This window comes from Stenotrophomonas maltophilia group sp. vghtpe118, from assembly GCF_052605195.1.
Genome location: NZ_CP199672.1, coordinates 2717501 through 2832843, shown reverse-complemented (window position 1 = coordinate 2832843; position 115343 = coordinate 2717501). Strand labels below are relative to the sequence as shown.

General features: G+C 67.1%; 99 protein-coding genes (2 of these 99 running past the window's edge). 42 read left to right on the top strand and 57 right to left on the bottom strand.

Translation table 11 applies throughout. The annotated features are described in order from the left end of the window. The 5 genes from plsB to ACUDTM_RS12880 form a co-directional block, all read right to left on the bottom strand. Window positions 1-2215, bottom strand: partial view of a glycerol-3-phosphate 1-O-acyltransferase PlsB gene (gene plsB, locus ACUDTM_RS12900; RefSeq protein ID WP_088496788.1) — the 5' portion only. The gene continues 422 nt to the left of window position 1, outside the view; only the first 2215 of its 2637 coding nucleotides appear in the window; it begins with the start codon at window positions 2213-2215; the stop codon falls past the left edge of the window. Beyond that, window positions 2215-3168, bottom strand: coding sequence for a hypothetical protein (locus tag ACUDTM_RS12895; RefSeq protein ID WP_353080548.1), 954 nt, complete (start codon window positions 3166-3168; stop codon window positions 2215-2217). Before ACUDTM_RS12895 ends, plsB begins: the two co-directional genes overlap by 1 nt. Window positions 3169-3476: 308 nt before the next feature. Then, window positions 3477-4298, bottom strand: coding sequence for a S1 family peptidase (locus ACUDTM_RS12890; protein ID WP_072167412.1), 822 nt, complete (start codon window positions 4296-4298; stop codon window positions 3477-3479). A 218-nt stretch (window positions 4299-4516) separates the two neighbouring features. Beyond that, complete coding sequence (pyrF, locus tag ACUDTM_RS12885; RefSeq protein WP_005421084.1) at window positions 4517-5242, bottom strand: orotidine-5'-phosphate decarboxylase; 726 nt, start codon at window positions 5240-5242, stop codon at window positions 4517-4519. Then, window positions 5239-6162: a 5'-nucleotidase, lipoprotein e(P4) family gene (locus tag ACUDTM_RS12880; RefSeq protein ID WP_088496792.1), complete on the bottom strand. Its 924-nt coding sequence runs from the start codon at window positions 6160-6162 to the stop codon at window positions 5239-5241. Before ACUDTM_RS12880 ends, pyrF begins: the two co-directional genes overlap by 4 nt. Before the next feature lie 101 nt (window positions 6163-6263). On the opposite strand from ACUDTM_RS12880, the gene ACUDTM_RS12875 reads away from it, so the two are divergent. Beyond that, window positions 6264-6917 (top strand): YceH family protein, encoded by a 654-nt coding sequence (locus ACUDTM_RS12875; protein WP_072167414.1) that lies wholly within the window; start codon window positions 6264-6266, stop codon window positions 6915-6917. 78 nt (window positions 6918-6995) lie between these two features. On the opposite strand, the gene ACUDTM_RS12870 is transcribed toward ACUDTM_RS12875, so the two are convergent. Both ACUDTM_RS12870 and ACUDTM_RS12865 read right to left on the bottom strand, forming a co-directional pair. Continuing rightward, the gene (locus tag ACUDTM_RS12870) at window positions 6996-7520 is read right to left on the bottom strand and encodes a GNAT family N-acetyltransferase (RefSeq protein WP_151355281.1); all 525 of its coding nucleotides are present in this window, start codon (window positions 7518-7520) and stop codon (window positions 6996-6998) included. 200 nt (window positions 7521-7720) lie between these two features. Next, entirely contained in the window at window positions 7721-9697 is a 1977-nt protein-coding gene (locus ACUDTM_RS12865) for a UvrD-helicase domain-containing protein (protein WP_072167416.1), read from the bottom strand. A 99-nt stretch (window positions 9698-9796) separates the two neighbouring features. On the opposite strand from ACUDTM_RS12865, the gene ACUDTM_RS12860 reads away from it, so the two are divergent. Beyond that, window positions 9797-10468, top strand: coding sequence for an SEL1-like repeat protein (locus ACUDTM_RS12860; protein WP_088496794.1), 672 nt, complete (start codon window positions 9797-9799; stop codon window positions 10466-10468). Between the two features lie 124 nt (window positions 10469-10592). Next, the gene (locus ACUDTM_RS12855) at window positions 10593-11213 is read left to right on the top strand and encodes a thymidine kinase (RefSeq protein WP_008264720.1); all 621 of its coding nucleotides are present in this window, start codon (window positions 10593-10595) and stop codon (window positions 11211-11213) included. A gap of 513 nt (window positions 11214-11726) precedes the next feature. Here ACUDTM_RS12855 and ACUDTM_RS12850 read toward each other — a convergent pair. The 4 genes from ACUDTM_RS12850 to ACUDTM_RS12835 form a co-directional block, all read right to left on the bottom strand. Beyond that, window positions 11727-13331, bottom strand: coding sequence for a glucan biosynthesis protein (locus ACUDTM_RS12850; protein ID WP_072167419.1), 1605 nt, complete (start codon window positions 13329-13331; stop codon window positions 11727-11729). Window positions 13332-13435: 104 nt separating this feature from the next. Then, complete coding sequence (gene mutM / locus ACUDTM_RS12845) at window positions 13436-14248, bottom strand: bifunctional DNA-formamidopyrimidine glycosylase/DNA-(apurinic or apyrimidinic site) lyase (RefSeq protein WP_072167420.1); 813 nt, start codon at window positions 14246-14248, stop codon at window positions 13436-13438. A gap of 19 nt (window positions 14249-14267) precedes the next feature. Further along, window positions 14268-14600 (bottom strand): hypothetical protein, encoded by a 333-nt coding sequence (locus tag ACUDTM_RS12840; RefSeq protein WP_088496598.1) that lies wholly within the window; start codon window positions 14598-14600, stop codon window positions 14268-14270. Beyond that, window positions 14597-15799 carry a DesA family fatty acid desaturase gene (locus tag ACUDTM_RS12835; protein ID WP_072167421.1) on the bottom strand — a complete coding sequence of 401 codons (1203 nt, stop codon included), beginning with the start codon at window positions 15797-15799 and terminating at the stop codon, window positions 14597-14599. The genes ACUDTM_RS12840 and ACUDTM_RS12835 overlap by 4 nt, the downstream gene beginning before the upstream one ends. A gap of 151 nt (window positions 15800-15950) precedes the next feature. Here ACUDTM_RS12835 and ACUDTM_RS12830 point away from each other — a divergent pair, with 151 nt between their 5' ends. Continuing rightward, window positions 15951-16772: an ABC transporter ATP-binding protein gene (locus ACUDTM_RS12830; protein WP_053496707.1), complete on the top strand. Its 822-nt coding sequence runs from the start codon at window positions 15951-15953 to the stop codon at window positions 16770-16772. Between the two features lie 124 nt (window positions 16773-16896). Here the strand turns inward: ACUDTM_RS12830 and ACUDTM_RS12825 are convergent, their stop codons facing one another. Next, window positions 16897-18099 carry a DUF4785 domain-containing protein gene (locus ACUDTM_RS12825; RefSeq protein WP_072167422.1) on the bottom strand — a complete coding sequence of 401 codons (1203 nt, stop codon included), beginning with the start codon at window positions 18097-18099 and terminating at the stop codon, window positions 16897-16899. An 11-nt stretch (window positions 18100-18110) separates the two neighbouring features. Beyond that, window positions 18111-18989, bottom strand: a complete 879-nt coding sequence (locus ACUDTM_RS12820; protein ID WP_072167423.1) for a hypothetical protein — start codon at window positions 18987-18989, stop codon at window positions 18111-18113. A 261-nt stretch (window positions 18990-19250) separates the two neighbouring features. On the opposite strand from ACUDTM_RS12820, the gene ACUDTM_RS12815 reads away from it, so the two are divergent. After that, a complete protein-coding gene (locus ACUDTM_RS12815) occupies window positions 19251-20090 on the top strand; it encodes an acid phosphatase (RefSeq protein WP_072167424.1) in 840 nt (279 codons plus the stop codon). 131 nt (window positions 20091-20221) lie between these two features. Here ACUDTM_RS12815 and ACUDTM_RS12810 read toward each other — a convergent pair whose 3' ends face one another. Continuing rightward, the gene (locus ACUDTM_RS12810; protein WP_445391349.1) at window positions 20222-22492 is read right to left on the bottom strand and encodes a TonB-dependent receptor; all 2271 of its coding nucleotides are present in this window, start codon (window positions 22490-22492) and stop codon (window positions 20222-20224) included. A 160-nt stretch (window positions 22493-22652) separates the two neighbouring features. Here ACUDTM_RS12810 and ACUDTM_RS12805 point away from each other — a divergent pair, with 160 nt between their 5' ends. Then, on the top strand, window positions 22653-23669 hold the full coding sequence (locus tag ACUDTM_RS12805) for a TIGR00266 family protein (protein WP_072167426.1): 1017 nt from the start codon (window positions 22653-22655) through the stop codon (window positions 23667-23669). 244 nt (window positions 23670-23913) lie between these two features. Beyond that, window positions 23914-24906 carry a patatin-like phospholipase family protein gene (locus tag ACUDTM_RS12800; protein ID WP_111201599.1) on the top strand — a complete coding sequence of 331 codons (993 nt, stop codon included), beginning with the start codon at window positions 23914-23916 and terminating at the stop codon, window positions 24904-24906. Window positions 24907-24945: 39 nt separating this feature from the next. Here ACUDTM_RS12800 and ACUDTM_RS12795 read toward each other — a convergent pair whose 3' ends face one another. Then, a complete protein-coding gene (locus ACUDTM_RS12795; RefSeq protein ID WP_005411782.1) occupies window positions 24946-25431 on the bottom strand; it encodes an Lrp/AsnC family transcriptional regulator in 486 nt (161 codons plus the stop codon). 125 nt (window positions 25432-25556) lie between these two features. On the opposite strand from ACUDTM_RS12795, the gene phhA reads away from it, so the two are divergent. Beyond that, the gene (gene phhA, locus ACUDTM_RS12790) at window positions 25557-26450 is read left to right on the top strand and encodes a phenylalanine 4-monooxygenase (protein ID WP_053496712.1); all 894 of its coding nucleotides are present in this window, start codon (window positions 25557-25559) and stop codon (window positions 26448-26450) included. Between the two features lie 105 nt (window positions 26451-26555). Here the strand turns inward: phhA and ACUDTM_RS12785 are convergent, their stop codons facing one another. Further along, window positions 26556-27611: a LacI family DNA-binding transcriptional regulator gene (locus ACUDTM_RS12785; protein WP_111178762.1), complete on the bottom strand. Its 1056-nt coding sequence runs from the start codon at window positions 27609-27611 to the stop codon at window positions 26556-26558. 239 nt (window positions 27612-27850) lie between these two features. Between ACUDTM_RS12785 and ACUDTM_RS12780 the strand changes: the two genes are divergently transcribed. From ACUDTM_RS12780 to ACUDTM_RS12765, 4 genes are all read left to right on the top strand, one after another. Next, on the top strand, window positions 27851-28441 hold the full coding sequence (locus ACUDTM_RS12780) for a cysteine dioxygenase (RefSeq protein WP_445391348.1): 591 nt from the start codon (window positions 27851-27853) through the stop codon (window positions 28439-28441). A 111-nt stretch (window positions 28442-28552) separates the two neighbouring features. After that, window positions 28553-29191 carry a bifunctional 4-hydroxy-2-oxoglutarate aldolase/2-dehydro-3-deoxy-phosphogluconate aldolase gene (gene eda, locus ACUDTM_RS12775; protein ID WP_065186797.1) on the top strand — a complete coding sequence of 213 codons (639 nt, stop codon included), beginning with the start codon at window positions 28553-28555 and terminating at the stop codon, window positions 29189-29191. 96 nt (window positions 29192-29287) lie between these two features. Further along, entirely contained in the window at window positions 29288-30316 is a 1029-nt protein-coding gene (gene adhP, locus ACUDTM_RS12770; RefSeq protein WP_088497217.1) for an alcohol dehydrogenase AdhP, read from the top strand. 127 nt (window positions 30317-30443) lie between these two features. After that, window positions 30444-30836 (top strand): hypothetical protein, encoded by a 393-nt coding sequence (locus ACUDTM_RS12765; RefSeq protein ID WP_252744734.1) that lies wholly within the window; start codon window positions 30444-30446, stop codon window positions 30834-30836. Between the two features lie 75 nt (window positions 30837-30911). Here the strand turns inward: ACUDTM_RS12765 and ligD are convergent, their stop codons facing one another. The 3 genes from ligD to ACUDTM_RS12750 all read right to left on the bottom strand — a co-directional run bounded on the left by ligD (window position 30912) and on the right by ACUDTM_RS12750 (window position 34884). Beyond that, entirely contained in the window at window positions 30912-33398 is a 2487-nt protein-coding gene (gene ligD, locus ACUDTM_RS12760; RefSeq protein WP_445391347.1) for a DNA ligase D, read from the bottom strand. A 3-nt stretch (window positions 33399-33401) separates the two neighbouring features. After that, a complete protein-coding gene (gene ku / locus ACUDTM_RS12755) occupies window positions 33402-34322 on the bottom strand; it encodes a non-homologous end joining protein Ku (protein WP_111178698.1) in 921 nt (306 codons plus the stop codon). A gap of 163 nt (window positions 34323-34485) precedes the next feature. Beyond that, window positions 34486-34884, bottom strand: a complete 399-nt coding sequence (locus ACUDTM_RS12750) for a hypothetical protein (RefSeq protein ID WP_049413394.1) — start codon at window positions 34882-34884, stop codon at window positions 34486-34488. A 146-nt stretch (window positions 34885-35030) separates the two neighbouring features. On the opposite strand from ACUDTM_RS12750, the gene ACUDTM_RS12745 reads away from it, so the two are divergent. After that, a complete protein-coding gene (locus tag ACUDTM_RS12745) occupies window positions 35031-35375 on the top strand; it encodes a hypothetical protein (protein ID WP_053496719.1) in 345 nt (114 codons plus the stop codon). 155 nt (window positions 35376-35530) lie between these two features. Here ACUDTM_RS12745 and ACUDTM_RS12740 read toward each other — a convergent pair whose 3' ends face one another. Continuing rightward, window positions 35531-37624 (bottom strand): TonB-dependent receptor family protein, encoded by a 2094-nt coding sequence (locus ACUDTM_RS12740; protein WP_252745267.1) that lies wholly within the window; start codon window positions 37622-37624, stop codon window positions 35531-35533. 171 nt (window positions 37625-37795) lie between these two features. Here ACUDTM_RS12740 and ACUDTM_RS12735 point away from each other — a divergent pair, with 171 nt between their 5' ends. The 3 genes from ACUDTM_RS12735 (at window position 37796) to ACUDTM_RS12725 (ending at window position 41176) form a co-directional block, all read left to right on the top strand. Continuing rightward, window positions 37796-38998: an amino acid aminotransferase gene (locus ACUDTM_RS12735; protein ID WP_252745266.1), complete on the top strand. Its 1203-nt coding sequence runs from the start codon at window positions 37796-37798 to the stop codon at window positions 38996-38998. Window positions 38999-39343: 345 nt separating this feature from the next. Further along, window positions 39344-40360 carry a class 1 fructose-bisphosphatase gene (locus tag ACUDTM_RS12730; protein ID WP_061480468.1) on the top strand — a complete coding sequence of 339 codons (1017 nt, stop codon included), beginning with the start codon at window positions 39344-39346 and terminating at the stop codon, window positions 40358-40360. A 108-nt stretch (window positions 40361-40468) separates the two neighbouring features. Beyond that, window positions 40469-41176, top strand: a complete 708-nt coding sequence (locus tag ACUDTM_RS12725) for a 2OG-Fe(II) oxygenase (protein ID WP_032957940.1) — start codon at window positions 40469-40471, stop codon at window positions 41174-41176. Window positions 41177-41231: 55 nt separating this feature from the next. Here the strand turns inward: ACUDTM_RS12725 and ACUDTM_RS12720 are convergent, their stop codons facing one another. The 15 genes from ACUDTM_RS12720 to dnaA all read right to left on the bottom strand — a co-directional run bounded on the left by ACUDTM_RS12720 (window position 41232) and on the right by dnaA (window position 58185). Next, window positions 41232-42323 (bottom strand): PA0069 family radical SAM protein, encoded by a 1092-nt coding sequence (locus ACUDTM_RS12720; RefSeq protein WP_072168776.1) that lies wholly within the window; start codon window positions 42321-42323, stop codon window positions 41232-41234. A gap of 122 nt (window positions 42324-42445) precedes the next feature. Further along, window positions 42446-43189, bottom strand: a complete 744-nt coding sequence (locus ACUDTM_RS12715; protein WP_072168775.1) for a pyridoxine 5'-phosphate synthase — start codon at window positions 43187-43189, stop codon at window positions 42446-42448. Between the two features lie 9 nt (window positions 43190-43198). Next, on the bottom strand, window positions 43199-43468 hold the full coding sequence (locus tag ACUDTM_RS12710) for a hypothetical protein (RefSeq protein WP_049438866.1): 270 nt from the start codon (window positions 43466-43468) through the stop codon (window positions 43199-43201). Between the two features lie 40 nt (window positions 43469-43508). After that, window positions 43509-44969, bottom strand: coding sequence for a cardiolipin synthase (gene cls / locus ACUDTM_RS12705; RefSeq protein WP_072168774.1), 1461 nt, complete (start codon window positions 44967-44969; stop codon window positions 43509-43511). Between the two features lie 158 nt (window positions 44970-45127). After that, a complete protein-coding gene (locus ACUDTM_RS12700) occupies window positions 45128-45541 on the bottom strand; it encodes an ExbD/TolR family protein (protein WP_005411740.1) in 414 nt (137 codons plus the stop codon). A gap of 3 nt (window positions 45542-45544) precedes the next feature. Further along, entirely contained in the window at window positions 45545-45970 is a 426-nt protein-coding gene (locus ACUDTM_RS12695; protein ID WP_005421196.1) for an ExbD/TolR family protein, read from the bottom strand. A 61-nt stretch (window positions 45971-46031) separates the two neighbouring features. After that, window positions 46032-46793 carry a TonB-system energizer ExbB gene (exbB, locus tag ACUDTM_RS12690; RefSeq protein ID WP_005411738.1) on the bottom strand — a complete coding sequence of 254 codons (762 nt, stop codon included), beginning with the start codon at window positions 46791-46793 and terminating at the stop codon, window positions 46032-46034. Window positions 46794-46887: 94 nt separating this feature from the next. After that, window positions 46888-47556, bottom strand: a complete 669-nt coding sequence (locus tag ACUDTM_RS12685; RefSeq protein WP_005421199.1) for an energy transducer TonB — start codon at window positions 47554-47556, stop codon at window positions 46888-46890. A gap of 143 nt (window positions 47557-47699) precedes the next feature. Next, window positions 47700-48893, bottom strand: a complete 1194-nt coding sequence (locus ACUDTM_RS12680; protein WP_061480436.1) for a tetratricopeptide repeat protein — start codon at window positions 48891-48893, stop codon at window positions 47700-47702. Window positions 48894-49025: 132 nt separating this feature from the next. Beyond that, window positions 49026-49832 carry a M48 family metallopeptidase gene (locus ACUDTM_RS12675; protein ID WP_061480435.1) on the bottom strand — a complete coding sequence of 269 codons (807 nt, stop codon included), beginning with the start codon at window positions 49830-49832 and terminating at the stop codon, window positions 49026-49028. Between the two features lie 71 nt (window positions 49833-49903). Further along, complete coding sequence (locus ACUDTM_RS12670) at window positions 49904-50752, bottom strand: CPBP family intramembrane glutamic endopeptidase (RefSeq protein WP_049417132.1); 849 nt, start codon at window positions 50750-50752, stop codon at window positions 49904-49906. Between the two features lie 67 nt (window positions 50753-50819). Continuing rightward, window positions 50820-53279, bottom strand: coding sequence for a DNA topoisomerase (ATP-hydrolyzing) subunit B (gene gyrB, locus ACUDTM_RS12665; protein WP_061480434.1), 2460 nt, complete (start codon window positions 53277-53279; stop codon window positions 50820-50822). A gap of 112 nt (window positions 53280-53391) precedes the next feature. Continuing rightward, the gene (gene recF, locus ACUDTM_RS12660) at window positions 53392-54486 is read right to left on the bottom strand and encodes a DNA replication/repair protein RecF (RefSeq protein WP_069138188.1); all 1095 of its coding nucleotides are present in this window, start codon (window positions 54484-54486) and stop codon (window positions 53392-53394) included. A gap of 991 nt (window positions 54487-55477) precedes the next feature. Next, window positions 55478-56578: a DNA polymerase III subunit beta gene (gene dnaN / locus ACUDTM_RS12655; RefSeq protein ID WP_005411731.1), complete on the bottom strand. Its 1101-nt coding sequence runs from the start codon at window positions 56576-56578 to the stop codon at window positions 55478-55480. 275 nt (window positions 56579-56853) lie between these two features. Next, window positions 56854-58185, bottom strand: a complete 1332-nt coding sequence (gene dnaA, locus ACUDTM_RS12650; protein WP_049417185.1) for a chromosomal replication initiator protein DnaA — start codon at window positions 58183-58185, stop codon at window positions 56854-56856. Between the two features lie 255 nt (window positions 58186-58440). On the opposite strand from dnaA, the gene rpmH reads away from it, so the two are divergent. From rpmH to ACUDTM_RS12620, 6 genes are all read left to right on the top strand, one after another. After that, the gene (gene rpmH / locus ACUDTM_RS12645; protein WP_005411729.1) at window positions 58441-58581 is read left to right on the top strand and encodes a 50S ribosomal protein L34; all 141 of its coding nucleotides are present in this window, start codon (window positions 58441-58443) and stop codon (window positions 58579-58581) included. Window positions 58582-58586: 5 nt separating this feature from the next. After that, entirely contained in the window at window positions 58587-59081 is a 495-nt protein-coding gene (gene rnpA, locus ACUDTM_RS12640) for a ribonuclease P protein component (RefSeq protein WP_072168770.1), read from the top strand. Then, on the top strand, window positions 59081-60796 hold the full coding sequence (gene yidC, locus ACUDTM_RS12635) for a membrane protein insertase YidC (RefSeq protein ID WP_072168769.1): 1716 nt from the start codon (window positions 59081-59083) through the stop codon (window positions 60794-60796). Before rnpA ends, yidC begins: the two co-directional genes overlap by 1 nt. 115 nt (window positions 60797-60911) lie before the next feature. Next, the gene (locus tag ACUDTM_RS12630) at window positions 60912-63581 is read left to right on the top strand and encodes a polysaccharide deacetylase family protein (RefSeq protein ID WP_072168768.1); all 2670 of its coding nucleotides are present in this window, start codon (window positions 60912-60914) and stop codon (window positions 63579-63581) included. Window positions 63582-63584: 3 nt separating this feature from the next. Then, entirely contained in the window at window positions 63585-64934 is a 1350-nt protein-coding gene (gene mnmE, locus ACUDTM_RS12625; protein ID WP_072168767.1) for a tRNA uridine-5-carboxymethylaminomethyl(34) synthesis GTPase MnmE, read from the top strand. A 104-nt stretch (window positions 64935-65038) separates the two neighbouring features. After that, window positions 65039-65626, top strand: coding sequence for a sce7726 family protein (locus ACUDTM_RS12620; protein WP_072168766.1), 588 nt, complete (start codon window positions 65039-65041; stop codon window positions 65624-65626). On the opposite strand, the gene ACUDTM_RS12615 is transcribed toward ACUDTM_RS12620, so the two are convergent. Further along, window positions 65574-66656 carry a beta family protein gene (locus ACUDTM_RS12615; RefSeq protein ID WP_072168765.1) on the bottom strand — a complete coding sequence of 361 codons (1083 nt, stop codon included), beginning with the start codon at window positions 66654-66656 and terminating at the stop codon, window positions 65574-65576. The genes ACUDTM_RS12620 and ACUDTM_RS12615 overlap by 53 nt on opposite strands. 207 nt (window positions 66657-66863) lie before the next feature. Here ACUDTM_RS12615 and ACUDTM_RS12610 point away from each other — a divergent pair, with 207 nt between their 5' ends. After that, window positions 66864-67970: a glycerophosphodiester phosphodiesterase gene (locus tag ACUDTM_RS12610; protein WP_445391346.1), complete on the top strand. Its 1107-nt coding sequence runs from the start codon at window positions 66864-66866 to the stop codon at window positions 67968-67970. Between the two features lie 93 nt (window positions 67971-68063). On the opposite strand, the gene ACUDTM_RS12605 is transcribed toward ACUDTM_RS12610, so the two are convergent. After that, window positions 68064-68834 (bottom strand): rhomboid family intramembrane serine protease, encoded by a 771-nt coding sequence (locus tag ACUDTM_RS12605; protein WP_065179045.1) that lies wholly within the window; start codon window positions 68832-68834, stop codon window positions 68064-68066. A gap of 106 nt (window positions 68835-68940) precedes the next feature. Continuing rightward, window positions 68941-69903 carry a TerC family protein gene (locus ACUDTM_RS12600; protein WP_010487446.1) on the bottom strand — a complete coding sequence of 321 codons (963 nt, stop codon included), beginning with the start codon at window positions 69901-69903 and terminating at the stop codon, window positions 68941-68943. 302 nt (window positions 69904-70205) lie between these two features. On the opposite strand from ACUDTM_RS12600, the gene ACUDTM_RS12595 reads away from it, so the two are divergent. Both ACUDTM_RS12595 and ACUDTM_RS12590 read left to right on the top strand, forming a co-directional pair. Beyond that, entirely contained in the window at window positions 70206-71375 is a 1170-nt protein-coding gene (locus tag ACUDTM_RS12595; protein ID WP_072168763.1) for a class I SAM-dependent rRNA methyltransferase, read from the top strand. 178 nt (window positions 71376-71553) lie between these two features. Further along, entirely contained in the window at window positions 71554-72795 is a 1242-nt protein-coding gene (locus ACUDTM_RS12590; protein ID WP_088496509.1) for a dipeptidase, read from the top strand. Window positions 72796-72888: 93 nt separating this feature from the next. Here the strand turns inward: ACUDTM_RS12590 and ACUDTM_RS12585 are convergent, their stop codons facing one another. The 4 genes from ACUDTM_RS12585 to ACUDTM_RS12570 form a co-directional block, all read right to left on the bottom strand. Further along, a complete protein-coding gene (locus tag ACUDTM_RS12585; RefSeq protein WP_088496510.1) occupies window positions 72889-74316 on the bottom strand; it encodes an amino acid permease in 1428 nt (475 codons plus the stop codon). 205 nt (window positions 74317-74521) lie between these two features. Then, on the bottom strand, window positions 74522-74941 hold the full coding sequence (locus ACUDTM_RS12580; RefSeq protein WP_088496511.1) for a hypothetical protein: 420 nt from the start codon (window positions 74939-74941) through the stop codon (window positions 74522-74524). Then, window positions 74938-75567 (bottom strand): leucine efflux protein LeuE, encoded by a 630-nt coding sequence (leuE, locus tag ACUDTM_RS12575; RefSeq protein WP_005411716.1) that lies wholly within the window; start codon window positions 75565-75567, stop codon window positions 74938-74940. Before leuE ends, ACUDTM_RS12580 begins: the two co-directional genes overlap by 4 nt. A gap of 14 nt (window positions 75568-75581) precedes the next feature. Next, window positions 75582-76553, bottom strand: a complete 972-nt coding sequence (locus tag ACUDTM_RS12570) for a LysR family transcriptional regulator (protein WP_080376955.1) — start codon at window positions 76551-76553, stop codon at window positions 75582-75584. 91 nt (window positions 76554-76644) lie between these two features. Here ACUDTM_RS12570 and ACUDTM_RS12565 point away from each other — a divergent pair, with 91 nt between their 5' ends. Then, the gene (locus ACUDTM_RS12565) at window positions 76645-77652 is read left to right on the top strand and encodes a zinc-binding alcohol dehydrogenase family protein (protein ID WP_065186609.1); all 1008 of its coding nucleotides are present in this window, start codon (window positions 76645-76647) and stop codon (window positions 77650-77652) included. A gap of 161 nt (window positions 77653-77813) precedes the next feature. Here ACUDTM_RS12565 and ACUDTM_RS12560 read toward each other — a convergent pair whose 3' ends face one another. Then, entirely contained in the window at window positions 77814-78419 is a 606-nt protein-coding gene (locus ACUDTM_RS12560) for a glutathione S-transferase family protein (protein ID WP_072168761.1), read from the bottom strand. Between the two features lie 45 nt (window positions 78420-78464). Between ACUDTM_RS12560 and rmuC the strand changes: the two genes are divergently transcribed. From rmuC to ACUDTM_RS12545, 3 genes are all read left to right on the top strand, one after another. After that, a complete protein-coding gene (gene rmuC, locus ACUDTM_RS12555; RefSeq protein WP_088496512.1) occupies window positions 78465-80021 on the top strand; it encodes a DNA recombination protein RmuC in 1557 nt (518 codons plus the stop codon). Between the two features lie 71 nt (window positions 80022-80092). After that, a complete protein-coding gene (locus ACUDTM_RS12550) occupies window positions 80093-80488 on the top strand; it encodes a hypothetical protein (RefSeq protein WP_188241417.1) in 396 nt (131 codons plus the stop codon). Window positions 80489-80612: 124 nt separating this feature from the next. Beyond that, a complete protein-coding gene (locus ACUDTM_RS12545) occupies window positions 80613-81158 on the top strand; it encodes a glutathione peroxidase (protein WP_072168758.1) in 546 nt (181 codons plus the stop codon). An 84-nt stretch (window positions 81159-81242) separates the two neighbouring features. On the opposite strand, the gene ACUDTM_RS12540 is transcribed toward ACUDTM_RS12545, so the two are convergent. The 6 genes from ACUDTM_RS12540 to ACUDTM_RS12515 are packed head-to-tail and all read right to left on the bottom strand — an operon-like array spanning window position 81243 to window position 85327. Next, the gene (locus ACUDTM_RS12540; RefSeq protein ID WP_353080540.1) at window positions 81243-82244 is read right to left on the bottom strand and encodes an MlaA family lipoprotein; all 1002 of its coding nucleotides are present in this window, start codon (window positions 82242-82244) and stop codon (window positions 81243-81245) included. Window position 82245: 1 nt separating this feature from the next. Next, window positions 82246-82557, bottom strand: a complete 312-nt coding sequence (locus tag ACUDTM_RS12535; protein ID WP_353080539.1) for an STAS domain-containing protein — start codon at window positions 82555-82557, stop codon at window positions 82246-82248. Continuing rightward, window positions 82547-83209, bottom strand: a complete 663-nt coding sequence (locus ACUDTM_RS12530; RefSeq protein ID WP_061480753.1) for an MlaC/ttg2D family ABC transporter substrate-binding protein — start codon at window positions 83207-83209, stop codon at window positions 82547-82549. The genes ACUDTM_RS12535 and ACUDTM_RS12530 overlap by 11 nt, the downstream gene beginning before the upstream one ends. Further along, window positions 83206-83730, bottom strand: coding sequence for an outer membrane lipid asymmetry maintenance protein MlaD (gene mlaD, locus ACUDTM_RS12525; protein ID WP_005411706.1), 525 nt, complete (start codon window positions 83728-83730; stop codon window positions 83206-83208). Before mlaD ends, ACUDTM_RS12530 begins: the two co-directional genes overlap by 4 nt. 59 nt (window positions 83731-83789) lie before the next feature. Beyond that, window positions 83790-84539, bottom strand: coding sequence for an MlaE family lipid ABC transporter permease subunit (locus tag ACUDTM_RS12520; RefSeq protein ID WP_005414955.1), 750 nt, complete (start codon window positions 84537-84539; stop codon window positions 83790-83792). Beyond that, window positions 84539-85327 carry an ABC transporter ATP-binding protein gene (locus tag ACUDTM_RS12515; RefSeq protein WP_061480752.1) on the bottom strand — a complete coding sequence of 263 codons (789 nt, stop codon included), beginning with the start codon at window positions 85325-85327 and terminating at the stop codon, window positions 84539-84541. Before ACUDTM_RS12515 ends, ACUDTM_RS12520 begins: the two co-directional genes overlap by 1 nt. Before the next feature lie 189 nt (window positions 85328-85516). On the opposite strand from ACUDTM_RS12515, the gene recC reads away from it, so the two are divergent. The 3 genes from recC to recD are packed head-to-tail and all read left to right on the top strand — an operon-like array spanning window position 85517 to window position 94418. Beyond that, window positions 85517-88864, top strand: coding sequence for an exodeoxyribonuclease V subunit gamma (gene recC, locus ACUDTM_RS12510; RefSeq protein WP_353080538.1), 3348 nt, complete (start codon window positions 85517-85519; stop codon window positions 88862-88864). Next, window positions 88861-92541, top strand: a complete 3681-nt coding sequence (recB, locus tag ACUDTM_RS12505) for an exodeoxyribonuclease V subunit beta (RefSeq protein ID WP_353080537.1) — start codon at window positions 88861-88863, stop codon at window positions 92539-92541. Before recC ends, recB begins: the two co-directional genes overlap by 4 nt. Continuing rightward, window positions 92538-94418, top strand: a complete 1881-nt coding sequence (gene recD / locus ACUDTM_RS12500; protein ID WP_353080536.1) for an exodeoxyribonuclease V subunit alpha — start codon at window positions 92538-92540, stop codon at window positions 94416-94418. Before recB ends, recD begins: the two co-directional genes overlap by 4 nt. A gap of 127 nt (window positions 94419-94545) precedes the next feature. On the opposite strand, the gene ACUDTM_RS12495 is transcribed toward recD, so the two are convergent. The 6 genes from ACUDTM_RS12495 to ACUDTM_RS12470 form a co-directional block, all read right to left on the bottom strand. Beyond that, entirely contained in the window at window positions 94546-94941 is a 396-nt protein-coding gene (locus tag ACUDTM_RS12495) for a hypothetical protein (RefSeq protein ID WP_072168754.1), read from the bottom strand. Window positions 94942-95035: 94 nt separating this feature from the next. Next, window positions 95036-97075 (bottom strand): FUSC family protein, encoded by a 2040-nt coding sequence (locus tag ACUDTM_RS12490; RefSeq protein ID WP_353080535.1) that lies wholly within the window; start codon window positions 97073-97075, stop codon window positions 95036-95038. Between the two features lie 3 nt (window positions 97076-97078). After that, window positions 97079-98548 (bottom strand): efflux transporter outer membrane subunit, encoded by a 1470-nt coding sequence (locus ACUDTM_RS12485; RefSeq protein WP_445391345.1) that lies wholly within the window; start codon window positions 98546-98548, stop codon window positions 97079-97081. Further along, a complete protein-coding gene (locus ACUDTM_RS12480; protein WP_072168751.1) occupies window positions 98545-99462 on the bottom strand; it encodes an efflux RND transporter periplasmic adaptor subunit in 918 nt (305 codons plus the stop codon). The genes ACUDTM_RS12485 and ACUDTM_RS12480 overlap by 4 nt, the downstream gene beginning before the upstream one ends. Beyond that, complete coding sequence (locus tag ACUDTM_RS12475) at window positions 99459-99668, bottom strand: DUF1656 domain-containing protein (protein ID WP_072168750.1); 210 nt, start codon at window positions 99666-99668, stop codon at window positions 99459-99461. Before ACUDTM_RS12475 ends, ACUDTM_RS12480 begins: the two co-directional genes overlap by 4 nt. Window positions 99669-99776: 108 nt before the next feature. Then, window positions 99777-100232: a MarR family winged helix-turn-helix transcriptional regulator gene (locus tag ACUDTM_RS12470; protein ID WP_005421298.1), complete on the bottom strand. Its 456-nt coding sequence runs from the start codon at window positions 100230-100232 to the stop codon at window positions 99777-99779. A gap of 691 nt (window positions 100233-100923) precedes the next feature. Here ACUDTM_RS12470 and folE point away from each other — a divergent pair. From folE to ACUDTM_RS12450, 4 genes are all read left to right on the top strand, one after another. Further along, complete coding sequence (gene folE, locus ACUDTM_RS12465; protein WP_004141296.1) at window positions 100924-101535, top strand: GTP cyclohydrolase I FolE; 612 nt, start codon at window positions 100924-100926, stop codon at window positions 101533-101535. 112 nt (window positions 101536-101647) lie between these two features. Further along, complete coding sequence (locus tag ACUDTM_RS12460; protein ID WP_072168749.1) at window positions 101648-103117, top strand: DUF3375 domain-containing protein; 1470 nt, start codon at window positions 101648-101650, stop codon at window positions 103115-103117. Continuing rightward, entirely contained in the window at window positions 103104-103805 is a 702-nt protein-coding gene (locus ACUDTM_RS12455) for a DUF4194 domain-containing protein (protein WP_134709590.1), read from the top strand. Before ACUDTM_RS12460 ends, ACUDTM_RS12455 begins: the two co-directional genes overlap by 14 nt. A 16-nt stretch (window positions 103806-103821) precedes the next feature. Further along, a complete protein-coding gene (locus ACUDTM_RS12450) occupies window positions 103822-107202 on the top strand; it encodes an ATP-binding protein (protein WP_053496750.1) in 3381 nt (1126 codons plus the stop codon). Between the two features lie 197 nt (window positions 107203-107399). On the opposite strand, the gene ACUDTM_RS12445 is transcribed toward ACUDTM_RS12450, so the two are convergent. After that, window positions 107400-108179 carry a sulfite exporter TauE/SafE family protein gene (locus ACUDTM_RS12445; protein ID WP_005411690.1) on the bottom strand — a complete coding sequence of 260 codons (780 nt, stop codon included), beginning with the start codon at window positions 108177-108179 and terminating at the stop codon, window positions 107400-107402. Window positions 108180-108281: 102 nt separating this feature from the next. Between ACUDTM_RS12445 and ACUDTM_RS12440 the strand changes: the two genes are divergently transcribed. Further along, the gene (locus ACUDTM_RS12440; RefSeq protein ID WP_072168748.1) at window positions 108282-108674 is read left to right on the top strand and encodes a YchJ family metal-binding protein; all 393 of its coding nucleotides are present in this window, start codon (window positions 108282-108284) and stop codon (window positions 108672-108674) included. 3 nt (window positions 108675-108677) lie between these two features. On the opposite strand, the gene ACUDTM_RS12435 is transcribed toward ACUDTM_RS12440, so the two are convergent. After that, window positions 108678-109958, bottom strand: a complete 1281-nt coding sequence (locus ACUDTM_RS12435) for a GGDEF domain-containing protein (protein WP_353080533.1) — start codon at window positions 109956-109958, stop codon at window positions 108678-108680. A 166-nt stretch (window positions 109959-110124) separates the two neighbouring features. Here ACUDTM_RS12435 and egtB point away from each other — a divergent pair, with 166 nt between their 5' ends. The 5 genes from egtB to ACUDTM_RS12410 all read left to right on the top strand — a co-directional run. Beyond that, on the top strand, window positions 110125-111396 hold the full coding sequence (gene egtB, locus ACUDTM_RS12430) for an ergothioneine biosynthesis protein EgtB (RefSeq protein ID WP_353080532.1): 1272 nt from the start codon (window positions 110125-110127) through the stop codon (window positions 111394-111396). Further along, the gene (gene egtD, locus ACUDTM_RS12425) at window positions 111393-112367 is read left to right on the top strand and encodes an L-histidine N(alpha)-methyltransferase (RefSeq protein ID WP_072168745.1); all 975 of its coding nucleotides are present in this window, start codon (window positions 111393-111395) and stop codon (window positions 112365-112367) included. The genes egtB and egtD overlap by 4 nt, the downstream gene beginning before the upstream one ends. A gap of 83 nt (window positions 112368-112450) precedes the next feature. Further along, window positions 112451-113719: a lytic murein transglycosylase gene (locus ACUDTM_RS12420; protein WP_353080531.1), complete on the top strand. Its 1269-nt coding sequence runs from the start codon at window positions 112451-112453 to the stop codon at window positions 113717-113719. Between the two features lie 40 nt (window positions 113720-113759). Then, window positions 113760-114626 (top strand): D-hexose-6-phosphate mutarotase, encoded by an 867-nt coding sequence (locus ACUDTM_RS12415; RefSeq protein WP_334272070.1) that lies wholly within the window; start codon window positions 113760-113762, stop codon window positions 114624-114626. A 50-nt stretch (window positions 114627-114676) separates the two neighbouring features. Beyond that, window positions 114677-115343, top strand: partial view of a DUF2628 domain-containing protein gene (locus ACUDTM_RS12410; protein ID WP_227837724.1) — the 5' portion only. The gene runs 107 nt beyond the window's last position; only the first 667 of its 774 coding nucleotides appear in the window; its start codon is at window positions 114677-114679; its stop codon lies beyond the right edge, outside the window.

Sequence of the window (115343 nt, the reverse complement as noted above, 5' to 3'; positions counted from 1 at the left end):
TGCCGCCGTCGTCATCGTTGACGTTCTGCAGCAGGCCTTCGCGCACGAACACATCAATGGTGCGGTCAATGCGCTGCGCGAACTCGTCCTCGCTCCACGGCAGGAACAGCTCGGCCTGCAGGAACGGGTACACCGTGCGGCCCAGCTGGACCAGGCCGGTACGGCTCATGCGGCGGTTGTTCTGGAAGCAGCAGGCCACCCACGACGAGGCGGTGAACAGGTGCACCACGTTGTTGCGGAAGTAGCTGAGCAGCACCGCGGTGTCGCCGCTGACGCTGAGCACATCGCCGAGCGGGTGCTTGATGCGGGTGAGGACGTTGATTTCCTCGGCATGGGCGATGATCCGCTCCGGCGAGTGCGGGGTCACCGTCACCCGGTCCGAGTACGGCATCTCGACCAGCAGCGTCTTGCACAGCTCGATCTGCGCGATCAGGTCGGCTTCGCCCATCGCGTGCTTCGGCGTGGACAGCAGGGCCAGCGCCAGCAGATTGATGGGGTTGACGTCGGCAGCGCCGTTGATGCGCACCTGGATGCGTTCGGCCAGCGTATCCACCGTGGTCGACAGCCAGGCTGGCTTCTCGTCCTCGGACACCGCCTCGCCCTTCCACTCCGGGGCCTTCTCGGCCAGCACGTCGTTCAGCGCGATCGGCTCGCCGAAGTTCACCACCACCTGGCCGTAGTTCTGCTTGAGCACCTTGGGGATGCCCCACAGCAGCGACCAGATCGACTCCTTTTCCTTCGGCCGGCCGGACAGTTCGTCCAGGTAGCTGCCGCCCTCCATCAGCTTCTCGTAGCCAATGTAGATGGGCTGGAACAGGACCGGCTTGCGCGGCTGGCGCAGGAATGCACGCAGCGTCATCGAGATCATGCCGCCCTTGGGCTGCAGCAGGCGCCCGGTACGCGAGCGGCCGCCTTCGACGAAGTACTCCAGCGAATAGCCACCGGCCACCAGCTGCGCGACGTACTCACTGAGCACTGCAGAGTACAGCGCATTGCCACGGATCGAACGGCGGATGAAGAACGCACCGCCCTTGCGCAGCAGGGTGCCGACCACCGGCAGGTTCAGGTTGATGCCGGCCACGATGTGCGGCGGCACGATGCCACGGTCGTACAGCAGGTAGGACAGCAGCAGGTAGTCCATGTGGCTGCGGTGGCTGGGCACGTAGACCACTTCGTGGCCCGGCGCGGCGGCCTTGAACTTGTCCAGGTGGTGCACCAGCACGCCCGCGTAGATGCGGTTCCACACGTGGCTGAGCATGAAGCTGGCCGAGCGCACCACCGGGCTGGAATAGTCCGCAGCGATTTCCCAGGCGTAGGCGTGTGCCTTCTTCCAGGCATCGGCCGGCTTCGAGTTGTCGCGCTTGGCCTGTGCGGCGATCGCTTCGCGGACCGGCTCGGCGGCCAGCACCTGGTCCACCAGCAGGCGCCGGGTCGACAGGTCCGGGCCGATCACCGATTCACGGATGCGGCGGAAATGGGTGCGCAGCACGCGCTGCAGCTTGCGGACCGTGCGCTCCGGCTCCAGGCCTTCGTCGACGGTGCTGCGCAGCGAGATCGGCGGGGCGAAGCGCACGATGGTATTGCGCCCGTTCAGCAGCAACCCCAGCAGGCGGCGGAAGCGGCCCACCAGCGCCCAGTTTTCCGAGAACAGCACCGCGAACCAGCCGCTCTGCTTGTCCGGCGCGCGGCCGACGAAGATCGACACCGGCACCAGGTGCACATCCAGGTCATCGCGCACGCGGTGCGCCTGCAGGACCTTGGCCAGCGAATCAGAGTGGGTCTTGGCGCCGCGCTGCTCGGGAATCAGCGAGTTGCTGGAGCTGCGCCGCGACAGCGCCAGATAGGCGCGCTTGCGGCCGGTCGGATCACCGGCCAGCGGCACCAGCGGCGACGGCAGGCCGGCCTGGCGGCAGGCCTTGTCCAGGATCAGCGCGTTGGACAGGCCGTAGTCTTCCAGCACGTACATGACCGGGCGGCCATCGTTGTACTGGCCCGGGTCTTCCGGTTCGATCTTCAGCGACAGCCACGGCTCGACCAGGCGACCGAGCAGTCGGGCCCACAGTGGACGGCGGCCGGGCGGACGCGCGTGCGCGGGCGGCGGTACCGGGTTCGGGCCGGTACCGGTCGAGGGGGACGCCGGCACCGTATCGGCGGGCGTCGACTGGGATTCTTCGCCGGGGAACGGCAGCGGGTTCTGTTTCGACATCGGCGCCATTATGGCTTAGCCGGCGGTGTTGCCGCTTCCCCACCCGCGGCGGAGGCTTCAGCCGGTGCTGGCAACGCAGCCGCCCGGGCCGCATCGGCCTTGCGCAGCAGCGCGTCGGTGTCGGCCAGGGTGCGGGTCAGGTACCAGTGGCCCTCGCGCCGGCTCAGTGGCAGCTGCAGGGTCATCTCGCGACCGGCCAGGTCGTAGTGCAGGCGCACCAGCGCATTGTCACCTTCCACCGACAGCAGTTCGCCGCGCACGCTGCGCAGCGCGTCGTCCACGCCGAGTCCGTAACTGCCCAGCACCGCCTTGAGGGTGTGGATGAACGGCGCCAGCTGCTGCAGGCTGCCTTCCATGCCGGCCGCCTGCAGGCCGGCTTCATCCTCGAAGCCGACCTTGCTGGCGGCGCCGACCAGCGCGGCGATGGTGCTGCGGGCACGTGCGCGGTCGCTGATCGGGGCAGCCTGCGCCCACCCCGCCAGGGTCTCGACCAGGGCGATGTAGTGGGCCTGCTGGCTGGGCGTGTAGCCCTTCTGGTGGCGCAGGTACTGCACGCCGAAGTTGCCCATCGACTGTGCGGCCTGGCGCACGGCGCCGGCCTGGCCAGCCAGCTGGCGATCGAAGCTGCGCTGCAGTTCGGCGCTGGCACCGGGCTTGCGCAGTGCGGCCAGCATCGGCAGCAGCTGGTCGCCCAGTGGCAGCTCGGTCAGCGGCCACTGGCTGTGGCCTTCCACCCACGCCTGCTGCAGGCGCTGGTACTGGCCCGGCGGCACCGACAGCTTTGCGTAGCCGACCAGATCATCTTCGGCCAGGCGCAACGCCATCGCCTGTACTGCAGCCACCGGCTCGGCCGCCGGCCTGGCCGGATCGTTGGCAGACTCGCGGCACCCCGCCACGGCCAGCAGCAGCATGGCCGCCAGCCCCCATCCACGCGCAGACTTTCCTCGCACCGCCACGCTCATGCACTCGGACTCCCCGGACCGGCCCGCATCTTGCGGCCTGCGACGTGACAGCGGCAAGCCGGGACGTCACGGTTTCCAGCCAAGGGGGGCAGATCTCCTCTGCTGCGGGCAGAAGGGATCGCGCCGCCACCGGGATAAAAAAAGAGCCCGGATCACGGGGATCACAGGCTCTTCAAGCCGGCGCGGGGCCGGAGGACAGTGTTGTGGCACATGTCCGGCCCGAGGACCGGATGGCGGCGATCCTACGCTGCCGTTCAAGTTAAGGCAACACTTCACGTAGTGCCATGTATGTATTTGATTTTATTGTATCAATCGCGTTGCCAAACCGCTTCGATGAAATCTACGGCGTGTTTTTCGGCGATTCGGGCATAAATCCCCGGATAGCCGGCCAGCGCACAGCCCTCGCCCCAGCTGACGACACCGAACTGGGTCCAGCCTTCACGCAGGCGCAGCAGCAGGGGGCCTCCGGAATCCCCCTGGCAGCTGTCGATGCCCTCGCGGCCGGCGCAGATGACCTTTCCACGTGACAGTTCACCGCCGTAGGCCTGCTGGCATTCGGTGAAGGAAACGAACGGCACCTGCGCGGTCTGCAGCTGAGTCGGATAGACCCGGCCATCGCCGATGTCGGTGTCTCCCCAGCCGATCACCGTGAATTCACGGCCCGGCTTGAGATAGCTGGCGTCGGGCCGCAGCCGCAGTGCCACCGGCTGTGCGCCGTCCAGCGGTGCGCTGAGCTGGATCAGGGCGACGTCGTGCTCCAGCGAATTGCCGCTGTTGAATGCCGGATGGACGTGGATCGCCTTGACGTTGGACGGTCGTGGCGCGGCGTCGGTGGACAGGGTCGTGACCTTGCCGACAACGGCGATGCCACCAGGCGCTTCGCCCTGCATGCAGTGCGCGGCCGTCAGCACCCACGAGGGCGAGATGAGGGTGCCCCCGCAGAAGTGGCGGTCGTGGTCCGAATCGCCGTCGAAGATGCCCTGGATGCTGACCATGAACGGGTACTCGTCGGCCGGCGCCGCTTCGCCGCCGATGATGCGCGGCGCATCGCGCAGCTGCGGCGCAGCGATGGCGGGTACGGCAGACGCGGCCAACAGCAGGCCGATGAACAAAGAGGTGCTGCGATACATTTCCCTGTACTCCTCTGTCGATGGTTGGAACCGGTGCGGCCGCGGTCCGTACCGGTGCATCGATTGGGGAGCAGTGGAGAGGCCCGCAGCGCGGACGTGCGCACAGTTCTCGTGGCTGGCGCTGCGTGCGACAGATGCAGCCCCACAAATGCGAACGCCATCCCGCATGGATCGGGATGGCGTTCGTGGTGCCAGCGTGACCGGCGTCGGTGGTGGGCTCAGCGTGCAGCCAGAGCCGACGCGATTTCCTGCTGGATCGCCCGCGCTGCGGCCTGCGGATCGGCGGCCAGGCGGATCGGGCGACCGACCACGATGGCATCGGCGCCATCGGCAAAGGCCTGCGCTACGCCAACGGTACGCTTCTGGTCATCGCCGACCGGGCCACCGGGGCGGATGCCAGGGCAGACGATCGAGAATCCGCTGCCGGTGGCTGCGCGGATCGGGCCGGCTTCCTGGCCCGAAGCGATCACGCCATCGATGCCGGCGGCCTGGGCGGCCAGCGCGCGCTCGACCACCACGTCCACCGGTTCGCGGTCGATGCCCATCTGTGCGAGATCGGGGCGCCCCATCGAGGTCAGCACGGTCACTGCCAGCAGGCGCATGTCGCCGCTGTTGGCGGCCGCGCACGCCTCCATCATGGCCGGGTGCCAACCATGGATGGTGGCGTAGCTGACCGGCCACTGCGACAGGCGCTTGATCACCGCCGCAGCGGTGGCCGGAATGTCGAAGAACTTCAGGTCGACGAACACGCGCTTGTCGCGGCGGGCCAGCTCATCGAGCACCTGGAAGTACTCGCCGGAGGCGAGCAGTTCCATGCCGATCTTGTAGAAGGCCACGCTGTCGCCAAGGCGGTCGACCCACGCCAGCGCCTGCGCGCGGTCAGGCACGTCCAGCGCGAAGATCAGGCGCTCGTCGTCGCGCAGCGGCAGTGGCGCGCGGCTCATGGTGCGTAGTCCAGGGCGGCGCGCTTGGCGTCGTGGCGGGCCTGGCGCGACTGGCTGTAATCGTTGTTGAACTGCGCCGGCTCGAAGCCACCGTAGGTCGGGTTCGGCAGCATCCACCAGCGCTCGCCGAACCAGTCGTGGTACTGCTGCAGCAGGGCGTCACGGCCTTCGTTGGTGTTGGTGCTCACTTCCACGAAGTCACCCAGCTGGTCGCCGAACTGCATCAGCACGCGGTACTTCTGCCCGGCCAGGCGGCGGCGGCAGTTCTTCTCGCTGCCGGCCTGCTCGCAGCCCTCGACCACGGTGCCCAGGCCCAGGAACACGCTGTCATCGGCCACCGGCAGGCCCTGCTCGCGCAGGTTGGCCAGGGTCGCGTCCTTCAGGTGCACGGCACGGTTGGAGATGTACAGCAGGGTCACGCCCTTGGCGTTGGCGGCCTTGGCGAAATCAACCACGCCCGGAATCGCCTTGGCCTTCTTTTCGGCCACCCACTGGTCCCAGCTCAGCTCGTCGTATTCCTTGCCGTCGCGCACCAGGCGCGCCTGGTAGGGCGAGTTGTCCAGCACGGTCTCGTCCACGTCCAGCACCACGGCCGGCTTCAGGCCCTTGGCCTCGTTGCCGCGTTCTTCCGGCACCAGTGCGTCCCAGTGGGCCTCCTTCAGCGCCGCATCCAGGCGATCGGCGGCGGCCCGGTAGGTCTGCTCGGTGATCGCCCTGTACTCCTGCGCACGCTGCATCCACAGCACGGCGTTGAGGTTGTCGTTGGCGGTGGCATCACGCGCGCCATCGGCCTCGGCAGCGGCCGCCGGGGCCTCCGGCGCGGCGGCTTCGGCAGCAGGCGCATCCACGCGCTTGCAGGCGGACAGGCCCAGCGCCGCGGTGGCGAGCAGGGTCAGGGACAGGGAAACGGGACGACGCATGGATTCACCGGCAATCAGATATACCGGCGCATTTTACCGGCAAAGGCGGCCTCGGGACGGCTATGCTTGGCGGTTGACCCGTTGCCCTTCCGGAGGCCGCCATGACCGATTCCGTCCAGACCCCCGACGTCCCCCTGCTCGACGCCGTGCAGGCCCGCCTGCTGGGCTGCCTGGTGGAGAAGGAGGCAACCACACCGGACACCTACCCGCTGACGGTCAATGCGGCCCAGTCGGCCGCCAACCAGAAGACAGCCCGCGAGCCGGTGATGAACGTCGACGCCGGCAGCGTGCAGCACGCGCTGCGCCAGCTGGAAGCACTGGGCCTGGCTCGCCAGCACTTCTCCTCGCGCGCCGACCGCTACGAGCACCGCCTGCAGGCCGCGCTGGACCTGACCCGGCAGCAGACCGTGCTGCTGGCGCTGCTGTTGCTGCGCGGTCCACAGACCCTGGGCGAGCTGGTGTCGCGCAGCGAGCGTCTGTACCGGTTCGCGGATATCGACGAAGCCCGCCACGCCATCGAGCGCCTGCAGCAGCGCGCGCTGCTGGTGGTGCTGCCGCGCGCCAGCGGCCAGCGCGAAGACCGCTACATGCACCTGCTGTGCGGTGAAGTGGATGGTGCCGCGCTGGCGGCCAAGTACGCCAGCAGTGGCGGTGGCAGCAGCGATGCGGCCGATCCGGGCCTGGCCGAGCGCGTGGCCCAGCTGGAAACGGCCGTGGCCGAGCTGCAGGCGCAGCTGGCAGAACTGCGCGGTTGAGGGGGTGGGTGCCGACCGTTGGTCGGCACTGCATCTGAATCGTGCCGACCAACGGTCGGCACCTACCAACATCAGGGATCAGACCTCCGCCGCTCCCGGCGTGGCATACAGCCGGCTCGGGCTGTCCACGCCCGGCAGCTGGATCACTCCGCGCTCCTGCATGCCCAGGCCCAGCAGGATCTTCCCGGACACCACGTTGTCCAGATCGGTAATGCCATACAGATCCTGCAGGCCCAGCGCTCCGCGTGCATGCGCGAACACCGCACGCGCCGCCTCACCGGCATAGCCCTGCCCGGCAAATTCCGAGAGCACCGCATAGCCGATGTCCGGCCCCGGCAGGCCATCACGCCGCACCAGCCCGGCATTGCCCAGCCACGCGCCATCGGACAGCCGCTCGATGGCGTACATGCCGAACCCGTTCAAGGCATAGCTGTGCAGCACCCGCAGCGCGATGTACTCCCGCGCCTGTTCCTCGCTGCGTACGTTGCGGTCACCAATGAAGCGCACGAAGCCCGGATCGTTCAACAGTGCCAACATCGGCACCGCATCGCGGTCGGGCTCGATCGCACGCAGACGCAGGCGTTCACTTTCAATCGGATGCACGCGCAGACCTCCAGCCGAAACCCCGATTCTGCCTCAACCCCCGGCTGTTGAATTTTATTTTCTTTGCATTGCCGTGGAAGGACACGCCCGGGGGTCACTTCAGGGACGGGTTCACGGCGTCCCCCGCGAACCCACCCCGACCGGCCAGCCACCGAACCAACGCGTGCTCCACCACGGAGGGGCGGCGCCGTTGGAGCGCCTTAGTCGAACAACGCCTCGATCGCCGCCAACCCCGCGCTCGCCCGTTCCTTCTTGCGCGCCGCATCGGCCACCGGGTCAGCACCGTCGCGCTGGATCTCCTCGGCCGGGATCTCATCGAAGAACCGGCTCGGCTTCAGCCGCACATGCTCGCCGAACTTGCGCGTGAGCTTGCTGTAACTCATCCACAGCTGGATCTTGGCGCGGGTGATGCCCACGTACAGCAGGCGCCGCTCTTCCTGCAGGTTGCCCTCGTCCAGGCTGACCTGGTGCGGCAACACGCCGTCCTCGCAGCCAACGATGAACACGTACGGGAATTCCAGGCCCTTGGAGGCGTGCATGGTCATCATGCGCACCTGGTTGCCGCCCTCGTCCTTGTCGCTGCGCGACAGCAGCGCCAGCTGTCCGGCCAGGTCGGCCGCAGTGGCGCCGCGCGGGCCGCCCTCGAACCACTGCGCCAGTTCCTCGATGTTGTTGGCGCGGCGCTGGTAACTGGCCTCTTCCTTGGCCTGCTGGCGCAGTTCGCTGAGCAGGCCCGATTCCTTGGCGACCTTGCGGATCATGTCGCCGGAGCTGACCTGGCGCATCTGCGCGCGCAGGTCGCGCAGGATGTCGGTGAAGCGCGCCAGGCTGTTGGCCGCGCGCGGTGGCAGCTGCTGCAGCGCACCGATCGACTCGGCGGCATGCGCCATCGGGATGTCCTTTTCCTGCGCCAGCTCGGCCAGCCTGGCCAGCGTACCGGCACCCACGTCGCGCTTGGGCGACTGCACCGCGCGCATGAACGCGGTGTCATCGTCCGGGTTCACCAGCAGCCGCAGCCAGGCCAGCGTGTCCTTCACTTCCTGGCGTTCCAGGAACATCGTGCCGCCGGTCAGGTGGTAGGGGATGCGCAGCAGCTGCATCGCCTTTTCCAGCGGCCGCGACTGGAAGTTGCCGCGGAACAGGATGCAGAAGTCACTCCACGGCACGTTGCGCGACTGCGCCACGAAGGCGATCTCGGCGGCCACCTTTTCCGCCTCGTGTTCGCTGTTGCGGCATTCCCACACCCGGATGCGCTCACCGTCGGCCTGGTCGCTCCACAGCTTCTTCAGGTGCTCGTGCGGGTTGTTGGCGATCAGCGCATTGGCTGCGCGCAGCACGCGGTTGGAGCAGCGGTAGTTCTGCTCCAGCTTGATGATTTCCAGCGTGGGGTAGTCACGCCCCATCTGCTGCAGGTTCTCCGGGTTGGCGCCACGCCAGGCGTAGATCGACTGGTCATCGTCACCCACGCAGGTGAAATTGCCTTTCTCACCAGCCAGCTGCTTGAGCAGGCGGTACTGCGCGTCGTTGGTGTCCTGGCATTCGTCCACCAGCAGGTAGCCGATGCGCTCGCGCCAGGCCAGGGCGATCTCGGGGTTCTCTTCCAGGATCTGCACCGGCAGGCGGATCAGGTCATCGAAATCGACTGCATTGAACGCGGTCAGCCGCAGCTGGTAGCGCTCGTAGACGCTGGCCGCTTCCTTCTCGCGGTTGCTGCGTGCGGCGGCCATCGCCTGCTCGGGCGACAGCCCGGCGTTCTTCGCGCGCGACACCAGGTTCTTCATGTCCTCGATGTCATCGGGCTTGGCGCCGTGCATCAGGTCCTTGATCTGCGCGGCGGCATCATCGGCATCGAAGATGGAGAAGCCGCGCTTCAGGCCCACGGCGGCATGTTCGATCTGCAGGAACTTCAGGCCCAGCGCATGGAAGGTGCAGATGGTCACCTCGTCAGCGTCCTGCTCGCGTAGGCGCTTGGCCACGCGCTCGCGCATTTCCTTGGCCGATTTGTTGGTGAAGGTGATCGCCGCGATGCGGCGCGCCGGATAGCGGCCACTGCCGATCAGGTGGGCGATCTTCTCCACGATCACCCGCGTCTTGCCGCTGCCGGCGCCGGCGAGCACCAGCAAGGGGCCTTCGATGTGCAGGACGGCGGCGGCTTGGGGGGGATTGAGACCGTGCATGGGGACAGGATTGTAGCGGGGTGCCGGCGGGCCGACCTGACTTGCATGACGCCTGGCCCTAAGGTATTGAGTCGACTCCGGAACACAGGAGCGTGGTCCATGTCGTTGAACATCATCGCCCGCCCGCTGGCGGCTACCCTGCTGGGCCTGCTGGCCGTGCCTGCGGCCGGGTCCAGCCCGGCACCGCCTGCCGACGCCTATGAAACCATCGTGCTGCAGTCGCACGAGTTCCTCGTCTACCATCCGGACCTGCGCTTCCGTGGGCTCGGCATGCAGGCCCGCGAGCGGGGCCGCCACGAAGAGGCCCGCAACGACTTCCGCAATGCCGCGCGCTACGGCGACAAGCTCTCACAGGCAGCGCTGGCCGACATGCTCTGGAACGGGCAGGGCGGTCCGGTCGACCGCGCCCTGGGCTATGCATGGATGGACCTGGCGGCCGAGCGCGGCACCGAATGGCTGGTGGTACAGCGCGAACGCTTCTGGGAGGCGCTGTCCGCCGACGAGCGCGAGCGCGCGGTGCGCGAGGGCCGCGCGCTGTATGCCGAGTTCGGCGATCCGGCCGCGACGCCGCGGCTGGAACGTGAACTGCGGGCCGGCAGCATGCGGCAGACCGGCAGCCGCGCCGGCTGGAACGGCGCCATGCGCAGCCAGGGCCGTGGCGATGCGGGAGCCCGTGTGCTGCAACCGGAAAAGCACCAGTTGGCGCGCTACTGGGACCCGGTGGCCTACCGGCAATGGCAGGACGAGGAGCTGGCCAGATCGGGGCGATGAGCCACGCCGGCCAGGCCATCGTTGCCTCGGCGCTGCTGGCACCGGGGTACGCGACAGCCGGCACGTGATCGCCCGGCCACGGCCGATCCGCGACGGCGGGCCGGGTGGCGACTAGAATTGGCCGATGGCCAAGCTCTACTTCTACTACTCGGCGATGAACGCCGGCAAGACCACCACCCTGCTGCAGAGCGCGCACAACTACCGCGAGCGTGGCATGCGCGTGGCGATCCTGACCCCACGCCTGGACGACCGTGCCGGCGCCGGCGTGGTCGCCTCGCGGATCGGCCTGCGCGCTGACGGCATGGCCTTCGACCGCGATACCGACCTGCAGCGCTGGGTGGAGCAGGATCTGGCAGCCAACGGCCCGATGGGCTGCGTGCTGGTGGACGAGGCGCAGTTCCTGACCCGCGCCCAGGTCTGGCAGCTCAGCGAGGTCGTCGACCAGCTGCGCATTCCGGTGCTGTGCTACGGCCTGCGTACCGACTTCCGCGGCGAGCTGTTCGAAGGCAGCCAGTACCTGCTGGCCTGGGCCGACGAGATGCAGGAAATCAAGACCATCTGCCACAGCGGCAAGAAGGCGACGATGACCGTGCGCGTGGACGAGCATGGCCACGCCGTGCAGGACGGCCCGCAGGTGGAGATCGGTGGCAACGACCGCTACGTATCGGTCAGCCGCGCGGAGTTCAAGAAGATCACCCGCGGCGAAGGGCGGATCGACCCGGCGCAGGCCCCGCTGCCGTTGTAAAGGGTGTTCGGCAGGGCTGCGCCCTGCACCTGCAGAGGCAACAGCAACGTCAACAGCGAAAGCTGGCATTCCGTGGGAAGGCGGGGCACTGTGGGTGTGCGGGGACGGCGCAAGTACGTCCATGTAGCCTTGGTCGCCGCATCCATGCGGCTCACACCCCGCAAACCCACAGTGCCCCGCCTTCGACAATTGGCCGGCGGCCAGTAGATCCACGCCATGAGTGGATGAAATCTGTCAGATATCGAATGAAATTCCGGGGTCAGATCCGTTTTCCTTCGGAAAACGGATCTGACCCCATGAGCTGTTCCGACAGATCGCGGAGGTCTGTCGAAGGCGGGGTGGGTCCGGTTGCGGGGGCGTGAGCCGCATGGATGCGGCGACCGAGCTTACAGGGACGTACTTGCAGCGTCCCCCGCAACCGGACCCACCCCGCCATCCCACGGAATGCACGCATTTGACGTTGCCTTGGCTTGAAGCGGGTGCAGGGCTGCAAGCCCTGCAATCCCAAACCACTCAGTACAGCGTGCGCTCCGGCGCACCGGCCGGCGGCGGGGTGTACTGGTACAGCCAGGTCTCGGTGAGGGTCTTGCCACCACTGCGCAGGAACAGGCGGATGTCGATCTGCTCGGTACTGCCTTCCGGCGGCACCAGGTCGAACATCGCGCGATAGCCGTTGATCTCGCGCAGCGGGCGCGCCGAAACGATCTCGACCCGGCCACGGCTGGCTTCCACCACCGCTTCGACCTCGGCCTTGTCGATCAGCCTGGCCAGTTCGCCACCTTCGAAGTCCACCGCGAAGCGCCAGCTGAAGTACTCGCGCTTCTTGCCGACCACACCGCCCAGGCCGGTGCGGCTGGCCACGCAGTGCGCCAGCGGCGGGCGCGCCGGCGGTTCGGCGCCCCAGTACAAGCGGTAACCGACCAGCAGCTCCTGGCCCGGCTGTGGCTTTTCCTTCGGGTTCCAGAACGCCACGATGTTGTCGAAGGTCTCGTCCACGGTGGGAATCTCCACCAGCTGCACCGAGCCTTCGCCCCATTCGCCCTTCGGCTCCACCCACAGGCACGGGCGCTTCTCGTAGAACACGCCGTCGTCCTGGTAATGGTCGAAATTGCGGTCGCGCTGCAGCAGGCCGAAGCCGCGCGGGTTGCGGTCCACGAACATGTTGAAACGCAGGTTGCGCGGGTTCAGCAGCGGCCGCCAGATCCACTCGCCGGCACCGGTCCACAGCGACAGGCCATCGGTATCGTGGATCTCCGGGCGCCAGTCCCAGCCCATCCGGCGGTCGTTCTCGCCCACCTGGTACATGCTGGTGCACGGGGCGATGCCCAACCGCTCGATCGTCTTGCGCGGGTACAGCGCGCTGTCGATGTCCATCAGCAGCACGTCACCGTTGGTGATCGCGAAGCGATAGGCTCCGGCCACGCTGGGCGAATCCAGCAGGCCGTAGACCACGATCGTGTCCGAATCAGCCGACGGCTGTTCCAGGTAGTAGGCGATGAAATCCGGGAATTCCTCCGGCTTGCCCATGCCGGTGTCGATCGCCAGGCCACGCGCGGACTGCCCGTACTGGCCCTCCTTGCCGACCGCGCGGAAGTAGCTGGCGCCAAGGAAGGCGGCGAAGTCGCGGTCGGTGTCCTTGCGGGTGTTCAGGCGGAACCCGGCGAAGCCCAGATCGGCCGGCAGCTCGCCATCCTTGATGCCGCTCTTGCCGTAGTTGAACGCCGCGCCGTCATACGCCAGTTCCTGCGCCTTGCCGTCGACCACGTCGAACATGCGCACCGGCGAATGGAAGTACAGGCCCAGGTGGAAGAACTTGGCCTGGAACTTGCCGGGCTGGTCGGCCCACAGCGCATGGTCCTGGCGGTAGCCAATCGACTGGTACTGGTCCCAGTCGAGGCCTTCCAGGCGGCCCGGCAACACCCGCTTGTGGCTCTTGTAGGGTGCCTGTGCCAGCGCGCGCGCCTGGCCCTTCAGGGTGGCGAAGTCGAACGGCTGCGGTTGGCCGAGGCGGCGCAGGCCCATCTGGCCGCTCCTGCTGGCCGCGCACGCGGGCAGGGACGGCAGGCCGAATGCAGCCAGGGCGAGGGAGGCATTGCGGATGAAGTCGCGTCGTTGCATGCAGGCGCGTCAGGCACAGAGGGAAGGTCGGCCATGATAGGCAGACAAACGTTAACGGGCAGCGGAGACGCGCCCTGCCCGTTCAGCTGCCGCTGGTCGCCGGCTCAGCGCTGGCAGTGGCTGCACCAGACGCTGGCGCGCTGGCCGATGGTGGCGTGCTTCAGCGCGCGCCCGCAGTTCGGGCACGGCAGCCCGTCGCGGCCGTACACCAGCAGCTCCTGCTCGAAGTAGCCCGGCGCACCATCGGGGCTGATGAAATCGCGCAGGGTGGTGCCGCCGCGGGTGATGGCGTAGCCCAGGATTTCCTTCACCGCGTCGGCCAGCCGCTGGTAGCGTTCTCGCGAGATCTTTCCTGCCTCGCGCAACGGGCTGATGCCGGCCTTGAACAGGCTCTCGGCGGCGTAGATGTTGCCCACGCCCACCACCACCGCCTGGTCCATCAGGAAGGTCTTCACCGGCGCGCTGCGGCCCCGGCTGCGGTTGAACAGGTAGTCGCCGTCGAACGCGTCGTCCAGTGGCTCCGGGCCCAGCCCCTGCAGCAGCGGGTGGATCTCCCCAGCCGGCTGCCAGAGCAGGCTGCCGAAGCGGCGCGGGTCGTTGAAGCGCAGCAGGCGGCCGTTGTCCAGGCTGATGTCAACGTGGTCATGCGCCCGCAGCGGGGTATCACCGGGCAGCACGCGCAGGCTGCCGGACATGCCCAGGTGCAGCACGGCGCTGCCGATGGCGGTATCCAGCAGGAGGTACTTGGCGCGCCGGCGGATGTCCTCGATGCGCTGCCCCGGCAGCAGCTCGGCCACTTCCGGTGGAATCGGCCAGCGCAGGTCGGCGCGGCGCAGGATCACGCCATGCACGCGCCGGCCCTGCAGGTGCGGCGCCAGGCCGCGGCGGGTGGTTTCGACTTCGGGCAGTTCAGGCATGGTGCGATTCTACGCCCGCTCAACGCGGCGGCGCGGACAGCTCGCGGGCATCCAGGAAGCCATCACCGTTGGCATCCTGCTTGTGGAAGCGCTGCACGATCACCTGCCGCTGCTGCTCGCGGCGGATTGCCCTGCCCTTGCCGCCGGGCAGCTCGTCGGCGCTCAGTACGCCATCACCGTTGCGGTCCATGCGATCGAAGGCATACAGCATCCACTGCACGTACTCGGCCTCGTTGACCTTGCCGTCGCCATCGCTGTCCATCCGCTGCAGATAGCTGGCGGTGTCGGTGACCTGGGCCAGCGCCGCACCCGGCAGCAGCGCCGCCAGCAGAAGCCCATACCCTGCCCTCACGCGCCCACCAGACTGTAGCCCTTCAAGCGTGCGGCGTAGGCCTGCAACGCCGCGATACCGCTTTCCTCGGCCTCGCGGCACCACGCCTGCAGCTGATGCAGGCGCTCGGCGGCGTCGTGGCCACGGGCTTCCAGCAGCGCAGCCAATCGCCCGCGGTACTCGACCAGGGTGCGGATGCGCGGCCGCTGCGCCACCCATGCGCTGAGCTGGGCGCGGCTGTCCGGCTTCAGCCAGCGGCCATCGTTGACCAGGCCACGGCGCAACCGGCGTGGCAGCAGGCGGCGCAGCTTGGCCCCGGCCTGCGCGGCCTCCTCGCGCAGGGCTGGCATGAACACGTTGCGCTGGTAATCGGTCATCGCCTGGAAGCGGTGCGACAGCAGCGCCTTCAGCGTTTCGGCATCGGGCACGGCGATGTTCGGGCGCACGTCCATGGCCGGCGCCACCCGCAGCACCCTGGCCAGGCGCAGCGCCTGCAGCAGGCGGATCGCACTCCAGCCGATATCGAACTCCCAGCGCCGCATCGCGAAGCGCGCCGAACTGGGGAAGGCATGGTGGTTGTTGTGCAGCTCCTCGCCACCGATCCAGAACCCCCACGGCGTGAGATTGGTGGAGGTATCGGCCGACTCGTAGTTGCGGTACCCCCACCAGTGGCCCAAGCCATTGACTACGCCCGCCGCCCAGAACGGGATCCACGCCATCTGGATCGCCCACAGCGCCACGCCGGGCAGGCCGAACAGCACACTGTTGATCGCCAGCAGCACTACCGGCCCCAGCGTGGCGTGCGGGGTATACAGGTGGCGCTCGATCGCGTCGTCCGGCGTGCCGCGCCCGTACTGCTCGATGTCCGCGCGCATGCCGCGCGCTTCGCGGTACAGCTCCACGCCATGCCAGAACACCTTGCCGATGCCGCGGGTGACCGGGCTGTGCGGATCGTCCTCGGTCTCCACCTTGGCGTGGTGCTTGCGATGGATGGCCACCCACTCGCGGGTGATCATCGACGTGGTCAGCCACAGCCAGAAGCGGAACACGTGCGCCAGCGCCGGATGGAAATCGACCCCGCGATGGGCCTGGCTGCGGTGCAGGTACAGGGTTACCGAGAAGATGGTGATCTGGGTGAAGACCAGCAACACCGCCAGCATGGCCCACCCTCCCAGGCCGAGCACACCACCGGTCAACAGGGACATCAGGGCATCAGACATGGCAGCTCTCCGGATCGACGCGGGGATGGCAGACATGATGGGCGCTTGCGTTGCAAACTGCATCCCTGCGGCGATGTATCGCATCGCCATTCGTGGCACCGTTCACAGTTGGGGACCTGAGTTGTCGAGCCTTGATCCACGCGCCAGCACCATGACTGCCGCCCCGCCCGTTGCGGAGCTGCCCCCCTTGATCGAACTGGACCGCGCCACCGTGGTGCGCGGCCAGGTGAAGGTGCTGCACGGGCTCAGCCTGCGCATCGCACAGGGCCAGCACACCGCCCTGCTCGGCCCCAACGGCTGCGGCAAGTCGACCTTCATCAAGCTGATCACCCGCGAGCTGTACCCGCTGGCGCAGGTCGACGGTTCCGTGGCGGTAAGGGTGCTGGGGCAGAACCGCTGGCAGGTGGACCGGCTGCGATCGCAGCTCGGCATCGTCACCGGCGATCTCAGCAGCAATCTGGCCGACATGCCGGGCCTGACCGTGGAACAGGCAGTGCTGTCCGGCTTCTTCGCCAGCTACGTGGTGCCGGCCTTCCGCGAAGTGACCGCCGATATGCGCGCACGCGTGGGCGAGACACTGGCGATGACCGGCGCCCTGTCCCTGCGCGACCGCGCCTACGCCGAGTTGTCCGCTGGCGAGACCCGCCGCGTGCTGATCGCCCGCGCGCTGGTCAACCGGCCGCAGGCACTGCTGCTGGACGAACCCTCCACCGGGCTGGACCTGGTCGCCCGCGAGCAGCTGGTGGCGACCATGCGGGTGCTGGCGCAGCAGGGCATCACCCTGGTGCTGGTGACCCACCACATCGAAGAGATCATTCCCGAGATCGAGCGCGTGGTACTGCTGCGCGATGGCCGCGTGCTGGCCGACGGCACCCGCGCCGAGCTGCTGCGCAACGAACCGCTGTCGGCGGTGTTCGGCGGCGCGATCACCGTCTGCGAGCAGGAAGGCCGGCTGACCGCATACGCGGGGTGATCGGCATGCCGTTGTAGAGCCGAGCCCACGCTCGGCTGCTCCTGATCACGGCAAACGGCCGCCGAGCATGGGCTCGCCTCTACACAGGAGCAGCGGGCCGGACCCCGGCCCGCTGCACGCAACCTCAGAACCGCAACGCCAGCGCGCGCGACTCGATCGGTGCCATCCGGCTCTGGTCCTGCAGCTGCAGGTCGCGCAGCTCGTACGGTGCGCCAAAACCGGCCGGCAACGCGGCCTCGCCGAACGGCAGCACCAGCTGGCCGGCGCCTGGGCCATCGAACCACCCGGCTGCATGTGCCTGCGCGACCGGCTTCATCCGGCCATCGCGGGCCGTGGCATACAGCGTGCCGCGTGCCTCGTAGCGGCCTGCCGCAGCCACCTGCAGCGGCAGCGCCACCTGGCGGCTGGACGGGTCCGGTGCTGCATGGCCACTGAAACGCGCGGTCGGCCGTGCCACCGCGAAGGCCACCTTGCCATCGCGCAGCACGCCATCGGCCTGGGCGAACACCTGCAGCTCCCACAGCCCCTGCACGGTGCCGACGTCGGTCGGGATCCGCACCTGCGCGCGCAGGCTGCCATCGGTGGTGCGCAGCAGACGCTGCGGCCAACTGCGGCCATCCGGTGCGACCAGCAGGGCTTCACCACCCAGGCCGCCACGACGCGATGCCAGCTGCGCGGTGGTGGCGCCGTCTTCCAGCAGGCGTGCCTGCAGCTGCACGTTGCCACCGGCCAGCACCTGCGCCTGCTTGGCCTGCACTTCCAACCGCAGCGGGCTGTTCGGCTCCAGCACCTGCACCACATAGCGGCCCTGCGCCTGCGTGCTCTGCAGGGTGTACGCACCGGCGGCACTGGTCGCGCCGGTGCGCAGCATGCTGCTGCCATCACTCACCGGCATGCCGGCATCCTGCAGCGCGCGCGCATCGACACTGCGGGCCACGCTGCTGCGGCCAGCCGGGTCGCGCACCTGCAGGGTGTTGGCCGGCAGCGCGCGGGCTCCTGCGGCCGGACTCAGCTGGATCACCGCATCCGGCGCCGTCAGCGGCAGGTCCAGGCCGCGCTGCAGCTGCGTGCCATCGACCTGCTGCCAGTAACTGCGGCTGACCGAGGCATATGGCGTGGCCGCCTGCAGCGGCTGTGCCGGGTCCAGCGCCCAGGCAAACGACAACGGCGCGTGTTCGCTTTCATCGGCAGGCAGCGGCGCGGCCACCAATGCGGCAGGCACCTGATCGCCCGCGCGGGCCGCCTGCAGAGGCTGCGCGGCCTGCGCGGCGGAAAGGGACAGTACTGCCAGCACCGCACTGGCCAGCAGGGTGGAATGGGTCGTCATGGTCATCTCTCTCACTGGGTCAGGTCGTTGCGCAGCAGGGTGCCGAGGCCGAAGCACTCGCGCCGGCTCTGGTTGTGGCTGAGCGGTTCTGCGCCCTGGGTGCGCGCTTTGTCGGTGAACCAGGTGGTGCCGGCCGCCTTCTGGCTGCTGCACTCCAGAAAGCCATCGGAGCAGGACGACAACCAGTTCTGGGTGAATTCCAGGCCAACGTTGGCGGCATAGCCACCGCAGTAGCTGTTGCTGTCCCACACCGCCGATTCCACGTCACTGCCGACCACCGCGCGGAACGGCTTGGGCAGCGCCGGGCGACCGGCCGTGCCGTACAGGTTCTGCGCGTTGTAGGTGGCCATGCTGGCCACCTGCTGCTGGCGTACCGCGTCGTTCTTGTAGCCCAGCAGCCAGCCCAGTGACGTTTCGAAGGTATTGCCGTTGAGCACCGCATCGGCCAGCGGCGTGCCCGCCGAGGACGGCGCCAGTGCGGTGACCTTGCGCACCGTGCGGATGATCTTCGGATAGCGGCTGTCGTAGGTCGGGTTGGACAGGATCCAGCGCATCACGTTGCCGCCGTTGGAATGGGTGATCACCACCAGCTGGGTGATGCCACGGCTGTCGATGAAGCCGGTCAGCTGGTTGGCCAGGCAGCCGGCGGCCTCCGGTTTCCACATGTACTGGGTGAAGTCACAGTTGATGACCACATAGTTGCTGCTGTTCGGCAGGCCCTGGCGCACGGTGTCGATGATCGCCGGCTGCCAGTAGTCCTGGGTGGCGTTGGTCTGCGCGCCGGTGCCATGCACGAAGGCCACGCCGACCACGTCGGCGGCCTGCGTCGGTGCTGCTGCCAGCCCCAGAAGCAGGGCCAGGACGGTACTTCCTGTTGCGGTGCTGCGCATCGCTTCTCTCCCTCTGTCTTCGGATCCCCCCGACCCGGCTGGAACTGGACGGCCCCTGGTGCCTGCCGATGTGCCGATGCTCACGGTGCGGCCGCGTGAAAGTCCGTGCGCTGCGCCCGGATTCAGCAGACTGGCACCCTTCGATGACGTTCTTCATCTCCTGTGATGACCATGCCGGGTCTGGCCGTATGACCGATGGCCACTGCGGTGCCGCGCACGGGCTGCGATCATGACGCGATGTTTTTCCTCCGGAGCCCGTCCATGTCGATGATTTCCCACCCTGCCCGCCCGCTGCTCGGCCTCGCCGTTGCCGTGGCCCTGGCCGGCTGTGCTGCCACGGCCACCAAGCCGACCGCCGTCGAAGCCAACATCACCACCAAGGCCGTGGGCTATCTGGACAAGAGCGCTGTTCCGGCCAGCCTCGATCTGGTGCCGGCACCGCCGGTGGCCGGTTCGGCCGCCCTCGCCCTGGACGAACAGGTCAGCCGTGAAGCCCGCGCGCTGCGAGGCAGCCCGCGCTTCGCCCAGGCCGGCGTCGATGCGGAACTCGGCTTCCCCGAGGGTGCAAACCACTTCTCCTGCGCCGCCGACATCGACGTCGATGCGGTGAAGACTCCGGCGCTGTATCGACTGCTGGAGCGCAGCCGGATCGACGCCAGCGCCGCCACCAAGGCGGCCAAGAACCACTACCAGCGCCCGCGCCCGTTCATGGTCAACGGTGAGCCGACCTGCTCGCCGAAGGACGAGGATGGCCTGCGCAAGAATGGTTCCTATCCATCAGGCCACACCTCAATCGGCTGGGCCTGGGCACTGATCCTGTCGGAGATCGCGCCGGACCGCGCCGATGCCATCCAGGCCCGCGGCCGCAACTACGGCGAGAGCCGCCTGGTGTGCAACGTGCACTGGCAGAGCGACATCCTCGAAGGCCGCTTCATGGGCGCCGCCGCCGTGGCCCGCCTGCACGACAACGCGGCGTTCAACAAGGACCTGCTGGCCGCACGCAAGGAGATCGAGGCGGCGCGCAAGGCCGGTCGGCACTCCAGCCGCGACTGCGCCACTGAGAATGCGGTGCTGAAGGTGCGCCCGCAGAGCGCGCTGTAAGCCATGCCTCTGTAGAGCCGAGCCATGCTCGGCTCATGGCAGTCGAGCATGGCTCGACTCTACAGAAAGCAGGAAACAGAAGGGCCGGCATTGCGCCGGCCCTTCTTCATTGCACTACCGCAGCCACCGCATCAGAACTTCGCGGTGAACTCCACGCCCCAGGTGCGCGGCTCGTTGAGGAAGCCGGTCAGGTTGTTGAAGTCGATCGCACCGACCACGCGGGTCTGGTTGGTCAGGTTGCGGCCGAACACCGCCACGTCGTACTGGCCATAACCCCAGTTGTAGCCCAGGCGCAGGCCGCCTTCCAGCGAACTACGGCCGCGGAATTCCGGCGACTCGTAGATGAAGAAATTCACCGCGCTGCGGTAGGCCCAGTCGGTGTAGGCGTACAGCTCGCTGCCATCGCTGAGCGGGAAGCCCACGCGCAGGGTCGCGTTGTGGATCCACTTCGGCGCCTGCGGCAGCGGGTTGCCGTTCACCAGCGCGTAGGTCTGGCCGTTGATCACCGTGGTCGGGTCGGTGATGGTGCAGCCGCCGCCACAGATCGCCACCGCCAGGTTCTTGTCCTTGATCTCGGTGTCGTTGTAGCTGCTGCCAAAGGTCAGCAGGACGTTGTCGGCCAGGTAGGCCTCCAGGTCCAGCTCGACGCCCTGACCGATGGTCTTGTCGGCGTTGAGCAGGGTGGCGGTGTTGTTGGCACCGCCCACGGCGATCAGCTGCTGGCCATCGACGTCGTAGCGGAACACGCTCAGGACCAGGCGCGCGCGGCGCTCGAACAGATCGGCCTTGACGCCGGCCTCGTACGAGATGACCTTCTCCGAATCGGCCTGCGACAGACCCGGCGCAAAGGCCAGGCGGCCCTGGATCGACGGCGCGCGGAAGCCCTTGGCCACGCGGGCGTAGGCGTTGATGTCGTCGGTCAGCTTGTAGACGCCGCTCAGGTCCCAGCTGACGTCGTTGACGTCGGTGTTGGCCAGGTACGGGCCACTGACCGGGGTGCCGAACGGAACCGCCTGCAGCACGCTGGCGCTGAAGTCCTTCTTGTCCTGGGTGTAGCGCACGCCGGCACGCAGCTTGAAGCGGTCGGTGACGTCGAAGTCACCCGAGGCGAACACTGCCCAGGCCTTGTTGCGCTGGTTCTGCACCACGTGGCCGGTCTGCGGATTGCCCGGGGCCAGCGAGTCGTAGTTGAAGTTGTTGATGGTCACGTCTTCATCGAAGTAGAAGACGCCGGCCTGCCAGTCGAAGCGGCCCCACTCGTTGGACTCGACGCGGAATTCCTGCGTCCACTGGCGGTGATGCGGCAGGCCATCAGCCGACTCCGAGGAGAACGGAATCAGGCCCGGGCCGTAGTTGCCGGCACCGAGGAAGGCCGCACCGTAGCCACCGTCGATGTCACCGCGGTTGAGCGATTCGGCGGTCTCGTAGCCGGTGATCGAGTGCAGGGTCACCGAGCCGAGGTTCCACTGCAGGCGCGCGCTGCCCCCCCAGGTCTCCAGGTCGGAGAAGTTGACGCCGTCGTTGGCCACCTTGTCGCGGTCGAAGTTCTCGACCAGCGAATTGCCACCCTTCTGGATGATGTTGGCGCGGAACAGGCGGGCGGTGCCGTTGAGCTTGCGCTTGTGCAGGTTGAACAGCGCTTCGAAGTCATCGCCTTCGTACAGGAACTGCACGCGGCCGGCCGCTTCGTCGTAGCCTTCGAAGCCGCTGTTGGGCGCGCCCACACGGGTGTTGTCGACCCAGTCGTCGCGGCGCTGGTAGATCGCCGAGACGCGTGCCGACCAGCGGTCAGTCAGCGGGCCGCCGTAGGCGCCCTGCACGTTCCAGCTGTTGTAGCTGCCATAGCCGACGCGAAGGTAGCCATCGGCATCCTGCGACGGGCGCGCCGAGTCGAACTTGACCACGCCGGCCGGCGTGTTGCGGCCGAACAGGGTGCCCTGCGGGCCACGCAGCACTTCCACGTTGGCCAGGTCGAACAGCGGGAAGCCCTTCAGCAGCGGGCTTTCCTGCACGACGTCGTCGTATACCAGCGACACCGGCTGCGAGGCATTGAGATCGAAATCGGTGTTGCCCAGGCCGCGGATGTAGAAGCGCGGGAAGGCACGGCCGTAGGACGACTCGATGTTGAGGCTGGGCACGCGTGCGGCCAGGAAACGGATGTCATCGCCGGCCGAACCGAGCACATCCAGCTTCTCGCCCTGGATCGCGCTGACTGCAACCGGTACGTCCTTGGCGTTCTCGACACGGCGCTGCGCGGTGACCTGCAGGGTGTCGAGGGCAACCGGATCCTTGGCGGCAGGGGTTTCCTGGGCGGCTGCTACCAACGGCAGCAGGGCGGAAAGAGCGGCAACGAGAGGGCGCGCGACCGGAAGGCGGCCACGGGAAGTGCGGGTCGGGGACATGGCGGTAGGCTGTGTTTGGAGGGGTGGTAAAACGGCGCTACCAGATAATTGTTGCAATACAGCACCTGCCCCGCAAATGCCGGCCGTTCATGGCCCCGTCGCCCTGCCCCCCGGGGCGCTCGCTAGACTCGGGGTTTTCCAGCGCCGCGGAGCCGCCGCAATGACCCAGTGGTACTTCCATGCCTCGGCCCAGGCCGACCGAATCGGACCGCTCGATGACCCGGCCGCGCGCCGCTACGCGCAGGCCAACCCGCGCGCGCTGGCCTGGTGCCAGGGCATGAGCGGATGGACCTCGATTGCCGAAGTGCCCGAACTGCAATCCGCAGCCCCGGGCATGCCCCACACCCCACCCCCGGTCCCCGCCACCGCCAGCGGCCGCGCCGACGACATCGAATTCCGCATCGTCGGCCATGAGATGCAGTTCGTGGAAATCGAGCTTGATCCCGGTGAGAGCGCCATTGCCGAGGCCGGCGCGTTGATGTTCAAGGACGCCACGGTGCAGATGGATACCGTGTTCGGCGCCGCCAATGGCGACCAGGGCGGCGGCTTCATGGGCAAGGTGATGGCTGCCGGCAAGCGCGTACTGACCGGCGAAAGCCTGTTCGCCACCGTCTACACCCAGAGCGGCCATGGCAAGGGCAAGGTCGCCTTCGCTGCGCCCTACCCCGGCACGGTGCTGGCGATGAAACTGGACCAGCACGGCGGCCGCCTGATCTGCCAGAAGGACAGTTTCCTGGCCGGTGCACGCGGCGTGCAGATCGGCGTGCAGTTCCAGCGCAAGATCATGACCGGCCTGTTCGGGGGCGAGGGTTTCATCATGCAGAAACTGGAGGGCGACGGCTGGGTGTTCATCCACGCTGGCGGCTGCGTGGTGGAGCGCGAGCTGGCCGCCGGCGAGCGCCTGGACGTGGATACCGGCTGCGTGGTGGCCTACCACCCGACGGTGGACATGGACGTGCGTCGGGTGGCCGGCATCAAGAGCATGCTGTTCGGCGGCGAAGGGGTGTTCCTGGCCACGTTGACCGGCCCCGGCAAGGTCTGGCTGCAGTCGCTGCCGTTCTCACGCCTGGCCGGCCGCATGTGGATGGCCGCACCGCAGGGCGGCGGCCAGAACCGCGGCGAAGGCTCGGTGCTGGGCGGCCTGGGCCGGATGCTGGATGGCGATAACCGCTTCTGACCGCCTCCGGTCGTGCCGGCCGCTGGCCGCTGGCCGGCAGCCTCATGGACCTTGGCGCGCATCCCGGTAGTGCCGGCCGCGGGCCGGCAGCCCCATGGACCGTTGCCAGGTTTCCCCTATGGTTGCCGGCCAACGGCCGGCACTACCTTTATGAATGGGCGATATTTCCCCACCCTGCCCGCCCCGCCGCAGCTTCGGTATGCTGGCGCCCTTTCCTGAATCCGGCGCCGTGCGCGCACTGCCGATGAGCCTGTTCCGCCCCCGCATGCTGCTGTCTGTCGCCCTGATCGGCCTGCTGGCCGGCTGCGGTGGCGACCCGGTCCGCCCCACGCCGCCGCCGGCGCCGACCGTGGTCCCACAGGCCAAGCCGGTGAAGATCGGCATCGCCCTGGGCGGCGGCGCGGCCAAAGGCTTTGCCCATATCGGCGTGATCAAGATGCTGGAGGCCAACGGCTTCGAGCCGGCCGTGGTCGCCGGCACCAGCGCCGGCAGCGTGGTCGGCGCCCTGTATGCCAGCGGCATGGATGCCTTCCAGATGCAGAGCAGGGCCGTGGCGCTTGATGAAGCCAGCATCCGCGATGTGCGCCTGTTCTCCGGTGGCCTGGTGCAGGGCCAGAAGCTGCAGGACTACGTCAACGAACAGGTTGCCAACCGTCCTGCCGAGCGCCTGAAAAAGCCGTTCGCCGCCGTCGCCACCCAGCTGGAAACCGGCGAGCGCGCAATCTTCGTGCGCGGCAATGTCGGCCAGGCCGTGCGCGCGTCGAGCAGCATCCCCGGTGTGTTCGAGCCGGTGAAGATCGGCGGCCGCAACTACATCGACGGTGGCGTGGTCAGCCCGGTACCGGTGGACGCTGCCCGCCAGCTCGGTGCCGACTTCGTGATCGCCGTCGACATCTCCAGCAAGGCCAGCGGCAAGGCGCCGACCGACATGCTGGGCATCGTCAACCAGTCCATCTCGATCATGGGCCAGCGCCTGGGCGAGCAGGAACTGGCGCGCGCCGACATCGTCATCCGCCCGAAGGTGCTGGACATCGGTGCCGCCGATTTCAGCCAGCGTGGCACCGCGATCCTGGAAGGCGAAAAGGCCGCGATGGCAGCGATGCCGCAGATCCGCGCGAAGATCCAGCAGCTGCAGCGCGCGCGCGCCGCAGCAGCCGCACCGGCACCGGTGGCCGCGCCGAAGTGCGAGGAAGCCTCGCGCCTGGGCAAGCTGATGGGCCGCAAGGACAAGTGCTGATCCATTGAAGCCAGGCCACCGGGCCCGCCCGGTGGTCGCTCAGGACTCCAGCTGCGACAGCGGCAACGCCTGGAAGCCCTTCACCGTGCGCAGCACGAAGCTGGAATTGGCATCGGCCACGCCACCGGCATTGAGCAGCCGGTCCAGCAGGAAGCGCGAGAAGTGCTCCAGGTCGCGCACGTACACGTGCAGCAGGTAGTCCATGTCGCCGGTCAGCGCGTGGCAGGCCACCACCTCGTCCCACGCCTGCACGCTGTCCACGAAGTGGCCGATGGCGGCCTGGTCGTGCTTTTCCAGCTGCACGCGCACGAAGGCCTGCAGGCCCAGCCGCAGCTGCCGTGGCTCCAGCCGCGCGCCATAGCCGACGATTACGCCCTCGCTTTCCAGCCGCTGCAACCGCCGCAGGCAGGCCGAAGGCGAGAGATTCACCCGCGCCGCCAGTTCGGCGTTGGTGGCGCGCCCATCCCGCTGGATTTCGGCCAGCAGGCGTATATCCGTGCGATCGAACTGGACTTCTCCGGCCATTGTTGCCCCGCAACATGGTGAGTACGCAAGGATATTGCGCCAACAAGGCCAATCGGCGCAACTTTTGCAACCCTGTTGCGCGTCCCCTGCCCTAGCATCGTGGGTATCCCATCCAGGAGTGCCGCATGGACCTCGCCCAGCCCCGCCGCGTCGAACACCAGCAGACCGACAAGGGCTACGTGCCGGTGTATACCACCGCGCTCGTCGAGCAGCCATGGGACACCTACAGCGCCGACGACCACGCAACCTGGAGCACGCTGTACCAGCGCCAGCGCGAGCTGCTGGTCGGCCGTGCCTGCCAGGAGTTCCTGGATGCGCAGGACGAAATGGGCATGAGCGCACACATGATTCCGCGCTTCGACCAACTCAACGAAGTGCTCGGCGCGGCCACCGGCTGGACCCTGGTCGGGGTTGAAGGCCTGTTGCCGGAACTGGATTTCTTCGACCATCTGGCCAACCGCCGTTTTCCGGTGACCTGGTGGATCCGCCGCCCGGACCAGATCGACTACATCGCCGAACCGGACCTGTTCCACGATCTGTTCGGCCACGTGCCGCTGCTGATGAACCCGGTGTTCGCCGACTACATGGAGGCGTACGGCCGCGGCGGCGTCAAAGCGCATGCGATCGGTCCGGATGCGCTGCAGAACCTGACCCGCCTGTACTGGTACACCGTGGAGTTCGGCCTGATCGACACGCCCGAGGGCCTGCGCATCTACGGTGCCGGCATTGTGTCGTCGAAGGGCGAGTCGCTGTACTCGCTGGAATCGGCCGCGCCCAACCGCATCGGCTTCGACCTGCAGCGGATCATGCGCACGAAGTACCGCATCGACACCTTCCAGAAGACCTACTTCGTCATCGACAGCTTCGAACAGCTCATGCAGGCGACCTCGCCGGACTTCACCCCGATCTACGCGGCACTGGCCAACCAGGCGCATCTGCCGGCCGGTGAAGTGCAGGGCGACGACCGCGTGTTCCAGAAGGGCACCGGCGAAGGCTGGGCCGACGGCGGCGACGTGTAAGCACACAACGCGCACGGCTTTGCACTGAAAACGGCGCACCTGGGTGCGCCGCTTTCGTTGTTGCCTGCCTGCGCCACTGCAGCGGCGCAGGCGAGGGCAGGACACTCAGCCATCCACGGCCCGGCAGGAACCGCGCACCATCAACTGCGGATGCACGCTGGCCGCGGTCGGTGCGTCGGGCACGTCGGCCTGGACCAGCATGGCGGCGGCGGTGCGGCCGATGTCGGAAACGTGGCGCCGCACCGACGTCAGCGGCGGCCACAGCCGCGATGCCAGCGGGCTGTCGTCGTAGCTGACGATCGACAACTGCTGCGGCACCGCGATGCCTGCACGCAATGCCACCTGGTACACGCCTGCGGCGATTTCGTCGTTGCCGGCGAAAATCGCACTGGGGCGTTGCTCGCCCATCAGCAGCCGTTCGGCGGCATGCACGCCGGACTCGAAGGTGTCGCCCGCTTCCAGCACGCGCTCGCCGGGCAGGGTCAGGCCGACCTGCGCCAGCCGATCAAGGAAACCATGCGTCCGTTCGCGCGCGGCACGCCGGTCACCCGGTCCGGCGATCACCGCAATGTCGCGGTGGCCAAGCGAAAGCAGGTAGCCCGCCGCAGCGGCAGCACCATCGCGGTCATGGGTGACCACGGCATGGTTCTCATCCTCCGAGGCATGCGCGTTGATGCGCACGTAGCGACAGTCGATGTCATCGAGCATCTGCGCCAGCGCAGCCGATTCGGACGCACGCGGCCCCAGGATCACGCCGTGCAGCTTCTGCTGCTGCACGAAACGGCGCACGCCCTGCGGGCATTCCGGATCCTGGCTGTCGCAGGGGTGCACCACCAGCTCATAGCCAGTGCCGCGCAGCGCGTCCAGCGCGCCGTGCTGCAGGTCGACAATGCATTGGGCACCCGGGTCGTCATACACCAGGCCGATCAGGAAGGAGCGGCGGAATGCCAGCCCGCGCGCGAGAGGATCGGGCACGTAACCGACCTCGCGCATCAACGCCTCGACCTTGTCGCGGGTGTCCTTGCGCACCAGCGGCGAGTTGTTGATGATTCTTGAAACCGTTTTCTTGGAAACTCCCGACAGTCGTGCGATGTCGTTGATCGTGGCAGCCTTGCCCTTCGATGCCGGCAACGCGGCATCGCTAATAGTTCGCACTGACATGTATAGAACCAGGTAAGTCGGAGAATTCTAGCCTTGCGCCCGTCGGGCGCGAAGTTGCGGAATGTCGCAGCGGATCTTAATCGTGTCGTGTTCGACAGATTCTGCTGCGCAAGGTTCCATTGTGATCGCTATACTGCGTCTGCATCTGAATCGTTCTTCCGCGCGTATTCACCTTGAATGTGGACGCGACGCGCGCGAACGCCAACATTCCCTTAACCATGCTCCGCTACATTCGAGGCATGGACCTGCAGACTTCTCCGTTTCCGCCATTCCGCGGCCGCGACCGGTTGATCGCCGCAGTCGACGCGGCGATGAGCTCCGGTGATCCCGAGCGCATCACGACCGACCTGCAGCTGGCGCTGCAGGAAGCCATAACCGACAGCCGCATCGAGTTGCCCGAATGCGTGCATCGGCCGGTCTGCGATCATTACGCGCGACGTCCGCTGTACCACAGCCGCGAACACGGCTACAGCGTAATTGCCATGAGCTGGGGCCCAGGGCAGGGCACGCCGCTGCACGACCACGATGCCATGTGGTGTGTGGAGGGCGTGTGGTTGGGCGAGCTGGAGATCACCCGCTACGAGCTGCTGGAGTGCGCCGGCGAGCGCTGGCGCTTCCGCCGCCACGCCGCGCTGCGCGGGGGCTGCGGCAGTGCCGGCAGCCTGATCCCCCCGCATGAGTACCACACCCTGCGCAATGCCAGCGATGAGGCACTGGCGATCTCGGTACACGTGTACGAGGCGCAGATGGAGCGCTCGGCGGTGTTCGATCCGCTCGGTGGCGACTGGTACCAGCGCCGCATCCAGGCGCTGCAGGCCGACCCGGCCTGAATCCGGCGCGGTGCGGAGCAGGGCACCGTCGCGATCCGCATGGCATCATGCGCCGCTGCGCTGCCGGCACCGGCAGCATCCGCGATGCCCTGGCGGGCAAGGAGCAAGACGATGTCCAGCGCTGATCCGCGCCTGCGCGCGCTGTTGAAGCTGGCACCGGTGATCCCGGTGTACACCCCCGAAGATGTGAATGAAGCGGTCGAAGTGGCCCAGGCGCTGTTCCGTGGCGGGCTGCCGGTGATCGAGGTGACCCTGCGCACGCCGCAGGCGCTGGATGCGATCAAGGCCATGGTCGAGGCCGTGCCGGACGCGGTGATCGGTGCCGGCACCGTACTCAACGCCGCGCAGATGCAGGCGGCGAAGCAGGCCGGTGCGCGTTTTGCCGTTTCCCCCGGTGCCACGCCGGCACTGTATGCGGCCGCGCGTGATGCCGACCTGCCGTACCTGCCCGGTGCTGCCACCGCTTCGGACCTGATCCAGGGCCTGGAGCACGGCGCGGACACCTTCAAGTTCTTCCCGGCCGTGCAGGCCGGCGGCGCCGCGCTGCTGGCCGCCTGGCACGGCCCGTTCGCCGATGTGCGCTTCTGCCCGACCGGCGGCATCAGCGCGCAGACCGCGCCGCAGTTCCTGCACCTGCCCAACGTGCTGTGCGTGGGCGGTTCGTGGCTGACCACCCCGGCGCTGCTGCAGACCCGCGACTGGGACGCCATCGAGCGCCTGGCCCGCGAGGCCTCGGTGCTGGCCAGCTGAACCTGCTTCGCGGATCTTCAAAGGTTTGATCGTGATCAAAGCGCCGGTCTCGCGCCGGCGTCATTCTGTGGGCAAGCGCACTACGGAGATCCGAACATGAATTCCACCATGAAGGCCGCTGTCGTGCGTGAGTTCGGCAAGCCACTGGTGATCGAGGAAGTCTCGGTACCGCGCCCGGGGGCGGGCGAGGTACTGGTCAAGATCGAGGCTTGTGGCGTCTGCCACACCGACCTGCACGCCGCCGAGGGCGACTGGCCGGTGAAACCGAACCCGCCGTTCATCCCCGGCCACGAGGGCGTGGGGCACGTCGTGGCCGTGGGAGGCGGGGTAGGGCACGTCAAGGAAGGCGACAGGGTCGGCATCCCCTGGTTGTACTCGGCGTGTGGTCATTGCGAACACTGCCTGGGTGGCTGGGAAACGCTGTGCGAGACGCAGCGCAACACCGGCTACTCGGTCAACGGCGGCTTCGCCGACTACGCACTGGCCGATGCCAACTATGTCGGCCTGCTTCCGAAGGACGTGGGCTTCGTCGAGATCGCGCCAGTGCTGTGCGCCGGCGTGACCGTCTACAAGGGACTGAAGGTCACCGACACCAAGCCCGGTGACTGGGTGGCGATTTCCGGCATCGGTGGCCTGGGCCACATGGCCGTGCAGTACGCCCGCGCGATGGGCCTGAACGTGGCCGCGGTGGACGTGGACGACACCAAGCTGGCACTGGCCCGCCAGCTGGGCGCGCAGGTCACCGTCAACGCGCGCACCACCGACCCGGCCGCGTTCCTCAGGAAGGAAATCGGCGGCGCCCACGGTGCACTGGTCACCGCAGTGTCACCGAAGGCGTTCGAGCAGGCGCTGGGCATGGTGCGCCGTGGCGGCACTGTCTCGCTCAATGGCCTGCCGCCCGGCAACTTCCCGCTGGACATCTTCGGCATGGTGCTCAACGGCATCACCGTGCGCGGCTCGATCGTCGGTACCCGCCTGGACCTGCAGGAATCGCTGCAGTTCGCCGCCGAGGGCAAGGTCGCGGCCACGGTCAGCACCGACCGCCTGGAAAACATCAACGACGTGTTCGCGCGCATGCATGCGGGCACCATCGAAGGCCGCGTGGTGCTCGACTTCGCTGCCTGACCGCCTGTGCATGGCCGCCGTCGCTCCGTCCCCCTCTCCCACGGACGCGGCGGCCATGCCGATTCATCGGTAGTGCCGGCCGCTGGCCGGCAACGCGGGCACTCTGTGGCCGCCGTACAATGCGCGCATGCCCGCCCTGCTCAAGACCCTGTTCCTGTCCATCGTCGCCCTGATCGGCGGCGTGCTGTCGCTTGCGCTGGTCAGCAGCGTCGCCAGCTGGCTGCCACCGTTGCTGGGCCTGTCGCCGGACAACAACAGCGTGCAGCTGGGCTGGGATCTCACCTTCAGCGTGCTCGGTGGCATCGCCGGGGTTTCTTTTGCCACCTATTACGCGCCCTGCTGGCCGCGATCGCACGGCTTCTCGATCTGGTCGCTGGTCGCGCTGGGCTGTGGCTACGCCATGTGGACGGCGGGTGCGGATTTCCCGTTGTGGTTCGTCATTTCACTGCTGGCGTCGCTGCCGTTGCAACTGCTGGCCGGCTGGTGGTTCGGCCGTCGTCCCTCGCGCGATCCAAGGTGATGCCGCCCCTGTAGAGCCGAGCCCGTGCTCGGCTTTCATGCACATCGGCACAGGCAGCCGAGCATAGGCTCGGCTCTACAGGTCCATGCGCGGCAACGTCTGCTTCAGCCGCGCGATGCCGTGCCAAGGGTCCGCCTTCAGGCGCTTCGCGCGCGCCAGCGCCTTGCCCATCGAAAATGCGTCGGCGGCACTGATACGAGCCAGTTCATCCCAGCGCAGCGGTACTGCCACACCGGCGGAATCGCGCGCACGCAACGACCACGAGCACACACTGGTGGCACCCCGCGTATTGCGCAGCCAGTCGATGAAAATGACGCCACCACGCTTGGCCTTGCTCATTGTGGCCACGTAGCGGTCGGGCGCCCGTTGCGCCATCGCCCGGGCGAACGCCTCACAGAACGCCTTGGCCTGTTCCCAGTCGGCCTTGGGCCGCAGCGGCACCACCACATGCACGCCCTTGCCACCGGACAGCCGCACGAAACTCTTCAGGCCGACTTCCTGCAGGTGGTCACGGACATCACGCGCAGCGGCTTTCACCTCCGCCCAGCCCACCCCTTCACCGGGATCGAGATCGAACACCAGGCGATCCGGGTGCTCGGGATCGGCCACGGTCGCGCCCCACGGATGCAGCTCCAGTGTGTTCATCTGCACCAGTTGCAGCAGGCCCCGCACATCGTCGATGTAGACGTAGTCCTCGCGGCCGCTCTTCTGCTGCAGGGGCACCGCGTGCACGGCATCCCCCAGGCCGGGGCCATGGTGCTTCTGGAAGAAGCAGTCCTTGCCCACGCCATCCGGGCAGCGCAGCAGTGACAAGGGCCGCCCGGCAATTTCGGGCAGAATCCAGCGCGCCATGCGCTGGTAGTAGTCCGCCACGTCGCCCTTGCTGAGCTTCTGCCTTGGGAACACCACCCGCTCCGGATGGGTTATCTGGACCTCGCCCCCGGCTTCAGCACTCGATATGGCCACTCCCAGGTCCTCCTTCTGCTTGTCGATGCGCAGCCGCTTGAAACTGGCCTGGCGCAGCAGGCCTTCCTTGCCCCAGCCACGGAAGGCCACTTCCGCCACCGTCACCGGCTTCACCCAGCGAACGCTGGCGGCGCGGAACGGCACATGCGCCGGCAGCTGCAGCACAGGCGTCTTCACCGCCAACGGCTGCAGCGCCTTGTGCAGCGCGCGCAGGCTCTCGTCGTCGAAGCCGGTGCCGACCCGCCCCACATAGCGCAATCCGCCGTTGTCCGGCGTGGCGAGAAGCAGCGAGCCGAACCCTACCCGGGGGCCCTTCGGTGCCGTGTAGCCGACAATCGCGAACTCGTCGGTGTCTTCATGCTTCACCTTCACCCAGCTGCGTGCACGGGTGTTCACGTAGGGCGCATCCACCTGCTTGCTGACGATGCCTTCGAATCCCGCCTTCCCGCTGGCATCGAATACCTGCGGGCCATGGTCGATCACGTGCTCGCTGAAGGCCAGGGTTCCGGGCGTGGGTCCGATGAGATCCTTCAGCAGCGCCTTGCGCTCCAGCAGCGGTGAACGACTGATGTCCACGCCGGCCACACCCGGCAGATCGAACACGATGTAGCGCAACGGTTGCTTCGAACTCCCGTCGATCACACGCTGCAGCGCGGCGAAGTCGCTGCGCCCCTGCTTGTCCAGCACCACCAGCTCGCCGTCCAGGCGCGCATCCCGCACCGGCAGTGCCTGCACGGCCTGTACCACCTCGGGGAAATCACCGGTCCAATCCAGGCCGTTGCGGGAGCGCAGCGTCACCTTGCCTTCGTGCAGATCGGCCAGCAGGCGATAGCCATCCCACTTGATCTCATGCAACCAGCGCTCGCCGTCCGGTGCACTGTCGCGATGATCGGTCAACTGTGGCTTGAAGGCGCGCGGGTAGGGCGTGTCACGAGCGCCATCCAGGTTCAGCGCTCGCGCATGCCAACGCGCATCGGCCTTGCGGGTCGCCGATCGTGCAGCCGGTGCGGCGCGCGTTGACTTGCCCACCGTGCGCTTGCTCACTGCGGATGTGCGTTTCGGCATGGGGGATTGGAGCAGATCATCTGCTTCGGCATCTCGCGCTTCCTCGTCGTCGCGTTTGATCAACAACCACTGTACCTGGCGTCCCTTCATCGCTGTGCGCACCAGCTTCCAGCCGCCAGCCAGGCGTTGCCCATGCAGCACGAAGTCGATCTTTCCCGCTGCCAGTGCCTGCAGTGGATCGCCTTCGCAGGCCCATGTGCCGTGATCGAAGACCTCGACGTGGCCAGCGCCATAGTGGCCTTCGGGAATATCTCCTTCGAAGCCGGCGTAGAACAGCGGATGGTCTTCCACTTCCACGGCCAGCCGCTTGTCACCAGCGCGAAGCGAAGGACCCTTCGGCACCGCCCAGCTTTTCAGCACACCGTCCATCTCAAGGCGGAAGTCATAGTGCCGCGAAGTGGCATGGTGCAGCTGTATGACAAAGATCGGCCGCCGCTTCGGGTTGCCGTGTCCGGGTGTGTCGTCAGGTTCCGGTGTCTGCCCGAGGCCACCGCCAAGCCGGCGCTTTCGCCGGTACTGGTGCAACGACATGGCTCAACCTGCCTTACGCCGTGCAGCGGTTTTCTTTGCGGCCTTCTTCGTTGCCTTCTTTGCGGCTTTCTTTACCGTCGGCTTGGTGGCTGCTTTCCGCGTTGCCGTCTTCTTCGCCGGCGTACGCTTGTTCGCATCCAGGCTCTTCTGCAGCAGTGCCATGAAATCGACCACGTTGGTGCTGGCGTCCTCACGCGGTGCAGGTTCATCCTCCACCCGTGTGGTACCGCCCTTGGACTTGATGCGCTTGTTCAGCACCTGCTGCAGGCGCTCGCGGAATTCGTCGTGGTACTGCGACGGATCCCAATCACCGGACATCGACTCGATCAACTGCTCGGCCATCGCCGTTTCCCTGCTGCTGATGCGGTAATCGGCGAGCTTTCCGGTGGGCAGTTTGTAATCTTCGGGATCCACCAGTTCCTGCGGATAGCGCAGGATCATCAGCACCAGCGCGTCCGCATGCGGCATCACCGCGCACAGGTATTCGCGGGTACGCACCACCACCCGGGCGATGCCCACCTTGCCGGTACTGCGCAATGTCTCGCGCAGCAGTACGTAGCCCTTTTCGGCCTTCTTGCCGGGCACCAGCAGGTAGGGTTTCTCGTAGTAGCGCGGGTCGATCTGCGCGGCATCCACGAACGATTCCACCTCCACCGCTTCGTGGCTTTCCGGCGCCGCAGACCGGATATCGCCTTCCTCCAGCACGACATAGCTGCCCTTGTCGTACTCATAGGCTTTGACGATGTCCTTCCATGGCACTTCCTCGCCGGTATCGGCGTTGACCCGCTCGAAGCGGATCGGCTTGCGGTCGCGGGAGTCGAGCATGCGGAACTGCAGATCGACCTTGCGTTCGCCTGACATCAGCGACACCGGCACGTTGAGCAGGCCAAACGACAGCGTGCCGGTCCAGATCGGGCGGGCCATGGGCGTACCTTTGGCGGGGCAGGGCATCCAGCTTCGGATGGGCGGTGTAAACCACCCGTGTCGATACCGTGCACGTGGGTTCTACGGAGAACGGCAGTGCCGGCTGCGGGCCGGCAGAGCTCGCGGCCTGAAGTTTCCTGGGGTTGCCGGCCAGCGGCCGGCACTACTGCAGCAACGGCCTCACCGCCACCGCAGGAATATGATCCAGCGCGCGCCAAGCGTCTTCCACCACCGGCCGTGCCTGCGACCAGCTCAACCGCGACTGCCCGCGCATCTGTTCCCAGTGTTCGGCCAGTTCCTCACAGGTATCCGCGGCGTCACCGCGCGGCCAGTCCGCAGCGTGGGTGGTCAATGCGAAGGCATAGACCGGGCATAGATCGCGCCAGTTGCGGTGGTTCTGCCCGCGACGCTCTTCGTAGTCGCTGAGCATGTACTGCAGGTAGTCCTGCGCCACCGCCTGCGGATCTTCATGGCGGCGCGTGCGGCGTTGTGCGGTGCGCTGGCCGAGCGGATCGAGCAGGGCGTTGAACACGGACGGTGCGGGTCGTTCAAGACGGGGCATGACCGGCTCCTGCAGCGGGGGCGGGTGGGCAGGAATACGCGCGGTGCCGTTACCGGGGGGTGAGCGAGATGTTCATGACGCCGGGTTCGCGGCGGCTTTACCTGTGGCGCGGTGTAGTGGGAGCCCCGAGCGCAGGTAGCCAGACCATGAGCCGAGAGAATTCCCGAGACCCGTTGCGGGAAAACCACCCGCCCATTCCCGGTGAACAGCGCGGCAAGCGCGATGCCGACAATGCCGACTACCGCGGCACCGGCGCACCTTTCTACGACGCCGAGCACGGTGGCGACCATCTGCCGGTGAAGCACGAGGCTGAACAGGCCGCCCAGGACCGCAAGGATGGCGGCGACCGCCATCGCGGCGGCCAGGAAAGCCCGCTCAAGCGTCGCGAACGCAAGCAGCGCGCCAGCGACAACCAGGACGAGGCGCTGGAGGAGACCTTCCCGGCCAGCGACCCGACCTCGCCGTTCGTACCAGCCAAGGCGCCCGACTGACGGGTAGTGCCGGCCCCTGGCCGGCAACCCCCTGACGCCCTGCGCGGCGCGATGCCGGCCAGGGCCCCCGATTTACGGGTAGTGCCGGCCGCTGGCCGGCAACCTCCTGACGTCGTGCACGGCGCGATGCCGGCCAGCGGCCGGCACTACCCCTTTCAGCGCCACGACCATTGCAGGCCGACGTTGGCTCGCCGTCCCGGTCCCGGTTCGTAGAAGCGCCCGTTGCCGTCGTTGACGATCACCGAGCCGATGTAGGCCTGGTCCAGCACGTTCTCCAGCCGGGCGAAGGCGCGCAGCTCGCCACCTGGCAGTGTCCAGAAACGACCGGCCTCCAGGTTCAGCAACGCGTAGCCCGGCGCCCGCTCCGTGGCCACGTCGTTGACCAGGGTATCGGTGCTGGCGGCGGCCTCCAGCGCCCACTGCCAGTCGGCCGGGGTCCACTGCAGCCGGGCAAACGCCTGCTGGCGCGGTACCCCGGGCAGGCGGCTGCCGGCGGAAACCCAGGTGTTCGAGGTCAGGTACGGCGCACGCACCTGCGCCTGCAGCCAGGTCCAGGCCACCTGCAGTTCCAACTGCTCTGCCAACGGCTGCCGGTAGCGCAGTTCCACGCCCTGGCGGCGGGTGCGGCCGATGTTGCGATAGGTGCTGCGTCCGCCGATGTTGCTGGCAACTGCCAACTCATCGTCGGTATCTGCGCGGAACAGGCTGATATCGAGCTGGGTTCCGTCCTGTGCATGCCATTTGCTGCCCACCTCCAGGCTGCGGCTGCGCGCCGCCGCCAGATCCAGCGCCAGTCCCGCCTGGCCGTCGGCGCGATACCCCAGCTCGTTGAAGGTGGGCGTCTCGAAGCCACGGCCCACCGCCGCGTGCAGTCGCCACTGCGGGCTGGCCTCGAAGCTGATCCCGGCCACCGGCGTGGTGGCCTGGTAGCGGCGGTGGCCGCTGTCGTCCGGGTTGCGGGCGGTGATGTAACGATCGTCGGATTCGAAGCGCACGGCGCTGCGACGCACGCCAGCCAGCAATGACCAGCGTGGACTCCACTGCCACCACGCCTGGGCGAACTGATCGACGTTCTGCACGGTGTCGATCTGGTCTCTGCGCAGCCGCCCACGCACGCCGAGAGCGCTGCCGATGAAGTTCTCGTAGCCGGTGCGATGCTGGCGCTGGCGGTCGGCGCTGAGCCCGGCCACCAGATCCAGCGGTCGGCCGGCGAGGTCGCCGTGCCAGCCCCAGCGCGCGTCCAGCCCGCCATAGCCGCCCTCCAGGTCGATCACCCCGCCGGCATGCAACGGGCTGTTGGTCTGAGCTGCCGGCGGGATCGGCAGGTACTGGCGTACCGCGCGCTGGCCGGCATAGCCCATCAGCTGCCAGCGCTGCGCCCCGGTTTCACGGGTCCAGCGCAGGCCGGCCTGCTGCTGGCGCACCGATTTGCGGGTGTTGTACTGGTGCGCCACGGCGGTGGCCTGGCGCGGATCGGCCGCCACCTGGGTACGGCTCAGGCCCAGCGGGTCCTGCGCATCGGGGGCATCGAAGGCATTGAGCAGCAGCTCCAGCCGCCCCCCGCCGAGATCGCCACCGATACGCGCAGCGAGCGATTCGCGGCGGGCACGGCTGTGGTCGCGCCAGCCCTCAGTGCGGAAGTGATTGGCGGCGATGTTGTAATCCAGAACACGGCCGGCACCCTTCAGTTGCGCGCCGACGCTGAGCGTGTTGTCGGCACCCGCGTTCACGCGCAACCGCCACGGGTCGCCGGCCTGGCCCTGTGCGCTCCAGACCTGCAGCACGCCGCCGGAGGAATTGCCGTACAGCGCCGAGAACGGTCCGCGCAGCACGTCGATCCGTTCGGCACCGAGCAGGCTGGCATGCGACAGCTGGCCCTGTCCGTCGGGCATGGTCGCCGGCACCCCGTCGATCAACACCCGCACCCCACGCACACCGAAGGTCGAGCGCGCACCAAAGCCACGGATCGACAGCTGGGTGTCCTGCGCGAAGTTCTGGCGGTCACGGGCGACCAGGCCCGGGACCCCGGCCAGCGCCTCGGACAGCTGTGCGCCGGCGCCGGGACGCGCGGCGTCGATCCAGACCGTGTCCTGGCTGGCCGGCAGCGCGAACGGGTCGATGCCGGGCACGCGTGCGGCCTGCACCTGCACGCTGGGCAGGGCGGTCGGCGCGGGCCCGGCCACGGCCGCCCAGGGCGACAGCAGCAGGATGGACAACGGCAGGCAATGGCGACGTGCGGCGGGATTCATGATTCAGGTTGATGGATCAGGCGGCAACGCACGCCATGGTACGGGGCCACGCATGACGATGGCGGCGGCCAGCCCCGGCAGGCTTTGTTACGATGGGCTGTTTCCGGCTGCAAGGCCGCAGACCGCGTAGCGCACTTCCTCCCCCTTTCCGTCTACCGAACGAGTACCGCCGTGTCCTTCTTTGCAAACGTGGAACTGGTCCCAGGCGACCCGATCCTGGGCCTGACCGAGGCGTACAACGCCGACAGCCGCCCGACCAAGGTCAACCTGGGTGTGGGCATCTACTACGACGAGAGCGGCCGCATCCCGCTGCTGCGCGCCGTCAAGCAGATCGAGCAGCAGCTTGCCGCTGACGCCAAACCGCGCGGCTACCTGCCGATCGATGGCCTGCCGGCATACACGCAGGCCACGCGAGAGCTGGTGTTCGGCAAGGACTCGCCGCTGCTGGCCGCCGGCTGCGTCACCACCGCACAGACCGTCGGTGGCAGCGGTGCGCTGCGCGTCGGCGCCGACGTGCTGAAGAAGCTGCTGCCGCACGCCACCGTGGCGCTGAGCAACCCGAGCTGGGAGAACCACCGTGCGGTATTCAGCGCGGCCGGTTTCGAGGTGCTGGATTACACCTATTTCGACCCGGCCAGCCATGGCGTCGACTTCAACGGCATGCTGGCCGACCTCGGCAAGCTGGAAGCCGGCACCGTAGTGCTGCTGCACGCCTGCTGCCACAACCCCACCGGTGCCGACCTCACGGTCAGCCAGTGGAAGCAGGTCGCGCAGCTGCTGAAGGACAAGCAGCTGTTCCCCTTCATCGACATGGCCTACCAGGGCTTCGACAAGGGCATCGAGCAGGATGGCGCCGCCGTGCGCATCATCGCCGAAGCCGGCATCGACAGCTTCATCGTCGCCAACTCGTACTCCAAGTCGTTCTCGCTGTATGGCGAGCGCGTGGGTGCGTTGTCGATGGTGGCGCCGACCGCTGCTGACGCCAAGGCCGTGCAGTCGCAGGTCAAGCGCGTGATCCGCACCATCTACTCCAGCCCGTCCACCCACGGTGCTGCGCTGGTGGCCGGCGTGCTGACCAATCCGGAACTGCGCGCGATGTGGGAGCAGGAGCTGACCGAGATGCGCGAGCGCATCCACGCCCTGCGCCAGGGCCTGGTCGAAAAGCTGGCCGCTGCCGGTGCGCCGCAGTTCGGCTTCATCAACGAACAGGCCGGCATGTTCTCCTACTCGGGCCTGAGCCGTGAGCAGGTCGAACGCCTGCGCGACGAGTTCGGCATTTACGCCGTCGGCACCGGCCGCATCTGCGTGGCCGCGCTGAACCAGAACAACCTGGAATACGTCGCCAAGGCCGTGGCCACCGTCGCCAAGGGCTGAAACAAGGCTGCAGTGGTTTGACAACAAAGGCGCCGAAAGGCGCCTTTGTTTTTGCTTCTGCTTTGCCTCTGCCTTTGCCACACCCTCCGCGCTCGCGGCGAACCCTGAAGCGCAGGGCGAGGTACACCGTGGCCAGGACCGTGAGGCGCATGGATGCGCCGACCGAGCCCCCATGGATGGGTTTACGGCGTGTCCTGGCCACGGTGTACCTCGCCCTGTGCCTCCATGAAGGAAGGCGCCACGAGCACAACGCATCTGGAAACGATTACGCCTTCCCGCGCTCACGCACGCCCCCGCCAGACGGGCGACAATAGGCGTTTTCCCGCTGCCGAGACCTGCCCGACCATGTCCCGTACTTCGTTGACCCGTTTCCTGATCCAGGAACAGCACGCCGGCCGCATCAATGCCGACCTGCGCCAGCTGATCGCCGTGGTCGCCCGCGCCTGCACCAGCATTTCCATCGCCGTCAGCAAGGGCGCCCTCGGTGGCGTGCTCGGCGACGCCGGTACCGGCAACGTGCAGGGTGAAGCACAGAAGAAGTTGGACGTCATCAGCAACGAGATCCTGCTCGAAGCCAATGCCTGGGGTGGCCACCTTGCCGCCTGCGCCTCGGAGGAAATGGACCACAGCCAGCCGGTGCCGGACATCTACCCGCGCGGTGATTTCCTGCTGCTGTTCGATCCCCTCGACGGCAGCTCCAACATCGACGTCAACGTCTCCGTCGGCACCATCTTCTCGGTGCTGCGCTGCCCGACCAACGTCGAGCTGCCGGGCGATGACGCCTTCCTGCAGCCGGGCAGCAAGCAGATCGCCGCTGGCTACTGCATCTACGGGCCCAGCACCCAGCTGGTGCTGACCGTCGGCCATGGCACCCACGCCTTCACCCTGGACCGCGAGAAGGGCGAGTTCGTGCTGACCACCGAGAACATGCAGATTCCGGCGGCCACCCAGGAATTCGCCATCAACATGTCCAACCAGCGTCACTGGGAAGCGCCGATGCAGGCCTACGTCAGTGATCTGCTGGCCGGCAAGGAAGGCGCGCGCGGCAAGAACTTCAACATGCGCTGGATCGCCAGCATGGTGGCCGACGTGCATCGCATCCTGACCCGCGGCGGCATCTTCATCTACCCATGGGACAAGAAGGATCCGTCCAAGGCCGGCAAGCTGCGCCTGATGTACGAAGCCAACCCGATGGGCCTGCTGGTCGAACAGGCCGGCGGCGCCGCCTGGACCGGCCGCGAGCGCATCCTCGACATCCAGCCCGACCAGCTGCACCAGCGCGTGCCGGTGTTCCTGGGTTCGCGCGAGGAAGTGGCCGAAGCGGTGCGTTACCACCACGCGCACGACGAAGCGAAGGGCTGACGGCTCGACGCCTGACGGCGGTCATGGCAGTTCGATGACATGACCGCAGGGTGACACCGAGGGCGGCAAACGGCACCATCAAGCCGTTGCCGCCGAAGGAATGCACGCATGCACGAGCAGGGCCCGGTCGATTTCATCGAGGTCATCCACAACGCCGTCCCCAGTGAGGTCTGCGCGGCCATCGTCGAGCGCATGCGTGCCACGCGTGGCCTGCTGCCCGGTGCGGTGGGCAGTGGCGTGTTCCCGGAACTCAAGCACAGCAAGGATCTGCGCATCAGTGGCCTGGACGGCTGGCAGGATGTTGATCAGCAGCTGCAGATTGCGGTGTTCAACGGCCTGCTGACTTATCTACGCCGTTATCCACAGGCGTTGATTGCCCCGCTGATGTTGCAGATCCAGGACAGCAATGGCCAACCGCGACGCCTGTCTGCCGAGGACTTCCCCGACATGCCGCAACAGCAGCTGGCCGACCTGGCCCGCACCTGCCTGCGTCCGGGCGCGATCAACCTGCAGTGGTATGCCGCGGGCGAGGGTGGCTACCCGTACTGGCACTGCGAGCTGTACCCGAAGGATGCGCAGGCCGAGACCCTGCACCGGCACGTGCTGTGGACGCTGTACCTCAATGACGACTTCGACGAAGGCGAAACCGAGTTCCTGTTCCAGGGGCGGAAGATCGCGCCGCGCACCGGTAGCCTGCTGATTGCGCCGACGGCGTTCACCCACACCCATCGCGGCAATCGGCCACAGGGTGGCGACAAGTTCATCGCCACCAGCTGGATCCTGTTCCAGAGTGCGCAGAAGTTGTTTGGCGGGTGATCCCGAGCTGCTCGTCGGCCTTGATGTAGAGTCGAGCCATGCTCGACTGATGGCCTCAGAACAACGACCCCTGCGGCGAATCCTTCTTCGGCGGCAGCGGCTTCTGGAACCGGCTGCAATCCAGCTTCGGCCAATGGCTGTTCTGCGCATTGAATCCCAACCGCTTGCGCGCCAGCTTGAAGCGGTTGTTCAGCAGATCGGCATACACACCCTGGCCGCGCATGCGGGTGCCGAACTGGCTGTCGTAGTCCTTGCCACCACGCAGCTGCTGGATGGTACTCATCACGTGCGCGGCGCGATCGGGATGATGGGTATCGAGCCAGTCGCGGAACAGTGGCGCCACTTCCAGCGGCAGGCGCAGCAGCACGTAGCCTGCGGTACTGGCGCCGGCATCGTGCGCAGCCTCCAGCACCGCTTCAAGTTCGCTGTCGTTGATCCACGGAATCACCGGCGCCAGCATGACTCCCACCGGGATACCCGCGTCATGCAGGCGCTTCATCGCGCGCAACCGTGCATGGGGTGCTGATGCGCGCGGTTCCAGCTTCGCGGAAAGATGCGGGTCCAGCGAGGTCACCGAGAAATGCACACTGACCAGGTTCTCCGCCGCCAGCGGCGCGAGCAGATCGATGTCGCGCTCGACCAGTGCGTTCTTGGTGATCAGCGAGAAAGGATGCCTGGTTTCCAGCATCACTTCGATCAGCTGGCGGGTCAGCTTGAACTTGCGCTCGATCGGCTGATACGCATCGGTGTTGATGCCCAGCGCGATCGGCTGCGGCACGTAACCGGGTTTCGACAGTTCCTTGCGCAGCAGCTGAGGCGCATTGGTCTTGGCGAACAGCTTGGTCTCGAAGTCCAGGCCAGGTGACAGGTTCAGATAGGCATGGGAAGGGCGCGCGAAGCAGTAGGAACACCCATGCTCACAACCGCGGTACGGATTCACCGACTGGCTGAAGCCGACGTCTGGCGAAGTGTTGCGGGTGATGATGCTGCGCGCGGTCTCGGCGCGCACCTCGGTGCGCAGGCGCGGCGCGAGGAACTCCTCGCTCTCATCGACCGCCCAGCCGTCGTCCACCGCCTCGCTGACGGTGCTTTCGAAGCGCCCAGCAAGGTGGGACGTGGAACCTCGGCCCTTGATCGCAATACCCATTGCGGCAGGGTACGTCGCCGCCGTCTCAATGGCTGCGACGGCTGTCTGAAGGGTTCAGGGCAAGTCTGAGCCGAGCGTGGGTTCGGCGCTGTAGAGCCGAGCCTACGCTCGGCTGCAATGCATCAAAGCAGCGCCAAGTACCCGCGCACGGTGGCATCCAGCCCGTCATACAGTGCCTCGCCGATCAGCGCGTGGCCGATCGACACCTCCAGCACGTCCGGCACCTGGGCCAGGAAGTCGCGGAGGTTGTCCTGTGACAGGTCATGGCCGGCATTCACTCCCAGCCCCACTGCATGCGCCCGCCGCGCCGCAGTGGCGAACAGTTCGAGCATTGCCGCAGCGTCGCCCGCCGCATGCGCCTCTGCGTAGGGGCCGGTGTACAGCTCGATGCGGTCGGCACCGACCTCGGCGGCCTGCTCCAGCAACGGGTTGCCCGCATCAACGAACAGGCTGACCCGGCAGCCCATCGCCTTCAGTTCCGCAATCAACGGGCGCAAGCGCTCGGCGTCGCGTTCGAAGTCGAAACCGTGGTCGGAGGTGATCTGGCCATCGCCGTCGGGCACCAGGGTGGCCTGCGCCGGACGGGTCTGTTCGCACAGCGGCAGCAGCCCCGGGTACCCCTCGCGCGGCGGCGCAAATGGATTGCCCTCGATGTTGAATTCCACGCCACGCGCGCGGGTCAACGTGGACAGGGCCAGCACGTCCTCGGCGGTGATGTGGCGGCGGTCCGGCCGCGGATGCACGGTGATGCCATGCGCGCCGGCATCCAGGCAGGCCTGGGCGGCGCGCACCACGTCCGGTTCGGCACCGCCGCGCGAATTGCGCAGGACGGCGATCTTGTTGACGTTGACGCTGAGCTGGGTCATGGAACGGAACTACTTGGAAAGAGGGGACGGATCGTTGTCGTTGGCGTCATCGTTGCGGCGCGCCTGGGCCTGCTCGCGCAGGCGGCGCAGTTCCTCGGCATCGATCAGGGTGGCCGGGTCGCGCTGCAGGTCGCCGAAACGGGCCACGTAACGACCGCGTACCCAGGCCAGCAGGAAGGCGAGCGCAGCCAGCAGGCACAGGGTCATCAACCCTGCGCTTGGGGTCTTCAGCGCGAAGGCAAAGCAGCCCAGCGCCAGCAGCAGGTACAACCAGTACATAGTCGGGCTCCCCGGATGATCGCCGCAGTGTAGCGCTGCGTCAGAGAAGCGGCGAGGCCAGCCGGGCGAAGGCCTCGGGCAGGCGGTGCAGCCACAGCGAGCGCCCGGCCTGGTCATGCACCCGCGTGGCGCGATCGAATTCACCCTGCAGCAGCTCGGCCAGGGCTGCCACGCGGTCCCGGTCGCTGATCATCATCGACAGCTCGAAGTTCAGGCGGAAGCTGCGGTGGTCGAAGTTGGCACTGCCGACAATGCAGACGTCGTCGTCGGCGATGAACGCCTTGGTGTGCAGCATGCGCGGGCCGTACTCGTAGATCTTCACGCCGGCATGCAACAGCTCGTCGAAGTACGAGCGCGCGGCCTGGGTGACGAACCACGAATCGCTCATTTTCGGTACCAGCAGGCGCACGTCCAGGCCGCCCAGCGCGGCCGAAGTCAGCGCCATCCGCGCCGCTTCACCCGGCACGAAATAGGGCGTCACCAGCCACACCCGCTCGTGCGCTTCCTGGATGGCGGCGACGTGCAGCCGGTGGATCGTCTCCCAGCCCGAGTCCGGGCCGGACACCAGTACCTGCGCGTTGATCGCGCCATCCCCGCGCAGCGGCATATCGGCCGGCCACAAGCGGGCGATATCCATCCGCGAGGGTTCCTGGCCACTGGCGTAGAGCCAGTCCTCGGCGAACACCAGCTGCAGACTGCGCACCACATGACCGCGAATGCGCATGTGCAGGTCGCGATAGGCGTCGGGCCTGCGGCTTTCGTCTTCCTCGTCGGTGATGTTGATGCCGCCAGTGAAGGCCAGGCGGCCATCGACAATCACCAGCTTGCGGTGCGTGCGCAGGTTCAGCCACGGGCGCTTGAACGGTTTCAGCAGCTGACGTGGGTGGAACCAGATCGCTTCACCGCCAGCCTCGAGCAGGGGCTGCAGGAAACGGCGGGGCAGGGCGGAGGAGCCCACCGCATCCAGCAGCAGGCGCACCTGCACACCGGCACGTGCGCGCTCGACCAGGGCATCGCGCAGGGCGGTGCCTGCGTGATCCGGATTGAAGATGTAGTACTCCAGATGGATGTGATCGTGCGCCTGTGCAACGGCCTCCAGCAAGGCCGCGTAGGTCGCCGCACCGTCCACCAGCCAGGTCACTTCGGTGGCACTGCTTGGGGCCAGTCCGGTCGTGGCCTGGGCCACCTTGGCCAGTTCGGTGCAGTCCGAATCGGGCGGGCAGACATCGCTGTAGTGCTCCATGCCCGAGCGTGCACGGCCACGACGCAGCCGTTGCCGCTTCACCTTCTGCGGGCCCAGCAGGTAGTAGATGAAGAGCCCGAGATAGGGGAGCAGTGCCAACGAAAGGATCCAGCTCAGCGTGGCCACCGGCTCGCGCTTCTGCAGCATGATCCAGCCCGCCAGCGCGAACAGGTACAGCAGGTAAGCCACCGCCATGATCGTGCCGAGGTGGGCGATACCGTCGAGCCAATGGCGCAGGGAATCGAAGAGGGCAAGCATGCGCCGATCATAGCGGGCGCGTGCTCCCTGATGGGGTCAGATCCCTTTTCCTGCCAAAAAGGGATCTGACCCCGACTGCATCCCACAAACAAAAAAAACGCCCCTGTCTCCAGGGGCGTCTGCAGTCGCGTCATGACTGTTGTGTTGCGGTGTCGCGTTTACTGCTGCACAAAACCGATCTTCTTCATCTGAGCGTTCTTCGCGGCGGCCAGAACCTTGGCCATCACGTCGTACTCGGAATCTGGGCTGGCGTCGATGCGCAGTTCCGGCTGGTTGGTCGGGTCACGCTGGACCTCCTGCTCCATCCGCTGCTGCAGCTCGCTGGTATTGATCGGGCTGTTGTTCCACGAGACCTGGTTGCTGGCGTCGATCTTCAGTTCGATCGGCGGCGGCGGTTCGACCAGCTGCGGCGGTGGGTTGAGCACGCGCTGCGGCAGGTCCACGGCGATCGGGTACGTCATGATCGGCGCGGTCACGATGAAGATGATCAGCAGAACCAGCATCACGTCCACGAGGGGCGTGACGTTGATGTCTGCCATGGGGCCCTTGCCACCACCACTACTGAATGCCATGGCTTATTGCCCCTTTTCTTTGGTCGCAACGAAGCCGACGTCCAGCATGCCCTGTTCCTGCGCGACCTTGGTCAGGTCGTTGATGACGCGCATCTTGGTGGTGCGGTCACCACGCAGGTTCAGCGGCGGCTGCGGGGTCTGCTGTGCGGCGGTCGCCAAGCGGGACTCGAGAGTCTGCTTGTTGATTTCTTCGTCGTTCCAGTAGATCGAGCCGTCTTCCTTGACTGCCAGCGTGATCGGGTTGGGACGCTTTTCAGCATCTTCCGGCTTCTGGATCAGGTTGGCTTCCGGCAGATCCACCTTGACCTTGTGGGACATCAGGGGCGCCGTGATGATGAAGATGATCAGCAGCACCAGCATCACGTCCACGAGGGGCGTAACGTTGATGTCGGCCATGGGGCCGCCGCTGTTACCACTACTGAAAGCCATAACGGGCTCCGTCTAGATCTTGGTGACTACTTACTTCGTCGCTGGGTGACGCGCGCCGCAATTAGCGGACGCGCGAACCGGTGGCGAAGAAGTCGTGCAGGTCGTGCGCGAAGGTATCGAACTTGCTGATGGTCGCGCTGTTGATCTTGCTGAAGAAGTTGAAGGCGAACACGGCCGGGATTGCGACGAACAGACCGATCGCGGTCATGATCAGCGCTTCACCCACCGGGCCGGCAACGGCGTCGATCGAAGCGGAGCCGGTGGCACCGATCTTGATCAGCGCGCCGTAGATGCCCCACACGGTACCCAGCAGACCGACGAACGGAGCGGTCGCGCCGACGGTGGCCAGCAGGGTCATGCCCGACTGCAGCTTGTTGCTTTCGCGGGTGACGGCCTGACGCAGAGCGCGGTCGACGAACTCCGAACGGCTCAGGTTCTCACCGACGCCGCCGGTAGCACCGCCTTCAGCGCGCTGGTGGTGGGCAGCTGCCTGGGCAGCGTCCAGGGCGATCTTCGAGAACGGCTCCGAAGCCGGCTGCTCTTCCATCGCACGGATGGCGTCCTGCGCGTTCGGGGTGTCCCAGAACAGGCTGACGACGCGATCAGCGGCGCTCTTCAGGCGGGTGGCACGGAAGATGTTGATGACGGTCCAGTACCAGGACATGGCCGACATGGCGATCAGGGTCAGCAGCACGACCCAGGAAACCGCGAAATCACCCGGCTTGGTGGTCATTTCGTGGATCAGGTGCTCGAAGCCCATCTGCGACAGGGCGTTGGACGGATTGCCCCCGGCAGCAGCGGCGATGAAAATTTCCTGCAGCATGACGCTTACCTTTGTTGTGTGTGGTGATAAAGGGTGTAGCTAAGCTAAACAATCGAACCGGGAGCGGGGGTGGCCAGGCGGCCACCCGGGCGCATCAGTTCAGCGCAAAGTTGACCGGGACGCGAACGCGACCTGCCGTCTTCTTACCGCCTGCTTCAGCGGCGTTGAAGCGCCACTTGCGAGCCGCTTCCATCGCAGCACGGTCCAGGTCGCGGTTACGGCTGGACTTTTCCACCGTGACATTGGTGACGTTGCCGCTGGCATCGACATCAATGATCAGGATCACTTCGCCCTGGATACCTGCGCGGAAGGCTGCCGGCGGGTAGCGCGGCGGATTCATGGCCTTCGACGAGATGTCCACGCTGGCCTCGATCGAGGTCGGCGGTGCCGGCGGCGCCGGAGGCGACGGCGGGGTGACGATATCGTTCGGACGCGGCTCCGGCACGTCGACAACCGGCGCCTGCGGCGGCGGCGGTACGGGCGACGGCTTCGGCGGCGACAGATTCTTCACCGGCGGTGGCGGAGTATCCTGCGGCGGCGGCGGCGGCGGCGGCGGTGGGGGCGGCGGCGGCGCGTCGACGATGGTCACCATGACGTTGCGCTCCTTCTCCGCGACGGCCTTGGGAGCCACGGCGGGAATCAGGAGCATCATGAAGGCGGCCAGATGCAGGGCAATTACAAACGCGATGCCGACGATGCGAGGCCAGCTCAGCCCCTTGTCATCGGGTTGTTCGTACCGGTGAACGACTAGTTGTTCCGTCATGCGCCAAGAGCTCAATAGTGGGGCCGGAATCCCGGGGGCGGGATCCCTGATCAGCGGTGCATGACACCGCAGGAACCTCCAAGCTTATACCAATCCTGAGCGCCTGCGCATCAACTGAGCAGGCATTCAGGCGTTATTCCTACTTACTTCAGGTTGATGATTTTTTTGGCATCAGCCTGGTTCTTCACGCCCTTCGCCAGCGCCTGCTGGGCGGCCTGCTTGGCCTCGGGGACGCGACCTTCGGCATGCAGGACGCGTGCCAGGTTCAGGTAGGTCTCACCGTCCTTGGAGAGCGGGGCGGCCTTCTGCCACGCATCGATCGCCTGCGGCACCTGGTCGGAGTAGTAGTAGGACTGGGCCAGCGCCAGGTAGACCTGGTAATCCGGCTTCAGGATGCCCTTCTGCAACCCTTCGTTGATGACCGCGATGACGTCCTTTTCCTTGTTCTCGGTGTTGGCATAGATCGAGTACAGCTGCTTGTACTCGCGCTCTTCGGTGAGCTGGCCGCTGCTGCGCAGCTTGTCCATCACCGCGGCGGCCTTCGGCATCTGGTCAGCCTGCATGTACATGTTGGCCAGATTCAGCTGGGCCTTCTTGTCCGACGGGTTCTTGGCCGCCAGCGCTTCTGCGGCCTGCACGGCCTCACCGGTCTGGCCGGCTTCGGAAAGGGCCGCCATCAGCAGCTGGTTCCAGTTGTCCTTCGGCTCGGCAGCGCCCGCGATGGCCTGCTTCAGCACCGGGATCGCTTCCTGGTAGCGCTCCAGCTGGTACAGCGCCTGGCCCTTGGCAATCAGCTCTTCCGGCTTGGTCGACTTGCTCTCGGCGAAGTACTTGTCCAGGGTGGCCAGGCCTTCGGCAGTCTGGTCTTCCTGCAGCTGCAGCTGGCCCAGCATCAGCATCGACTGGAAGTGGCCGTTGTTGTCCAGGCCGTTGAACTGGATGACCTGCTTCAGGTAGGCGATGGCGGCCGGGGTATCGTCGGTCTGGTAGGCGGCCTGCGAGGCCAGCTGCGCGGCCAGCGACTTGTCGTACTCGTTGGAGGCGCTGTCAGCCAGGATCGCGTCAGCCTGCGTGCGCGTCTCCGGGAACTTTTCCTTGTTGTAGCTGTCGATCATTTTCTGCAGCTTGCTGCCCATCTTGGCCGAGGCCTTGACGGTCGGCTCCTGGCGGGTCGCATTCGGGTACAGCGGTTCGGCCTTGGCCTGCTTGCTGCTGCCGCCGCGGCTGCCACGGTCGGAGGAACGCGAGGACTGCGCGAAGGCATCGGTGACCACGGCGCCGGTCAGGGCGGTCGCGACGAGGACGGAAAGCACAGCTTTGTGGTTACGGAAAATCATCGTTCACCTCGATCGAACCGCCGGATAGCGGCAAAGTCGGACTGTCAGAAAAATCTGAGCCGCCAAACGTATCAGAAACAGATGGCGTGAGAAATCGTTTTATGTGCTGCAATACAGCATAGAACTGCGCACTCATCCGCACTTTGGCCGCAGCCCGGCCGCCTGCGCCTGCTGATAGACCGGCGCCAGGCCCGGTGCGTCACGTCGCAGCTCCTGGATCCGGTTGGCCGGATCGGGGTGGGTGGACAGCCATTGCGGGCTTCGACCGCCGCTGGCGGCCATCATGTTCTGCCACAGATCCACCGCCTGGGCCGGGTTGAAACCGGCTTGGGCCATCAGTCGCTGGCCGATCACATCCGCCTCGCTTTCCTGGGTCCGCGAGCCGGGCAACAGGAAGGCCGCCTGCGCGCCCATGCCGCCCAACTGGTTGACCGTACTGGCGGCACCATCGCCATAGGCGGCACCGGCCAGCGCGCCCAGCACGGCCAGGCCGGTCTGCGCGCCCATCTGCCGGGTAATGCGTTCCTCGTGGTGACGCGCGATCACGTGGCCGATCTCATGACCGATCACGGCAGCCAACTGGTCCTGATTCCTGGCAACGGTGAAGATGCCGGTGTTCACGCCCACTTTGCCGCCGGGCAGGGCAAAGGCGTTGGGTTCCTTGTCGACGAATACGGCAGTCTCCCACCGTACGCCACGGTACTGAGGCGGCAGCTGTGCGACCAGCGCATTGACCACGCACTGCACGTAGCCGTTCTGGCGGCCATCGGTGCTGATCTTCTCTTTCTGCTTGGTCTCGGCAAACGCCTGCGCACCGAGCTGGTCAAGCTGTGCCTGCGACACGCCGCCCACCATCTGCCGTCGTCCGGTTGGCGAGGTGGTGGTCGCACAGGCACTGACCACGGTGGTGATGACTAGAGCCAGCAGCAGTTGTTTCATGGGTCCGCCCCCGTGTTCATGTGCGCAGTGTGTAGCGTACCTGCTTAATCTTTCGTCAAGCGGGCACGGCGTTACGTTGACCCCAGGAACACCATTGCGGCGAGCGCGACCGCGTTGTTCAGCGCATGCGCGGCAATCGCCGCCCACAGGGTGCCGGTGCGGCGGTACAGCCAGCAGAAGGCGGCGCCCATGCCACCGTACACCAGCCACAGCTGCGCCATGCCCAGCAGCGAGTTCTTGCTGACACCGGGCACTTCATGGACCAGGGCGAACGCCAGGCTGCTGAGGATCAGGCCCAGCCAGGGGCGGCCGGCCTGCCACAGGCGCCCGAACAGGACGCGGCGGAACAGCAGCTCTTCGTAGGCGGGGGCGAGGACGACCGCAAACAGCACCAGGAACAGCGGGAAGCGAGCGATTGCGCTCTGCATCAGTTCCACGTTGGTGGGCACCGGCTCGATGCCGAACTGCTTGGAAAGGAAGGCGATGCCGTTGCTGCCGAGCACGATCAGCGTGGCCACCAGCAGGGTCCAGCCCCAGGTGGACGGCCGCAGCAACGCCTGTCGCGACGCCATGCGTTCGCCGGCGTTTGCCGGGCGTCGCCAGAAGTACAGCAGCAGCGCGGCGCCACCGGTGGCGATCAGGGCCATCAGGATCTGCGCCAGGGCACCGGGCTGGCCCACTGCCGCGCCGACGGCGTCAGGTGTCAGTCCGCCGCCATTGGCCTCGGCGTTGGCGCGGCTGACCACGATTGCACGGTAGAAGCCCCAGAACAGGCCGGTGACCATGCTCAGGCCGACCAGGGTAACGGCGGCGATGCCCAGGTCGATGAAGAAGCCTGCCAACGGTGCCACGGCGCGCGGTGGGGCAGACACCGGCGGAACCGGGGGCGGGGCGGCGGAGACCGGGGTGGATGCGGACATCAGGTACCTGTGTTCAAGGGACGAAGGCCGGTGCAGCTCCCCGCGCACCGGCCAGGTCCCGATTGTGTCAGATATCCAGGTTGGCGACCTTCAGCGCATTGTCTTCGATGAAGTCGCGACGCGGCTCGACGACATCGCCCATCAGGGTGCTGAAGATCTGGTCGGCAGCGACCGCATCCTCGATGCGCACCTGCAGCAGGCGACGGGTCTCCGGGTTCACCGTGGTATCCCACAACTGCTCCGGATTCATTTCACCCAGACCCTTGAATCGCTGGATCTGGCGGCCGCGCTTGGCCTCCTCGAGCAGCCAGTTCTGCGCCTTCGCGAAGCTGTCGACTTCGATCGACTTGGCGCCGCGGGAAATCGTTGCACCTTCGCGCACCAGGCCGTGCAGCAGCTTGGAGGCCTGGTGGATCGCACGCAGTTCGCCACTCTCGAACGCCGACATCGGCAGCACCTGGATGTGCTCCTCGCCCATGTGGCGACGGGTCACCAGCACGGCGGCCGGGCGCTCGTCGTTGGCCTCCTGCAGTTCCAGGCTGAAACGCGGGCTGCCCAGGCTGCCCTGGTTGAGGCGCTTGGCCAGCGCATCCAGGCCTTCGCCTTCGCCCGCATTGCGCAGGCTGTCCATGTCCATCGGCACGAAATCAACCAGCGCTTCAAGCAGGTTGCGGTCATAACGGTGCGCGTTGCGTTCGATGGAATCGAGCGCGGCGGCGTAGGCCAGCAGCAGCTTCTCCAGCGCCAGGCCTTCGATGCCGGGCTCGCCGGTGGCCGGCACCAGTGAAGCGTTTTCCACTGCGCTGCTGGCCAGGTAGCTGTCCAGCGCCGGGTCATCCTTCAGGTACAGCTCCTGCTTGCCCTGCTTGATCTTGTACAGCGGCGGCAGGCCGATGTAGACGTAACCGCGCTCGATCAGCTCCGGCATCTGACGGTAGAAGAACGTCAGCAGCAGGGTGCGGATGTGGGCGCCGTCGACGTCGGCGTCGGTCATGATGATGATCTTGTGGTAACGCAGCTTGTCCGGGTTGTACTCGTCGCGGCCGATGCCGGTACCCAGTGCGGTGATCAGCGTACCGACCTGGTCGGAGGACAGCATGCGGTCGAAGCGCGCGCGTTCCACGTTGAGAATCTTGCCGCGCAGCGGCAGCACCGCCTGGTTCTTGCGGTTGCGGCCCTGCTTGGCCGAGCCACCTGCCGAGTCACCCTCGACGATGAACAGTTCGGACAGCGCCGGGTCCTTTTCCTGGCAGTCGGCCAGCTTGCCCGGCAGGCCGGCGATGTCCAGCGCGCCCTTGCGGCGGGTCAGGTCGCGGGCCTTGCGCGCAGCTTCACGCGCACGCGCGGCATCGACGATCTTGCCGGCGATCGCCTTGGCTTCGTTCGGGTTTTCCTGCAGGAACTCTTCCAGGCGCGCACCGAAGGCGTTTTCCACCGCCGGACGCACGTCGGAGCTGACCAGCTTCTCCTTGGTCTGGCTGGAGAAGCTCGGGTCCGGCACCTTCACCGACAGCACCGCGATCATGCCTTCGCGCATGTCGTCGCCGGTCAGGTTGATCTTGGCCTGCTTGGCGATGCCGTTCTGCTCGATGTAGTTGTTGAGCACGCGGGTCAACGCACCGCGGAAACCGGCGAGGTGAGTACCGCCGTCCTTCTGCGGGATGTTGTTGGTGAAGCAGTACATCGTCTCCTGGTAGGAGTCGGTCCACTGCAGCGCCACCTCCACGACGATGCCGTTGTGCTCGCCGGTGACGGAGATGACATTCGGGTGCAGCGGGGTCTTCAGCTGGGCCAGATGCTCCACGAAGCTGCGGATGCCGCCTTCGTAGTGGAAGTCATCGCGACGGCCGTCGCCGCGCTCGTCGGCAAGGACGATCTTGACGCCGGAGTTCAGGAACGACAACTCGCGCAGACGGCGGGCCAGGATGTCGTAGTGGAATTCCACGTTGTCGTGGAAGGCGACGGTGGACGGCCAGAAGCGCACGGTGGTGCCGCGCTTGGTGGTGGCTTCCAGCTTGGCGAGCGGGGTCACGGCTGCGCCGTTGCTGAATTCCTGCTGGTAGTGGGAGCCGTTCTGGAACACGTCCACCAGCAGCTTCTGCGACAGCGCGTTGACCACGCTGACGCCGACGCCGTGCAGGCCGCCGGAAACCTTGTAGCTGTTGTCGTCGAACTTGCCGCCTGCGTGCAGGACGGTCATCACCACTTCGGCGGCGGAGACCTCGCGACCGAGCTTGGCGCTCATCTGCTCGTGCTTGCCGGTGGGGATGCCGCGACCGTTATCGGACACCGAGACCGAGCCGTCAGCGTGGATCGTCACCGCGACATGGTCGGCGTGGCCGGCCAGCGCTTCGTCGATCGAGTTGTCGACAACCTCGAACACCATGTGGTGCAGACCGGTGCCGTCATGCACGTCACCGATGTACATGCCGGGTCGCTTGCGGACAGCCTCCAGGCCTTCCAGGGCGGTAATGCTGTTGGCGTCGTAATTGCCGTTGTTTGCCGGGGTGTTCTGTTCGTCGCTCATTGCGCTTGCCGTAGGCTCCGCAGGTCGGACACCGCTTGGGGCGATGTGCCGAGAATGAAAGGATTCCAACCCGAATTATACCAGCCGGGGTCGAGTGGCCCTGATGTGCCCACTATGGCACAGCCACGATCTGTGCATGTTCCACGTGGAACCGGGCGATCTGGGTCAGGCCCTGCAGGGCCGCCGGAGGTTCAGTAGCGGTGACGAAGATCTGCGCCGGGCCGGTGAGCAGACGCTCCAATACCCGCGCCTGGTGGGTACGATCCAGTTCGGAGGCCAGATCGTCCAGTGCGATCACCGGCCATTCGCCGCGCTGTTCTGCATAGTCCTCAGCCTGCGCCATCAGGCACGCCAATGCGGTGAGCTTGGCCTGACCGCGTGACAGTGCATCGCGACCAGGAATGCTGTGGAAATCCACGCTCCAGTCCGCCCGGTGCGGCCCAACCGAGGTGTAGCCGGCCTGGCGGTCACGATCCCGGGCCAGAAGCAGAGCATCTGCCAGGGGAAGCTCATGCCGACGCCAGCCCGGACTGAGTTGCAGTGCCTGGATACCGAGTTGCGGTGCCAAACTGGCCGCGAGCGCCACGGCACGCTGCTGCAGCCGCTCAAGGTAGTGCTGACGCCGGCTGGTAAGGGGCTCTCCGGCCTCAGCCAACTCGTGATCCCAGGTGTCCAGCATCCGCGACGGGCCGCCCTGCTTGAGCAGGGCGTTGCGCTGCTTCAGCGCCCTTGAATAGCGGCGCCACAAGGACAGGAAATCAGGTTCCACGTGGAACAAGCCCCAATCCAGGAAGCGACGGCGGGGCTCGCCACCGCCGCTGACCAGCGCATGGCTGCCGGGCTCGAACGTCACCACCGCCAGCGCTGCGCAGAGGTTGCCGAGCTGAGCCACGTCTTCACCGTCCAATCGTCCCTTCCAGTCCTGGCCACTGTGGCGCAGGCCGGCCTTTCGGCGATGCGGCGCGTGATCGGCACGCTGCTCGTCCCATTCCACGAAGATCTCCAGCGCCTCCTGGCCCTGGCGTACCAGCCCATCGCGGACCCGGCCGCGGAAGCTGCGGCCATAGGCCATCAGATGCAGGGCCTCCAGCACGCTGGTCTTGCCGGCACCGTTGTCGCCAGTGAGCAGGTTCAGCCCCGGCTGGGGCAAGAGATCCACCGCACTGAAGCGACGCAGTTGGTGCAAGGCGAGGCGGCGGATAAGCATGGGGCGCGAACGACCATCCGCTCGAGGCGGTAGAGGGACAGGGAATCCATCAGCTTACTGCATCGGTCAAGCCGGACGTGCTGCACCCGCATCGACGCGGAGCAGAAGCTCCCGCGCACCAACTGATCGCGGGTTCCACGTGGCGCCGGTTCACCGGCATGCCCGTTTCCAGCTCCGGACGCAGCTGAAATTCCTTCAATTCTGCACAGGGTTGCGGGGCGTGGCCCGCCAGATTTCAACGATTTCAGGACCACTGCCGCAGGTGTTTGATGAGCGCTTGCCCGGCCGGGTGAGCGGGCGGGGGCCCGGATTCCTCCAAATCTGAGATCCGATGCCCTGGGAGGTTCCACAGATTTCAAAGAATCCGGCCCATTCGTTTCACGCTGTCCACAGCGGGTCGGTATGACTTATACACAAGGTATGGGCAATCTGTGGATAAAAAAGCCCTTTTGCTTGGGTCTGGAAACTATCCACAGGTTCCCCCCCAGCCTGAGGCGCCTCTATACAGGGGGTTTCACCCGCATAAATTCCTTTTAAATCATGTAGATAACACATTTCTCCACGAAATCTGGCTCTACCATCACCACCATGCTTTAGATTTATACCCAGATTTAGAAGCTAGGCTTGGCTCGATCTGCGCCGAATGAGTCCTGTGGACAGAGAGGATTTCAGAAACAGCGAGCACTGGCGCCGCAGCGTGGATGCGCTTCGGCATCCGACCAGGCCAGGCCCATAGCAACTGCGTTGAGACTCCAGGTACCGGCCCCGATCAAACTTGATTCGGAAGCAGTCCCTGGCATCGACTCAACGTCCCGTCGGCAGTTGGGCCTGGGAAGCAAAGCGCACGCAGCCGGGTCCATCAAGCAAGATGCGTTCCGTCCGAAATACACGCTGGAAAGGGTCGGACCGATGATCCACGTGGAACGTGCAAAAAAAAAACGCCCGGGAGCTTCCCGGGCGTCGTTATGTTCCACGTGGAACCGGGCTGATGTCAGAGACGCAGCGGCATGACCACGTGGCGCGACTTCTCGCTGCTGGACTCACGCACCAGCGCCGAGGAGTTGGAGTCGCGCAGCTGGATGATGACTTCCTCATCGCGCAGGGCGGAGAGGGCATCCAGCAGGTAGTTCACGTTGAAGCCGATGGCGAGATCGCTGACCGTGGTATCGGCTTCGATCTCTTCCTGGGCTTCCTCCTGCTCCGGGTTGTGCGCGCTGATCTTCAGGTTGCCCGGCGACACTTCCACGCGGATGCCGCGGTACTTCTCGTTGGACAGGATCGCAGCGCGCTGCAGCGAGGCGCGCAGCGCTTCACGATCAACCTTCACTTCACGGTCGGCACCGATCGGAATCACCGCTTCGTAATCCGGGAAGCGGCCGTCGATCAGCTTGGAGGTGAAGGTGACATCGTCGCGCTTGACGCGGACGTGGCTGCGGCCGACTTCCAGCTCGATCTCGCGATCACCGCTTTCCAGCAGGCGCTGCAGCTCGGTCACGCCCTTGCGCGGCACGATGATCTGGCGCTTGGAACCGCTAGGCTTGGCCAGGTCGGTTTCACACAGCGCCAGGCGGTGGCCGTCGGTGGCAACGGTACGCAGGGCGTCACCGCGCAGATCGAACAGCAGGCCATTGAGGTAATACCGCACGTCCTGCTGCGCCATCGCGAACGCGGTGCGCTCGATGAGCTCCTTCAGGGTCGCTTCGCCGATGGCCACTCGCTCAGTGGCTTCCACTTCGTCAACCGACGGGAAGTCATTGGAGGGCAGGGTTGCCAAGGTGAAGCGGCTACGACCGGCCTGCACGGTGATCTTGTCTCCGGTCTGCGAGACGGTGATCCGGCTGCCATCGGGCAGGGCGCGGATGATCTCGAACAGCTTGCGGGCGGGAATGGTGGTTTCACCGTCCTGGGCATCTTCAACCGCGATCCGCGACACCATCTCCACTTCCAGGTCGGTACCGGTCAGCGACAGCTGGCCGTTCTGCACCTGGACCAGGAAATTGGCCAGAACCGGAAGGGTCTGGCGGCGTTCGACCACGTTGACGACCTGTGCCAACGGCTTGAGAAAGGCTTCGCGCTGCAGTGTGAAACGCATGTGGTTCCGTGCCCCTATGCTTTAAAAAATGTGGAATAAATCAAAAGCTTGGTGGTGCTGGTAGAGACAGAATCGCTGGAAAACAATGCTAAGTCTTTGTAAATTAAGGAGTTTCAGACATCGAAACCCTCTGTATTACCGACCCCAAAGGGGTGGGGAAAGCTGTGGATAAATTCGACGGGATTTCAGACGCCATTTTTATCCACAACGTGTCCCGCGCTTGCTACCGGATTCTGCACCGTTTTGTGCGATGACGCCTCATCGGCATCCGTGCATCATTCGCTCAGCTTCCGGATCAGCTTGTCCCAGTCTTCGCGGAGCTTGCCGTCGGTTTCCATCAGGGTCCGGATCTGGCGGCAGGCATGCAGCACCGTGGTGTGATCGCGACCGGCAAAGGCGTCGCCGATCTCGGGCAGGCTGTGCTCGGTCAGTTCCTTGGTCAGGGCCATGGCGACCTGACGGGGGCGAGCGAGCGAGCGGGTCCGACGCTTCGACAGCAGATCCTTGATCTGCAGGCCGTAGTAGTCGGCAACGGTTTTCTGGATGTTGGGAATGCTGATCGCCTGTTGCTGGGCGCGCAGCAGGTCGCGCAGGGTTTCCTGGGCGAATTCGGTGGTGATCGCGCGGCCGGTGAAGTTGGCGCGGGCGGTCAGGGTATTGAGCGCGCCCTCGAGGTCGCGCACGTTGGAGCGCATCTTCTTGGCGATCAGGAACGCAACATCATCGGGAATCTCGGCACCGCGTTCGCGCGCCTTGGCCAGCACGATCGCGGCGCGGGTCTCGAAGTCCGGCGGTTCGATCGCGACCGACAGGCCCCAGGCAAGCCGCGACTTCAGGCGCGCTTCCAGGCCTTCGACCTCGCGCGGATAGCGGTCACAGGTCAGGATGATCTGCTGCTTGCCATCGAACAACGCGTTGAAGGTGTGGAAGAACTCTTCCTGCGTGCGGTCCTTGCCGGCGAAGAACTGGATGTCATCGATCAACAGCGCGTCCACCTGCTGGAACTGGCGCTTGAACTGATCCATGGTCTTTTCCTGCAGGGCCCGGATCATGGCGCTGAAGAACTGTTCCGAACGCAGGTACAGCACCTTCGCGCCTGGATTGGCCTGGCGCATCGCGTTGCCGGCGGCGAACATCAGGTGGGTCTTGCCCAGGCCGGTGCCTCCGTACAGCAGCAGCGGGTTGTGGGCCCGGTCGCCCGGCTTCTGCGCTGCCTGGAAGGCAGCGGCCAGGCCCAGCTGGTTGCTGCGCCCTTCGACGAAGTTGGCGAAGGTGTAGTGATTGTCCAGATTGCCGGCAAACGGCACCTGCGGTTCGCTGGACACAGGCGCCGACGACGTGGAAACCGGCGCGTTCTGCGCCTCCACGGGGCGCGGGCGCGAGCCGATTTCAAGAAAAACGTCGCTGAAACCGGCGAAGTGAGCCAGCAGTTCGCGGATCCGGGCCAGGTACAGCTCGCGGACCTGGTCGACGATGAAGGCATTCGGTGCATACAGCACCAGGCTGTCCACGCGCAGATCGGCCTGCAGCGGCTTCAACCAGGTATGAACGTCTTCCGGCGGGAACTCCGCTTCGAGGCGCTCGAGACTACGGGACCAGGCATCCATCAGCAATAATCGTCCGGTGGCCGGGGCATGGACGCGACAAGGCGCCCAAACACAGGCCGGAAAGGGGGGAAATGGATGGCTCAGACTACCACCGAGCGCCCGCCTTCGGAATGCTTGTCCCCTACTTATTCACAAAAACATCCACAGCTATTGCACAGCCCGGTGAATTCGCGTAGTCCTCAGGGGTTGACGTGAGGGGGGAGACCTCTCTAGAATTTCCGGTTCTTTCCGTCCCATTCATACGAGAGGCCCCCAATGGCCACGAAGCGCACCTACCAGCCCAGCAACCTCAAGCGTAAGCGCGACCACGGCTTCCGTGCCCGTATGAAGACCGCTGACGGCCGCAAGATCCTGTCGCGTCGCCGCGCCAAGGGCCGCAAAGTCCTGAGCGCCTGATTGCCATGCCGCACCCTGCGGCAGACGCAATCCCTTCGACAGTGAATACTGCAGACCCGCGCAAGCGATTCCCTCGCTCTGCGCGGGTTCGCACGCGTGCCGAATACTCAACGGTCTTCAACGGCGCCCGCCGTGTGTCCGATCCGCTGATGACCCTGCACTGGCTGCCGGCTGACCGGCCGGCCAGGCTGGGTCTGGCGGTTTCCCGCAAGGTCGATCCGAACGCCGTTGGGCGTAACCGGATCAAGCGCGTCCTGCGCGACATCCTGCGTCAGACACGTACCGATATCCAGCCAGGCGACTTCGTCGTCGTGGCCCGTAGTGCTGCGCGTTCCGCCAGCAACGACGAGATCCGCCAGGCCTTCCTGCGCCTGCTGCGTCGCCTGCGTGCATTGCCCGCGCCGGGCGTGGACGGCACAATGCCGCCGCCTGATGGCATCGCAACTCCTTCTTTGACCGAGCCGGCATCGCGTCCCGGCCCCGCCGAGCCTGTCCGCTGATGAACCAGACCCGCGTATTCCTCATTTTTGCCTGGCTGATGGTGGCCGTGCTGCTGTGGATGGAGTGGAGCCGTGAAAAGGCTGCTCCGACCCCGCCACCGACGACCACGTCGGCCCCGGCTGCCGCACAGAGTGTTCCGGGCGCTGCCTCGGGCAGCATTCCCAGTGCACAGGTCCCGGGCGCCCCGGGCCAGGCCGCTGTGCAGGCGCAGGCCAGTGCCACCCCGGCCAGCCAGCGCGTGACCGTCACCACCGACGTGCTGCGCCTGGTGCTTGATGGTGGCCGCGTGCTCGACGCCGAGCTGCTGCAGTTCCCGCAGACCAAGGACGAAGGCAGCCCGCCGGTTCGCCTGCTGACCGAAGACCCCGCGCATCCGTACAGCGCGATCAGTGGCTGGGCCAGCGAAGACAAGAACACCCCGGTTCCCGGCGCCGACGGCTTCAAGCTGGTCGGTGACACCAAGGACTTCGTGCTGGCCAAGGGCCAGAACGAGCTGCAGATCCCGTTCGTGTGGACCGCCGACAACGGCGTGACCATCAAGCGCACCCTGACCGTCTCGCGCAACGAGTATGCCGTGCGCTTCAAGGACGAAGTCAGCAATGCCGGCGCCGCGCCGTGGAACGGCTACGTCTACCGCACCCTGGACCGCACCCCGACCATCCTGTCGCGGAGCATGACCAACCCGGACTCCTTCAGCTTCAACGGTGCCACCTGGTACGACAACGACAAGAAGTACCAGCGTCGTGCGTTCAAGGACTACCTGGAAGACGGCACGCTCAACCAGAACATCACCGGCGGCTGGCTGGCGATGCTGCAGCACCACTTCTTCACCGCCTGGATCCCGCAGAAGGACCAGACCGCACACTACGTACTGTCGCAGGTGGCCGGTCGTGACCTGATCGAAGCGCGTGGCCCGGCCTTCACCGTGGCCCCGGGCCAGTCCACCAGCACCGAAGCCCGCCTGTGGGTCGGCCCGAAGCTGGTCAACCTGATTGCCAAGGAAGACGTGCCGGGCCTGGACCGCGTGGTCGACTACAGCCGCTTCTCGATGATGGCGGTGATCGGCCAGGGCCTGTTCTGGGTGCTGAACCAGGTGCACAAGCTGGTCGGCAACTGGGGCTGGGCGATCGTCGGCCTGGTGGTGCTGCTGAAGCTGGTGCTGTACCCGCTGTCGGCGACCCAGTACAAGAGCGGTGCCAAGATGCGTCGCTTCCAGCCGCGCATCGCGCAGCTGAAGGAACGCTATGGCGATGACCGCCAGAAGTTCCAGACCGCGATGATGGAGCTGTACAAGAAGGAAAAGATCAATCCGATGGGCGGCTGCCTGCCGATCCTCATCCAGATGCCGATCTTCTTCGCTCTGTACTGGGTGCTGGTGGAATCGGTCGAACTGCGCCAGGCGCCCTGGTTCGGCTGGATCCAGGACCTCACTGCACGCGACCCGTACTTCATCCTGCCGGTGATCAACGTGGCGGTGATGTGGTTCACCCAGAAGCTGACCCCGGCACCGGGCATGGACCCGATGCAGCAGAAGATGATGCAGTTCATGCCGCTGGTGTTCGGCGTCATGATGGCCTTCATGCCGTCCGGCCTGGTCCTGTACTGGGTGGTCAACGGCGGCCTGGGCCTGCTGCAGCAGTGGTGGATGACCAAGCGCCATGGCGGCGAGCCGGTCCCGGCCACCACCGCTCCGGCCCCGGTCAAGAAGAAGTAATCGGCAGAGCCGGCCACTGGCCGGCCGACCCCAGTAGAAGCCCGCCGCAAGGCGGGCTTTTCGCATGCGGCGTTAGAATCGCCTGCATACCGTTCCTCCCATCTTCGAGTCCGCCATGCGTGCGTCGTCGTTCCGCCTGTTCCTGCCCTCGCTGCTGTTGACCCTGGCCGTAGCGGGCTGTGGCGACAAGGACGCGAAGGTGCCGGCGAGCACGGTCACCCAGCCCAGCGCGCAGGCCGCCGCCGCTGCCGATCCGGCCGCCGCGCCGTTGATGGCCGCGCTGCAGAAGCAACTCGATGGCTACCGCCGGATCATCGTGCTGCTGGCCGACGAGGAGCAGCAGTCGACCGCCGACCGCGGCACCTCCACGCGTGTGGGCCAGCAGCTGTTCCATGATGGCCTGGAACAGCGCACGACCATCGCCGCGCTGTTCGACACCCTGCTGCGCGATTCCAGCCCGCAGCGCTTTGCCACCCTCGGCACGGTGCTGGACTACATCGAGTCTGCGCCCGAACTGTTCGACGCCGATCGCCTGGCCTTCCGTGAAGTGCTGCGTGACCTGCATGAGCGGGTCGGCACCGATTCCTCGCTCCCGGCGGTGAAGCTGCACCAGCGCATCGGTGAGGATCTGGAAGCGCTCGATGAGATCGAGCGCAACTACAACCAGGAACTGACCCGAATCTTCAGCCGCTTCGAGCGCACCCGCGCCATCGAACTGAAGCGCGAGAAGTGGGACGACTACATCGCCCACCTGCACAAGGACTACAGCCGTGAAGCGATCCTGCGCGACTACGGGGTGATCGAGCCGTATCCGATGTCGATGAAGGACAGCGACCGTGAGATCTTCGGCCGCGACCTGCCGGCCAAGACGGTGGTGCTGACCTTCGACGATGGCCCGCACAAGGCCTACACCGATGAAGTGGTGGCCATCCTCAAGCGCTACGACGTGCCGGGCGTGTTCTTCGAGGTGGGCCGCAACCTGGGCAAGGTCGAGGCCGATGGCAAGGTCAGCCTCGGCCCGATGGCGAAGATCAGCCGCAACCTGATGGAAGAAGGCTATGCGGTGGGCAACCACAGCCTGACCCACGCCCAGCTGTCGCGCACCACCGGCGACGCCCTGCGCCAGCAGGTGCTGGACACCGACACGCTGCTGAAGGATGTCGACAGCAAGCGCGCGCCGCTGTTCCGCTTCCCGTATGGTGCGCGCAATGCCGAAGGCCTGCAGCTGCTCAACGAGGCCGGGCTGAAGTCGATCATGTGGAACATCGACTCGATGGACTGGGCCGACCCGGTGCCAGAGTCGATCGTGCAGCGCGTGCTGGACCAGGTGAACAAGGAACAGCGCGGCATCATCCTGTTCCACGATATCCACGATCGTGCAGTGAAGGCACTGCCGCAGATCCTCGACCGGCTGATCGCCGATGGCTACCAGTTCGCCGGCTGGAACGGCCGCGACTTCACTGTCGCCCGTGTGCGCAAGGGCGATACCGGTGCCGCGACCGTCACCACCGGCTACGAGAAGTCGTGGGCGATCGTGGTCGGCATCGACAACTACGCCAAATGGCCGAAGCTGGAATACGCCAGCCATGACGCGCAGGCGGTGGCCGATACCCTCACCGGGCAGTTCGGCTTCCCGTCCTCGCAGGTGATCGTGCTGAAGAACGAGCAGGCCACCCGCAACAACATCCTGGCCGCGTTCCACGACCGCCTGGCCGATGACCGCACCGGGAAGAACGACCGCGTGTTCGTATTCTTCGCTGGCCATGGCGCGACCCGCCAGCTCGCCTCCGGGCGCGACCTCGGCTACATCATCCCGGTCGATTCGGATCCGAAGGAATTCGCCACCGACGCGATTGCGATGACCGACATCCAGAACATTGCAGAAAGCATGCAGGCCAAGCATGTGATGTTCGTGATGGATGCCTGCTACAGCGGCCTGGGCCTGACCCGTGGCGGCCCGTCGTCGTCGTCGTTCCTGCGCGAGAACGCGCGTCGCAGCGCGCGGCAGATGCTGACCGCCGGTGGTGCCGACCAGCAGGTGGCCGATGCCGGCCCGAATGGCCACTCGGTATTCACCTGGGTGCTGCTGCAGGCGCTGGCTGGCAAGGGCGATCTCAACGGCGATGGCCTGATCACCGGTACCGAGCTGGCCGCCTACGTGGCGCCGGCCGTCTCAGCCGTTTCGCACCAGACCCCGGCCTTCGGCAGCCTGCCGGGTTCGCAGGGCGGCGAGTTCGTGTTCCAGGTGCCGGACAGCCAGGAATTCCTCAATGCCGATACGCGCCAGCTGACCGCCGATGCGATCGCGCTGAACAACAAGGTGGATGCCGCCAGCGAGGCCAAGGGCAGCCAGGCACCGGTGACGGTGGCTGACCTGCAGGGCGGCAAGGCCAAGCTGGTAGTGCCCTCCGCCGGCCCGGCGTCCGACCGCCAGCGCGCGCAGCAGGCCAACGACCGCGGCCTGCAGCTGTACCGCGAGAAGCAGTACGACGAAGCGGTAGCCCAGTTCACCGAGGCACTGAAGCTGCGTCCGGACTTCGCCCAGGCCGCCAACAACCTCGGCTTCGTCTACTACCGCCAGCAGCGCTACGTCGAAGCGGCGCGCTGGCTGGAGAACACGCTGAAGATCGATCCGTCGCGTGCGGTGGCCTATCTCAACCTGGGCGATGCCTACTTCAACGCCGGCGACAAGGCCAAGGCGAAGCGGGCCTACACGACCTACCTGGCGCTGCAGCCGCAGGGCAGTGGTGCCGCGCAGGCACGCGCGCAGCTGGAGAAACTCTGAACCATGAACGACACGATCCGCACCGACACCATCGTGGCCATTGCCAGCGCTCCGGGCGCTGGCGGTGTCGGCCTGCTGCGCCTGTCCGGTCCGCGCGCCGCGGCCATCGCCAACGCGTTGGGTGCGCCTGAACTGCGCCCGCGCCATGCGCACTACGCACGCCTGCGCGACGCCGATGGCGAGGTCATCGACGATGGCATCGTGCTGTGGTTCCCGGCACCGAACAGCTTCACCGGCGAAGAGGTGGTGGAACTGCAGGGCCACGGCAGTCCGGTCCTGCTGCAGCAACTGGTCGCGCGCTGCATCGCGCTCGGTGCGCGCCAGGCGCGGCCGGGCGAGTTCAGCGAACGCGCGTTCCTCAACGGCAAGCTCGACCTGGCCCAGGCCGAGGCCATCGCCGACCTGATCGCGGCCGGCGACAACCGCGCCGCACGCGCCGCGCGACGTTCGCTGGATGGTGTGTTCTCGCGGCGCATCGACGCCGTGATCGAGCAACTGGTGCTGCTGCGCATCCACGTGGAAGCGGCCATCGACTTCGCCGACGAACCGCTGGATACCCTCGGTGGCGCGCAGGTGCGGCGTGGCCTGGAACAGGCGCGCAGTGATCTCGCCCTGCTGCGCCGCGACGCCGAACGTGGCCGCCGCCTGCGCGATGGCCTGCATGCCGTGCTGATCGGTCCGCCGAATGCCGGCAAGAGCTCACTGCTGAACGCCCTGGCCGGCAGCGAACGCGCCATCGTTACCGACATCGCCGGCACCACCCGCGACACGCTGCGCGAGACCATCCGCCTGGATGGCCTGGAGCTGACCCTGGTCGACACCGCCGGCCTGCGCGACGGCGGCGATGCCATCGAACGCGAAGGCATGCGCCGCGCGCACGTGGAAATCGAGCGCACCGACCTGGCGCTGATCGTGCTGGATGCGCGCGATCCGGCGGCCGGGCAGGCGGCGCTGGGTGATGCCGTGGCAGCGGTGCCGCACAAGATCTACATCCACAACAAGTCGGACCTGCTCGGTGTGCTGCCGGCGCTGGACGACCCGGACCGCGTGTTCGTTTCGGCAGCCACCGGCGCCGGGCTGGACGACCTGCATGCGCGCCTGCGTTCGATTGCCTCGGGCGGGGCAGGGGAGCAGGTGGACGGCGAGTTCTCCGCGCGCACGCGCCATGTGCATGCCATCGAGCGAGCGCAGGAACACGCGCAGCGCGCCGATGGCGAGCTGGCGAATGAGCACCTGGAACTGGCCGCCGAGGAACTGCGGCTGGCCCATGACGCACTGGGCGAGATCACCGGGCAGATGAGTGCCGATGATCTGCTGGGAAGGATCTTCTCCAGTTTCTGCATCGGCAAGTAACACGGGGTCACATCCCCGAAGACGCTCTGATCGTCTAGCTTGCCCATGACTGGCGGCAATGGGTTTCAAACCTGTGCGCGACACCTCCTTGATATCATCCCGCCATGAACCCGATTACCGACAGTGACGTGCGATCAGCTCTGCTGGGCAAGGTCATTGCTGAGCATGTCGCAAATCCAAACACGCTTGTGGTGGAGGAAATGGGGCTTGCGCGCGGCGCCTGCCGTGTCGATGTATGTGTCATCAATGGCCACCTGCACGGCTACGAGATCAAGAGTGATGTCGACACGCTGCGGAGACTCCCGTTGCAGCAGCAGTTCTACTCCGATGTCCTCGACAAGGCGACGATCGTGGTGGGTCAGCGCCACCTGGACCATGCATTGGAGACGTTGCCTGCTTGGTGGGGGATCAGGCTGGCATCACGTGGAGCGCGCAACGCAGTGAGGCTAGAACTAGTGCGGCCTGCAAAACTCAATCCATCAGTGAGCGCGACGGCCGTCGCAGCACTGCTCTGGCGCGATGAAATTTCTGCTCTGATCGGCAGGCGGACGCCGGAAAGATCAGCGCTGCGCGGCAACCGCGCAGCGCTATGTGAACGTCTGTCGGAGCTCTACAGTCTTGCGGAAATCCGTGCGCTGGTCAGGGAACAGTTGAAGCGCCGGTCAGACTGGCGAGGTCGCGAACAACCTTAGTCATATGGTGGTTGGTCGCCACCGTTGGCCAGGTCGAGCTTCCCCCGGTACTGGTGACACTGTTTGCGCAGTCTTCGATGTACGCATCGCCCCAGCTGTAGCCGCGCCCCATGAAGACCACCGGCAGATCGGAGACCAGGTGCCTGCACAGATCACGGTACTGGTCGCGGCCATTGCGCTTGATCTGGGTACCCACAACAATCCGCCACTGATCATCGATCGTGTACTTGATCTTGGCGTTGGGGTCGAACAGGCGCGGATCCATCAGTTCCGTCTGCGGGGAAGCGCAGCCATAGTCACCAAACCACGGCATCCGTCCAGAATGCATGCCGGCTAGCCGCGTGTACGCGCGCCATTCCCGGCGATTCACATCGCCATGTGGGCGATAGCTCGAAGAGGGGCTCAGACTGGCAGGAAAACTGCCTCCTACGATGGTGATTGATCTCCAGTCGGCCAGATCCGGAACCGCCGCAATCCATGCCTGCCAAGTCGATGCCTGCAGCGTGGGTGAGTCGGCGACGTCGGCCGAGCTGTCGAGGATCAGATCCACCTGACCAGATACCACTCCCAACAGTCTCAGCAGCCCGGAGATCCGAGCAAGGCGTCCTCCTTCAAGATCATCCGGTACGAGCCGCAATCCGCAGCCACGATCATCGCGTGCGACAATGCGTGCCACCGCCTGTTGGTAATCGACGTGCCGGTCAATGCCGGTAACGGGAATGGCCTGGCATCCCGCGGTGCGAATGAGGTCGAAGATCCGCTCCAGATGATGCTGGCCGTCCGCCATGGTGTCGTCCCCAGCAAGATAGGGCGAATCAAACAGGCAGCGGCGCGACTTCCAGTTACTGCTCAGACGTCTGCCCACATTCTTCAGGTGGTCATCGAGTGACTTGGCCGGCGCATCGTTCTCGAAGTCCCACTGCTCGATAGGGATCTCGAACAGAGGATAGATCCCATCCTTGATTCCTTCGTTGGTACGACCCACCGCGAGATACTCACCCTGTCGCCATTTGAGGATCGGCATGTACATCGGTTGTTCCATGATCTGCCCCTGACAACCCGCTTTTGGTCATTCGAGGCTAGTCGCGGGCCTTACAGCGCTTCAATCAGAATTGTTTGAAGAGTGGCGGCGGTCAGATCGGAGCCCCTGCCGGCATCCGCTCCCCCCCCCTTCCCCCACCTGTCATATTGCCGCCGCATACTGACAGCCATCACATACCGCTTGGGGGAAGTCGCAGTGAAGTCGTGGGGTTGTGCGTTGCTGTTGTCGCTGGCCGTGGCACCATCGGTGGCCATGAGTGCTGAATCCTCCGCCCCGGCCGCACCCAAGGTGTCGGTCTACGGCCATCGCGGGGCAAGCGCACTGCTGCCCGAGCACACCCTGGCGTCGTACGCGCAGGCGATCGCCGATGGCGCCGACTACATCGAACCGGACCTGGTGATGACCAGGGACGGGGTGATGGTGGCCCGCCACGAGAACGAGATCGGCGGCACCACCGACGTCGCTTCGCATCCAGAGTTCGCCAGCCGCCGCACCAGCAAGGTGATCGATGGTCAGAAGGTCGACGGCTGGTTCACCGAAGACTTCACCCTGGCCGAGCTGAAGACCCTCTATGCGCGCGAGCGCCTGCCGGAACTGCGCAGCACCGCCTACGACGGGCAGTTCCGCATCGCCAGCCTGGACGAGATCCTGGCCTTCCTGGTGCAGCAGGCCGGGCGTGCCAACCGCGGCATCGGCCTGGTGCCGGAGATCAAGCACCCGACCTACTTCCAGTCCATCGGCCTGCCGATGGAAGACAAGCTGCTGGCCGCACTGCGTGGCAACGCGTACACCAATGTCGGGCCGGTCACGATCCAGTCGTTCGAGACCGCCAACCTGCGCTACCTGCGCGGCAGGATCGGCCGGGGCAGCAACATCCGGCTGCTGCAGCTGCTGTGGAAGGGCGATACCCAGCCGGCTGACATCGTCAAGGCCGGCGGCGCGCTGACCTATGCGCAGATGATGACCCCGGCCGGCCTGAAGGACATTGCCGGCTACGCCGATGGTATCGGCCCCGAGCTGCGTTCGATCATTCCACTGGATGCCAAGGGGGCGCTGGGCACGCCGACCTCGCTGGTACGTGACGCGCACGCCGCTGGCCTGATGGTGATTCCGTACACCTTCCGCCCGGAAAACCACTTCCAGCCCAGCAACCTGCGCAAGGGTGCCGACAGCGCGCGCAATGCCGAGGGATCGATTGCCGAGATGCGGGCTTACCTGGCGACGGGCATCGATGCGTTCTTCACCGATGACCCGGCGCTCGGCCGGCAGGCGGTGGATGGGATGGGCGCGGCAGGGAACTGATTCTCCTGGTAGTGCCGGCCGCTGGCCGGCAACGCAAGGACTGCCAACGAAGGTTCATGAGGTTGCCGGCCAGCGGCCGGTACCACCCTCACCTCAACCGCGCGGTTCGTCCGGGCGGCGGAACGGGATCACCACGTAGTCCTGGCCCTCGCGCGGCTGCCACAGTACCGGCACGCGCTGCGGTGACGGCGGCTCCAGTTCGTCGTCGGACAGCGGCTCAGCCTCGTCTTCTTCGTCTTCCCAGCTGTAGCGCTGGCGCGGCGGCAGTGGGTCGGCGTTGCGGAACAGCAGCGCGGCGATGATGCCGGCGAAGGCGCCGCCCATGTGCGACTGCCAGGACACACCATCGGCGTGCGGCAGGATGGTCATCAGCATGCCGCCGTAGAACAGCATGCCGATCAGACCGGTGGCGATCGCCGCACGGTCGCGGCGCAGCAGGCCGAGGCTGGCCAGCAGGAACATCAGGCCGTGGGTCACGCCACTGGCACCCAGGTGCACGCTGCCCGGATTGCCCAGCATCCATGCGCCGAGGCCCGAACCCAGCCACAGCAGGGGCAGCGCACGTACGGTGGCCTTCGGATACACGCTGCCGGCGAGGGTGCCGAGGATCAGGATCGCGATGCTGTTGGCGGCGATGTGCTCGACCGAGGCATGCAGCATCGGGCCGCCGATCAGGCCGAGCAGGCCCTTGGCTTCCAGCGGTGCGACCGCCCACGGTCGCCAGTCGAACGTGCCCTGCAGGGCGAACACGGCCACCAGCACCAGCACGGCGGCCAGGCTGACATTGAACGCCCGCAGGATGCGCGAGCGATCATTGCGGGGGGCCGGCACGTCGTCGGCGGGCAGGGGCGCGTTGTTGTCCATACCTCAGCAATGGCGGTGACTGGCGCGAAACCAAGGCCACCGTAACGGGAGAGTGGAGGCGGCCGGCGGGACAATCCCACCGGCCGCACCGTTCAACGGGTCAGGCTCAGGCCTGGCCTTCGCCTTCCTTCGGCGGGTACTTCAGGCTCAGCACCACGGTGGCGGCGATGATCACCGCGACCACGCCCAGCGAGACCGGGGTCGGGATCTTGAACAGATCGATGATCATCATCTTGATGCCGATGAAGCCCAGTACCAGCGCCAGGCCGTACGGCAGCAGGTGGAAGCGGTCGGCCATGCCGGCCAGCAGGAAGAACATCGCGCGCAGGCCCAGCACCGCGAACACGTTGGAGGTGAGCACGATGAACGGGTCGGTGGTGATCGCGAAGATTGCCGGGATGCTGTCCACGGCGAAGATCACGTCGGTGACCGCAATCAGGATCAGCACCGCGAACAGCGGGGTGAACCAGCGCACGCCATCACGCTTCACGCTCAGCGCGTTGCCGGCGTAGTCCGGCAGCAGGCGCAGGTGCTTGCGCATCCAGCGCAGGGCCGGATTGGTCTCCAGGTCCGGCTCCTGGCCGGCGGCGAACCACATCTTCCAGCCGGTGAACAGCAGGAAGGCGCCGAACACGTAGAGCAGCCAATGGAACTGGCTGATCAGCACGCTACCGGCGAAGATCATGATCGTACGCAGCACGATCGCACCCAGGATGCCGATGATCAGCACCTTCTGGCGCTGCTCTTCCGGCACCGCGAAGTAGCTCATGATCATCAGGAAGACAAAGATGTTGTCGACCGCCAGCGCCTTCTCGACCAGGTAGCCGGTCAGGAACTCGAGGCCGACCTTGTTGGCCACGACCTGGCCGGCGGTCTCATTCAGGTAGTACCAGAGGCCGGCGTTGAACAGCAGGGCCAGCGCGACCCAGCCGATGGACCACCACAGGGCCTCCTTGAAGGTGACCTTGTGCGGTCCACCATGGCGCATCAACACGAGGTCGACCAGCAGGGCGATGACCACCACCGCTGCGAAGCCGCCCCACAACCACACGTTACCGATCGTCTGCATTGGGAATGTCCGTTGGAAAGATGAATGCCAGGCCGGACGGCGAGGATCTGCAACGGAGGATCGGGAGGGGATCCAGGGACAGAGCTTCGCCAGTACGGCGAAGGTCTCGCTCGCAGTTCCAGTCGGCCGGAACTACCGTTGCACCGGAGCCTGCGGGCTCGAAATGACGGCGACAACGTCTGGGAGCTACTCCCCTTCTGGCGCCGATTCTGCCGTCTGGCCCCGCCGCCGTCAAATGCCGGTTTGCCGGGGTCAGAGCCCCTGCGGGGATCCGACCCCGGCGCCCGGTTTACAATGGGTGGATGAATACCCCCCTTCCGATTGTCCGCCTCAAGAATGCGTGGCGCTCCAGCCACCCGTGGATCTTCCAGAAACTGGTCGAGAAGCCGACCGTCCGGCCCAAGCCCGGTTCCATCGTCGACGTGGTCGGCATCGATGGCGAGTTCATTGGCCGCGGGTTCTACAACGGGCACTCGCGCATTGCCGTGCGCATCCTTGAAACCGACCAGAACGTACCGGTGGATGCCGGCTGGTTCTCGCGCAAGATCGCCCAGGCAGTGTCGCTGCGCCGTGAGGTGCTGAAGCTCGATACGGTGTCCGATGCCTGGCGCGTCGTGCACAGTGAAGGCGACGGCCTGTCCGGCCTGGTGGTGGACCGCTACGGCGACCTCGTGGTGGTCGAGTTCTTCGCCGCCGGCATGTTCCGCCACCGCGAATGGATCTACGATGCGCTGCGCGAGCAGTTCCCCGGCTGCCGCTTCCACAGCTTCGCCGACGAGCACGTGCAGAAGCAGGAAAGCTTCGACTTCCACGGCAACACCACCACCGAAGCGTCGGTGATCACCGAGTACGGCATCAAGTTCCGCGCCGACCCGGCCGGTGCGCACAAGACCGGTTTCTTCGCCGACCAGCGCGAGAACCGCGAGTGGCTGAGCCAGCAGGTGGAAGGCAAGAGCGTGCTCGACCTGTGCTGCAACACCGGCGGTTTTGCCGTGTACGCGGCGGCGCGTGGTGCTTCGGAAGTGATCGGCATCGACATCGACGAGGACGTGATCCAGATCGCCAAGGGCAATTCGCGCCTGAACAACGTGCGTCCGAAGTTCATCCAGTCCGACATCTTCCCGTGGCTGCGCGACGCCGCCAACCGTGGCGAGCAGTACGACGTGGTGATCCTGGACCCGGCGAAGATGACCCGCGACCGCGACCAGGTCATCACCGCGCTGAAGAAGTACCTGGACATGAACAAGCTGGCGCTGGGCGTGGTCAAGCCGGGCGGCCTGTTCGCCACCTTCTCCTGCACCGGCCTGGTGGCCGAGGACCAGTTCCTCGACATGCTGCGCCGTGCGGCCTATTTCTCCGGCCGCACGATCCAGATCCTGAAGGTGGCCGGCGCTGGTCCGGACCATCCGTTCATGGCCCACGTGCAGGAATCGCGTTACCTCAAGGCCGTGTTCTGCCGCGTGGTGGATTGACGGTCGGCTTCTGCGTTCGCCGGGCATGAATCATGTCCACTGCCCGGCGGTCAGCTTTCCGCGCATTGCGATGCGTTCGTGAAAACGGCGCCCCGCTGTTCAGGGGGCGTGGCCCGGCGCTACCCAATGCGCGGCCACGGCGCTATGGTCGGGCTCTTCCCCATGCCGGTGAGAGCCCATGCCTTCGTTGCGCCACCTGTCCGTCGTGCTCGCCCTGGCGCTGTGCGCGCCGCTGTCCGTCCACGCCATCGAGTTCAGCGCGCAGGAGCTGGCCCGCGCCAAGGCGCTGCAGCAGCGCCTGGTCACCCTCGACAGCCACCTGGATACGCCGGCCAACTTTGGTCGCAGCGGTTTCGACATCGAGCAACGCCACGACCGCAACGCCCTTTCGCAGGTGGATTATCCACGCATGGTCGAAGGCGCGCTGGACGGCGGCTTCTGGGCGATCTACACCGATCAGGGCGACCGCAGCGCCGCCGCGCATCTGGCCGAGCGTGACCATGGGCTGCAGCGATTGATGCAGATCCGCGAGATGCTGGCGGCCAATCCCGAGCGCTTCGCGCTGGCGCTGACCGCCGATGACGCAGCGCGGATCAAGGCTGCCGGCAAGCGCGTGGTCTACATCAGCATGGAAAACGCCAGCCCGCTGGTGGCCGACCCCAGCCTGCTGTCGTTCTATCACCGCGCCGGCCTGCGCCTGCTCAGCACCGTGCACTTCGCCAACAACGAGTTCGCCGATTCGGCCACCGATCCCAAGGGCGCGGAATGGAAAGGGCTTAGCCCGGCCGGCAAGGAGCTGGTGCGGCAGGCGGTGAAGCTGGGCATCGTGATCGACCAGTCACACGCCTCGGACGCGGTGTTCGACGACCTGCTGGCAATGATGCCGGTGCCGTTCGTGCTGTCGCACAGCTCGGCCAAGGCGGTCTATGACCATCCGCGCAATCTCGACGATGCGCGCCTGCGCAAACTGGCCAAGGCCGGTGGCGTGATCCAGGTGAACGCCTATGGCGGCTACCTGATCGATACGGCGAAGACACCCGAGCGCAAGCAGGCCGAGGAAGCGCTGAGCAAGCAGCTGGGCGGCTGGGAAGGCATGGGCATCGAACAGGGTGTTGCGCTGCTGAAGGCCGAGCAGGCGCTGGACCACGAGCACCCGGTGCGCCACGCCAGCCTGGACGACTTCTTCGCCCACTTCGAGCACATCCTCACGGTGGTCGGCCCGGAACATGTGGGCATCGGCCTGGACTGGGATGGTGGTGGCGGACTGAGTGACCTGCCCGATGTCAGCCAGCTGCCGAAGATCACCGCGTGGCTGCTGCGCAAGGGCTATACCGAGAAGCAGATTGCCGGCATCTGGGGCGGCAACCTGCTGCGGGTGATGCGCCAGGCGCAGGATTACGCCGCAAAGCAGGGCGGTTGAAGCGCCCTGCGGTAGTGCCGGCCGCTGGCCGGCATTGCTCGTATCGACAGGATGCGAGGTGCCGGCCAGCGGCCGGCACTACCGGCGAGCCGGTTACTTCGCGATCAGTGCGTGGCGGCGGCTGTACAGGAAGTACAACACCAGGCCGGCCACGTTCCACAGCAGGAAGTACAGCTGAGTGGTGTGCGGCAGGCTGATGAACAGGTAGATGCAGCCCAGTGCAGCCAGCGGGCCGACCACGAAAGCCAGCGGCGTGCGGAAGGTGCGCTCGCGGTTCGGCTCGCGCAGGCGCAGCACCACCAGGCAGACACCCACCGCAGTGAACGCGGCAAGGGTACCGGCGTTGGCCAGTGCGGCGATCTCGTCCAGGCGCGCCACGCCGGCCAGCGCCGACACCACGACCGCAGTGAACAACGTGGTCGCCACCGGCGTGCCGGTACGTGCGTTGACCTTGGACAGGCCACGCGGCAGCAGGCCATCGCGGCTCATCACGAAGAAGATGCGGCTCTGGCCGTACAGGAAGGCCAGCAGCACGGTCGGCAGGGCGATGATCGCGATCACGCCGATCACCATTGCCGCGGTCGGATGGCCCAGCTGGCGCATGATCAGCGCCAGCGGCTCGGCGCTGTGGCCGAACACCGCGTAGCTCATCGCACCGACGGCCGCCAGCGCCACCAGCACGTAGACGATGGTGCAGCCGATCATCGAACCGATGATGCCGATCGACAGGTCGCGGCCCGGGTTCTTGGTCTCCTCGGCGGCGGTGGAGATTGCATCGAAGCCGTAGAAGGCGAAGAAGATGATCGCTGCCGCCGCCATCACGCCGTGCTCGACGCCATCGGGGCCCATCGACTTGGCAAAGCCGTACGGCATGAACGGCTGCAGGTTGGCGCTGTCGAAGGCGGGCAGGGCTACGGCGACGAAGATGGCCAGCGCGATCAGCTTGAACACCACCAGGATGGCATTGAGGGTGGCGCTCTCCTTGGTGCCGGCCATCAGCATGCCGGCCACCAGCCAGGTGATGATGATCGCCGGCAGGTTGATCATTCCGCCTTCCACATGCGGGCCGGCGGCCAGCCAGGCCGGCAGGTGTACGTTCCAGCCGAACTGGGTGTGGACCCATTCGAGGAAGCCGACGAAGTAGCCGGACCAGCCCACCGCCACCGTGCTCACCACCAGCGAGTACTCCAGGATCAGGCTCCAGCCCACCACCCAGGCGAACACCTCGCCCAGCGCACTGTAGCTGTAGGTGTAGGCGCTGCCGGCGGCCGGCATCATCGTCGACAGCTCGGCGTAGGACAGCGCCGCGCAGGCGCAGACCGCACCGGCGATGGCGAAGGAGATCAGCACGGCCGGGCCGGCCAGGTTTGCACCCACGCCGATCAGCGTGTAGATGCCGGTACCGACGATGGCACCGATGCCCAGCGCGATCAGGTGCGGCCAGCTGAGCGTCGGAACCAGGCGCCTGCCGGCTTCGTGGACGGTGACGGAATCTAGGGACTTGCGCCGGAACAGGGACATGCAGGCCTCGGAAGGGGTGACTAAGAACGACAAGTTCCCGAGTGTGACCGAACGCAGCGCAGCATTACCACTGACGGGGGTCATACCCGGGTTGGATGCGTCACTGATGGAGGCTGAACGCCGTCAATGATGACGAAATCAGCACAATCTGAGCAACAAATCGAACTCGTCCTACGATCGTCCAGCTGGCAGGGCAAACCGAGGGTCAGGGTGATCGCGGCCAATGGCAGCCATCCTCCTGCCAAGCTTCGGGGTCGTCGTGGAAGGTTGTGCTGTGGCCGTCGCGGGCGCGTTCGTAACGCAGATCCAGCACCAGCGCGCCCTGAGTGCTCAACAGGTAGCGGCCGTTGAGGCGGCCATCGATGCGCTCTTCCCAGACGCTGTCAAACTGGTACGGGCGATCTTCGGCCAGCACCGTGGTTTCCATCGAGATCCGGCGCAGGGGCAGGCGCTTGCGCTGGCCGGCGTAGCGCACGTCGGACTGTCCGTCCTCCAGCCAGCGCCATTCCAGGTGGATGCTGCCGTTGCGACCGCCGGTCAGGCAACGATGGTCCTGTACGGTGGCGCCAGAGGCGGTGCCGGCGAACAGCAGGGCCAGGCCGAGCAGCGGCAGCCGCCCGTTCATCCGTTCAGCCCCAACCGGATGCCAAACCCCACCAGGAACAGGCCGGCCACGCGGCGCAGCGCGTCGCTGATCCGCGGGTGCTGGATCAACCGGCGACGGGCCAGGTTGCCCACACCGATCAGCATCGAGCAGTAGGCGATGCTGACCACCAGGATGATCCCGGCCAGTGCCGCGAAGGTGGCGATGCCCTGGTGTGCCTTGGGATCGATGAACAACGGCAGGAAGGCCATGTAGAACAGGATCGCCTTCGGGTTGAGCAGGCTGACCAGGATCGCCTGCTGGAAGTAGCGGCCCGGCTGCATGCGGATCGGGCCGGCGTCACCACCCTCGTGTTTCGGTGTGCGCAGCAGGCTGATGCCGACCCACACCAGGTAGGCCGCACCCAGGTACTGCACGGCGTGGAACACCAGTGGGTTGGCCTTCAGCAGTGCGGCCACACCGGCCAGCGCCAGCCACATCAGGATCTGGTCGCCGACCAGCAGGCCGGCCAGTGCGGTGTAACCGCCGCGCACGCCACCACGGCCGGTGGCGGTCAGCAGGGTGAAGGTACCGGGGCCGGGCAGGGCGAGAAACACCAGCACGGCGACCAGAAACGTCCACAGGTCCTGGATGCCCATCCACGGCATGGCGGCGTTCTCTCTTACGGGGGGCCGCCATTGTCGGCCAGCGCCGGGACTGGCGACAGGGGGCCGGCAGGACCCTCGGGCATGCCAGACAGCAGAGGTTGCAGGTGCTGGCGCAGCTGCGCGTGCAGCTGCCGCACCGCCGGCGAGAACTGTTTGCGGTGCGGGCAGACCAGCTGCAACGGTATGTGGCTGCCGATGCCGTCGAGCAGCAGCTGCAGGCGCCCTGCGAGCACATCCTCGCGCAGGTCCAGCCAGGATTTGTAGGTGATGCCTTCGCCGGCCACCGCCCAGCGCCGCACCACATCGGCGTCATCGCAGACCAGCGGGCCGCGCACCGGAATCACGCTGCGGCGCCCGTCGACCTCGAACGACCAGCGATCATAGGCGCGGCCACTGAGCTGGTAGACCAGGCAATCATGCTCGCGCAGATCTTCCAGGCGGGTGGGCGTGCCGCGCCGCTGCAGATAGTCGGGTGACGCCGCGAGTACGCGCCGATTGCCTTCCAGCAGGGGCAGGGCGACGTAGTTGGCGTCGTCGAAGTGGCCGATGCGGATGGCCACGTCGACCGGGTCGCGGAACACGTCGGCCACTTCGTCGGACAGGCGCAGGTGCAGGCGCAGCCGGGGGTGCGCGGCGCGAAAGGCGCTCAGCCAGGGCAGCAGCAGATTTCGACCGAAGTCCGACGGCGCCGACAGCTGCAGGGTGCCGTGCAGTTCGGTGTCTTCGCCCTGCACGCGCGCCTGGCCCTCGCGCAGGGTGGCCAGCACCTCCTGCGCATACGGCAGGTACAGCGCCCCCTCGCCGGTCAGGCGCAGGCTGCGCGTGGTGCGCACGAACAGGCGCAGGTCCAGCTCGCGTTCCAGCCGCGCCACCGCCGCAGCAACCTGCCCCGGCAGCAGGTCGGCTTCGCGGGCCGCCTGCGAGAAGCTGCCCAGTGCGGCAGTACGGACGAACAGCTGCAGATCGTCGAAGCGGATCATCTTCATCGCCAGAGTGAAAGTGCTGCCCGATTCTGCGCCTTTCCGAGGGACCGCGTGCGGCGCAACCTGTCGCCTCCTTCCCCACTGGACCGCTGCCATGCGCGCCATTGCCTACACCCAAGCCGGCCTGCCGATCGATGATGCCCAGGCCCTGATCGATATTGAACTGGAACTGCCGCAGCCCGGCCCGCGTGACCTGCGGGTGGCGGTACGCGCGGTGGCGGTGAACCCGGTCGACACCAAGGTCCGCCGCGGCGTGGCCACCGATGGCCCGCGCGTGCTGGGCTGGGATGCGGTCGGCATTGTTGATGCGGTGGGCAGCGAGGTGACCCTGTTCCAGCCCGGCGACGCGGTCTACTACGCCGGCGTCATCGACCGCCCGGGCAGCAATGCGCAGTACCAGCTGGTGGATGAGCGCAGCGTCGGGCGCAAGCCGGCCAGTCTCGACGATGCCGCCGCCGCAGCGTTGCCACTGACTGCAATCACCGCCTGGGAGCTGCTGTTCGACCGCCTGCGCATCCCGGAGGGTGGTGGCGAAGGCCAGACCCTGCTGGTGATCGGTGCTGCCGGTGGTGTCGGTTCGATCCTGGTGCAGCTGGCACGGAAGCTGACCAGGCTGACCGTGATCGGCACCGCCTCGCGCCCGGATACCCAGGACTGGACGTACGCAATGGGGGCACACCACGTGATCGACCACAGCCTGCCGCTGGCCGAGGGACTGGCGCGGCTCGGCATCAGCGAGGTGCAGCATGTCGCCAGCCTGACCCACTCCGACCAGTACTACGCGCAGATCGTGGAACTGCTGGCACCGCAGGGCCAACTGGGGCTGATCGATGACCCGGGCCAGGTGGACGTGATGGCGCTCAAGCGCAAGGCGCTGTCACTGCATTGGGAGTCGATGTTCACCCGGCCGCTGTACCGCACCGCCGACATGCAGCGCCAGCACGACCTGTTGAACCGTGTGGCCGAGCTGATCGACACGGGCGTGCTGCAGACCACCCTGGGCGAGCACTTCGGGCGCATCGACGCGGCCAACCTGCGGCGCGCCCACGCGCTGCTGGAAAGCCAGCGCGCCAAGGGCAAGATCGTGCTGGAAGGCTGGTAAGGCCCGGTTTTTCCTGTAGAGCCGAGCCCACGCTCGGCTGCCGTCAGCGCACGCCGCTCAGCCGAGCATGGGCTCGGCTCTACAGAGATTCATCCACGAATGGCATGGATCCACCGTGTCGACCCAGGTCGACACCTGCTAACAGCGGCCGGCACTTCCCCTCAGGCCACGCCGTTGTCGACGTGGGTGGCGAAACCGGGCTGCTCGCGCAGCCGTTCGAACCACGCCGAGAGGTGTGGCAGCACGGGCTTGTTGCCGGGCGTGCTGCGCCAGCGCTGGGCCGATAGCCCGAGCACGATGTCGGCCAGGGTGAAGGCGTTGCCCGTCACGTGGCAGTGGCCACCGGCCAATTGTGTGTCGAGTACGCCCATCAAGTGGTTCCACTGCGCCAGGCTGGCCTCGGCGCGGGCATCGTCCGGGTAGTCCGGGTGCCGCCGCACGCGCGCCATGAACACGTGCCGCCAGGCGCTGTTGAGGTCGCTGGCCTGCCAGTCCATCCACTGCTCGACCCGGGCGCGGCCCTGCGCCGTGCCGGGCAGCAGGTCATCACGGCCAGCACGTACGGCCAGGTAGCGGCAGATGCTGTTCGATTCCCACAGCACGAAGCCGCCATCGCGCAGGACCGGCACCTGCCGGTTCGGATTCAACGTGGCCAGCAGGTCCGCCGGTGGTTCTGGCTCGTGTTGGAGTGGCAGGTCGAGGCCGGCGCACAGCCACAGCACCTTGCGCACGTTGATGGAGGTCGGCTTTCCGTACAGAGCGAGCATGGTCCTGACGCAGCAGCTGAGACTCGGCCAGCCTACACTTGCCCCATGCAAACCGAATACCTGCTCATTGCCGGCCTTCTATTGGCCGTGCTCATCCTGCAGCTGGTCGCCCTGCTGCGCCGCCCGCCGCATGACCGCCTGGAACAGGCCGTGCGCGAGGAAGCGCGCGCCGGGCGCAGCGAACTGCGCGAACAGCTCGATGGCTTCGCCCGCGCGTTGACCGATCTGTCCACCCGCACCGATCAGCGCCTGGACCTGCTGCGCGAAGCGCTGGGCGAAGATGCCCGCAAAGCGCGCGCTGAAGTGGCCGATAGCCAGCAGCGCGGCGCAGCATTGATGGGGCAGCGGCTGCAGGAACTGCGCGGCCAACTGGAGACCTTCGGCCAGCAGCAGGAGGCACGCATCCATGCGTTTGGCCAGCAGCTGCAGGAGCTCACTGCGCGCACCGATACCCAGCTCGGGGCGCTGCGCCAGACCCTGGTGGACGATGCACGCAAGGGCCGCGAGGAGGGCGCGCTGTCGCAGCAGCGCCTGACCGACAGTCTGGGCCTGCGCCTGCAGGAACTGACACAGCGCAACGAGCAGCGCATCGCCGAGATGCGTGCCACGCTGGAGGAACAGCTGCGCGCGCTGCAGAACGACAACGCGCAGAAGCTGGAGCAGATGCGCCACACCGTGGACGAGAAGCTGCAGTCGACGCTGGAAACGCGATTGGGCAATTCCTTCAAGCTCGTCTCCGAGCGCCTGGAACAGGTGCAGCGTGGCCTCGGCGAGATGCAGCAGCTGGCCACCGGCGTGGGCGACCTCAAGCGCGTGCTGACCAACGTCAAGAACCGCGGCAGCTGGGGCGAAGTGCAGCTGGAGAACATCCTCGAGCAGACACTCACCCAGGAGCAGTACGCGCGTGCGGTGAGGGTGCGCCCGGATAGTGGCGAGATGGTCGATATCGCCGTGCGCCTGCCGGGCCGCAGCAGCGACGACACGCCGGTGTGGCTGCCGATCGACTCCAAGTTCCCGCGCGAGGACTACGAGCGCCTGCTGGACGCACAGGAACAGGGCGATGCCGAAGGCGTGCGCCTGCAGGGCATCCAGCTGGAGCGCGCGGTGCGCGTGCAGGCCAAGTCGATCTGCGACAAGTACATCGTGCCACCGCACACCACGGACTTCGCGGTGATGTTCCTGCCCACCGAAGGCCTGTATGCCGAGGTGATCCGGCGCCCGGGCCTGGTTGACCTGCTGCAGCGCGAGCACCGTGTGGTGGTGGCCGGACCGACCACGGTCACTGCGTTGCTCAACAGCCTGCAGATGGGCTTTCGCACGCTGGCCATTGAAAAGCGATCCAGCGAAGTGTGGAGCCTGCTGGGTGCGGTCAAGAGCGAGTTCGGCAAGTTCGCCGGCATCCTGGAAAAGGCCGAGAAGCAGATCACTACCGTTGGCCGCAGCATCGGCGAGGCCAGCCGCAAGACCCGCACCATCGAACGCCGCCTGCGTGGCGTGGAGTCGCTGGCGTCCGAACAGGCGCAGTCGCTGCTCGGCGACCTGGCCGAGGGTGATGCGGTGGCCGAGGAGGAAGGCAGTGACGGCGAGGGCGACGAGGCCTGAGCCACGCTGACACGCCGCCCGCATCGCCGATGGGTATGCTGGCGGCCTGTCCGCTTCGACCAGGTACCGCCATGCGCCTGCCCCGCTTCACCAGCCTTGTCCTGACCGCGCTGCTCGCCGCCTGCGGCAGCGCGCCAACGACCGTGGGCACGACCACGCAGACCGCCTCCAGCACCCCCGAAGCGGTCGAGGCCTACCGCGAAGCACGCGACGTCGACTGCCAGGCCGCCGGTGGCACCCTGCAGCGGCTCGGCCGGCTGCAGCGCGAGCAATGCGTGATTCCCTATGCCGACGCCGGCAAGGCCTGCAGCCGCAAAAGCGACTGCACGGGCCAGTGCCTGGCCGCAGGCGAGGCAGTGGCCGGTGATGTGGCGTCCGGTACCTGCCAGCGTGATGCCAGCCAGAACTTCGGTTGCCGCCAGCGTATCGATGACGGCAAGGCGCAGGGTACGATCTGCGTGGATTGAGGATGTCCTGTAGAGCCGAGCCCATGCTCGGCTGCCATGGCATCAGCCGAGCATGGGTTCGGCTCTACAACAGCGCGCGCGGCGCTATGCTGGTGGGCCATTCCCGCCGTAGCCGGAGCCCCGCGTGAGCACCCCGATCCAGGACATTCCCCTCACCACCATCGACGGCCAGCCGTCCTCGCTTGCCGACTACCAGGGCAAGGTGCTGCTGCTGGTCAACGTCGCCTCCAAGTGCGGCCTGACCCCGCAGTACGAAGGCCTGCAGGCGCTGTATGCGGAAAAGCATGCGCAGGGCCTGGAAGTGCTGGGCTTCCCCGCCAACAACTTCCTTGGCCAGGAGCCGGGCAGCGAGGCGGAGATCCAGCAGTTCTGCCAGCTCACCTACGACGTCAGTTTCCCGATGTTCTCCAAGATCAGTGTCGCCGGTGATGACACCCACCCGCTGTACCAGCAGCTGACCGCCGCCCAGCCGCAGTCGATCGGCGAAGGCCCGCTGCGCGAGCGCCTGGCCAGCAAGGAGATCCCGATCCATCCGGCACCGGCGGTGCTGTGGAACTTCGAGAAGTTCCTGGTCGGCCGTGATGGCAAGGTGATTGCACGCTTTGCCCCGGACGTGGCGGCCGATGACGTGCGCCTGCGCGACGCCATCGAGGCCGCGCTGGTGGCCTGAGCAAAGCGTGCCAATCCGGGTTGGCACCTGCCGGAAAAGAAAACCCCGCCGAGGCGGGGTTTTTTCATGCACGGGTTGCAGCGATCAGTTGCTCCAGTTCGGCATCGGCATCGCATCCACGGGGATCGGCGAATTGGCATCGTCATGGCCGCGGTCGCGCTTGCTGCGCAGGTCGTTCTCGATCTGGTAGTTGCGGCGCTGCATCCACGCATCGCGCACCAGCGAGTACTCGTCCACGGCGGTGTCGCGCAGATCATCGATCGCCAGCAGCTGTGCGCGGGTGTCGACCAGCTGCAGGCCCTGCAGGCCGATGCGGACCTTGTCTTCCTCGATGCGGCGGATCGGCGACAACGGGATGTCACCGGCCAGGCCGAACACATCGCGCACGGTACGCGGGCCGAAGAACGGCAGTTCCACGTAGCGCGAACGACGCCAGCCCCAGGCACCCAGGGTCTGGCCGAAATCTTCATTGCGACGCGGCACCATCGCCTTGCTGGCCGGATCGAACAGGCCACCGATGCCCAGCGTGCTGTTCATCAGGAAGCGGCCGAGGCTGTCCCACGCATCGGCACCGCGGCCCTGCAGCAGCTGGTTGGTGATGGTCACCGGTGCGCGCAGATTGCTGAAGAAGTTGCTGACGCCGGTACGCGCGAAGCGTGGCACCACGTGGGTGTAGGCCGTGGCCAGCGGGCGGGCGATGCCACGGTCGACCGCGTTGTTGAACTTGTGCACCTTGCGGTTGAACGGTTCCCACGGGTCATAGGCGGCCGCACTGCCGGTGTCGCCGGTACCACCGTACAGGGCGTCGAAATCATCATCACCGCCCGGTGCAGTGGCTGCGGCGGTCTTGGCCGCATCGGCATCGGCACTGGTTGCGGGCGGGGTCGGCGCCGCAGCGGTGGCGATCGGCGGGTTGTCCACCGGGGCCACCTCGGTCACGCCGGTGTCGGCGGGCGTCGCTTCGGCGGGAGCGCCGGCCGGGACCACGGTGCTGGCGACCGGTGCGTCGCTGCGCGCGGGCTTGCCGGCACAGGCGGTCAGGGCGGTGGCCAGGAGGATCAGGGGGAAAGTGCGTACGACGTTCATGTCAGCTCGCAGCAGAAGTAGCGTTGAAGTCCAGGTCGGGCGACAGCCGGTAGGCCGCGCTCAGCTCGTTGAAGCCGGCCGGCGCGCCGGAAATGGCCAGCGCATGGCCCGCCTTGCGTGCCCGGGAGGCCAGTTCGGCCAGCAGGGCCAGGCCGGCGCTGTCCACGCGCTCGACCTCGCCCAGCTCCAGCCGCGCCAGCTTGGCTGGCAGGGCCTGCAGTTGCGGCCACAGTGCAATCACCGCGGCACGGTCGAGCACCCCGCGCAGGCGCAGGGTGTCGCCTTCCAGCAGCGCCAGTGCGCTACTTGCCATTGCCCGCCGGCCCGGCCTGCATGCTGCCGCTGTGCAGCTCGCTGGCCACCTGCTTGATGCCCTTCTGGCGCAAGGGCGTATCGAACTGATTGCGGAAGGTCTGCACGTAGGAAATGCCTTCGATGTTGACGTCGAAGATCTTCCACTGGCCGTTCACGTTGCGCATCCAGTACTCGACCGGGGTCGGTTCGTTGCCGGCGCGCACCAGTTCGGTGCTGACGCGCACGCCACGGTTGCCCGGCAGCGGGCTTTCACCCTTCAGGCGGAAGCTCGGCTTGCCCTGGATGTTGAGCAGGGTCGAACCGTAGCGCTGCATCAGGCTGTCGGCCATCGCATCGGCGAACAGCTTGATGTCGGCGTCGGAGGCGCCGCGGGCGTGCGGGCCCAGCACCAGGCGTGCCGCATAGTCGCGGTCAAAGGTGCGGTTCAGTTCGCTGTCGATGTAGCTGCGCAGGCTGGCCGGGTTGCTGCTGAACTCGCTGCGGCGCTGCTGCAGCGTGGTGAGGATGCGCGTGCTGGCATCGATCACCACCTTGCCGGCCTGGCCCTGCGCTGCGGCAGCGGCGGGGGCGGCCGCCTGGGCCTGGGCAAGGAACGGGGTGGCCATCAGCAGCGCCGAGGCGAGCAGGGCGGGGATCAGTTTCATTTTCATGGTTGCGGTTCCGTTGCAGGCGCCTGCGCGCCATCGTTGGGCTTCTGAGCAGCGCCGCCACCGGCGCCGCCACTGAACATGTACTTGCCGACCAGCTGGATCAGGTCCACCGCCGGCTGGGTGAAGACGATCTCGTCACCGGCCTTCAGCACGTCCGGGTCGCCGCCCGGCTGCAGACCGATATAGCTCTCGCCGAGCAAACCACTGGTGAAGATGCCCGCCGAGGTGTCCGCCGGCAGGTCCTTGACCTTGCTGTCCATGCGCAGGGTCACGATGGATTCGAACTTCACTGGATCCAGGTCGATCGAGGCGACCTGGCCGACGGTGACGCCGCCGATCTTCACCGGCGCCTGCTTGCGCAGCTGGCCGACCTGGGAGAAGCGCGCCTTCAGCTCGTAGCCCTGGCTGCCCCAGCTCCAGCGCTGGTTGGTCGAGGCCACGGCCAGCACCATCAGCGAGGCCAGGGCCAGCAGCAGGAATGCGCCGACAGAGAATTCGAGTCTGGGACCGCGGATGGCCATGTGGATTACCTGATCGAGTCGTGGTGGCCGCGCGCGCCTGCGCACCGCCGGTGGAGGGGTTAGGTGAACAACATTGCCGACAGCACGAAGTTGAACATCAGCACCAGCAGCGAGGCATTGACCACCGCACGGGTGGTCGCCACCGAGGTGCCCTCGATGGTCGGCTCGGCGTGGAAACCAACATAGGCGGCGACCAGCGCTGCGGTGCCGCCGAAGATCGCCGACTTCAGCATCGCCACGCCGAAGTCATCCCAGAAATCGACGCTGTTGCGCAGTGCCGACCAGAACACGCCATTGTCCAGGCCCAGCACATGCACCGCTTCGAAGTAGCTGGCGCTGATCGCCAGCGAGCAGAAGATGCCGGTCAGCAGTGGCACGGTCAGCACCGCCGCCCAGAAGCGCGGCGCGACGGCCTTGGCCACCGGGTCGATCGCCATCAGCTCCAGTGCCTTGATCTGGTCGGTGGCGCGCATCAGGCCCAGTTCGGCGGCGATCGAGCTGCCGGCGCGGCCGATGAACAGCAGCGCGGTCAGCACCGGCGCCAGTTCGCGATACAGCGACAGGCCGAGCAGGGTCGACAGCGCGTCGGCCGCTCCGAAGGTGGTCAGCGTGCGGTAGCCCTGCAGGGTCAGCACCAGGCCGACGAAGGCACCACCGACGGCGATGATCGGCAGCGAGCGCGCGCCGATTTTGTAGATCTCGCGGGTCAGCTCGGCCAGGAAATCACGGGTCGGCAGCGAACCACGCAGCACGGTCAGCGAGAACAGGCCGGCGCGACCCAGCGAGCGGGTGGCTTGGACGAACGGCATCAGGCGACCCTCGCGCGCGGCGCGGCATCGAACGGAATGGGGCCATCGGGCTGGCCGTGCAGGAACTGCCGCAGCAGCGGGTCCTGGCTGGACTGCAGCGCCTCGGGCGTGCCCTGGAACACGATGCCGCCATTGGCGATGGCGATCACCTGGTCGCAGATCGGCAGGGTCTCGTGCACGTGGTGGCTGACAATGATGCTGGTCAGGCCCAGGCTGTGGTTGAGGCGCTGGATCAGGCTCATGATCACGCCGGAGGCGATCGGGTCCAGCCCGGTCAGCGGCTCGTCGTAGATCATCAGTGGCGGATCCAGTGCCAGCGCGCGGGCCAGCGCGACGCGGCGCGCCATGCCGCCGGACAGTTCGCGCGGCCAGGCATCGGCAGCGGCCAGCAGACCCACGGCATGCAGCTTCATTTCCACCAGGCGGCGCAGCACGGCGGTCGGCAGGCGGGTATGCGCGCGCAGCGGCAGCGCGACGTTTTCGGCGACGGTCAGATCGGTCAGCAGGCCGTTGCCCTGCAGCAGAACACCCACGCTCTTGCGCATTTCCAGCAGCGCGCCGCTGTCATGCGGGATCGGCTTGCCGAACAGGGTGACCTCGCCGGCGACCGGACGCAGTTCGCCGGTCAGTGCCGCCAGCAGGGTCGACTTGCCACTGCCGGACGGGCCCAGCACGGCCGTGATGCTGCCCTTGGGCACCTGCAGCGACACGTCGCGCAGGATCGTGCGCCCGCTCCGGTCGATGCGGACGTTGGATAACTGCACCAGACTGGAGGTGGAGGCCGACATGGGCACCATTAACGTTTTTTAGACATCGAAGGATCGGGCCCATCGGCTGAACATAAGCAGACTGGACGGTCCAGTATTGTGGCACGGCATGACCCTTGCCAGGCCGGGACAATCGGCTGGCAACGCGGAACAATCCGTACCGGCGATGGGCGGGCCATTGAATACTGCCTGCCGTGCTGCACACTGTGCATGATGAGTGACCCGGGCAGCGATTTCCGCCTCTACCATTCCAACTCCCTGGACGTGCTGGCTGCGCTGCTGGCGCGCAACGTGCGTGTGCCGGTTCCGGGCCAGCCGCTGCTCGCGCCGGAGGTGGTGCTGATCCCGCAGGTGGCGATGCGGCGTTGGCTGCAAGCGACACTCGCTGCCGAATATGGCGTGGCCGCCAACCTCGAGTTCCTGACCCCGGGCGAGTTCGTTGCCCGTGCACTCAATGCCAATGTGCCGGGCGAACGCGACGACCTGGACGCGGCGGGCCTGCACTGGAAGCTGTACCAGGCACTGCGCGACCCGGCGCTGCTGGCGCAGCCACCGATGCGCGCGCTGCAGTCCTATCTTGCCGGCGGCGATGCCCTGAAGCCGTGGGCACTGGCCGGTGAACTGGCGTCGGTGTTCGAGAAGTACCAGGCCTGGCGCCGCGACTGGTTGCTGCGCTGGGAGGCCGGCGCCGACCCGGCCGACCCGCAGGCGATCCTCTGGCGCACCATCGCCCATGGCCGCGACTACCGCGCGCGCCGCATCCAGGCGTACCTGGATCGCTTCGAGGGCGCCGGCCAGCCGCTGCCACAGGCCCTGCCACCGCGCATGTCCGCGTTCGCGACGCTCAACATCTCGCCCGACGTGCTGCGGGTGATGGCCACCCAGGCGCGGGTGGGCGAGCTGCACTTCTATATGCCCACTCCGGTGCAGTCGTACTGGGGTGACCTGCAGACGCTGGCCGAGCGCCTGCGCAGCGGCGCACCCGATCCCTTCGGTGAAGCGGCTGGTGAGAACCGCCTGCTGGAGGCCTGGGGTGCGGCCGGACGCGACTTCATGGCGGTGCTGGGCAGCTACGAGGTGGTGCACCCGGCCGGCGAGATTGCCGCGTATTCGGATCCGGAAGAAGACACCCGGCCGACCCTGGACGAAGGCGGCCTGTCCGACAGCCTGCTGCATCGCCTGCAGCGCGATCTGTTCCACCGCCGCGCACTGCCCTCGGGCGAGCTGCGCGATGGGCTGCGCAGCGACGACCCCAGCCTGCAGGTGCATGCCTGCCACACCCGGCTGCGCGAGCTGCAGGTGCTGCACGACCAGCTGCGCAGCCTGCTGCAGGACCCGCGCTTCGACCCGCCGCTGCAGGCGCGCGAGATCGCGGTGCTTGCACCGGACATCGATCCCTATGTGCCGTATCTGGAAGCGGTGTTCGGCGGCCGCGGGGGGGAGGACGAGCACATTCCCTACGCGCTGGCCGACAGCAGCCCACTGGCGGGAGAGCCGCTGGCCGATGTGTTCGTGCATCTGCTGGGCCTGCCGGTCTCGCGTTTCGGCCTGAACGAGGTGCTGGACCTGCTCGCCAGCGCGCCGCTGGCCGAAGCGGCCGGGCTGGAGGCGGTGGACTTCGATCGCCTGCATGGCTGGCTGCAGCAGGCCGGCGCACGCTGGGGCCTGGATGCGAAGCACCGCAACCAGCACCAGGCGCCGGCCGACGACGCCTACACCTGGCAGTTCGCACTGGACCGCCTGGTGCTCGGTCACGCCACCGGCAGCGAGGCGGACCTGGCCGGCGTGGCGCCGTGGATCGAGCTTGAAGGCGGCGCGCTGGAAGCACTGGACCGGCTGCTGCGGCTGCTGCGCGTGCTGGCGGTCTACCAGCGTCGCCTCGGCGAGCTGCTGACCCCGGCGCAGTGGCGGCAACGGCTGCTGTCGCTGCTGGACGCGCTGCTGCCGACCGCGCCCAGCTCGCCCAACAGCCAGCGTGCCCTCGAGCGCCTGCGCAAGCTGCTGAATCAGTTCGCCGACGATGCCGCCAAGGCCGGGTTCGAAGACGGCGTGCCGCCTGAGGTGGTGCGTTCGCACTTCGCCGGTGTACTGGGTGAGGCCGATACGCGCGCGCCGCTGCTGACCGGTGGCATCAGTTTCGGCCGCATGGTGCCGATGCGCCTGCTGCCGTTCCGGGTGATCTGCGTGCTCGGTCTCAATGATGGCGATTTCCCGCGTCGTGACCCGGCCGCGGGCCTCAACCAGCTCACCGCCGAGCTGGACACGCCACGCCGCCGCCCGGGCGATCGCTCCACCCGCGAAGACGACCGCTTCCTGTTCCTGCAGCTGTTCGCCGCCGCGCAGGAGGTGTTCTACCTCAGCTACCTCGGCGCCGATCCACGCGATGGCAGCGTACGTGAGCCGTCGGTGCTGGTCAGTGAACTGATCGATGCCGCCGCCGCGTATCACCTCGATCCGCCTGCGGCGGTCCGCGACTTTACCGTGCGCCATGCACTGCAGCCGTTCTCACCGGCGGCGTTCGGAGATGGCGATCCACGCCGCTTCAGCTATCGGCGGCAATGGCATCCCGCTGCCGGCCGCCTCACCGGCCAGCGTGGGGGCCTGCAGCCGTGGTTCGATGCCCCGCTGCCGCCGCCGCTCGACGATGCGGTGGAAGACGAGCTCGCGCTCGACACCCTGCGCCGCTTCCTGTGCGACCCGGCCGGGCAGTTCCTCGCACAGTCGATGGGCCTGCGCCTGGCCGACGATGCCGGGGAAGTTGATGACCTGGAACCGCTGGTGCTGTCATCGCGCGGCCCGGAAAAGCGCAGCGTGCAGGCGGCGGTGGTGCGCGCCACGCTCAGTGGCGATACCGAACCGTTGTACCCGCGGCTGCGCGCGCGTGGCCTGCTGCCGTCCGGTCCATTGGGCCAGCGCCAGTTCGAGGTGGAGCAGTTGAAGACCCGTCCGTATGCCAGTGCGTTGCTGGGCTGGATGCAGGGCGAGCCGCTGGAAAGCCGTCGCTACGAAGTGGACATCGATGGCGTGCGCCTGCACGGCCGCGTGGCCGATCGGCATCCCGAAGGCCTGGTGCGGCTGCGCGCCGGCACGCTCAATGGCAATGCAGTGATCCGCCAGGGCCTGGACTGGCTGCTGGCCAACGCCGCCGGCGACGCACTGCCCCTTGTGCAGTTCCACGATGGCGGCGACGCCGGTCCCGGCCCGCATGTACTGCCGGCACTGAGCGCGCCTGCTGCACGCGCGGCGCTGCGCGCGCTGCTGCAGTTGCGCCAGCGCGGCCTGCGTGAGCCGCTGCGCTTTGCCCCGTATACCGGCTGGGTGCTGTACAACGCGCCGGCAGAAAAACAGCGCAGCGAGGGTTGGAAGCAGTGGCACGGCAGCGACCGCAGCTGGGGTGAATCCAGCAGCGACGCCTGGCAGCTGCTGCTGCGGGGTGCCGACCCGTTCGCCTCCGATGCCAGTTATGCCGAGCTGCTGCGCAACAGCCAGGTGGTCTTCAGCGCGGTGCGCGAAGGCCGCACCCTCGGCGCCGAAACGCGCCAGGAGGGCAGCGCATGAGCCCCGCCTTCATCGATGAGCGAGCCCAGTGCATGGCGGTCGATCCCTATCTGGCCCTGCCGCTGGATGGCATCCGCCTGATCGAAGCCAGCGCCGGTACCGGCAAGACCTTCACCCTGGCTACGCTGTTTACCCGCCTGGTGGTAGAGCAGGGCCTGCGCATCGGAAAGATCCTGGCGGTGACCTTCACCGATGCGGCTACCCAGGAACTGCGCAAGCGCATCCGCGAGCGCCTGGCGCTGGCGGCGCGACTGGTCGATCTGGAACCGGTCGAAGGCGAAGCACCGGACGTGCGGCTGACCCGCGAGGTGCTGCAGCGCCATCTGCAGGGAGGTACCGAGCGCGCCGCCGCACTGAAGCGCCGCCTGCAGGTCGCCGCCGATGAGATCGACCTTGCGTCCATCTTCACCATCCATGGCTTCTGCACCCGCGTGCTGCGCGAGCATGCGCTGGAGAGCGGCCACACCTTTGATCCGCCGGAGCTGCTGGCCAGCGACCGTGAGTTGCTGGAAGCGCTCGCGGCAGACCTGTGGCGGGTATATGCCAATGACCCGGCCACGCTGGAACCGCTGACCTGGCTGTGGTCCACCCCGGACGCACTGGCCGCCGATCTGCGCGCGTTGCTGGCCGCGCCGCCGCTGCACCCGTTGCCACAGGCGGTGGCGCTGCCCGATCCGCAGGCCGCCCTGCAGAGTGTTGCCGAAGAGCTGTCCGCAAGCGTGCGCGAGCATGGCGAGCAGTTCTTCATCGACCTCTGCGATGCGGTCGACAACAAATGGATCAACGGCGTGTCGTACAAGCTGGGCTGGCTGCACCCGCTGGGCCGGCAACTGCTGGGCTGGGCCGAACGCGCCGACCCGCGCGAGCTGCTGACCAGCGAGCGCCTGCCGGCACTGCTGCCGGAGGCGCTGGCAGCCAAGACCAACAAGAAATTCGCCGAGCGCACGCCATCGTCGCCATTGCAGGCGCCGTTGGCCCGCTACGTCGCGCTTCTGGCCGAACGCGATGCCTGGCTCCGTGCCACCGCGTTGAACTTCCTGCACGTGCTTCGCGCTGAAGCCAGACAGCGCCTTCAGGCGCTGAAGCGCACCCGCCGGGTGCAGACCTACGACGATCTGATCGATGGCGTGGCACTGGCCCTGGAAGGCCCGCAGCGGCTGGCATTGGTCAAGCAGCTGCGCGCGCAGTACCGCATCGCGCTGGTCGATGAGTTCCAGGATACCGACGATCGTCAGTGGGGCATTTTCCACAACGTGTTCGGCGATTCACCGGAAGTGCGCGAGCTCGGCCTGGCACCGGCGCTGTTCCTGATCGGCGATCCCAAGCAGGCGATCTACGGTTTCCGCGGCGGTGATATCCACACTTACCTGAAGGCCAAGCGGGTAGCGCAACAGGCGCCGGTGCTTGACCAGAACTTCCGCTCGCGACCGGCCGTGCTGCGCGCGCTGCAGGCGCTGTACGACAACGGTGGCGAAGACGCCTTCCTCGAGCGTGGCATCCAGTTCGAGCCGGTGCGGCCCGGTGGCGTGCGCAGCGATGCGGACTACCAGCGCGACGGCCATGCCGCCCCGGCACTCACTCTGCGCGTGCTGAGCAGTGGCGGTGACAAGGCGATGAGTGCCGATGCCTCGCGCGAAGCAGCCGCCCAGGCCTGTGTGGCGGCGATCCACCAGATCCTGGTCGCGGCGCGCGCCGGCAATGCGGTGCTGCGTGGGCGCCCGGTACAGCCGGGTGACATCGCGGTGCTGGTGCGTTCGCATCGCGAGGCCACACTGGTGCAGCGCGCGCTGGCCGTGGTCGGCATTCCTGCCGTGGCAGCGGGCAAGCAGAGCCTGTTCGCCACCAGCGAAGCGCGTGATCTGCGTGCACTGCTGCTGGCGCTGCTGCAGCCGGCTGACGAGGGCCGCCTGCGCGCGGCGCTGGCGACGGTGCTGCTCGGCCAGCGCGCCAGTGCGATCGCGGCGATGGAGCACGAGGGCGACCTGCAACGCGGGTTCCAGGCGCAGCTTCTGCATTGGCGCGAGCGCTGGCAGCGCGGCGGCCCGTTCGCGGTGATCGCCGACGTCTGCGCCGCGCAGGGCGAACGCCTGCTGGCGCTGATCGATGGCGAGCGCCGCCTGACCAACTACCTGCAGCTGGGCGAACTGCTGCAGGAAGCCTCGGCGCAGGCGCTGGGCATGCACGGCCTGCTGGACTGGCTGCAGGGCCAGATGGCCAGCGCCGACCAGGATGACGAGCAGCAGCTGCTGCGCCTGGAATCGGATGCGCGCCGCGTGCAGATCATCACCCTGCACAAGAGCAAGGGCCTGGAGTACCCGCTGGTGTTCCTGCCCTTCGTGGGCATCGACGGCGGTGCGCCCAACACCGCCTCGCACTGCACGGTGCATGTGGGCGGCCAGCGCCAGCTGCACTGGAAGCTGGGCAAGGACGAGGCCTGGGAAGCGGCCACTGCGCAGCGCGAGCGCGAGCAGCGTGCCGAGGATGCGCGCCTGCTGTATGTCGGCCTGACCCGCGCCGAGCACGCGCTGTGGATCGCCGTGGGTGATCTGGCCGGGCTCGGCAGGACGCGGCTGGCACCGCTGCTGGGTGACCTGCAGGCGCTGCGCGCGCATGCCGATGTGCGCATCGATGACAGTGAGGTACCGGCTGCGCTGCCGCAGCTGGCGGCCGAAGTGGAAGGGGATCTTCCGGCGGTGCGTGCACTGACCCGGCGCGTTCCGCACGACTGGTGGGTGTACAGCTTCACCCAGCTGGCCCACGCCGATGCCGGCGCGGGCAGTGACATCGAAGCCGCTGCCACCGCGCTGCCGGCGCCGGCAGCCGACGAACCCACCGGCCCGGAGCTGCCGCTGGAACCGGCACTGCCGGAAGCCGCCGCGGAGGCCGAGGACAGCGCGCCGCTCGACCCGCGTTTCATGGGCAGCCGCTTCGGCAACGTGCTGCACGAGGCAATGGAAAACGTCGACTTCGCCGCATGGGCTGACTGGCAACCAGGCCGGGAAGCTCCCGAGGGCCAGGTCGAGGTGCTGCGCAAGGCGCTGCACGATGAGGGCTATGCCGACGTCGATCTGGACGATGGCGTAGCGGTGCTGGTGCCGCTGGTGGGCCACACGCTGACCGTACCGCTGCCCGAAGGCGGTGCGCTGTACAGCCTCGGTGAAGGCGAGCGCCGCGCCGAAATCGACTTCCATTTCGCCATCGAGGCGACCACGGTGCCGGCGCTGCTGCAGGTGCTGCATGCGCACGGTGTTTCCAGTGGCCGCCGCGGCTTCGGCCAGCGCCGCCGCCTGGAGGGGCTGATGACCGGCATGATCGACCTGACCTACGTGCGTGATGGCCGGTGGTACGTGCTCGACTACAAGTCCAACCGCCTGCCCGGCTACAGCCCGGACCTGCTGGCCATTGCCATGCGTCACAGCGAATACGATCTGCAGGCGCTGATCTACACCGTGGCCCTGCATCGCTGGCTGCGCTTCCGCCTGGGCGCCGCCTACGACTACGAGCGCGACATGGGCGGCATCCGTTACCTGTTCTGCCGCGGCCTGGATGGCAAGGGCAATGGCGTGCACGTGGATCGTTTCCCGTTCGCGCTGGTGGATGCACTCGACGCGCTGTTCGCCGGCGGCGAGCAGGCCCAGGCCCAGCTCGCCGCGCGTGCCCGAGGAGCCAGCGCATGAGCCTGCTGAAGGAACTGCACCAGAAGGGCCTGCTGCGCACCCTCGACCACGCATTGGCGACCAGCCTGCAGCGGTTGCGCGACGACACGCCCGACAATGTGGCACTGGCGGCGGCGCTGGCTTCGCTGGCGGTGTCGCAGGGCCACGCCGCGTTCGATCCGGCACAACCGCAGCGGTTGCTGGAAGGCGTGCCCGAGTGGCCCGCCGCGCAGGCCTGGCTGGCGCAGCTGCGCGCATCGCCTTGGGTGGCCACACCGGAGCAGGCTGACGCCATCGCCGGGGATGCCCCCTTGGTGCTGGAGAACGGGCTGCTGTACCTGCGCCGCTACCGCGAGTACGAGCGCCAGTTGGCCACCGGTCTGCAGCGCATCGGCCGGCATCCGCTGCCGGCGCCGGACATGGCAGCGTTGGCGCCGTTGTTCGCGCAGCTGTTCCCGCACGCATCGTGCGGCGAAGATCACCAGGCACGCGCAGCCGGCGTGACGCTGCGCCATCCGCTGGCGCTGGTCACCGGCGGCCCCGGCACAGGCAAGACCACCACCATCGCACGCCTGTTGCTGCTGCTGGCCGCGCAGGCCCGGCACGCCGGCCAGCCGCTGCCCGAGGTGGCGCTGGCCGCGCCCACCGGTCGCGCCGCCGAGCGGATGGCCGAGAGCCTGCGCATGGCCGTGCAACGCTTGCAGGAACAGGGACTGGATCCGACACTGTGCGCGGCACTGCCCAGCAGCGGCACCACCCTGCATCGACTGCTCGGCGTGATTCCCGACTCACCACGCTTCCGCCACCACGCCGACAATCCGCTGGCGGTGGACGTGGTGGTGGTCGACGAAGCGTCGATGATCGATCTGCCGATGATGGCCAAGCTGGTCGATGCAATTGCCAGCGGCACCCGCCTGATCCTGCTCGGCGATCCCGATCAGTTGCCGTCGGTCGAAGCCGGTGATGTGCTCAGCGCGATCCTGCGCGCCAGCGGCGATGGCATCGGCACCCGCGCCGACGATGCGCTGGCGCTGCATGGCCTGCTGGCACCGGCCACCTTGCAGCCGCAGGCCGCACCACGCGCCTTCGCCGGCCGTCGCGTACAGCTGCAACGCGGCTACCGGCAGAGTGATGCGCTGGACCTGGCACCGCTGGCGCATGCCGTGCGTGAAGGTGACAGCCACACTGCATTGCAGCTGCTGCGCGGTGGTGGATTGGCTGGCGTGCACTTCCACGAAGGTGAGGCGGACCCGCTGCGTGGCCAGCGTGAGCACCTGCTGGGCCACTGGCGTGCACTGGCCGAGGCCGCGGATCCGGTACGTGCCCTGCAGCAGGCCGGTCGCCTGCGCGTGCTGACCGCGCTGCGCGAAGGCCCGCAAGGTGCGCGTGGGCTCAACAGCCGCATCGAACAGCTGCTGGCCGGCAACACCCCGGGCTACTTCCAGGGCCGCCTGCTGCTGGTTACCGAGAACAGCTACCGGCACCGCCTGTTCAATGGTGATATCGGCATCTGCCTGCGCGATGGCAGTGGCGCGATGGTGGCCTGGTTCCCCGGCGACAGCGTCGACCACCCGCGCGCCTTCCACCCGGCTGCGTTGCCCGCGCACGAAAGCGCCTTTGCGATGACCGTGCACAAGGCACAGGGCTCGGAGTTCGATGAAGTGTGGTTGCAGCTGCCACGCCAGGACAGCCGCGTGCTGTCACGCGAACTGGTCTACACCGGCCTGACCCGCGCCCGCCAGGTACTGCATGTGGCCGGCAGCGCCGACGTGCTGCAGGCCGCACTGAAACGGCACGCCAGCCGCTTGGGCGGCCTGGCCTGGCGGTTGGGTGCCGAAGATGTGGCCGAACAACCAGCGCGCATCGAACAGCCCACGGTGCAGGGCACGTTGTTCTGACGCGGGCGTGATGCGCTGCCTGTAGAGCCGGGCCATGCTCGGCTGATGGGCCACGAAGCCGAGCGTGGCTCGACTCTACAAAAGCGCGCTTCGATCGTTCTGGTGGTCATCCACGCATGGCGTGGATCTACGCGATCAGCACCAACCCATCCGGAAACACGATCGCCGCTTCATCCGCACTCACGTCGAAGAAGCCCACGCCGTGCTTCTCGGCCAGATCCTGCACCCGCCCGTGCGCGCGCTCGGCCACCGAGTAGGCGAACGCGCCGTAGATCACCTGCCGGCCGATGCTGTACTCGGTCACCTCGGCGCGGTCGTCATCGTCGTTGCTCAGTGGTCCGTTCAACGGCGGGAATTCCTGCGCCATCTCCGCAAACCACGCTTGCAGCGCCGGGCTGCTGACGGCCGGGTCGTCATACTCGTGGCGCTCGTTCCACTGCGTCTGCTTTTCGAACCAGGCGATGAAAGCCGCCGCCTCGCGTGGCGCGGTGCTGGCCTCGAACACCATCATGTCGTAACTCATTGGATCTTCCTGTGCAGAGCAGGGGTCAGCGCCTTCGCCCGCGGCGAAGGATCCGACCCCGGCAACGGGGTCTGTGGACGCACAGGGTATCCCGCTAGAGCTGTTCGGCTGCACTCATCGCCAAGCCCGGCGCCAGCGCCTTGGCCTCTGGGAACAGCGCGAAGCGCAGGCCGATCAGGCCCATCAGCGCTTCGTCGCGGGCCTTGCAGGCGGCCACGCTGCCGACCCGGCCCAGCGACGTATCCAGCCGCTCGCGCAGCGCCTGGTCTGCAGCAATCGGCTTGCGCGCCGCGATCTGCCGCCGGTAGTGCCCAGCGATCTCTTCCAGGATGTGCTCGACGGCTTCGCGGCTGCGCTCGGGCAGTTCCAGCCGTGCACGACGCAGCTGCAGGATGTTCAGGCCGATGCGCGCCTCGTTGAGCATGTCCACCGAGGCGATGTCGCTGCCCTCCGGCGTCGCTGCCAGGCGCGGTGCGAGCAGGCCCAGCAGGTCGAGCGTGCGTGCGGCGAAGCGCTGCCGATCCTGCTGGCCACGTCCTTCGGCGGCTTCGGCCAGCGTGGTCCAGCCCTGCCGCACCAGCCGGCGCGCGGTCCACTCGGCACCTACCGAACGGAACAGGCGGGTCATCACCACTGCAAAGCCAATGCCGATGAACATCGCGATCGACGAGTTGAGGAAGGTCTGGATGTTGGCGCTGTAGGTGTTCTGCAGGCTCAGCAGCGCGGCCAGATTGACTGTCAGCGGCAGCGCGAACAGCGCACTCTTCGGATGATGCAGCAGCAGTCCGAGCGGCAGGAAGGCCACCGCCAGCACCAGTGCCAGCAGGCCGAAGTCGTGCACGGCTGGGAACACGCCGAACAGGTACACGCCCGCCACCACCGAGGCGACCATCGCCCACACCAGGAACTGCACCATGCTGGGGGCCGGATCGTCTTGTGCGGCGAAAAATGCGGCCGTCACCGCCGCCATCATCGCGCCGTTGCCGCCGCCTTCCCAGCCCAGCGCGATCCACAGCACGCAGTAGCTCATCAGCGCTACGCCGGCACTGAGCGCGGAGAACAGCGCCATGCCGTAGTCGACGTGCTTGTCGGCGGCCACGCGTTCGGTGCGGATGCGGTAGTGCGCGCGATCCAACGGCGCCGTGCCCTGGTCGATCGCGTGCTGCAGGGTGCGGCAGTCCTGCCACAGGTCCACCAGTTCCTCCAGGCGCAGCAGCAGGCTGGCCAGCTGCAGGTGCTGCAGGTCGCGGTCCACCTGCGGCTTCAGCGCGCTGATGCGCGCGCGCAGGCGGGCGTACTCGCTGGCGTTGGTCGGGCCATCCAGCCAATCGCGGATGTCGTCGACCAGCGCCGACAGCCCATCCGGCAGGGCCTGGCCATCGCTGCGCAGCGCACTCAGGCGATCGGCGATTGACGACAACACCGGCAACAGCAGCAGCATGCGCTCGCGCAGGCGCTCCATCGACACCGCCGACCCTGCATGGCGTGGATCATCGCGGCGCAGGAATTCGATCAGCGCCTCGAACTGCACCAGATCGGCGGCCAACCGGTTGCGCGGCGCGTGTGCGCGGCCACGCTCAAGGATCTGCCGGCACCACTGCGCGGCGTCCTCCATCCAGTTGCCGATGCGGGCGCGCAGCATCGGGCGTACCGACGCCGGGAACAGCAGCGAGGCAAACAGCACGGCCACCACCGTGCCGAGGATGATCTCCTCGCTGCGCGCCACCACGGTGTCGAAGATGGTCTCCGGCGAGGTGACTGCCGGGAAGCCGATGAAGGCGGTGGTGTAGCCGGCCAACAGGAACGCGTAGCCGCGAGGGCCGCGGTTGAGCAGGGCCATGAACAGGCAACCGGCCAGCCAGATCGACATTGCCGCACTCAGCACCAGCGGGGTTTCCACCAGCGCCGGCAGTACCAGCAGCGTGGCCAGCCCGGCCACCAGTGTGCCGACGATGCGGTACACGCCCTTGGCGCGGGTCGGGCCCAGCAGCGGCTGGCTGACGATGTACACCGTGCCCATCGCCCAGTAGGGGCGCGACAGGTTGCCGGCCATGGCGATGTACAGCGCGGCCACCGAGGCCAGGTAGGTCTTGATCGAGAACAGCCAGGCCTGGCGATCGGTCAGCGCGTTCATGGCTTACTTCGCCGAGGCCTGTGCGGTGGACGGCACAGCCGGGGCAACCGATGCCTGCCAGCCGCCACCCAGCACCAGGAACAGGTGGATCTGGTCGCGCGAGACCTGTGCTTCGGCGGCGGCCAGGGTGGCGTCGCTGGTGGCCAGGCTGCGGTCGGCATCCAGGCTGGACAGGTAGGGTGTGCGGCCGCCCTGGTACAGCCGGCGGTTCTGCTCGGCGGCCAGCGCGGCCTGCTCCTGCGCCACGCGCAGCGACTGCAGTCGGCGCAGGTCCTGCGCATAGCGTTCCAGCGCAGTCTGGGTCTCGCGCAGTGCCTGCAGCACGGTGTGGTCCAACTCGGCCAGGGCCGCGTCGGCACCGGCTTCGGCGGCGTGGATGCGGGCATGCGTGCCCGAGGAGGGCAGTGTCCACGAGATCAGCGGGCCGATCGACCACTGCTGGGTCATCGGCGTGCCGAAGTCTTCCAGCAGGCCGGCGGCACCCACCGAGGCACCCAGACGGATGTCCGGATACAGCTCGGCGGTGGCCACGCCAATCCGCGCGGTGGCCGAGGCCAGCTTGCGTTCGGCCTGGCGCACGTCCGGGCGGCGCTGCAGCAGCGCACGGCCATCACCGACCGGCAGCGGCTGCGCCAGGCTGGGCGCGTGCGCGCAGTCGATCACGCCGGCCGGCAACTGGCCTGGGGTCTGGCCCAGCAGTGCGGCCAGCGAATAGGCCGCGGCCGAACGCTGCGCGCGCAGCGGCGGCAGTGCCGCCTCCAGCAGTGCCACCTGCGCATTGGCGCGGGCCAGTTCCGGCGGCGTGCCGCGGCCGGCCGCGATCAGGCGCTCGATGACGCTGCGGCTGCGCTGCTGCAGCTGCAGCGAATGCTCGGCCACGTGCAGCTCGTGGTTGGCGTGGCAGATTTCCAGGTAGCTGTCGGCCACCTGTGCGACCACGCTGACCTGGGCCAGGTCGCGCGCCGCAGCGACGGACTGCTCGTCGGCACGCGCTGCCTCGGCGCCGCGCTTGAGCTTGCCGAACAGGTCGAACTGGTAGCTGACCGCGAACTTGCCATCGGCCAGGTTGATCACCGGCAGCTCGTGCTCCTGCAGGAACGATTCGGCCGACAGCTGCGCGCGGCTGACGCCGGCCTCGGCCTCGTACTCGAATCCGCCCGCGTCCAGCGCCTGTTCGTACACGGCGGCGGCGCGGCGCAGGTGCGCATCGGCGGCCTTCAGTTCCACGTTGTCACGCAGTGCCTGGGTGATCAGCCCGTCCAGCACCGGGTCGTTGTACAGCGACCACCAGCGGTCGGGCAGCGCCTGGTTGGCAGCCACCTGCGGGTTCTGCGTATCGATGAAGGCCGCATTGGCCTCCGGGCGCTTGAACGCCGAGCCTTCCGGCAGTGCATAGTCCGGGCCGACGGTTCTGCACGCGGCCAGGCTGGCCAGTGCGACGATCAGGCCGAGACGGGGCAGGGCGGCGTTCACAGGCCCGCCTGTGTCGGCGAAGTGCCGGCCTTGTCGTTGTGCGGATGGCGGCCGGTGTCCACGGTCACCGTGGCGGTACGGCCGGCAATCAACTCAACGCCCTTGGGCACTTCGTCGATGGCGATGCGCACCGGGATGCGCTGCGCCAGCCGCACCCAGTCGAAGGCCGGGGTCACGTTCGGCAGCAGGGTGCTGCCGTTGCTGCGGTAGCGGTCCTCGATACCGGCGGCAATGCTCTCGACATGGCCGTGCAGCGGTGCCGATTCGCCCATCAGGCGGATGTCCACGCGCTGCCCCGGCGCCACGCCGCGCAGTCGGGTTTCCTCGAAATAGCCATCAATGCGGAACGAGCCGGTATCCAGCAACGCCAGCACCGGCTTGCCGGCCACCACGTAGTCGCCCACGCGCATCGTGCGGTCGTTGACGCGGCCATCGGCCGGCGCGCGCACCTCGGTGCGGCCCAGGTTGAGCTCGGCCAGGTCGACCGCGGCCTGTGCGGTGGCCAGCGCCGCCTGTGCGGCCTGCAGCTTGGCGCGGCGCACTTCGGCATCCTCGGCGGCGACCAGGTCCTGCAGGCTGCGGTCGCGGCCGATCTCGCGGCGCAGCTGTGCCACCGAGGCCTGGCGTTCGGCCAGGCTGGCCTTGGCCTGCTCCAGCGCGATGCGGTAGCGGGCGCGATCGACGACGAACAGCAGGTCGCCCTTCTTCACCGCCTGGTTGTCGGCCACGTTCACCGTTTCCACCAGCCCGGACACGTCCGGCGCCACCTGCACCACGTCGGCGCCGACGTGGGCGTCGCGGGTCCAGGGTTCATCCATGTAGTAGACCCACAGCTGGCGCAGCACCAGCAGGGCGACGATCACGGCTGCGCTGGTGAGCAGCACCGGCAGGGTCTTCTTCACGATCTTGTTCACGATTGCATCCAACGCAGGAGGTGGAACAGCAGGCCAAGCACGATCCCGTACAGCGCCAGGTTGAACAGCGCCGGGTGCCATACATGGCGGTAGGCGCCGGCACGCTGCAGCAGCACGTGCAGGCCGCTGTTGACCAGATAGGCCAACACCATCAACCCAAGCAGGGTCGGGACGAACACTCCGTGGAGACTGAATTCACCGGGCATCGGTAGGGGGCGGGGACGAGGTGGGGGAGGGAGGGACAACGAAACAACAGCAACGGGCAAAAGCCGCTGGCGTGTGCACGGCAGCGGCGGTGTTCGGGGGCAGCGCTCTTACGTGATGCGGTCGGCGGCCTCGGCCAGCAGGCGCCATGCCTTCAGCACGGCGTGCAGTTCATCCATGGAAAGCTCGCCGAACACGTCCTGGCGCAGGCCGATCAACTGATCTTCCAGCTCGCTGACCAGCGCATGGCCCTCGTCGGTCAGCCACAACAGGTTGGCGCGGCGGTCGCTGGCGTCGCTCTCGCGGCGGACCAGGCCACTGGCACACAGCTTGTCCAGCAGGCGTACCAGGGAAGGACCCTCCATGCCCAGCTGCTGGGCCAGCGCCACCTGGCGGATGCCACCGCCGGAGCGGCCGATCATCAGCAACGGCATGGTGCAGGCGGTGGAGATGCCATAGCTGCCGAGCCGGCTGTCGGCCAGGCGCTGCCACTGCCGCCCTGCATAAAGCAGGCCGGAGCTGAGCTGCATCTGCAGCACGGTGCGCTCGTCGAGGGGGCGGTCCATAAGAGATAGATAGGATACTACTAATTTCATTCCTATCAATAGGTTTTTCTGAATGGGTGGGTGTGTTGAGGAAAGCGTTGCGCCTGCCTGGTGTCGGGTGGGGCAGCGGGGGCCGGACGGGGCAGGACACGCCGTAAACCCCCCTCCGGGGTCCGGCCCAGCCGCTGGCGGCTGTGCGTTCGGGCGCTTGCGAGGCATGCCTCGCAAGCAAAGCGCCCTCACCCTTGGGGGCTCGGCCGCGGCATCCATGCCGCGGACGGTCCTGCCCCGCCCGGCCCCCGCTTCCCCCCCATCACCCCGCGGGCGCGGTGGGTTGGCTCTTTGAAGGCAGGAGCAGCAGCCAAAGCTGTGCGGACCAACGGTCCGCACCCACCACAGCAGTCGCGAAGTCGCGCGGCTCTTCCGAAGCCATGAACCCAAGCTTTTGACCCCGCTTTCGGGCGGTCCGGCCGCGCCAGCAGGAAATTGTCGGAGAGGTGGAGGGGCAGGCCGGGCAGGACCGTCCACGGCATGGATGCCGTGGCCGAGCCTACAGGGACGTACTTGCGGCGTGTCCTGCCTGGCCTGCCCCTCCCCCTCTCGCTCAGCAACCATGAGGCGCCGCAAGCGACCCCCGATGAACCCGACCAACAGGACGACCCACCCCCCGGTCGGGTACGATGCTCGCCCCCCGTTCGGGACGCTGTACGCAATGAGCAAGAACAACGAAAAGGCCGCCCCGCAGGGCGACGTGACCCAGGACCAGGCCGAGGATGCCGTGCGCACCCTGCTGCGCTGGGCCGGTGAGGACCCGTCCCGCGAAGGCCTGCTGGATACCCCCCGCCGTGTCGCCGAAGCCTATGGCGACTGGTTCAGCGGTTACCGCGATGACCCGCGCGCCTACATGGAGCGCACCTTCGAGGAAGTGGCCGGCTATGACGAACTCATCGTCCTGCGCGACATCGAGTACGAAAGCCACTGCGAACACCACATGGCGCCGATCATCGGCCGCGTGCATGTCGGCTACCTGCCGGCCGGCAAGGTGGTGGGCATCAGCAAGCTGGCCCGCGTCGTCGAAGCCTACGCCCGCCGTTTCCAGGTGCAGGAGAAGATGACCGCGCAGATCGCCCAGTGCATCCAGGATGTGCTGCAGCCGATCGGCGTCGGCGTGGTCGTCGAGGGCGCCCACGAATGCATGACCACCCGCGGCATCCACAAGCGCGGCGTCAGCATGGTCACCTCCAAGATGCTGGGCAGCTTCCGCGACGACGCGCGTACCCGCGCCGAGTTCCTGCGCTTCATCGAAGTGGGCGGCAAGCGCTGAGCCGCTTGACCGCACTCCGCCGGCCTCTGCGGGCCGGCATGCCCACGGCTGCCCGCGCGGCCGCCGCGGGCGGCTGCTCGTCCCCGCCAGCCCTCATGACTCCTTTCGCTGCATGAAGCACCGCGAACGCATCTCCCGTTACCGCCATCTGCGCGAACAGCCCCAGTGGAAGCTGCTTGCCGCCGACCACGCCCCGGAAATCATCGGCCTGCTGCAGGGGCTGCTGATGGACGGCGAGCGCACGCTGCCGTCGTCGGTGCTCAACGAGCGCCTGCAGCGTGCGCTGGATCAGCTCAACGGCGACGAACTGTCGCGCGAGCTGCCGCGTACCGCGCAGGCCTATATCGCACACTGGCTGGCCCAGGGCTGGCTGGAACGCCGCCTGCCCGACGGTGCCGACCAGGAGCAGTACGAGCTGTCGACCGCGGCACTGCAGGCGATCCGATTCGCCGACGGCCTCGAGCAGGCCCGTGTGGCCGCCACCGAAAGCCGCCTGGCGCTGGTCATCGAGCAGCTCTCGCAGCTGGCCGCGCAGACCGAATCCGATCCGGACGCCCGCCTGTCGGCGCTGCGCGACGAGCGCGACCGGATCGACGCCGAGATTGCCCGTGTCGGCGCCGGCCGTGTGATCGCGCTGGACGGCAAGCGCGCGCTGGAACGTGCGCGCCAGATCATCGGCCTGGCCGACGAGCTGACCGAGGACTTCCGCCGCGTGCGCGACGACTTCGAGCAGCTCAACCGCGAGTTCCGCGAACGCATCATCGACGACGAGGGCGAGCGCGGCGATGTGCTGTCGCAGCTGTTCGAAGGCGTGGACGTGATCGGCGAAAGTGACGCCGGGCGCAGCTTCCAGGCCTTCTGGCGCCTGCTCAACGACGCCGAGCAGAGCGCCCAGCTCGATGCCGCACTGGAAGCGGTGCTGGCGCGCGGCTTCGCCCGCCGCCTGGACCGCAACGAACGCAACTTCCTGCGCGGTTTCACCAGCACCATGCTCGAGCGCGGTGGCCAGGTGCACGATGTGCTGCAGAACTTCGCGCGCAGCCTGCGCGGCTTCGTGCAGAGCCGTGGCTACCTGGAACAGCGTCGCCTCAACCAGCTGCTCAAGCAGGCGCAGTCCGAAGCGCTCGCTCTGCGCGACGAGTTCCCCGCACAACGCGGCATCGGCCGCGACCTGCAGCTGACCACCAGCCGCCTGCGCTCGTGGTCGCAATGGAAACTGCACGATCCGCGCAGCGCCCAGGTCGATGGCAACGTCGAATACAACGACGCAGCCGCGATCAGCCTGGAAAGCGTCGGCGATCTGGTCGCCTCGTCCGAAATCGATTTCCGCACCCTGCGCCGCGACCTGCACGACCTGCTCGATGCACAGCCGCGTCTCAGCATCGCCCAGGCCCTGTCGCAGCGCGAAGCGCCGCAGGGTCTTGGCAGCGTCATCGGCTACCTGTCGCTGGGCACGCGCTTCGGCAACGTGGTCGCCGGCGAGCAGGAGCTTGCGCAATGGCGTGGTGGCGACGGCCAGATCCGTCGCGCCCGCATCCCGCTGGTTTGGTTCACCCAGGAGAGACGCCATGAGCTGGCATGAAGATCCCATCGACGCACCGCAGGCCGACATGGCGGAAGACGCCTACGAGGCCGAGCCGGTGGCGGCCGTGGCGCAGCCCCGCCGTGGCAACGACGTGTACTACCTCGGCGATACCGGGCGCCTGCCGCTGGATGCGCGCCGTGCGCTGTGCCAGCTGCTGATCGGCCCCAGCATCGACCAGCTGCGCCACGCCAAGCTGTGGCCGGCGCTGATCCGCAGCGAGGCGGCCATCCGCTCATCGCTGGCCGACCTGTTCCTGGAACTGGTGCTCGACCGCGACAGTGGCGTGGCGTTCACCCGCCAGGCCGATACCGAAGACGTCGATGCGCCGGTGCTGCTGCGCACCTCCCCGCTGACCTTCATCGACTCGGTGCTGCTGCTGTACCTGCGCCAGCAGCTGGCCGAGGCCGATGCGCGCGGCAACCGCGCGGTGGTCGCCGACGCCGAGATGGCCGAAGCGCTGGCCATCTACGAAAAGAACCTGTCCACCGACCGCGCCGGCTTCAACCGTCGCGTCGCATCGGCGGTGCAGAAGATGAAGGACAACCACATCCTGACCCGCCTCAGCGGCCAGGAAGACCGCCACGAAGTCTCGCCGGCGCTGAAGCTGCTGTTCTCCGCCGAAGACGTGTCCCAGCTTTCGGCGGTCTACCGCCAGTTGCGTGAAACCCCGGCCGCCGAGGCCTGAGAGACCCGACCATCGCATGGCTATCTCCAAGCACACTCCCGCCCTGTTCAACGAAGGCCTGCCGGACCCGCGCCTGCAGCAGTTCCGCATGCGCCGCCTGCAGGTGCACAACTGGGGCACCTTCAACGGCCTGACCGAAGTACCGATCGCCGAACGCGGCTTCCTGTTCGTCGGCCGCTCCGGCTCGGGCAAGTCGACCCTGCTCGATGCCATGTCCGCGCTGCTGACGCCACCGGCCATCGTCGACTTCAACGCCGCTGCACGTGAAGCCGAGCGCAGTGGCCGCGACCGCAACCTGGTGTCCTACGTGCGCGGCGCGTGGGCCGACCAGCAGGACAGCGGCACCGGCGAAATCGCCACCCAGTACCTGCGCAAGGGCGCGACCTGGACCGCACTGGTGCTGGAATACCGCGCCGGCGATGGCCGCGTGGTCAGCCTGGTGCGCCTGCTGTGGATCTCCGGCAATGGCACCTCGGCCGGCGATGTGCGCAAGCACTACATGATCGCCGAGCGCCCGTTCGACATCGCCAAGGACCTCGGCGGTTTCGACCTGGACCTGCGCAAGCTGAAGCAGAAGCTGCCCGACCTGCACCACTTCGACACCTTCTCCGGCTACGCCGAGCGCTTCCGCGACCTGCTCGGCATCGACAACGAGATGGCGCTGCGCCTGCTGCACAAGACGCAGTCGGCGAAGAACCTGGGCGACCTCAACGTCTTCCTGCGCGACTTCATGCTCGACACGCCGAAGACCTTCGACGCCGCCGAGCGCCTGGTCAGCGACTTCGCCGAGCTTGATGGCGCGCACCAGGCGGTGGTCACCGCCCGCCGCCAGGTGGAAACCCTGTTGCCGGCCCGCGCCTACTACAACGACCTGAAGGAAATGCACCGCCGTCGTGGCGACGACGAAGCGCTGAAGCTGGGTGTCGACAGCTTCCGCGAAAGCCGGCGCCAGGCGCTGATCGAAGCGCGCCTGCGCGAGATGGACGTGCGTGACCGCGGCCTGCTTGGCGAAGAAGCCCAGCGCCGTGCCGCGCTCGACAACCACACCGAGCGCCTGGCCGAACTGGAGCTGCAGCGCCGCCAGCAGGGCGGTGAGCGCATCGAGGAACTGGAACGCGAGCAGGGTCGTGCCGAAGCTGAGCGCGATCGCCGTCAGGCCAAGCGCGAGCAGGCACGCCAGGCGGCGCAGCAGCTGGGGGCCGAACTGCCGGACGACGCCCATGGCTTCGCCGAACTGGTCGAGCGCGCACAGAACGAGCTGCAGGACCGCCAGCGTGCCTCCTCGGCACTGGACGACGCGATCAGTGACCGCCTGGGCGGCAAGCGCGATGACGAGCGCCGCTTCGGCGAGGTCCGTGCCGAACTCGAAGCGATGCAGCGCACGCCCTCCAACATCCCGGCGCCGATGCAGAAGCTGCGCGCGCGCCTGGCCGAGGAAACCGGCATCGCCGAGGCGGCACTGCCCTTCGTCGGCGAACTGATCCAGGTCCGCTCGGAAGAGCAGGGCTGGCAGGGTGCCATCGAGCGCGTGCTGGGTGGCTTCGCGCTGTCGCTGCTGGTCGATGACAAGCATTACAACGACGTCGCCGAATGGGTGAACCGTACCCACCTTGGCATGCGCTTCACCTACTACCGCGTGCGCCGCAACGATGATGCATTCGCCCGTGAGCCGTCGGCGAAGTCGCTGCTGCACAAGCTTGAACTGCGCGAGCATGTGTTCGAAAGCTGGCTGCGCCGCGAGCTGGGCAAGCGCTTCGACTACGAATGCGTGGATGCCAAGCAGCTGCGCAACGTCGACCGCGGCATCACCCGCGAAGGCCAGGTCAAGCATCCCGGCGACCGTTTCGAGAAGGACGACCGCAGTGCGGTGGGCGACCGCCGTCGCTGGATCCTCGGCTTCAACAACCACGACAAGGTGGGCGCCTTCGAGCGCGAAGCACAGGAACTGGCCAAGCGCATCGCCAGCTGCGAGACCGACATCGCGCGCCTGCGCGGGCAGCGTGACCGCGACAACGAACGCCGCCTGGCCTGCCACGAGCTGGTCAGCATCAGCTGGAACGAGATCGACATCGCCGCTCCGCAGCAGCGCCTGAGCGATATCGAAGCCACCCTGCGCGACCTGCGTGAAGGCAACGCCGATCTCGCCAAGCTGGCCAAGCAGATCGACGCCGTGCGCGCCGACATCGAGCAGTCCCGCCGCACCTATGAAGACGTCCGCGTCGAGCGCGGCCAGCTGGTCAAGGAACGTGATCGCCTTGACCGCGCACGCCAGCAGAGCCGCGCACTGGTGCTGCCGAGCCTGGCCCAGGAGCAGGAAGCCGGCCTCGCCGAGCGCCTGCAGGAACAGGGGCCGCTCAGCCTGGAAACGCTCGAAGCGCACATGCGCCAGGTCAGCAACGCGCTGAACGAGCAGTTGTCGTCCTCGCAGCAGGACCTCAACCGCATCGAGAACCAGCTGATCGGCTGCTTCCGTCGCTTCATCCAGCAGTGGCCAGAGGAGTCGGGCGACTTCACCGTGTCGGTGGCCTCGGCCGAGGACTTCCTCGCACGCCTCGAACGGCTGGAACGCGACGGCCTGCCACAGCACGAAGAGCGCTTCTTCGACCTGCTGCAGAACCAGAGCAAGAACAACCTGCTGGCCCTGCAGCGCCACAGCGCAGAGGCCCGCAAGTCGATCGGCCAGCGCCTGGACGAGGTGAACGCCAGCCTGGAGCAGGTGCCGTTCAACCGTGGCACGCTGCTGACCATCGAACTGAGCGACCGCCGCCTGCCGGAGGTCGCTGAGTTCCACCTGCAGCTGCGCGAGGTGCTGTCGCAGCAGCAGACCGAGCAGCGCGAGCTGGCCGAGTCGCAGTTCACCGTGCTGCGCCAGCTGGTCAACCGCCTCGGCTCGCAGGAAGGCGAGGACAAGCGCTGGCGCGAGCTGGTGCTGGACGTGCGCATGCACGTGGAGTTCATCGGCGTCGAGCTGGATGCGGAAACGCGCCAGCAGGTCGAGATCTACCGCAGCGGCGCCGGCAAGTCCGGTGGCCAGCGTCAGAAGCTGGCCACTACCTGCCTGGCGGCTGCGCTGCGCTACCAGCTCGGCGGCGCTGACAGCCAGCTGCCCAGTTACGCGGCGGTCGTGCTCGACGAGGCCTTCGACAAGGCCGACAACGAGTTCACCGCGCTGGCGATGAACATCTTCGACAACTTCGGCTTCCAGATGGTGGTCGCCACCCCGCTGAAGTCGGTGATGACGCTGGAGCCGTTCATCGGTGGCGCCTGCTTCGTCGAAATCAGCGGCCGCCACGACTCCGGCGTACTGCTGATCGAGTACGACGAAGAGGGCAAGCGCCTGAAGCTGCCGGAGCGCAGCCGCCAGCAGGCCAACGAACCGGAAGAAGCCGAGGCCTGACCCGGCCGATTGAAGGGGAATGCCGGCCAGCGGCCGGCACTACCCAGGGGCGGGGTTCATGATCCGGTAGTGCCGGCCGCTGGCCGGCAACACTCCGCGCCCAGGCATTCCGTAGACCCGAGCCATGCTCGGCTGCTCTTTGCGACCGAAAACGGCGTGCCAACCAAGGTTGGCACCTACCGGGTCATGACGCGCATTCACGCAGCGCGGAACGTATCCCACGCCATCCGCGCGATCAGCACCACCACCAGCCCCACGAACAGCTTGCGGATGAACGGCGTGCCGCCCTTCAGTGCCAGGCGCGTGCCCACCACCGAACCGATGATGTTGGCTGCGGCCATTGGCAGCGCGAACAGCCACAGGATGTTGCCGGTCGGCACGAAGAACGAGATCGCTGCCACGTTGGTCGCCAGGTTCACGACCTTCGACGCCGCTGACGCGCGCAGGAAATCCAGCCCGAAGAAGCGCACGAACAGGAAGATCAGGAAACTGCCGGTGCCTGGCCCGAAGAAGCCGTCGTAGAAGCCGATCGCCGCACCGATCGCCAGCGCGATCACCAGTTCGCGGCGGCCGATCTCCTGCGGCCGGTGCAACGCGCCGAAGTCCTTCTTCCACAGCGTGTAGGCCAGCATCGCGACCAGCAGCACCAGCACCAGCGGCCGTACAGCATCCTTCGGCAACAGGCTGACGGCCGTGGCCCCGGCAAAGGAAAAGATGAAAGCGGTGCCGGCCGCGAACAGCACCGGCTTCCACGGGAAGCGCACATTGCGCGCATAGCGCCAGGCAGCCGCACCGGTACCGAACATCGAACTGAACTTGTTGGTACCAAACAGCATCGCCGGCGTCTGCTGTGGCAGCACCGTGAACAGGCCGGGCAGCTGTACCAGGCCGCCGCCGCCCACGGCAGCATCCACAAGACCGGCGATGAAGGCGATCACCACCAGCCACCACAACTCAGGGGGAACCAGTTCCAGCACGGCGATCAATCAATGTGGGGGCGCGACAGCATACGCCTGTCCTGATCCGGGCGACTGCCGCCGCGCGTGGATCAATTACTGCAACCCGGCGACAATGCCGGCATGAGCCGAAAATCCGCCGATCCCTGCCCCTGTGGCCTTCCCGCCGATTATCCGGTCTGCTGTGGCCGTTTCCATGCCGGCGAGGCCGCGCCCGATGCCGAGCGCCTGATGCGTTCGCGTTACAGCGCCTATGTGAGAGGCCTGGCCGGCTACCTGCGCCACACCTGGCACCCGGACACGCGTCCGGCCGAGCTGTCGCTGGACGACGCACCAGGCCAGCGCACCCATTGGCTGGGCCTGACCGTGCACGACCACACGGTCACCGGCGCAGACAGTGCTGAAGTGCGCTTCACCGCGCGCTACCGCATCGGCGGCGGCAGCGCGGTGAGAATGACCGAGCACAGCCGATTCCGGTGCATCGACGGCCGCTGGTATTACCTCGACGCGGTCTGAGCCCTACGCACTGGATGCAGCCAGCAGGCGCTGGCCGCCGTGCGCGCGGACCTGGTTGCGACCTCCGTCCTTGGCCATGTACAGCGCCTGGTCGGCGGCCTTGAGCACTGCCGTCGGTCGCGGATCCACGCGGCTGTCGGCCAGCCCGATGCTGACCGTCACCTGCACCACCTGGCCGGTGCCGCCGCGTCCGCGCTGCTGACGGCCGGCTTCGTCGTCACGGCTGCGGGTGCTGCGGTCGCGCAGCTGCATGCGGGTGTCCTCGATGCTCTGCCGCAGTGCTTCGACGGCCTCGATGCAGGTCGCCGCCGGGCGGTCGAGGAACACCACTGCGAATTCCTCGCCGCCATAGCGGAACGCTCGGCCACCGTAGCCGACACGCGCCAGCCGCGACCCCACCAGGCGCAGCACGTCATCGCCGGTATCGTGGCCGTGGGTGTCGTTGAACGACTTGAAGTGGTCAACGTCCACCATCGCGATGCTGTAGGTGCCGCGCGCTCGCTGCAGGGTCTCGTTGAACGCCCGTCGCCCGGGCAGGCCGGTCAGCTCATCGCAGAAGGCCATGTGGAAGGATTCCTGAAGCATCGCGCCCAGCATCAACAGCAGGGCGGCGCTGCTCAGCGCCGGCAGCAGTACCGGCTGCAGGAAGATCCGCGGCAGCATCCACCACAGGCACAGCAGGGCCAGCAGCATCGCCGTGTGCAGTGGCCGCGGATGCCGCCACGCCCGCCAGCCCAGCGCTGCGGTCGCCAGCAGGAACAGCAACGCCGGCAGCTGCGCCAGCGCATTCCAGTCGGCGGGAATCCAGGCCCAGTGACGGCTCGACAGCAGATCGTGCATGCCCTGCGGCTGTTGTGCCGCAAGCAGCAGGAAGATCACCAGGGCCGCGCCGCAGACCACGCTGCGCAGCAGCAGGTCCTGGCGTCGGCGTCCGCGTTCCGGCCACAGTGCCAGCCCGGCAAACAGCAGCGGCACCCAGGCCGAGATTGCGTGGAAGCGCAACGGAGTCAAGGCGTCGACATGGCCGCTGCGCAGGTAGCCGCCGACGTCCCGGTGCAGCAGGGCGAACACCACCGCCACGACCAGCAGCAGGCACAACGTGCGTATCTGGTGGTAGAGCAGGGCCAGGCCCGCGCCGAGGCAGGCCAGCAGCCAGGGCAGGATGCGTTGGGCCGGGCTGGCCACATCCTCGGTGCCCAGTGCCATCCACAGCACCAGGACGACCAGCACGGCGGGCAGCACGAACAGGTAATGCGCAGGCTGGCGGAGTGGATGCAGGGGCACGCAGGAAGTCCAGTGCGGTGACGATGCGGCCGCAACACTGCCGTTAGCGGCGTCCTCACCCGCTTCTTGAACACGCGCATTCTGAAAAGGTATGCCCGCAACCATGTGAATGGGGCAGTGTGCCGCCATGACGTCGCACTCACCGCACTGCGCCGATGCTGTAGGCATGGACAGCGTACCCACCGCCGTCGCTGCCCCGCAGCACGACCTCGCCCACCACTTCGCACATGTGCGTGCCCGCAGCCTGCAGTTGGCCGCACCGCTCAGTGCAGAGGACGCCATGCTGCAGAGCATGGCCGACGCCAGTCCCAGCAAGTGGCACCTGGCCCATACCACCTGGTTCTTCGAACGCTTCGTGCTGGCGGGATTCGCCAGTGCGCCGGCGCATGACCCAGCCTGGGACTATCTTTTCAACAGCTACTACAAAAGCATCGGTCCGGCGCACGCGCGGCCGCAACGCGGCCTGTTGTCGCGGCCCTCGCTGCAGCAGGTGCGCGACTACCGCCAGCAGGTCGACATGCAGGTGCAGTCACGGCTGGCGGCGGGTGACCTCGACGCGCAGGCGCTGCACCACCTGCAGTTGGGGCTGCAGCACGAACAGCAGCACCAGGAACTGCTGTTGACCGACATCAAGCATGCGTTCTGGTGCAATCCGTTGCAGCCGGCCTACCGCGAGGACCTGCAGCCTGCCCCCAGCGCTGCCAGTGCGCAGGGCTGGACCGAATCACCCGAACGCATCGTCACCATTGGCGCCGCAGCCTGGCCGCAGCACGCCGCCTTCGCCTACGACAACGAATCGCCGGCGCATCGCGTGCTGCTCCCCGCACACGCACTGGCAGAGCGTCCCGTCAGCAATGGCGAGTACCTCGCCTTCATCGAGGCTGGCGGCTACCGCGAGCCGCGCTGGTGGCTCAGCGAAGGCTGGGCGTTGCGCGAAGCCGAGGGCTGGCAGCACCCGCTGTACTGGGACGATGCCCTGCAGCGCGAGTACACCCTCGGCGGTTGGCGAGAACTGGACCCGCATGCGCCGGTCTGCCACCTCAGCTATTACGAGGCTGATGCCTGCGCCCGCTGGGCGGGTGCGCGCCTGCCCAGCGAGTTCGAGTGGGAAGCCGCCGCTGCGACGCAGCCCCTGCGTGGCCATTTTGCCGACGACGATCAGCTGCACCCTCGGGCGGGGCAGGGCAGTGGGCTGCGGCAGCTGTTCGGCGACGTATGGGAATGGACCCACAGCGCGTATGGCGCCTATCCGGGCTTTCGCCCTTTCGCCGGCAACCTCGGTGAGTACAACGGCAAGTTCATGTGCGGGCAATGGGTGCTGCGCGGTGGCAGCTGCGCCACGCCGCGTGGCCACGTGCGTGCCAGCTACCGTAACTTCTTCATGCCCCCGGCACGTTGGCAGTTCTCCGGGCTGCGCCTGGCCAGGGATCTCGCATGAGTACGGTGCAGGACGCGCTGCAGGCGCTGACCGATCTCACTCCCGGCCGCCAGCAGATCCTTGCCGACGTGGTGGCCGGGCTGTTGCGCACGCCCCGCCAGCTGCCGTCCAAGTACTTCTACGATGCACGCGGCTCGCGCCTGTTCGAGCAGATCACGCATACGCCAGAGTACTACCCCACGCGCACCGAGCTGGCCCTGCTTTCACGGGTACTGCCGGACATCGCCCGAAGCGTCGGGCCGCACCTGCACGTTGTGGAACTGGGCAGCGGCAGTGGCCGCAAGACCGCGTTGCTGCTGGCCGCCCTGCACGACCCGGTGGCCTACACGCCGATTGAAATCTCACGTGCCGCGCTGCTGTCCAGCATCGACCATCTGGCCCCGGCGCTGCCCGAGGTGGAGATGCTGCCGGTCTGTGCCGACTTTACCCGTCCCGTCGCCGTACCCATGCCCGAACGCGAACCCGCGCGACGGCTGCTGTTCTTCCCGGGTTCCACGCTGGGCAACTTTGAAGGCGAGGACGCGGTCGCGCTGCTGCGCGCGATGCGCCAGACCATGGGGCATGATGGCCTGGCCCTGGTCGGCATCGACCTGCACAAGGACCCGGCGTTGATCGAGGCGGCCTACAACGATGCGCAGGGCGTCACCGCCGCATTCACCCTCAACCTGCTGGCCCGCCTGAACCGCGAGATCGGCAGCGACTTCGATCTCGATGGCTTCCGTCATCGTGCACGCTACAGCACCGCGCGGTTGCGCATCGAGACCGATCTGGTCAGCCAGCGGGCACAGGACGTCCACCTGGATGGCCGCATTTTCCACTTCGCCGCCGGTGAACCCATTCGCGTCGAGTACAGCCACAAGTACACCGAGGACAGCTTCGACGCGCTGTTGCGGCAGGCGGGCCTGCAGGTGGCGCAGCGATGGGATGCCGAAAGCCCCGCCTATGGCCTGCGCCTGCTGCGCCGCGCCTGAGGTGGTGGCCAGCCGGTGCCCCTTCAGGTTCGGCAGCACCGCTGCCCCTAAGATGGCCGTGCAACGGCAACACGGAGGACGCCATGCCTGTTCTGACCACGCTCGGCCTGGCGGCCGCCCTTGTGTCGACCCCGGCGCTGCCTGCGGCTTCCGCCGCCAGCACCGATCCGGCGTTCAGCCGCTGCTTGGCGGGCCTGCAGGCCACCGCCGCGACCCAGGGCATCGGCGCTGACCGCTTCAACGAGATCACCGCCGGGCTCACCCCGGACCCCAGCGTGCTCGGCCTGCTCGATGCACAGCCCGAATTCACCACGCCGATCTGGGACTACCTGGCCGCGCTGGTCGATCGCCAGCGCGTGGCTGATGGTCGCGCCCTGCTGCAGCAGCACCGCGACCTGCTCGATCGCGTGTCGGCCCAGTATGGCGTCGATCCGGCCACCATCGTCGCGGTCTGGGGCGTGGAGAGCGACTACGGCCGCGTGTTCGGCAAGCGCCCGCTGCTGCAGTCATTGGCCACGCTGTCGTGCGCCGGCCGCCGCCAACCTTTCTTCCGCGGTGAGCTGCTGGCGCTGCTCAAGCTGATCGACCGCGGCGACCTGCAGGCACAGGGGCTCACCGGCTCCTGGGCCGGTGCCTTCGGGCACACCCAGTTCATGCCCAGCACCTATGCACGCATCGCCGTGGACGGTGATGGCGATGGCCGCCGCGATCTGGTCGGCAGCATTCCCGATGCACTGGCCTCCACCGCCAACTACCTCAAGCGTGCCGGTTGGCGCAGTGGCGAACCATGGGGCATGGAGGTGCATGTGCCCGCCGGCTTCAACGCCAGCCAGGCCGGCCGCACCCAGCGTCGTGCCCTGGCCGATTGGCGCGCGCAGGGCGTGACCGCGCTGGATGGCAGCGCGTTGGCTCCGGCCAACCTGCCGGCGGATGCGCGCGCCGCCCTGCTGCTGCCGGCCGGCAACAAGGGCCCTGCGTTGCTGGTGTTCCGCAACTACGACGCGATCTACAGCTACAACGCTGCCGAAAGCTATGCGCTGGCGATCGCGACGCTTGCCGACCAGCTGCGCGGCGGCAACGGGCTGGCTACCGCCTGGCCGACCGACGATCCAGGCCTGGGCCGCGATGAGCGTCGCCAGCTGCAGACCCTGCTGCTGGCCCGCGGCCACGACATCGGTGCCGCCGACGGCATGATCGGTACCGCCACGCGTCGCGCGATCCAGGCCGAGCAGCAGCGCCTGGGCTGGAGCGAGGTGGACGGCCGCGCAGGCCAGCGCATCCTGCGCACGCTGCAGGAAGAGGCGGCCGCCATCGCACCCGCTGGGCAGAATGCCTTGCCGGCGGCACGTTGACCGCGACATCATCGCCGCGGTCTTCAAGGAGCGTCATCGCATGCAGTCGAATCCGGACATCAGCACCGGCCTGTATCACGGCCTGGAGGCCTGGCAGGTGCGAACCGCCAATGCCACAGCGGTCGTGAGTGTGTTTGGTGGCCAGCTGCTGTCGTTCATTCCCGATGGGCAGCCCGATCTGTTCTGGCTTTCGCCCACGCGCGCCGAGCTGCCCACGCCCATCCGCGGTGGCGTCCCGGTGTGCTGGCCGTGGTTCGGCCGCCAGGGCCAGAGTGCCGATGTACCGGCGCATGGCCTGGTACGTACCGCGCGCTGGGAGCTTCTTCAGGCCACCCAGAGCGATGGTGGCGAGGTCGAGCTGCAGTTGGCACCTGCGCCCTGCGCCGATCCCGGCCTGCGCCTGCAGATGCAGCTGCGCATCGGCCGCCAGCTGCGCCAGCAGCTCGTCACCGAGAACACCGGAACCTCGCCGGTGACCTTCACCCAGGCCCTGCACAGCTACTTCCGGGTCGGCGATGCCACTTGTGTCGAGGTCGATGGCCTCGACGGCCTGCAGTACCTGGACAAGTACGAGGACGGCGCGCAGCTGCGCCAGCAGCAGGGGCCCTGGTCACTGCGTGACCCGCGCGATCCGGGGCGCAGCGACCGCATCTATACCGGTGCCGGCGGCCACTACGTGCTTCGCGATCCCGTCCTGCAGCGGCGGATCGAGATCCGCAGCGAAGGCAGCCAGACCCTGGTGGCCTGGAACCCCGGCATGGAGGCAGCGGCGAAGATGGCCGATGTCGGCGACGGTTGGCACGATTACGTGTGCCTGGAAGTGGCCAACGCCGGGCCAGAGCAGATTACGCTTGCGGCGGGTGCGCGCCATCAACTGGTGCAGACCCTGGGCAGTACCGCGCTGTAGGCGCTGGCAGCGGTTCCAGTTTGTCGAGGCAGGTAGCAGGGACGGAAAACATGCAGGAAGCACAATGGTGGTACGCCAATGGCAGGCAGAGCAGTGGGCCGGTCGATCTGGCCGGTCTTCGCCAGCTGCAGCGGGAAGGGACGGTTACGGCGCGCACCCTGCTCTGGTGCGAAGGCATGCCCTCATGGCGGCCGTTGGCCGAACTGGAGCAGGCTTCCACCCCCATCGAGGTGGGTCCGGCCCCGGATATCGACGCAGCCCCTGCAGTTGAGGGCATTGCGCCGAATGTCGGCGATCCGTCCGATCCCTATCGTGCGCCGGTCGCTGTACCGGACAGGGCTGCGGCTGCGGGGCTGGAGGGCGAGAGGGCCTTGTACGCCAGCGTGGTCGGCGGCAACTTCCCGATCTATCGCCAGCGCTGGCGGCTGGATCAGGGCATTGCCACGGGCAGTGGCACCTGGCACTGGCCGGCCTTCCTGCTCGGCCCGATCTGGATGATGTACCGCAAAATGTACCGCCTGGCGGCAATGTGGGTCGGCCTGCTGCTGCTGATCAGCGTGGTGGAGACCATGCTGGATGTGCCCGAAGGCGTGTCGCTGGTCATCACCATCGCGCTCAGCGTCACCACCGGCACCTTTGGCAACACCTGGTACCTGGCACACTGCCAGCGCCTGATCGCCCAGGCCCGTGCCGTCAGCGGCGGCGATGACGCACGGC

Coding starts and splice junctions, on each gene's coding strand:
- ACUDTM_RS12895 (WP_353080548.1), bottom strand. CDS start 3,168: ATGAGCGTGGCGGTGCGAGGAAAGTCTGCGCGTGGATGGGGGCTGGCG.
- ACUDTM_RS12890 (WP_072167412.1), bottom strand. CDS start 4,298: ATGTATCGCAGCACCTCTTTGTTCATCGGCCTGCTGTTGGCCGCGTCT.
- pyrF (WP_005421084.1), bottom strand. CDS start 5,242: ATGAGCCGCGCGCCACTGCCGCTGCGCGACGACGAGCGCCTGATCTTC.
- ACUDTM_RS12880 (WP_088496792.1), bottom strand. CDS start 6,162: ATGCGTCGTCCCGTTTCCCTGTCCCTGACCCTGCTCGCCACCGCGGCG.
- ACUDTM_RS12875 (WP_072167414.1), top strand. CDS start 6,264: ATGACCGATTCCGTCCAGACCCCCGACGTCCCCCTGCTCGACGCCGTG.
- ACUDTM_RS12865 (WP_072167416.1), bottom strand. CDS start 9,697: ATGCACGGTCTCAATCCCCCCCAAGCCGCCGCCGTCCTGCACATCGAA.
- ACUDTM_RS12860 (WP_088496794.1), top strand. CDS start 9,797: ATGTCGTTGAACATCATCGCCCGCCCGCTGGCGGCTACCCTGCTGGGC.
- ACUDTM_RS12855 (WP_008264720.1), top strand. CDS start 10,593: ATGGCCAAGCTCTACTTCTACTACTCGGCGATGAACGCCGGCAAGACC.
- ACUDTM_RS12850 (WP_072167419.1), bottom strand. CDS start 13,331: ATGCAACGACGCGACTTCATCCGCAATGCCTCCCTCGCCCTGGCTGCA.
- mutM (WP_072167420.1), bottom strand. CDS start 14,248: ATGCCTGAACTGCCCGAAGTCGAAACCACCCGCCGCGGCCTGGCGCCG.
- ACUDTM_RS12835 (WP_072167421.1), bottom strand. CDS start 15,799: ATGTCTGATGCCCTGATGTCCCTGTTGACCGGTGGTGTGCTCGGCCTG.
- ACUDTM_RS12830 (WP_053496707.1), top strand. CDS start 15,951: ATGACTGCCGCCCCGCCCGTTGCGGAGCTGCCCCCCTTGATCGAACTG.
- ACUDTM_RS12825 (WP_072167422.1), bottom strand. CDS start 18,099: ATGACGACCCATTCCACCCTGCTGGCCAGTGCGGTGCTGGCAGTACTG.
- ACUDTM_RS12820 (WP_072167423.1), bottom strand. CDS start 18,989: ATGCGCAGCACCGCAACAGGAAGTACCGTCCTGGCCCTGCTTCTGGGG.
- ACUDTM_RS12815 (WP_072167424.1), top strand. CDS start 19,251: ATGTCGATGATTTCCCACCCTGCCCGCCCGCTGCTCGGCCTCGCCGTT.
- ACUDTM_RS12810 (WP_445391349.1), bottom strand. CDS start 22,492: ATGTCCCCGACCCGCACTTCCCGTGGCCGCCTTCCGGTCGCGCGCCCT.
- ACUDTM_RS12805 (WP_072167426.1), top strand. CDS start 22,653: ATGACCCAGTGGTACTTCCATGCCTCGGCCCAGGCCGACCGAATCGGA.
- ACUDTM_RS12800 (WP_111201599.1), top strand. CDS start 23,914: ATGAGCCTGTTCCGCCCCCGCATGCTGCTGTCTGTCGCCCTGATCGGC.
- ACUDTM_RS12795 (WP_005411782.1), bottom strand. CDS start 25,431: ATGGCCGGAGAAGTCCAGTTCGATCGCACGGATATACGCCTGCTGGCC.
- phhA (WP_053496712.1), top strand. CDS start 25,557: ATGGACCTCGCCCAGCCCCGCCGCGTCGAACACCAGCAGACCGACAAG.
- ACUDTM_RS12785 (WP_111178762.1), bottom strand. CDS start 27,611: ATGTCAGTGCGAACTATTAGCGATGCCGCGTTGCCGGCATCGAAGGGC.
- ACUDTM_RS12780 (WP_445391348.1), top strand. CDS start 27,851: ATGGACCTGCAGACTTCTCCGTTTCCGCCATTCCGCGGCCGCGACCGG.
- eda (WP_065186797.1), top strand. CDS start 28,553: ATGTCCAGCGCTGATCCGCGCCTGCGCGCGCTGTTGAAGCTGGCACCG.
- adhP (WP_088497217.1), top strand. CDS start 29,288: ATGAATTCCACCATGAAGGCCGCTGTCGTGCGTGAGTTCGGCAAGCCA.
- ACUDTM_RS12765 (WP_252744734.1), top strand. CDS start 30,444: ATGCCCGCCCTGCTCAAGACCCTGTTCCTGTCCATCGTCGCCCTGATC.
- ligD (WP_445391347.1), bottom strand. CDS start 33,398: ATGTCGTTGCACCAGTACCGGCGAAAGCGCCGGCTTGGCGGTGGCCTC.
- ku (WP_111178698.1), bottom strand. CDS start 34,322: ATGGCCCGCCCGATCTGGACCGGCACGCTGTCGTTTGGCCTGCTCAAC.
- ACUDTM_RS12750 (WP_049413394.1), bottom strand. CDS start 34,884: ATGCCCCGTCTTGAACGACCCGCACCGTCCGTGTTCAACGCCCTGCTC.
- ACUDTM_RS12745 (WP_053496719.1), top strand. CDS start 35,031: ATGAGCCGAGAGAATTCCCGAGACCCGTTGCGGGAAAACCACCCGCCC.
- ACUDTM_RS12740 (WP_252745267.1), bottom strand. CDS start 37,624: ATGAATCCCGCCGCACGTCGCCATTGCCTGCCGTTGTCCATCCTGCTG.
- ACUDTM_RS12730 (WP_061480468.1), top strand. CDS start 39,344: ATGTCCCGTACTTCGTTGACCCGTTTCCTGATCCAGGAACAGCACGCC.
- ACUDTM_RS12725 (WP_032957940.1), top strand. CDS start 40,469: ATGCACGAGCAGGGCCCGGTCGATTTCATCGAGGTCATCCACAACGCC.
- ACUDTM_RS12720 (WP_072168776.1), bottom strand. CDS start 42,323: ATGGGTATTGCGATCAAGGGCCGAGGTTCCACGTCCCACCTTGCTGGG.
- ACUDTM_RS12715 (WP_072168775.1), bottom strand. CDS start 43,189: ATGACCCAGCTCAGCGTCAACGTCAACAAGATCGCCGTCCTGCGCAAT.
- ACUDTM_RS12710 (WP_049438866.1), bottom strand. CDS start 43,468: ATGTACTGGTTGTACCTGCTGCTGGCGCTGGGCTGCTTTGCCTTCGCG.
- cls (WP_072168774.1), bottom strand. CDS start 44,969: ATGCTTGCCCTCTTCGATTCCCTGCGCCATTGGCTCGACGGTATCGCC.
- ACUDTM_RS12700 (WP_005411740.1), bottom strand. CDS start 45,541: ATGGCATTCAGTAGTGGTGGTGGCAAGGGCCCCATGGCAGACATCAAC.
- ACUDTM_RS12695 (WP_005421196.1), bottom strand. CDS start 45,970: ATGGCTTTCAGTAGTGGTAACAGCGGCGGCCCCATGGCCGACATCAAC.
- exbB (WP_005411738.1), bottom strand. CDS start 46,793: ATGCTGCAGGAAATTTTCATCGCCGCTGCTGCCGGGGGCAATCCGTCC.
- ACUDTM_RS12685 (WP_005421199.1), bottom strand. CDS start 47,556: ATGACGGAACAACTAGTCGTTCACCGGTACGAACAACCCGATGACAAG.
- ACUDTM_RS12680 (WP_061480436.1), bottom strand. CDS start 48,893: ATGATTTTCCGTAACCACAAAGCTGTGCTTTCCGTCCTCGTCGCGACC.
- ACUDTM_RS12675 (WP_061480435.1), bottom strand. CDS start 49,832: ATGAAACAACTGCTGCTGGCTCTAGTCATCACCACCGTGGTCAGTGCC.
- ACUDTM_RS12670 (WP_049417132.1), bottom strand. CDS start 50,752: ATGTCCGCATCCACCCCGGTCTCCGCCGCCCCGCCCCCGGTTCCGCCG.
- gyrB (WP_061480434.1), bottom strand. CDS start 53,279: ATGAGCGACGAACAGAACACCCCGGCAAACAACGGCAATTACGACGCC.
- recF (WP_069138188.1), bottom strand. CDS start 54,486: ATGCTTATCCGCCGCCTCGCCTTGCACCAACTGCGTCGCTTCAGTGCG.
- dnaN (WP_005411731.1), bottom strand. CDS start 56,578: ATGCGTTTCACACTGCAGCGCGAAGCCTTTCTCAAGCCGTTGGCACAG.
- dnaA (WP_049417185.1), bottom strand. CDS start 58,185: ATGGATGCCTGGTCCCGTAGTCTCGAGCGCCTCGAAGCGGAGTTCCCG.
- rpmH (WP_005411729.1), top strand. CDS start 58,441: ATGGCCACGAAGCGCACCTACCAGCCCAGCAACCTCAAGCGTAAGCGC.
- rnpA (WP_072168770.1), top strand. CDS start 58,587: ATGCCGCACCCTGCGGCAGACGCAATCCCTTCGACAGTGAATACTGCA.
- yidC (WP_072168769.1), top strand. CDS start 59,081: ATGAACCAGACCCGCGTATTCCTCATTTTTGCCTGGCTGATGGTGGCC.
- ACUDTM_RS12630 (WP_072168768.1), top strand. CDS start 60,912: ATGCGTGCGTCGTCGTTCCGCCTGTTCCTGCCCTCGCTGCTGTTGACC.
- mnmE (WP_072168767.1), top strand. CDS start 63,585: ATGAACGACACGATCCGCACCGACACCATCGTGGCCATTGCCAGCGCT.
- ACUDTM_RS12620 (WP_072168766.1), top strand. CDS start 65,039: ATGAACCCGATTACCGACAGTGACGTGCGATCAGCTCTGCTGGGCAAG.
- ACUDTM_RS12615 (WP_072168765.1), bottom strand. CDS start 66,656: ATGTACATGCCGATCCTCAAATGGCGACAGGGTGAGTATCTCGCGGTG.
- ACUDTM_RS12605 (WP_065179045.1), bottom strand. CDS start 68,834: ATGGACAACAACGCGCCCCTGCCCGCCGACGACGTGCCGGCCCCCCGC.
- ACUDTM_RS12600 (WP_010487446.1), bottom strand. CDS start 69,903: ATGCAGACGATCGGTAACGTGTGGTTGTGGGGCGGCTTCGCAGCGGTG.
- ACUDTM_RS12595 (WP_072168763.1), top strand. CDS start 70,206: ATGAATACCCCCCTTCCGATTGTCCGCCTCAAGAATGCGTGGCGCTCC.
- ACUDTM_RS12590 (WP_088496509.1), top strand. CDS start 71,554: ATGCCTTCGTTGCGCCACCTGTCCGTCGTGCTCGCCCTGGCGCTGTGC.
- ACUDTM_RS12585 (WP_088496510.1), bottom strand. CDS start 74,316: ATGTCCCTGTTCCGGCGCAAGTCCCTAGATTCCGTCACCGTCCACGAA.
- ACUDTM_RS12580 (WP_088496511.1), bottom strand. CDS start 74,941: ATGAACGGGCGGCTGCCGCTGCTCGGCCTGGCCCTGCTGTTCGCCGGC.
- leuE (WP_005411716.1), bottom strand. CDS start 75,567: ATGCCGTGGATGGGCATCCAGGACCTGTGGACGTTTCTGGTCGCCGTG.
- ACUDTM_RS12570 (WP_080376955.1), bottom strand. CDS start 76,553: ATGAAGATGATCCGCTTCGACGATCTGCAGCTGTTCGTCCGTACTGCC.
- ACUDTM_RS12565 (WP_065186609.1), top strand. CDS start 76,645: ATGCGCGCCATTGCCTACACCCAAGCCGGCCTGCCGATCGATGATGCC.
- ACUDTM_RS12560 (WP_072168761.1), bottom strand. CDS start 78,419: ATGCTCGCTCTGTACGGAAAGCCGACCTCCATCAACGTGCGCAAGGTG.
- rmuC (WP_088496512.1), top strand. CDS start 78,465: ATGCAAACCGAATACCTGCTCATTGCCGGCCTTCTATTGGCCGTGCTC.
- ACUDTM_RS12550 (WP_188241417.1), top strand. CDS start 80,093: ATGCGCCTGCCCCGCTTCACCAGCCTTGTCCTGACCGCGCTGCTCGCC.
- ACUDTM_RS12540 (WP_353080540.1), bottom strand. CDS start 82,244: ATGAACGTCGTACGCACTTTCCCCCTGATCCTCCTGGCCACCGCCCTG.
- ACUDTM_RS12535 (WP_353080539.1), bottom strand. CDS start 82,557: ATGGCAAGTAGCGCACTGGCGCTGCTGGAAGGCGACACCCTGCGCCTG.
- ACUDTM_RS12530 (WP_061480753.1), bottom strand. CDS start 83,209: ATGAAAATGAAACTGATCCCCGCCCTGCTCGCCTCGGCGCTGCTGATG.
- mlaD (WP_005411706.1), bottom strand. CDS start 83,730: ATGGCCATCCGCGGTCCCAGACTCGAATTCTCTGTCGGCGCATTCCTG.
- ACUDTM_RS12520 (WP_005414955.1), bottom strand. CDS start 84,539: ATGCCGTTCGTCCAAGCCACCCGCTCGCTGGGTCGCGCCGGCCTGTTC.
- ACUDTM_RS12515 (WP_061480752.1), bottom strand. CDS start 85,327: ATGTCGGCCTCCACCTCCAGTCTGGTGCAGTTATCCAACGTCCGCATC.
- recC (WP_353080538.1), top strand. CDS start 85,517: ATGATGAGTGACCCGGGCAGCGATTTCCGCCTCTACCATTCCAACTCC.
- recB (WP_353080537.1), top strand. CDS start 88,861: ATGAGCCCCGCCTTCATCGATGAGCGAGCCCAGTGCATGGCGGTCGAT.
- recD (WP_353080536.1), top strand. CDS start 92,538: ATGAGCCTGCTGAAGGAACTGCACCAGAAGGGCCTGCTGCGCACCCTC.
- ACUDTM_RS12495 (WP_072168754.1), bottom strand. CDS start 94,941: ATGAGTTACGACATGATGGTGTTCGAGGCCAGCACCGCGCCACGCGAG.
- ACUDTM_RS12490 (WP_353080535.1), bottom strand. CDS start 97,075: ATGAACGCGCTGACCGATCGCCAGGCCTGGCTGTTCTCGATCAAGACC.
- ACUDTM_RS12475 (WP_072168750.1), bottom strand. CDS start 99,668: ATGCCCGGTGAATTCAGTCTCCACGGAGTGTTCGTCCCGACCCTGCTT.
- ACUDTM_RS12470 (WP_005421298.1), bottom strand. CDS start 100,232: ATGGACCGCCCCCTCGACGAGCGCACCGTGCTGCAGATGCAGCTCAGC.
- folE (WP_004141296.1), top strand. CDS start 100,924: ATGAGCAAGAACAACGAAAAGGCCGCCCCGCAGGGCGACGTGACCCAG.
- ACUDTM_RS12460 (WP_072168749.1), top strand. CDS start 101,648: ATGAAGCACCGCGAACGCATCTCCCGTTACCGCCATCTGCGCGAACAG.
- ACUDTM_RS12455 (WP_134709590.1), top strand. CDS start 103,104: ATGAGCTGGCATGAAGATCCCATCGACGCACCGCAGGCCGACATGGCG.
- ACUDTM_RS12450 (WP_053496750.1), top strand. CDS start 103,822: ATGGCTATCTCCAAGCACACTCCCGCCCTGTTCAACGAAGGCCTGCCG.
- ACUDTM_RS12440 (WP_072168748.1), top strand. CDS start 108,282: ATGAGCCGAAAATCCGCCGATCCCTGCCCCTGTGGCCTTCCCGCCGAT.
- egtB (WP_353080532.1), top strand. CDS start 110,125: ATGGACAGCGTACCCACCGCCGTCGCTGCCCCGCAGCACGACCTCGCC.
- egtD (WP_072168745.1), top strand. CDS start 111,393: ATGAGTACGGTGCAGGACGCGCTGCAGGCGCTGACCGATCTCACTCCC.
- ACUDTM_RS12420 (WP_353080531.1), top strand. CDS start 112,451: ATGCCTGTTCTGACCACGCTCGGCCTGGCGGCCGCCCTTGTGTCGACC.
- ACUDTM_RS12415 (WP_334272070.1), top strand. CDS start 113,760: ATGCAGTCGAATCCGGACATCAGCACCGGCCTGTATCACGGCCTGGAG.